This is a genomic window from Paraburkholderia ginsengiterrae (genome assembly GCF_001645125.1).
GTDB classification, from domain to species: domain Bacteria; phylum Pseudomonadota; class Gammaproteobacteria; order Burkholderiales; family Burkholderiaceae; genus Paraburkholderia; species Paraburkholderia ginsengiterrae.
The window spans coordinates 1-108,711 of the sequence record NZ_LXKA01000209.1; the positions used below are offsets into that span (position 1 = coordinate 1).

Genomic DNA, 108,711 nt, shown 5'->3' on the forward strand with positions numbered 1-108,711 from the left:
GTCATGATGGGGCTCCTGCTGGAGAACGAGGCGGATTGCCTCAGTCACCAACATAAGCACCGGCGCCACTAACCTCTCAATCGCCGCCAGAGGCGGGACGGAGCCCCATACCGCGCGAGCGGTTTAGTCCGTTCGGCCATTGCCGACCTTCAGGCATCGTCGTTTGTGAGGCAGTTACAGGTTGCTTTCCCGACATTCGCATCTCGGCTGCGGCGAATGTCAGGTATTTCGGACCCTCGGACTCGGTCAGCAGGTATTGGCTCGCTACCGTTCAATGTCGAGTCATCGCCCGCACCTCCATGCAGCGCTTCGCGATTTGACCTTCGCGCCTAACTGCGATCGCCGACTCCCAATAGATACGTCCGACCTTGAGCCCGAAACCCTTCTACGTGAACTGCTGGAACTCGTTCGCCCCGCGCATGCTGCGCAAGTGATTGCACACTATGTGACAAGCATCCGGACGGTTCAGTGCTGGTCAACTGTTGCGCGATTAAGGCCAGCGCGGCGCGTTTTCGCCGCGATCCTGTTCAATCCCAATCGCCGCGTAGGGCAAGATTGACAGCCGTTTTCGGCGAGCCGACCTCGTTTTTTAGGACTCTGGGGCAGCGCGCCTGCCCAATTTGGAATCGTATCGGCTGCCTGGCAAGCTCAGTCAGCCGTCAGAGCCTTTTACGTGGCAAAACTGTTCGACCTTGCAGATACACGAGATTCTGGAGATTTTGACGTGATGGCCGAAAATGAGCAGGAAATGTCCCCAAACCATCACAACTAGAGCGTCAGCGAAAACCCATAAAGCGTAAACTCTTCCAATCGCCAGTCAGAAGATTGCTGGTCCTGCCGGGCACAGGACCGTGGTGACTTGAGTCACGGGGTCTTGCACAAATTGACGCGGACTGGACGGCACTGAACCTAACCTTCTTTCGAATTCGGATCTTTGTCTTTGTCTTCGTGTACCTGTGGACGCGTTGGGTTGACCAAGGCGGTAACGGGTGCTGCCTTGGGAAAATTCGTGGCAGATACAGGCATGAGCCCGACTGAGGACAGAGCCATCACGATGATGCGGAGTCGGAGTACCTCCTTCCTGTTTGAAGGCAATGCTCCTTACGTTGGGGAACGATACGAGGCATACCTTACCGACCCGAAGAGGGTGTCGGAAGAGTGGCGCGGTGCAGGGAGTTGAAGCGCAGATCTCGCGCATTAAGCGATGCATTGCCGCAAAACCACTGACGCAAAAACTCGAATCACAGAACCGTGAAGGCGTTGTCATCGCCAACATCATCAACCTGTGGAATTCATTCGGCAGACCCGTTTCCGTTAAAAAGTCGCGTCTGCAGACGGGAGCTCCTCACCTTCCGAACAAAGCCGATTTCACGGGAAGTGCTACAAGTTGGTGAATACTCCGAGTGGCACCGATTTTCGGATCGGCTACAGTTGACTCACCAAATCCGTATCATAGGGCCGCTGCCGCATGGACACTATTCCACAGAGAAATGAAGGCGATATCGAACTCGATCTCCACCACTTGCAAGTATTAGACGTACTGCTGACCGAACACAGTCTGACCAAAGCCGCGCGCGTGCTAAATCTCTCTCAGCCCGCCTTGAGCAAGACGCTGGCTCGACTACGACTCTATTTTGGCGACCCGCTTTTTGTGCGCGTAGCGCTGCGCATGGAGCCCACACCGAAGGCGCTCGAACTCGCAGAATCCGTGAGGGCGATATTAAAAAGAATTCGCGCGCTGCGTTCGGAGCACGCGTCATTCGTTCCAAAGACGTCAACGCGTAAATTCAGCTTCTTTCTTGTTGATGCGGGTGTGGTAAAAATCTTCCCAGCGCTGTTGAACTACCTGGCCGCTGAAGCGCCGGGCGTATGCGTACAGTCGATTCCGTGCGACGCGCAACACCTCGATCTGTGGCTTGAATCGGGCCTCGTCGACCTGGCAATTGGCTCCTTCCCCTCGCTGACAATGGGTATTCGGCGTCTACCGCTGTGGACCGAGACCTACGTAAGCGTTACGCGCAAAGACCATCCGCGCATCGGCACGCATCCGAGCAAAGCACAGTTTGTCGCGGAGAAGCACGCGCTCGTGTCCGCACTAGGTACCGGGCACGAACATTTGTCAATTGAGCGGCTCATCGAGTCCGAAGTGCCTCGTAGGAACATAGTGTGCCGCGTCCCCGTCTTTACTTCGGCCGCGCTGATCGCTAAACACTCCGACGTGATCGCCACGATGCCAAAGACTCTTGCCGTTGCGATGAGTCACGACCTCGACCTGCAAGTGGTTGAGCCGCCAATCGCATTGCCCAAACTCCAAATCGCTCAGTACTGGCACGATCGATGTCACCTCGAACCCGGCAACCAATGGCTTCGAAATGTGTTTCGCACGCTGTTTTCGACGCCCGGGTAAAGCGAGAGCACATTCAAGTCTGCATTGAATGGAAATCCAATGCAGACCTGACGCGTGCGCTACCCATCGATCAAGATGACGCGAATACGAGTTGCCTTAGCCCACGGGGTTTAGGACGAAATCGTAAGTCAACGTGTAGCCACCGTCAGGCTGCTTGATCCAGTCGGCTACCAACGTTTGTCGTACGCCAAAAACAGCATCGGAATCCAGATATCGGTCGCCGTTACGAAATACGTGCGTGACCAACGTCTCGTAATTTTTCGCCTTGATCATGAAATGAAGGTGGGCGGGGCGCCAAGGGTGGCGCTCGGTAGCACGCAGCAAATCGCCCACTGGGCCATCGACCGGAATCGGGTATGCGACAGCGACAACCGTGCGAAATTCAAAACTACCGTCGTCTTGGGACGTGAGTACGCCTCTAGCTTGATGGGTCTCGAGATCCGGATACTGAACGTCATAGTTCCCGGCAGCGTCGGCCTGCCAAACCTCCAACACTGCCCCTGCAATCGGTGCGCCGTTGCGATCCTTCACGGTGCCTCGTACGAGGCAAGGTTCGCCAACCGCGCCATTGGCGATGTCGGCACCGTTCTCATACACGGGCGCGCCTTCTACGTGGAACGGCCCAAAAACAGTCGATTCCGTGCAACCTTCCGGCTTTTCGTTGTTCATCGCAACGGTCAACATCGACAACCCGAGGACGTCACTCAACAAAATGAATTCCTGCCGCTTGTCGTCACATTTTTGCCCCGTCGCGGTTAGAAAGGAAATCCCCGCCAGCAACTCTTTCTCTGTTAGTTTGACATCCCGCGCGAAGTTATGCAGATGCGTGATGAGGCTGGTGAGTACGAATTTCAAGCGAGGATCCGGGGTGCCGGATAAGAGATTGACCACTGCTTGCGTGACAGTCTGTTCATTGAGGTTGCGCATGTTTGTCTCCAATTGTTTGGTGTGTTGGTGAACCACCGCCAACCCGTACGTTGATAGCGGCCATCGAGCGAGGCGAAGAGATTCATAACGCCGTCTGCCGCGGATCGTGCAATCAGATCTGCGGTCGCGCACCCTCGTATGCGTCTTGTAGCAACTGTCTTATTGCCACTCTCTCTAGTGGCCGAGGATTGGGGTATTGATTTTCCAGCGCAATCGCGCACGCCTTGTCGAGTTCTGACGCTTTCATTCCGATATCCTTCAGTGCCAACGGTGCGCCGTTCATCTTCGCCAGATCGAAAATGGCTTGCGGTGCGCTAGTGCCGTTTAGCGCACGCGCGATGCGCTTCATCGCACGCGAGGCGGCCGTCGCGTTGTAGGCGAGTGCATGCGGCAAAACGATAGTGTGGGTTTCTGCATGCGGCAGGTTGAAGCTACCGCCTAACGTATGGCAAAGTTTATGATGCAGAGACATACCCACGCTCCCTAGCACCGATCCACACAGCCAGGCGCCGTAGAGCGCATCCGCACGCGCCCGCCGAACGTGCGCATCTTCGGCGTCGAGCGTCAGTAGGGGCAGCGCTCGTCCGATGGCAGCGATGCCCTCGGCCGCCATCAGATCTGTGATCGGGTTGGCATCCATGGCGTAAAGACCTTCCGCCGCATGAGCAATCGCATTGATCCCGCTGCTAACGCTCAACGATACTGGCAGCGAGTATGTAAGTTCGGGATCGTAGATCACTGTCTTTGGCATGACACGGATATCGCGACCGGTCTTTTTTAGCCCCGCTTCGGTTATACCGTAGATCGGCGTCATTTCAGAACCAGCATAGGTAGTCGGAATAGCAAGGATCGGAAGGTCCGACTCCAGTGCTATCGCTTTTCCGAGTCCTATCGTCGAACCACCGCCGATTGCTATAGCGCAGTCGGCGTCAAGACGACGCGCTAGCTCGCGTGCTTCGCGCGCAACCTCGACCGGTACATGCATAGCCGCCCTGTCGAACACGCCGGCGACACGAGACCCGAGAATCCCTGCTATCCGTGCTGCATCTCGACGTTGATCAGGTGTCGCGAGTATGAGTGCATGACGCGCGCCAAGCAGGTCGACTTCCGCTTCGATCCGGCCCAGAGCACCGATTCCAAATACAACTCGCTGCGGATGGCTCGTAAAAATAAATTCGTTCATGATGCTTCTCGCTGGCTCACGTCAAGGCCATCGTGCTGAATGCGAAGCGGCTTGTCGCCGATCTCGCCCGATCATGGAATCGGACGGTCATCGCGTCACCGAGGGCAATTTGCGTGTCCTTCTCAACAAGCAAACGCACCGTGCGCGCGCCAATCTGTGAATGTTGCTCTCGAACCTGCAAGATAGCGTCGATCCAGGGCGCCGCAACATGCTGCTTTTTTACCGTTCCGGCATAATCCCCCATCGGCGGTGAACACAAATCGCCGGGTACCAGGAGGTCGATCACGCGGCAAGCAGAATCACTCGGGCCGAACACCGTCCCCGACAGCTCGTGCGGGCGATCTAGCATTGCATTTGCACCACCAATATCGCCTTGCTGGACTAGCCGCCGTGTTTCGCTTGACGAACAATACGCACCGTTCTCAATGTACGTATTCAGCCGCAGCGGCACGGGACGTACGTCAAACCCGAGGCAACCACCAAGATTGCCCAAATACGTGATATTCCCTTGTCGACCACTGCCACAGGCGAAATTCTCGCCGACGATCAGTGAACGCATGCCCAGCTTGTCAACCAAAGTCCCCCGCACAAAATCATCTGTCGATTCCCCGCTTCGCTGCCGATCAAATTTCAGAACGAGGCAGTAGTCGACATGTCCGGTGGACGCTAACAAATCCATACGACCTTCAAGGGTCGACAAGAGCGGTGGGCAGGATTCGGGACGCAACGTGGCAAGCGGGTGAGGATCAAATGTGACCAAAACAGTAGGAAGCTGCAAGACCCGTCCTTGATCTCGCAGCGTCCGCAGAACGCGCCTGTGCCCACGGTGAACGCCATCGAACATCCCGATCGACACGGCCGACCCGGACAAATGGAATTCACTTGGATTGTGGATGACTATCATGGAAGACTCCCGTAAGCCTCATCAATAGCGGATCAAATTACCTTGCAGACTTCGTCAAAAGAGAGCCGTGGGCTGCGAGGAAACAACCTGGAAGGGTCCCCGCGACCAATGCCGCAAATGAAGTTCGACTTGATCGATGTGCCAGCGAACACTGTGGCGTCAACCTTTGCATTGTCGAAACCGGACATCGGGCCGCAGTCCAGACCAACCGCCCGTGCCGCCGCGATCAGATATCCACCCTGCAAGGTCCCATTGCGAAATGCAGTTGTTTCAGCGAACCCGATCTTCGCTTCGCCTTCGAACCAGGCCTTGACAGTGGGGTTATGCGGAAAGAGCCTCGGCAGATCCTCGTAGAAACGCGTCTCGTAGCCGACAACCGCCAGCACTGGCGCCGTCATAGTCTTAACTACATTCCCCGGACTGAGAGCGTCCTTCAGTTCTTCCTTGCCGGCTTCACTGCGCACGAAAACGATCCGAGCCGGCGAACAATTCAGTGAAGTGGGACCCCACTTCATCAACTCGTACACTTGTTTCAACTGCTCGTCCGAGACCGGCTCATCAAGCCACCCGTTCTGGCTTCGACCCTTGCGAAACACACGGTCCAAAAAATTCTCATCAACCATAGTGCGTCACCCCCTGGAGAAAAACAGTACCGTGCAAAAGCACGGTACTTACATCGCACGTAGCGCACGTAACTCAGGAACTTAGGCTGACTGCGCGTCAGATGGACATAGTGCCGCTGAGTGCCAGCGATTCTTGATGCCGTGCCGAGTCAAGCGCTTTGGCGTAGTCGGCCGTCACTTTGTAATCGCTGTTCTCGTCGATCTCAGACTCGATTCCACAAACCCGGCGAGCGAGTCTTGCATACGGGCCCGAACCAGAAAATTCCGCGCGTTGCATGGTCAGCGTGCGAATCGCTTGCAGCGGCGTGCCGTTGAAGTTTTCGAAAACGAACAGGCGGCTACCCCAGTCCGTCAGGAACAGGTCACGGATCACCCGGCCGATCTGAACGCGGTCATGCGGTTTGCCGACGGGTCCGCTGTTCAAGCGTTCAAACCACGGATTGAGCGTCGCATCATTCCATTGATCTTCGCTGGCGAAGATAAGAGCACTACGCCCGGAAAGGTCGACCAGCTCGTAGATCATCTGCGAGAAGTTCTCGAGATAGAGCGCGCGGCCAAAGTCGTAGATCAGAATATTCGGCTTGTAGTGTCCGCCGGGCGTGTGAAAGCCCAATTCCTCCGCCGCGATAACGTGGGCTAGCATCGCCTGGTGAAAACCAATCAGTTTCGCGACCCGGGTCATGACAGCCGGAATCTTGTTGGTTCCAATATGCTCGGTGATCAGCACGGCCAGTCCGGCCATCAGCTCAGCGCGCACCATCTGGCGAACCAGCGCATGGTAATGCAGCCAGTCGAAGACTCGTTGCGGGTAAAGCTTGGCATGTTCAGGATTGCCGATATGGAAGACATGCGACCACGGAATGAAGACATTTTCGAAAAGCGTCATGCCGTCGAGTTCATCGCCTTGGGAGGCCAGCGGGTGTTCGATTGGATCATCCTTCACCACGCCTTCACGACAGACGATCGTCACCCCTTTGGCATTGACGGGAGTCGCTGCGAAAATAACCTGCTCGCCGGGAATGCCAGGACGGAAAAATACGCCGATATGGATCCAATCGGCAAAAGCGACGCCAGTGCCGATCGCCTTGATACCGTTGACAACGATTCCCTTCTCGTTCTTTTCGACTATACGGAGACCCGGCGAGCGTGCCTGTGCTTCCGGGTTGGACCGGTCCATTTGCGGGTCGACAAATTGCGGTGCGCAGTTAAAGTCGTTGTCCTTCGCAAAGTTGACAAAATTAACGATATTCTTCGCTTTGATGTGACCTTCCGCACCGATAGATTGGGTTTCCCATGGCGTCGGATCGTCCAGATAAGTCTGCAGTACGTAGTTGTTCACATCTGGACTACGGGGAAAGGATGCACCAGCCATTTCGCGCATCACGGTCTCGTGGTACTTGCGCTTACGCCGGAGTTGGTCCTTATTGTGATGACCGAACCATTGCATTGAACGGCGTTTGCCATTCTCGTCGATAAAGGTCACGACGTCTTGCAAATCGGGGCGATGATGCAAGTCATAGAAATCTGCGTGACGCTGAGCATAGTCACGCGTTTTCGGGTGCGTCGCGATGTTGTCGATCTTCTCGTTTCCCACCCAGACTTGACGCCCGTCATTCAGGGATTCGAGGTATTGACGACCGGTTCGGATCATGACTTTTTCCTTCGAGTATTTAATTGAAAACGACTGGTTAAAGTGTTGCGGGCCGGGTTGTTGCGTAAGCGCGCTGATAGTAAGCGAGGGGGTGGCGCTCTTCTGCTTTGGTGGTCGCGATAACGCGCGCGAAAATGAGGCTGTGCGTCCCAACCTCAATAGCATCTGCGACACGACAGTCGAGCGTCATCATTGCTTCCTTGCAGTAGGGTGCGCCGCTTGCCAGGATTCCCCACTGACTCCTCTCAAACCGTTCTGGCATTGACAGCCCACCAACGCCCGCGAAGAGCTGGGACAGTTCACTCTGATCTGCACTCAGCCAGTTCACAGTGAGTATCCCGTTCGCTTTGATCACGCCGTTAGCGAAGCTGTTGCGGTTGACGCAAACCAGCACAGTCGGAGGCGTGTCACACACTGAGCAGACTGCAGAGCAGGTAACGCCAGCTCTGCCACCCGGGCCGTCAGTGGCGAGGATAGTCACGGGAGTGATTGCTTTGGAAAGCGCCTCCCTCATCTCAGTCGCGCTCACTTCGGCAGATACTGTCTCTGGCAGATTTCTCGGCGGCGTGGCAATTGCGAAATCGGCAGCTAATTCTTGTCTTTTCTGCGTGTTGGGCATAACACGTCTCCAGATGGAAGATTACTTGCGCCCCAGTTCAGGCAGCGGCCGGCTTACAAGGTCGTCAGGAACATCTGGTCGGCGGTTCCCGCAGGGACGCCGAGTTCCGCGGCGACAGCAGCGACCCCCGCTTTGGCAACTTTGAGGTCCACGCGACCATCGGAAGTGAAATGCGGACGGATGTACCGCTCGTAGTGTTGCTCCGCTTCTGCGTTGGTCAGTCGGTTCAACATCGATGCGATGTGTTCGACGGCGAGGCTGGGCTGTTCGGCGATCGTTTTGAGCGACCGCTTGTAGGCCCGCACCATAGCTTGCAGGGCTGGATCGTCGAGCGAGATGCGCGAAGGGTCCACGGCGAGTCCCACAGTGGGGATCTGGAAGTGGTCGCCCACCCAGGACAGCACAGAAAATCCCTCTTCGCGGGCGACCTGTTCAGCCGATAACGTGCTGCCCACGTAAGCCGCATCAATCGAGCCGTCGCGAAGGCGACGCAGGTCCATCTGGTAGTCGCCCGGGATTCGATGCACGCATTCCACGTCGCGATCGGGATCCAGCCCGTGCTTGCGCAGCACGATCCGCGCAAAAACCCCGGGGGCGGTGCGGGCCCCGTGAACCGCCAGTCGGCGGCCCCGAAGATCCTCCATGGACTTCACGCCGTTAGCGCCGACGAACCAAAAAAGCGGTCGGTGCGTGTTGACGCTTAGGGCCGTCCATTCGATGCCGTCAGTCATTCGCGACAATAGGGCCCGGCCAAGACCGATGGTTGCGCCCGCGCGCACACGTTCAGTCTTCCATACGGCTCCGTCGCGGAGGGCGACGTGAACACCTTCTTCCTCGAAATATCCCTCTTGATCGGCTACATGCGCGATCAGCTCCTCGTGGATACCGGCCCCGACGTAAGTCAGGTCAATCGAGAGCTTTGGCAATTAACACCTCTGTCAAGTCAATCAAACGCATTGGCAAAATAAAGCCTCTCCGAGCCTCAGACATAATCCGGGTACTCGTCGAACTCACTCCATTCCAAAGCCGCCGCTTACGGGGATGTAGTGACCGGTCGTGAAACCCGACGCGTCACCTGCCAGATACGCCACTGTATTGGCCACTTCGTCAGGACGGGCAAGCCGTCCCATCGGTATGGACGCAGCGATCGCCTTCAGCCGTTCGGCGGAGATGAGCCCAGCCGAAGTAGCGCCCTCCACCGTGGTCGGCGCAACGAGGTTGGCGGTGATGCCGTGGGGCGCCAGTTCCAAAGCGACGTATCGCACGAACTGATCCAGGGCCGCCTTGGCGGTGCCCAGCGTAATCATCCCGTCACGCGGACGACGCGACAGCAGGGTACTCAGGTAGATCAGCCGCCCGTGACCACGAGAAATCATTCCTGGCACAACGGCCTTCGTTGCCAGGAAGGCGGCGCGCAGTTCAGAGTCCACCTTGCCGCCGAGTTGCTCCCAGCTCAAGTTGCCGAAGGAGGTGACGTCATAGGGCGTCAACGCGTTGTGCACGAGAACGTCGACTCCACCCCATTGCTGACTGATTTCGTCCACCATGGCGGCGACATCGTTTGGCTCAGTGACGTCGCCTTTGATCACCATAGCTTCTCCACTGGCCGCGACGATCGTCGCGGCCACGTCTTCGGCCTGGGGTGCACTGGAACGATGGTTGACGACTACCTTGTATCCCTGTTTGGCCAAAGCGATCGCAATGGCCGCACCAATGCCCCGGCTGGCTCCAGTGATCAGCGCGACTGCCATGAGGACACCTCCGCTTCAAGGTTCGCCAGACACTCTTTCTCGAAGGGCACACGTGGCCCCGTATAGATCAAATTAGTTGTACGCATTAGTTAAATAACTCCTCTCTCAGATCAGTCGGATGGGTCGGCAAATAACTCGAAACGCGGACGACGTGGGCACTCGTCGTATTCAATTCATGACAAGGTGCCTCGTGTGTCCTGTTTTATCTACAGTACACCGCTCAAACTTTTAACTCTACGGATGCCGCCTCATAGAGACTATTCCGTAGCGGAATGAAGCGAATCTCACCCGAAGGGCGGTCAATAAAATGCGTGATGATGCGATCACGAAGGCTGGGTACTGCTGGTCGACAACCAGACGACGCCTATTCGAATGGCATGTACATCTGCAGCCAGACGCGATTCCCCTCTGGCCGGTTGCGGACCATCGTTTCGCGCTGATACTTGAGCGCCACGGAGAATTTACGTGTTCCGTACGCGATGGACGGGCCCACAGCAAACACCTGTCCGCGGTTGCCGTTGCCATTTACCGACTGCCCGTGCTGCGTATCGTCTGTCACCTGTCGATAGAAATATCCGCTCGCCCCGATCTGCCACATCGGAGTAACGCGGAACCCGGCGTTATAGTCGACGATAAACTCGTTCCCCGAGTGATAGTCGGTTACGTGATTCACCGAATTCACGCTGTAAAGCGCACGCGCACTGAACTCCACATTCGGCACCGGCATCCACGTGACGGCGTAGTTCGGCTGCATCGAGTAGTAGTGCCGGCCGGGGTTCACTAGCCGGCTTGCGTCGTAACTGCCGGTCGGCAGAAAGAATTCGAGGCCTACCACCTGATGCAGGTTGCCCCAATGCCAGCCGAGGAAGAGCGGTCCAACGGTCAGGTCCGACAGTCCCGTCGCGCTGCCGCTCTTGTAGACCGTACCTTTTGGCGTGTGCGCGTCGAAGTGCAGATCGAGATTCACAAACGGAATGTTCGTCCGCGACTCGAGCGTTGCGCCGAGGAACGTTACATCCCGCCAGACATGAGACAACCTGAATGCAGCCGCCTGCGCATGCAGCGAGAACTCCGATACGCTGCCTGAGGGGTTCCCACTGTTGCCCACGAGCGTCGTCGCCTCGTATTCCTGCAAATAGACATAGATGTGATTGCCCGGTGGAGGCTGAACGCCCGAAAGCAGCGTGTTCACACCGATGGGATAGTTGCTCCCGTCGCCTTCCGTCGCATGCAGGGTCGTTATCCAGCAACATGATGCAATCGCAGCGCCCACCCGGAGCGGGATACCGACCGAGCGACAATAGCCACGAAACTCGAAAAAAGACATAGCGTCCCCTGCGCGCTCGTCTGGTATCGCACGGCGCTGTTGATAAATTTCGTTATGCTGGATGGAAAAACAAAGCGCGCTAGAGGAAGCGCATGAGTCTGCCCATCAACCCGGATTGCCTAAGCGAGCGTGCACGCTTCCTCTGACGAGAGGCGCGGATTGCGAGCAAAAGACCTTTCGGCATTTCCATAGCTAGGACCGCACAGGAAGTTCGACTTCAGCGGGGTTCCGCTAAAGATCGCCTCGTCAAGCGCCGCAATATTGAAGGTCGACATCGGTCCGCAATCCCGGCCGATTACGCGTGCAGCGGCAAGTGGATATCCGCCTTTAAGTGTGCCGTTCCGGAATGATGTGGAGCGTGCAAAGTCCTGCTTCTCTTCGCGTTCGAACCACGCGTTGACGCCGATGTTGTGTGGAAAATGCCTCCGCAGCCGCTCATCGGTAGCGATGCTCTCCCGCCAGCTACTCTGGCTGCGCGAGCGTTGAAATATGGCGTGCCGGTCGGAGAATACTGCCAGCAGTTGCTCGCGACGCGCTCGCTCATCGACACTTGACCGGTGCCCGAAAAATGCCTGGAGATGTTCACCCGCCCGGCAGGGAGGCGGTTGACTGACGGTACGGCACTTACCTCGATGACGCTGTTCACGGCGCTTACGCGGTTCACGGCGCTTACGCGGTTCACGCAGAAAAGGATCGGCGGCGGAGTATCGCAGACCGTACTGATGGCCGAGTATGTGACGCCCGCGCGCCCGCTCGGTCCGTCGGTCTCCGCGATGGTCGCAGCGATCGCGGCCCGTGACAGCGCCTCGCGGAACCGAGTCGGCGAGATGCCGGTCAACGGTAGACCGACAGAAAATAACGCGTATTCACGCTCTAGTTCACGGGGTCGGCTTTGCCGCTGTCGTTGCGCGTATGACACTCCACTTCTCCTGATGTCGAGTCGGCCTGCGGACTTCCCTGCAATGGAGCAGATTCGCGGTCTGTAGGGACACTGCATACTGCGAACTGATTCTCTTCAACTACACTAGGCCCGCCAAATTAATCCCTCTACGGACGCGGCGGCATAGACACTATTCCACAGCGTAATGAAGCCAGCCCGCACCTGCATTAGCTTCACGTGTTCGATATCCTCATGACCAGGCGCAGTATCACGAAAGCGGCACGCGTGCTGAATCTCACGCATCTCGCGCTCAGCAAGCCACTAACGTGGATGCGGATGGACTTTCGGCGATCATCTGTTCATCAGCGCCATCCGGCGATCCACAGAGACTCTCTCAACATGGAGCCACATCGCTGGACACCCAAGACTTCAGGTATGGTGACGAGAACATCGTGGCGACCATCGATGCGCCGATGCCGTTCTCCTCCGGAACTAAACCGTCCGCTGTCTGCGTCCGAAATGTCGCTCGCCCGTTGGCTGCTGGAGCACGGCGAACCGAAAGCGTGGGAGTTTCTCGAACAACTCGCGGCGGCGCAGGTCACGCCGTGGCGCTGTCCCTGCGGATGTGGAAGCATCAGCTTCCACATCAAGGGACGCGAACCTGCCTGTCATTCCCGAAAACTCGAAGTTCGCGATTCTGTTGCTCGTCTGGGCAAGCCACGTCACTCTGTCATTCCTGACCGTGTTGTCACCCGGAGGATTCCGAATCATGCCGTCCCTCGCCCGTGCGTTGATCGCGTTCCTGGCCACGTGGTTCTGCTCGCGGCTGTCACTGCAGGTCGAGATCGTCGCATTGCGACACCAGTTGCCGGGAGCGGACGAAAAGTGGGGGAGTGTTTGTTCAGCGTCGAACCGCTTCGGGTGATCTGAAGTGCGGATACCGGTTTCGAAAGCAGCTTTCCAATCTTCCATCAAGCAGCTCGACGCGAGTCTGTAGCAGATAGTGAGCTCCCTTCATGGACCAACGCATTTGTTGCCGCTTTGAGAGACGACGATTGATCAAGTGATTCATGACGGACTCTGCTGACGCCGACGACACCCGGCGTCCTTCCATTCTGGCGCGTTGATAGTCGACAAGATCCTTTCTGTTGTGCTCGAGGAATGTGAGCAGACGGACGGCTGCCCGATACGCTGTACCTGAGGCAAGTTGATAGAAGAAAGTCAGTTCTTCTGCGGCGATTGCCAAAGAGGCGGCCAACGTGCGGAGCATCTCGATTGCCGTCTCCCCCCGACCACGCCATAGCGCGTCGCGCACCCTGACAAGAAGGCGCTCTGATCGCCGCATAATTTCAGGTCGCCTGGAGAAATAGTTGTAAGCGCAAACGGCCGATCGTATGGCGCGCAACTTCATGCTGATGTGAAACCAGTCGAGAATCCTGGGTGAGACGCGGGGAGCTATCGATGTCACCAGTGAGCGCATTCCCCGAGCGCCATCCGAGATCACGTCAATTAGGGTTGATGGAACCCAACCACATTGATCGAGTGCGCCCGCCACGAGAACCCGGGCCAAGCTCGGGCGCTGCAAAGCCGACACAAACCTTCGCGCCATTTGTCCGTCGCGCTCAACCCTACCGGCGATGACTTCGAACTTGCGACTTTCCTGGAACTGGTTGGCGCTCAATACCGTTCCATCGATCGCGATTCGCAGGTGGCTGGCGCGGTTGCGTTTTCGTCCGCCAGCGAGCCATCCAATCCGGAACTGTTCGTTCTCGACGTACTCTCCGCACTGAACGGTATCTTTGCGGACTGTTGTGTGTGATAGCTTCGACAGTCCCGCCATGTCGGCGACGGAACGTGCAGCCTCACGATAGGAAACGGAGGCACCGTGTTTTGCGCAAAGGTATGATACCTCCGGGGTGCGTCGCGTCGGCAGAAGAGGCTCAATGGAACACTCTGAAAACCGCAGGCTGATAGAGTACCCGTTGTCATCGTACGGCTCAGGCGTGCACGAGCAGGATACGACTCGCGGCACTTTAACCTGTACTCTGCCAAGTGCCGTCGAAAACGTGCGGGAACGCCAATCCTTGATGCGCCGATAGCCGCCGCATTCCCGGCAGTTCCGACGAAGCTTATCGTAGGCGTTAATCTGATCTTGTGTCACAAGCTGTTGCAACGCTGCGAGGAGTTGACGACCTTCGGCGAGGGACAACCCGAAATCGGCAGGTGTAGCGCCATTTACGGGGCGCCTAAAAGAGCAAATCGAGACCGGCTCGTCCGTTCCGGGTCGTTGCAGAAGAATCTTCCATCGCAGTTCCATGGCGGTCTCCCCAGTACGTCAACCGTTGCAGTTTAGACCAGACGTGCCTCCCCCAGATTTTGTCCACTCCCCCAGATCGTTCAAAAAATCGTTGCGCAGTCGTTGTCAGCAGCCAGACTTCGTGTTGGCCACGCGCGCGTGCGATGTCTTCGAGCCGCGTGACCAGTTCTCGCGCGATACCTTTACCGCGCCACTTCGAGGAGACAGCCAGCGATCGCAGGAGCACGCTGGAGCCGAGCAGTTCGAGGCCTGCGCTGGCGACCAGCGAGCCGCGTGCATCTTCGGCGACCAGGAATCCTTCGATGAGCGTCATCGAAATGTCCTCTACGGGTAAGCCGTTCGCGCGTAAAAGAGTCTGTATTCCGCCAAGGTCGGCGTCGCGAGCTTTCCTTATCATCATGGCTGTCTGCTCATTCGAAGTTGACCTGATGCTTGCCGAGCTTTTGCGCGGAGGCGAAACGTATCGCAACGATGAACGCCAGGGCCGACACCCGCGACACCAGGAACACGGTTCATTCGGGTTATCGACGCGGCTGTGGAGTTACCGATGTCGGTGACTGATTTCCCGTCCGGCATATACCGTCAGAACTGCGCCGATCACGATCGTGGCCATCGCAAGCGATTCATCAAGGCGACTACCCGGATGCATAGACTTCGCATATATCCATAAACCGATCCCGACGGCCATCAGGAACAGGCCCAGAATCACCCCCCAAACCGGCCCTGCCGAATCGGACCGCAATCTGTGAGACATTTTCATTGTCGTTCCCCGTGACACACAGGTGTTCGCTTCCCGCGCTTCATGACCCCCACGACCCGGCGCTCCTCTTTCAGCGTAGGCGGCGTCAGTTCTGGCTTCAAGTGGCAAGGGACTTGCGGATAGAGGAATGATTCGAAACCGCAGCGGTAGACAACTATGCCGTTTCGCGACTGACGGGTCGATGTCCGGATTCAGGCTAGCCGATGCGACTGCAGCGCCGGCGGTCGCACCCGTTCAATGCCTCACGAATGCAAAAACGATAAGCAGCACGATGACGAGTGCGGCCAGCCATTTCACCAGAATGACCAGCCTTCCCACTTTCTCATCAAGCGCGCGAACAGCGCCGGTTTCCTGAATGCCACCACGGCCGGGCAACGTATCATCGTCACGCGAACCCACTCCCTCAGGAGCGCCAAGCCGGATCCCGGCCAGCTCGAAAGCCATGTGGGTCACATAGCCTGTCGCAACTTCGGGCAAACCGGTTGCGTTGACACTGTCTGGTCTGAGAAACACGCACGCGTCGTCATGCGCATTTGCGACTTCCGGCGTGAGGGCATAAAGATTCTTCAGGGACAGCGCGAGTCTGACGTCCGTGAGCCGCGCGGCGTCAATACCCTCGATGAGGCCCTGCATGCTGCCTGCCGGTACGTGGAACGATGCCCACCACTGGCCGGGCTCCCGCATCTCATGATCAGCAGCGTTATAGCCAAGTCTGGCCGTGCCGAGGGGGACGTCTGAAAACGTGATGCCCAGGGCATCCTGCCATTCGCGAAGGCCTCGATGATCGCGCTCATCAAGTTCCTGCGGGGCAAACGTGACGCTGATGGCCTGCCGCCTGGTCGAAGGTTCGCCAATCAAACACAGATAGCCGTCGTCCAGATGCGCGGTACCCTGAATGTACGTTGCCAGCGTCGATGCTGTCTTTCCTGCTGTGGGTTCCGCCTGCCGCACGATCCGGAGGTCCTGGAGTGTCAGCCAGATCGATCGGGCTGCCTCGTACCGCAGGAGCACACCGTCGTCAGTTGTGCTTTCAAGCATATGCTGCCCGCATTCACGAATCCTGACGCTGTTGCCCGGTGTATCCCCGTCGCGAATTGAAGGTCCTGGTTGAGCATCGGCTCGCCGTTCGTCCTCTTGATACCGGACCGCGTCGCGTGACGGCAGCCGTTCCCGCCCGTTGAAACCGACGACATCCAGAACGTCGTTGCGCTGACGGACGACTCTGCGGGAAACCGGGTCGTTTTCCCGCAGACGCTGACGGACCTCGAGCAACAGTTCGCCTGGGGCGGCCTTGAGGCGCGATGCTGGACGCGTTGCACCTTGGGGCGCATCCTGCGGAACGGGCATTCCGGTCTGCTCGCCATAGAACGGGCCGGGCGGGTCAGTGACCTTGATGAGCGCCGGCATCAACTGGTTGAGGAAGTTTCCGTACGGCGTCAGTAGTGGCAGGAACAGCCCGGCCAGGACCACATTGAACAGCGTATGGAAGTCGGCTACCACCCGCGTGTTGTCGGGTTCCATCGTCACCATAAACCGCCCGATCGGCCCGAGTGCAACCAGCACCAGCGTGACGCCCGTCGCCAGGATGAGAAGATTGCCAACCGGAGGTCGCCTTGTTGCAGGATCGTCAGGCCCGGTCCATTCGAGCACCGGTTTGATTGCGGTGCCCAGGTTTGCCCCCAGCACCAGCGCGAATGCGGTATCGGGCGGCACAACGTTTCTGGCGCAGAGCGACGCGACCAGCAGCACGGCAGCGACGTTTGAATTCGCCGCCCAGCTCAGGCTTGCCGCCAGCAGCACATCCACCAGCGGCACGGTGGATGCAGCACCCAGCAGCATGCGCAGGCTGGGCGCGTCTTCGTACTCGGTCATCAGGTCGAGCAGTTCGTGCAGCGCGATCAGCATCAGGCCCAGTCCGATGAACGCACGGCCCAGATCATGAGCCCGAGCGTTCGATGACCTGCGGAACATCAGTACGCCGACGAGTATCAGTGCCGGTGAGACCGCCGCCACGTCGAACGACAGCACCTGCACGATCAGCGTCGCACCGACGTTGGCTCCGAGCATCATGGCAAGCGCAGGAACGAGGTCGACGCGTCCGGTTGGGGCCAGGCTCGCCATTATCGAGCCGGTTGCCGTACCGCTTTGCGTGACAGCCGTCGCGCCCACGCCGACAAGGAAGGCATGTCCCCGGTTGCGTAGTGAACGCGCGAGGAGCGGCTGAAGATTTGCACCGAATGCCCGCTGCATACCTGTCTGGACCATCTGCGTGCCCAGCAGCAGAAGCGCGATCGAACCCGCCAGATCGATCAGCGTGAATGTCGTCGGCATGGCTGCGCCCCCGTTGTGCCGTCGTATTTCCGGTTTGCTCGACACACTTGCACCCTTGCGCCGCACACCGGTCCATGAGCGCCGCAGGTAGTCGGATGAATATACGCCATTGTCCGGAAAATTGGCGCAGGCATTCGTGCGTCAGCGCACGGCGAGTCAGCTAACAAGGGAGGTGCGGATCACTCGTGTGAAGCAGATCGATGAGGCGCAGGCAGAATGCTAGTCGCCGTCCCCGCGTCCCAGGTCGTCGATCAGACGACGCCCAGGGGAAAAGCCGCTCATCAGGGCGTCTGCTTCGCTCCGGAACGGGCCGCGGGGGCGTGAAACATGAAACGGGCTCGCCCGCCTTACTGATCGTCACGACCGCCACATACCTGGGTGCCTCACGCGATTTGCCGGCATCGGCCACCGTGAGATTCGTTTCGACACTGACCTCGAATTCGAATCCGAGATAATCGTACATACGTTTCATGTGACACCTCGCGGGATCACGCGCTCTAGCGGGAGGTGCCGAAGGCAGTCGCAGGCATCAGCTGGCCGCCATTCATACACCAGGATACGCCTGCGGGGGCAGTTCGATTCAGCGTCCCACCGTGCGGGCACGATCCGTCAACGATCACACCGGTTCGAGGTTGCCAGGTGCCCTTTGCACGCATGTGACGGGAAAGTGCGACATGTCCTCGACGCGCACCGGATCTTTATTTCGCCGCGATTGCCACGCTTTCGCCCGCGGGCGCCCCTGTCTGACCAGATGGCGTAACTACCTGAATCCGTCCATGCGGAAACAGCAGTTCGACGATGCCACGTGTAGGAACGCTGGCCGACAGTGTGGCGATCTTCGACGGCACAAACCACTGGCATCGCGCAATCTCGTTGCCGGGCTGTGCGACTGCGTCGGTGGTTCAGCAAGACGTTGACCACTTCGCGAATCAGCGCATTGTGCTCATGGTCATCTCTCTGGTCGCCGTATTTGTAGCCATAGTGGCTGGCGTGCTGATCGTACGCAGCTTGACACGCGCGCTGGGGGCCGAGCCCGGCGCCTTGAGCGAAGTCACGCAACGTGTCGCCGAGGGTGATCTCAGCCCCGTCAGAGGCGCGAAAGAAGCTCCTGCCGGAAGCGTGCTGGCATCAATGGGTGTGATGCAGGGAAGTCTGGTCCGGCTGATCGGAGAGGTTCGCACGGCCGCAGACAGTATTGCAACCGGCTCAAGCCAGATCGCATCGGGCAATGTGGACCTGTCATCCCGAACCGAACAGCAGGCGTCATCGTTGCAGGAGACGGCCGCCAGCATGGAGGAACTGACCGCAACCGTTAGACAGAACGCGGAGAACGCGCAGCAGGCGAGCGGCCTGTCGGCAAATGCCTCGGAAGTCGCCCGGAAGGGCAAGGAGGTGGTGAACAAGGTAGCCGATAAGATGGGCCCCATCAGCCAGAGTTCGACGAAAATCGCCGAGATCACTGGCATCATCGAAGGCATTGCCTTCCAGACCAACATCCTCGCGCTGAACGCAGCGGTCGAAGCCGCGCGCGCGGGTGAGCAGGGGCGCGGGTTCGCTGTGGTCGCGACCGAAGTGCGCAACCTCGCGCAGCGCTCGTCCAGCGCGGCGAAGGAAATCAAGGATCTGATCAATACTTCTGTGCAGCGGATCCACGATGGCTCGGCCCTTGCCGGTGACGCTGGAAAAACGATGGCGGAGGTCACGCAGGCCATCGCACGCGTGACCGACATCATGGGTGAAATTGCTGCCGCGTCCGGGGAGCAAAGTCGCGGCATTGAGCAAGTCAATCAGGCGATCACGCAGATGGACGAAGTCACCCAGCAAAACGCGGCACTGGTGGAGGAAGCGGCGGCCGCTTCGAAATCGCTTGAAGGTCAGGGGCGGCAACTGAATCAGGCGATTTCGTTCTTCCGTCTGGATCCCCGTGCACTCGACCCTTCCGCAAAAGCGACGGTATCTGTGGATGTTCGTGAATTCAGCTAGCCATACTCACGGCAATTGCTCTCCGCGCCCCGTCAGCTTGCCGACCTGTCCTCGCATGCGTGCATGGTGATCAAGGAGCGCGACCATCCATTCGGGCTCTGGCGGTTGACCGTGCGAGGCGAAGCCGTGTCGATCAAGGTGACCGGGCCGCTGTCGACCAATCATGGAGAAGTTGCCGTGCAATGGACGCTTGCCGGACGCGGCATCGTGCTGCGTTCCATGTGGGACGTACGGCCGCCGCTGGAGAGCGGCCGGTTGCAGCAGGTGCTGCCCGAGGTCACACCACCGGCGAATCTGTGGGCGGTCAATCCGGCACGGCTCGCGCAACCGGCGAGGGTGCGGGCGTGCGTCGACTATCTGAGCGAGGAATTCGTGCAATGGAATCCGTCGGCCGACGACGCGGCCGGCGTGGACATGGCCGGGCTTGCCGAGCGGTAAAGAGAACCTGAGCGGCAAGATCCGGGAGATCACAGACAAAGCAACGCCTAGTGATGATTCTGCGAGAACAGCGCTTCGAGGGGGTAGTGCCTCTTCACGAACGGCGACTTAATGATCACGTAGCTGAAGTACTTGTCAATACCGATATCGCGCTCAAGCAGACCTTCGACGACGCTCTGGTAGTGGCTCACGCTGCGCGTGACGAACTTCAGCAGGTAGTCGTAGCCGCCGCTCGCCAGATGACACTCGACGATCTCGTCGACGTCCTTGATCGCATTCACGAACTTGATGAAGTCTTCCCGCCGGTGATCGGCGAGCGTGACTTCAGTGAAGACGATTTGCACGTCGCCGAGCTTTTCGAGCTGGATCTGCGCACCGTAGCCGATGATGTAGCCGGCTTTCTCCAGACGCTTGACCCGGATCAGGCACGGACTGGGCGACAGGCCGACCGCGTCGGCCAGCTCGACATTGGTTATGCGGCCTTTCTTCTGCAACTGGGAGAGTATGCGTAGATCAATCCGGTCCAGCTTGCAGTCGCTGCTCATCGTAACGTCGTCGCTTTGGCGAGTGGGGTAAGTGGCTGGGAGTGCCCTCTACTCTAGCATGCGGTGGCATGAGTTTTGACGTTCAGCGCGGCGCGCACATCGGCTTGTGCGAGAACATCGTCGAGGGTTTTTTCGAGCCGTTCAAACAGCAGGTCGAACTCCGCCTCGGTATACGACAGCGCCGGTGCAAAACCGAGAATGTTGTCACCGAATGCGCGGAAAATCAGGCGGTTTTCATAGGCGGCAGCGGCAATTCGTTCGGACAGTTTCAGCGCCGGGTCGAAGCCCGCCTTGCTGTCCTTGTCCGCGACGAGTTCGAGCGCGCCGAGCAGGCCGCGATGGCGCGAGTCGCCCACCAGCGGATGCGCGAGCAGCGCGTCGAGACCGCGTGCAAACCGCGGCGCGCGTGCCACGCCATTCGCGAGCAGACCGCCTTCGTGATAAAGACGCAGCACTTCGAGACCGATCGCCGCGCTCACCGGATGCGCCGAATACGTATGACCATGACCCACGATCGCTTCGGCGTCGCCGTCCGCAATGCCCTGGTAGATTTCGTCGGACATCAGCACGGCGCCCATCGGCGCGTAGCCCGCGGTCAGGCCCTTTGCCACCGTCATCAGATCGGGCTCGACGTGTTCGGCCTGGCAGGCGAAGAGCGGACCGGTGCGGCCGAAACCGGTGATGACTTCGTCGGCGACGAACAGGATGCCCAGCTTACGGCAACTTTCACGCATCGCCTTGAGCCAGCCGACCGGCGGTACGATCACGCCGCCCGAGCCCTGGATCGGTTCGCAGAAGAACGCGGCGACGTTGTCGGCGCCGAGCTCCGCCACCTTCGCTTCGAGCGCGGCCACGGAAGCGGCGATCAGCGCGGCGTCATTGGCAAAATCGTTGCGGTACGCGTACGGCGACGGCAGATGATGCTGGGTCGGCAGCGGCAAATCGAAGTTGCGGTGGAACGCGGGCAGCGCGGTGAGCCCCGCACCCATCGATGATGAGCCGTGATAGCCGCGTTGCAGCGCGAGAATGTGCTTCTTCGACGGACGGCCCGTGGCATTGAAGTAATGCGTGATGAAACGGATGGCCGAGTCGACTGCGTCGGAGCCGCCGAGCGTGAAGTACACGTGTTGCAGCGAAGCGGGCGATACGTCCACCAGCTTTTGCGCCAGTTCGATGGCCGGCTCCGAGCCGAAATGGAAATAACCGGTCGCGTAGGGCAGTTTCTGCATCTGCCGCGTGGCGGCCTCGACAATGCTCTGCTGGCCGTAGCCCACGTTCACGCACCACAGGCCGGAGAACGCGTCGAGCAGTTCGTTGCCCTCCGCGTCGCGCAGAAACGCGCCGCTGGCGGACTCGAGGACGGTGACGCCGCGTGCCTCGTGCGCGCGGTAGTTGATGACCGGGTGAATCAGATGCTTGCGGTCGGCTTCGATGAGCGATTGGATCGGCATGTTGGTTTCTCGTCGCGGGAAGGGGCTGTTGACCGCTCCATACTACTGACCAGCGACGATCGCCTGCTCACCTAAACAATTGCCGGAAAAGCGCGCACGACGCGTTTTGATGCGCGGCCTCAGCATTTTCTGCTGCGGACGCTGAAAAGCCGCGCCGGCTGGGCATTTCATTCAGCACCACACTCAGTATCCCCGGGTCCGGTCAATCTGAGCGAGCATCGGCAGGCCTTCGCGATGGCGGCGCAGATTCTCGAGCACCACGTCGACCGCGCTCTCGGGCCGCGTCGCGCTGGCAATTTGGGGCGTGATGCGCACGCGTGGATGCGTCCACAACGGATGACCGGCGGGCAACGGCTCGGGATCGGTGACGTCGAGAATCGCGTTCTGCAACTGGCCGCTGTCCAGCGCCGCGAGCAGATCGGGCTGATTCAGATGCGGACCGCGCCCCGTTTGAATCAGCGACGCGCCGCGCGGCAGCTTCGCGAACAAGCCGGCATTGAGCAGGCCTCGGGCGGCGGGCGTGAGCGGCAACAGGCAGATCAGGATGTCGGTGCGGACGAGAAACGCATCCAGCGCGCCTTCACCTGCATAACAATCGACGCCCTCGATCTCACGCGGCGAACGGCTACACCCCGCGCAGGCAAAGCCGAATAGCCGCAGCTTGTCCAGCACCGCCGTCCCCAGCACGCCGAGCCCCAACACGCCGGTGCGGCCAGTGCTGGCCGGCTTGAGCGGCAGTTCGCGCCAGACCTGCTGGTGTTGCTGAAGACCATAGTCGAACAGATCGCGATGGATCGTTAGTACGGCTTGCGTGACGTACTCGACCATCCCTTCAATAATGCCCGGCTCGATCATCCGCACCACTGGGATATGGGCCGGCACGCCTGACAGGTCGAACTGGTCGATGCCGGCGCCGACCGAGAACACGATTTCGAGGTTGGGAAAGGTGCGGGTGGGATCTTCCGGCGTCTGTCAGGCGGCGAGGTAGCGGATCGCGGCCGGGTCGCCGTGATCGGGCCAGACGTGGAACGGCAGGTCCGGCGCTTTCTGCGCGAAGAGTTTGGCCCATTGCGCGCCACGCGCCGGGTCGGCTTTATAAAGGAAGGCCATGATGGGGTCAGCAGATCGCCTGATTGATGATGCCGTACTGCAGATAGGGCGCGTCGTGGCCGCTGCTGGCGGCTTCGCCCACTGCGCCCGAGCGGACCATTTTGACGACCGTGTCTACCCGCGGCAGCCCCAACTCTTCCAGCCACTCCGTGAGACCGCTTTCTCCCGGGGTGTCGATACGCACGAACACGCCTTCGTTCAGAGCGAGCCAATGGCGGATGAGGGCCTTGGCCCGGCTCGAATCCTCCGACGCGGGCGCGACCACAGGTCCGATCGCAAAGCCCTTCCCGAAGCGGCGAAACAGCGCGAAGCCGACCAGTTCGCCGTCGCGATCGAGAGCAATGCCATCGGCCGCGCTCAATAGTGCGGGCAAGACTTCTCCACGGTCCAGGCCGCTTGCCTGCGAGGCCAGTTCGACCAGCCTTGCCGTATCGCTCGACCCGAGTGGGCGCAGGCGCTCCCCGGGCGGCAAGGAAACGAGGGGCGGCTGGAATGCGGCGCCCTGATGCTGGTCGAGCGTGCCGACCGCGCGAAAGCCGAGCTTTTCATACAGTGGCTGACCGGCAACGGTGGCGTGCAGAAACGTGACCCGGCCGCCGAGTTCTTCCAGCACCAGCTCCATCAGCTTCCTGCCGATGCCGCGCCCTTGCTGCACGGGCGACACGATCACCATGCCGAGCGAGGCCCGGTCGGCGCCGTATTTCCAGCATAGCGCCGTGCCGATCACGCCGCTCGCGTCTTCCGCGACGAACCCCACACCCAGCAGCGCCACGAATCGCCAGTCGTCCACGCGATACGGCCATTTGAGCTCGACGGTCAGCGCGTGCGCGGCGGCGATGTCTTCGTGAGTGAAGCGTCGATAGGTAATCGAATCGGACACACCGTACTCCTGAATGACTGAAGACTTACGCCGTCACTCTGTCATCCAGTGCGCGATGTGACTAGGACGATCTTTCTATCCTAGCCGCCCGAAAGGGCCGCATCGCAAATCGATGCAAAACGCCACGTTTCTTCGCTCATTACGGGCGTGTTCTGCTGCGTGGGGATCTTTATCGGCGACATATGCCGCGCCCACGGCTCTATGATTTCGTCATCGCCGCGGCGTTGTCAAAAGCCCTCGCGTGGACATTCAGCCAGTCACTCAGGAAACCATTTCTCATGGACAGCTTCAATCCGGACGACGTCGCAATTCGCAGCGGGCATTTCATCGGCGGTGAGTATGTCGACGAGAACGAGCGCGGCGGCGAGCGCCGCATCGAGGTGGCGCGCCCCTCGGATGGCGTGATCTATGCCTCCGTGCCGCTCGCCGGCGCCGGGATGGTGGACCGCGCGGTGGAGAGCGCGTGGCAGGCTTTCAGAACGAGCGGCTGGGCGCGCATGGCGCCGCGTGAGCGCGCGAAGATCCTGCGCCGCTTCGCCGAGCTGGTCGAAGCCGACGCGCCGTTCCTAGGCCGTCTGGAGGCGCTCGGTTCGACGCGTCCGATTGCTCAGGCAGTTGGCTGGGACGTGCCGTTCACCGCCGAGGGCATCCGCTTCTACGCCGAGTTCGCCGACAAGCTGGGTGGCGACGTGGCCGCGACCGATCACGACCACCTCGGCATGACGATCGCCGAGCCGTACGGCGTGATCGGTGCAATCGCGCCATGGAATTTCCCGCTGGTGATGGCGTCGTGGAAGATCGCGCCCGCTCTCGCGGCGGGCAACGCCGTCGTGCTGAAGCCTTCGGAGATGACGCCGTTCTCGGTGCTGCGGCTCGCCGAGTTGGCCGTGCAGGCGGGGGTGCCGGCCGGCATCTTCAACGTCATCCAGGGCGATGGCCGCGTCACCGGCGATGAACTGGTGCGCCATCCGAAGATTAGCAAGGTCACCTTCACCGGTTCCACACGCACCGGCGCCGCGATCATGGCCGCCTGCGCCAATAGTGGCACCAAACCGGTCACGCTCGAACTGGGCGGCAAGAGCCCGCAAATCGTCTTCGCCGACGCGCCGCGTCTGGACGACGTGGCGCGCCGTATTGCAGGCTCGATCACGGGCAATGCCGGCCAGGTGTGCGTGGCGGGCTCGAGGCTGTTGGTAGAACGAAGCCTGGCGGATCCGCTTGCCGAGCGCATCGGCAAGGTCTTCGCCGAGTTGAAACCCGGCGCGACATGGGCCGCCGGCACCACGTTGTCGCCGATCATCTCGGCGCCGCAGGCCGCGCGCATCGAAGGGATCGTCGGACGCACGCTGGAGGCGGGCGCAACGCTGCGCTATGGCGGCGTGCGGGCTGACAGCGGGCCGGCGGGTGGGGCGCATGGTGCGTTCTATACACCGACGCTCCTGACAGACGTCACGGCCCACTCCGAAGCCGTGCGTGAAGAAGTGTTCGGCCCCGTGCTGACACTGCAAACCTTCGACACCGAAGAAGAAGCGCTCGCGCTCGCCCAGCACCCCGAGTACGGGCTCGCTGCCGGCGTGCACACCGCCGACCTCGGCCGGGCGCTGCGCTTCGTGCGCGGCCTCGAAGCAGGGACGGTCTGGGTCAACCGCTACGGCCGCACCTCCGATTTCATGATCCCAACCGGTGGCTACAAGCGCTCAGGCATTGGCAAGGACCTCGGCCGCCAGGCTTACGAGGCAAACCTGCGCTTCAAGAGCGTGCTGATCGACCTGCGGACCTAAGGAGGCGCCAGCAAGTCTGGCGCTGGCCGCAAACCCAGCAGGGACAAGGCTTCGACCTGAGTGGCGCATTCTGTGCTGCCGGAAGCCCCAAAACGCATGGTTTGTGTCACCGGCAGCGCCCTAATCGGGAACATCTATTTTTTTGCGCTGCTTAAATCTTTTACAGGAACGAGCTTTGCCTGTCGACCGGAGTTAGCGCTTCAGCTGTCGGCCAGAGTTCGCGCTTTAGCGCGTTACTCTGGTCCCATGCAAAGCGCTTACTCCGGTCCCATGCAACGCAGTTTTCGCCAATGAACTCCGATGCGAGTTCGCCATCACCATAGGACTACACCATGATCGACTTCGAACCGAAATACATCACCTTCGACTGCTACGGCACCCTGACCAAATTCCACATGGCCGACATGACGCGGGAACAGTACGGCCATCTGCTGAACGCGGAAGATCTGGAGAAGCTCGTGGCGTTTTACTCGGGCTATCGCCGCGACGAAGTGCTCGGCGCCTGGAAGCCGTATCGCGACGTGGTGGTCAACGCGCTGCGCCGCGCCTGCAAGCGCATGAACGTCGAGTTCAACGAAGCGGGCGCCGAGAGCATCTATGAAGCGGTGCCAACCTGGGGTCCGCATCCGGATGTGCCGGAAGGTGTGTCGCGCCTCGCGAAGAAGTACAAGCTGGTGATCCTGTCGAACGCGTCGAACGACCAGATCCAGCACAACGTCGACAAGCTCGGCGCGCCGTTTCATGCGGTTTTCACAGCCCAGCAGGCGCAGTCGTACAAGCCGCGCATGCAGGGTTTCGAGTATATGTTCGACCAGCTGAACTGCAATCCGGAAGACGTGCTGCACGTGTCGTCGAGCCTGCGTTACGACCTGATGACCGTGCATGACATGGGAGTCAAGCACAAGGCATTCGTCAACCGCGGCCACGAGCCTTCGACGCCGTACTACCAGTACTATGAAGTCAGCGATATTCCGCATCTGGCCTCGGAACTTGGTCTGTAGGCTCCGCTTGAATACGCTGAAAACAGCCAGCCCCCTCGCTCATTGCCCCACTCAAGGACAAACCCGATGAAGCTCGATTCCTATTGGCTCGACACTGCACCGCCATTGCTCTCGGCGTGCGAAGGTCCGGTCGAAGGTCAGACCGATGTGGTGGTGATCGGCGGCGGCTTCACCGGACTGTCGGCGGCGCAGGCGTTGGGCAAGCGCGGCGCCGCAGTGACGGTGGTCGACGCCGGCCGCATCGGCGGCGGTGCGTCCGGGCGCAACGGCGGGCAGGTCAATACCGGTGTCGCGCAGGATTTCGTCGCACTTGTCGCACAACTCGGCGTCGAGCGGGCCAGCGCCTGCTATCGCGCGTTTTCCGATGCGGTCGACACGGTCGAGCGTCTGATCCGCGAGGAAAACATCGACTGCAACTACGTCGCGACCGGCAAGCTGAAGCTTGCGTCCAAGCCGCACCATCTCGCACATCTGGAGAAGACGGCAGAGGCGATCCGGCGTGAAGTCGATACGGACATCGAACTGATCGACCGTAACCGTATCCGCAGTGAAATCCAGTCGGACAGTTTTTACGGCGGACTGCTGCAACGGCACGGCGGCCAGATGCATATGGGCAAGTTCACCGTCGGTCTCGCCGATGCCGCGGTGCGTCGCGGCGCGAAGCTGTATGAGAACGCGGCGGTCACGGCGATCGTGAAAGAAGGCGGCGGCTTCGGGATCACGACGGCGCGCGGCGAAGTGCGCGCAAAGCAGGTGCTGATCGCCACCGGACCGTCGCGGCACGGTCCGTTCGGCTGGTATCGGCGCCGTCTCGCGCCGGTCGGTTCGTTCATCGTCGTGACGGAGCCCGTGTCGCCGCAGTTGCTGGCGCAAGTATTTCCGAACCGGCGCGCGTACACGACCACGCGTTTGATGCACAACTACTTCCGCGTGACACCCGATTCGCGTTTGCTGTTCGGCGGCCGCGCGCGCTTCACAGCGTCCGAACAGCCGTCCGATGCGAAGAGCGGACGCATTCTGCAGGAAGGCCTCGCCGCGATGTTTCCGATGCTGGCCCACGCGCGCATCGACTATTGCTGGGGCGGTCTGGTGGATATGAGCGCCGACCGTCTGCCGCATGCCGGGCAGCACGACGGCATCTATTTTTCGATGGGTTATAGCGGCCACGGTACGCAGATGTCAACGCATATGGGTCAGGTGATGGCTGACGTGATGGATGGCCGCGACGACAGCAACCCGTGGGGCGAGTCCGAATGGCCCGCGATTCCGGGCCACACCGGGAAGCCCTGGTTCCTGCCGCTCGTGGGAACGTATTACCGTATCAAAGACATCTTCTATTGAAGCGCTGCTGTTGTACTTGCGTTTTGTAGGCATTAGTCAACCTCACGCAACCATCACAACTGCCACTCTCGCGGAGACATACGATGAAAGAGAAAAATTCACAGCACGACGTATCTGAACCCGGTCACGAGCTGGAGCAATTGACGGCCAGGGGCGCCTCGCGGCGCGACGTGCTGCGCGCGGTAGCCGCGGCTGGGATGATGTCGGTGACTGGCGCCGGTCTTCTGACTGCGAGCGGCGCGGCATTCGCCCAGGCGAAGCCGAAGCAGGGCGGCAAGATCCGGGTGGCGACGCAGTCCGCTTCGGCCGCCGACACGCTCGATCCGGCAAAGGGCGCGCTTGCCACCGACTATGTCCGCGGCTTCATGTTCTACAACTGCCTGACCGAACTCGATTCGCATCTCGGCGCGAAGATGGCGCTCGCCACTTCGCTGGACACGAAGGATGCCACCGTGTGGGTCGCCAAACTGCGTCCGGGCGTGCAATTCCACGACGGCAAGTCGCTCACGCCGGCGGACGTCGTGTACTCGATCATGCGTCACAAGGATCCGGCGACGGCGTCGAAAGCGAAGACGCTGGCCGATCAGATCAAGGAAGTGAAGGCGACGGGCCCGAACGAAGTGACGATCACGCTGGAAGGTCCGAACGCCGATCTGCCGGTGATTCTCGCCACCTCGCATTTCCAGATCATCAAGGACGGCACCAGGGACTTCAAAACGGCAGTCGGCACCGGCCCGTTCAAGGTCAAGGAATTCTCGCCGGGCGTGCGCACCGTCGGCGTCAAAAACGAGAAGTACTGGAAACCGGGCCTGCCGCATCTGGACGAAATCGAATTGGTCGGCATTGGCGACGAATCGGCACGTGTGAACGCGCTGCTCTCGGGCGACGTGCAACTGATCAACGCGGTGCACCCACGTTCGACCACGCAGATCAAGGGCGCCGGCGGCTTCTCCGTGCTGGAGACGAAGACCGGCCAGTACACCGACCTGATTGTTCGGGACGAAGCCGGCATTACCGGCAACGGCGATTTCCGGCGCGGCATGATGTACCTGCAGGACCGCGAGCAGATGCGCCGGGCGATCTTCCAGGGCTATGGCGCAATCGGCAACGACCAGCCGATTGACCCGACGAATAAGTACTATCTCGCGGGTCTCCCACAGCGCACATTCGATCCTGACAAGGCGAAATTTTATTTCCAGAAGGCCAAGCTCGGCAGCGCGCCGCTGCAGATCTTCGCGTCGCCGGCCGCGGACGGTTCGGTCGAAATGGCGATGCTGCTTCAGCAGGTTGCACCGCAGGCGGGCCTCAACCTGCAGGTAAGCCGCGTCCCAGCGGACGGTTACTGGTCGAATCACTGGATGAAGCATCCGCTGGGTTTCGGCAATGTCAACGCGCGTCCGAGCGCCGACGTGATCTTCACCCAGTTCTTCAAATCCGACGCACCTTGGAACGAAGCGAACTGGAAGAGCCCGAAGTTCGACCAGCTGCTGCTTCAGGCGCGGGGCGAGCCGGACGATACCAAGCGCAAGAAGATCTATGGCGACATGCAGGTGCTGGTGCATGAAACCGGCGGCATCGGCATTCCGATGTTCCAGAGTTCCCTCGACGCCCATACCGACAAGCTCAAGGGACTCGGCTCGATTCCGCTGGCCGGCCTGATGGGCTTCATGTTCTCGGAAAACGTCTGGCTGGAGGCGTAATCGAAAGCTTTCCAGCCCGGCGGACTCGAAAACCAAACGGAGCGAACCCGGCAACACCCGCGATAGCCGTAACAGGCGCGCCGCTACCAAGCGGCGCGTTGCTTCATATAACAGGAGGAGACTTTCGATGAAAACCCATGCGCAACGACTCATCGTCGCGCGCCTCGGCCTTGCGCTGCTCACGCTGCTGCTGGTTTCGGCGGTCGTGTTCGGCATCACGGGACTGCTTCCCGGCGATGCCGCCCAACAGGCGCTCGGCCAGGCGGCAACCCCGGAGGCCGTCGCTGTATTGCGGCATCAGTTCGGTCTCGACCAGCCTGCGCTGCAACGCTACTTCGAGTGGCTCTTTCATATCGTCAGCGGCAGCTTCGGCACTTCGCTGTCGAACAATCTGCCGGTCAGTGAGCTGATCGCGACGCGCCTGCCCAACTCGCTGGTGCTGGCCGGTCTGACGGCGCTGGTCTCGGTGCCAGTGGCCTTGCTGATCGGCATCGCCTCGGCCATGTTCCGTGGCTCGCTGCTCGACCGCACGCTCAACGTGCTGACGCTCTCCACGGTGGCCGTGCCGGAGTTCCTGATCGCGACCGTCGCGGTGTTGATCTTCGCCGTGAAGCTGCGCTGGTTGCCGGCGCTGTCATACCTGTCAGAAGTGCATTCGTTCGGCGCGCTGCTGCGCATCTATGCGATGCCGGTGATGACGCTGTGCTGCGTGCTCGTCGCGCAGATGGCGCGCATGACGCGCGCGGCGGTGCTTGACCAGCTCAATGCGTCGTACGTGGAAATGGCCTTGCTCAAGGGCGCCTCGCCGGTGCGTGTGGTGTGGCGGCATGTGTTGCCGAACACCATCGGCCCGATTGCCAACGCCGTGGCACTCAGTCTGTCGTATCTGTTCGGCGGCGTGGTGATCGTCGAGTCGATCTTCAACTATCCCGGCCTCGCGAGCCTGATGGTGGACGCGGTGACCAACCGCGACATGCCGCTCGTGCAGGGCTGCGTGATGGTGTTCTGCGCGGCGTATCTCACGTTGGTGTTAATCGCCGACCTGTGTCAAATCCTGTCCAACCCGAGGCTGCGTCGATGATGAGCCAATCTACCAATCCGAATCACGTACCGCATCACGTTCCTCACGCCACCACAGAGCTATACGACGTGTGCCACGACGAAGTGGTCGTCGAGCCCGCGCCTGTGGAAGCGGTGACGCCGAAACACGGCATGCTCAAACACCTTGCGCACCGTTTCTCCATACTTGGTCTGATCGGCCTGCTGATGGTGGCCATCTGGCTGGTGGTCGCGTTCATTGGACCGCTGGTCGCGCCGTACAAGGGCGGCACGCTCACCTCGACGGAAATTTTCGGCCGCTACAGCGCCGCGTATCCGCTCGGCACCGACTATCTGGGGCGCGACATGCTGAGCCGCATTCTCTACGGCGCGCGCTACACGGTTGGTCTCGCGCTGGCCGCGGCGGTGCTCGCGAGTGTGATCGGCACGTTCTTCGGCCTGCTGGCGGCGGTGTCCGGCCGCTGGGTCGATGAAATCCTGAGCCGCCTGTTCGACGCGATCATTTCGATTCCGAGCAAGGTCCTCGCCCTCGTAGTGATCGCCGCATTCGGTTCGTCGATCCCGATGCTGACGACCGTGGCCGCTCTCGCCTACATCCCCGGCGCGTTCCGCATTTCGCGCTCGCTGGCGGTCAACCTGATGGGCCTCGAATATGTGCAGGTGGCCAGAGCACGCGGCGAAGGCATTTTCTATATTGCGCGGGTCGAGGTGCTGCCAAACATGATCCATCCGATGCTTGCCGATTTCGGCCTGCGCTTCGTGTTTATCGTTCTGCTGCTGAGCGGGCTGAGTTTCCTCGGCCTTGGCGTGCAGCCGCCGAATGCCGATTGGGGATCACTTGTGCGCGAAAACATCGGCGGCCTGTCGGAAGGCGCGCCTGCCGTCTTGATGCCGGCTGTCGCGATTGCGACGCTGACGATCGGCATGAATCTGCTGATCGATAACTTGCGGCGTCGCGGCCGTAGCCACGGAGGTGCATGATGGCTGATCGTGCTGAGCGGGACATGATCGAAGTGAAGGGACTGCGGGTTACCGCGGGTGCGGCTCCGGGGCCGGTAACCGAGATCGTCAAGGGTGTCGACTTTTCGGTGAAGAAGGGCGAGGTGCTGGCGCTGATCGGTGAGTCGGGTTCGGGCAAGACGACCATTGCATTGTCGTTGCTCGGCTATGCGCGGGCGGGCTGTTCGATCAGCGGCGGCTCGGTGCGGATCGGCGAGATCGACGTGCTGTCGCTCGATGCCAAAGGACGCCGCGCCTTGCGCGCGCGCACTGTCGCGTATGTCGCGCAAAGTGCGGCCGCAGGTTTCAATCCGGCGCGCACGATCATGGATCAGGTGACCGAGCCGGCGCTGTTGCATCAGCTGATGACGAAGGAGGCCGCGCGTGCCAAAGCGGCGGGCCTTTTCCGCGCGCTTGCGCTGCCGGCACCCGATATGATCGGCGACCGTTATCCGCACCAGGTGTCCGGTGGTCAGTTGCAGCGCCTGATGGCCGCGATGGCGTTGATCACCGACCCGGCTGTCGTCGTGTTCGACGAACCGACTACCGCGCTCGACGTGACCACGCAGATCGAGGTGCTCGCGGCCTTCAAGAAAGTGATCCGCGAACTCGGCACAACCGCTGTGTACGTGTCGCACGATCTGGCGGTGGTCGCGCAGATGGCGGACCGCATCGTGGTGCTGAACGGCGGTGCGGTGAAGGAGAACGGCGCGGTCGCGCAGGTGCTCGACGCACCTGTCGATGCCTACACGCGCCAACTGCTCGCCGCGACGCGCCACCCGGAGGCGTCGTCTGAAATGCCACAGCGGGCCGGCAAGCACGTTCCGCCGGTGCTCGAAATTCGGGGACTGGCCGCAGGGTATGGCCGTATCGATCGCTCCGGCATGCCTGCCGTGTGTGTGCTCGATGACGTAGGCCTCTCTATTCCCCGCGGCAGCGCGCTCGGCGTGATCGGCGAGTCGGGTTCGGGGAAGACCACGCTCGCGCGTGTGGTGGCGGGGCTCGTGGACCGTACACGCGGCGAGGTGCTGTTCAACGGTGAGCCGTTGCCCGCGCAGATGTCGCGCCGCACACCCGAGCAGTACCGGCAGATCCAGATCGTGTTCCAGAACGCCGACACGGCGCTGAACCCGAGTCATTCGATCGCGGATATTCTCGGCCGGCCGCTCGCGTTCTATCACCATCTGCGTGGTGCTGACGCGAAGAAACGCATGCTGGAACTGCTCGACCTGGTGAAGCTGCCCGCCTCGATCGCCACGCGTACGCCGGCCGGACTCTCCGGCGGTCAGAAGCAGCGTGTGAATCTGGCGCGCGCGCTTGCAGCCGACCCGGCATTGATTCTCTGCGACGAAGTGACGTCCGCGCTCGATACGGTGGTCGGCGCGGCGATCCTCGACCTGCTGGCGGAATTGCGGCGCGAGTTGGCCGTTTCATACATGTTCATCAGCCACGACATCTCGACCGTACGCGCCATCTGCGACGAAGTAATCGTGCTGTATGCGGGGCAGCGAGTGGAAGCGGGACAGTGCGACGTGCTCGCCTCGCCACCCTATCATCCGTACACGGGTCTGCTCGTGGATTCGGTGCCTGCGTTGAAACCGGGCTGGCTCGACGCGCGTCGCCATGTCGCTGCCTGCGCATTGCCGGCGATGGGCGAAAGCGCCGCTGTCCCCGCGTTGTGCTCGTTCCGCGCGCGTTGCCCGGTGCGCATCGACGGTTTATGCAACACAACGCCACCGTCCTTGAAGAAACTGCCTTCCGGCGCTGAGATTCTTTGCCACCATTCGGCTGCCGAGCTCAGCCGTTTGCAAGCCCTGGAGACGATCCCGGCATGAACCAGCGATTCGTGCGGCTAACGGAAACGGGCCGCAAGACTTTTCCCATCACGGTGGACGGCGTCGTGCGCGAGGCCGCCGAAGGCGACACGCTGATAGTCGCGTTGCTCACCGGTACGGGCACATTGCGCGACTCCGAATTCGGCGACGGCCGGCGCGCCGGCTTCTGTCTGATGGGTGCGTGCCAGGATTGCTGGGTCTGGACCGCGCAAGGCGAACGGGTGCGGGCGTGCAGCACGCCGGTGATGCCGGGCATGTCGATCGTCACGAAGCTGGCGGAAGCCGCGGAGGGTGTATGGCCCCGCGCGTAGTCATTATCGGCACCGGGCCAGCGGGCGTGCGCGCCGCGCAGGCGTTGGTCGAAGCGGGGCTGCGGCCGACCGTGATCGACGAGGGGCGGCGTGACGGCGGGCAGATCTATCGGCGGCAGCCGGAAGGGTTTTCGCGCAGCTACGAAACGCTCTATGGCACCGAGGCCGGGCGCGCCGCGTCGTTGCATCGGAGCTTCGATGCGCTGAAGAGCAAGATCGACTATCTGCCGGAAACACTCGTCTGGAACATCTCGCCGAACACCGTGCACCTGGTGAGCGGGACGCGGTATCACACGCTCGCGTTCGACGCGCTGATCGTCTGCAGCGGCGCGACGGACCGGCTGATGCCGGTCAAGGGCTGGCACCAGGCCGGCACGTATAGCCTCGGCGGCGCGCAGGTTGCGCTGAAGTCACAAGGCTGCGCGATCGGTTCGCGCATCGTCATGATGGGCAGCGGTCCGCTTCTGTATCTTGTGGCCGCGCAATATGTGAAAGCGGGCGCACGGCTTGCTGCGGTGCTCGATACGTCGACGTTTGGGCAGCGCGTTGCCGCGTTGCCCAAATTGCTGGCGATTCCCGCCGCGCTCAGGAAAGGCATTGCGTTGACGCGTGTGCTGGCAAAGGCACGCGTGCCGGTTCATCGCGGCGTGCAACCCGTCGAGATCAAGGGCTCGCCGCAAGACGGTGTGAGCGGCGTCGAGGTGATGCTGCCCGGCGGCACACGTCTCGAGTTCGCGTGCGATGCCGTCGCGCTCGGTTATCACCTGCGGCCCGAGACACAACTCGCGGATCTTGCTGGCTGTCGTTTTTCGTTCGACGAGAATACGCAACAGTGGCTGCCGCTAATCGACACCGACGGCCGTAGCAGCATCAAGGGCGTCTATCTGGCGGGCGACGGCGCGCGGGTGCGCGGCGCGGACGCCGCCGAACGTTCGGGCCGTCTCGCCGCGCTGACGGCGTTGCGCGATCATGGCATGCGGGTCGAAGGCGCGGAGCGGGAGCGCCTGCGAGCCGAACTCGCGCGCTTCACGCGTTTTGCCGCAGGCTTGCGCGAAGCCTTTCCATGGCCGGCGAAATTCGCGGCGTCGCTGCCGGACGAAACGATTGTCTGCCGTTGTGAGGCGATTACGGCGGGTGAACTGCGTCGCGTAGTGCGCGCGGCCGGCGCGCAGGAAGCCAATCGCGCGAAGGCGTTTTCGCGCGTGGGCATGGGCCGCTGTCAGGGGCGCTATTGCGGTCATGCGGGCGCGGAAATCATCGCGGCGGCGGCGTGCGTGCCTCTGTTTTCAGTGGGACGGCTGCGCGGCCAGGCACCGGTCAAACCGCTGCCGGTGGCGCTGACCGAAGTGATGAACGCCGAGGTGAGCGACGAGGTGATCGAATGAGCGCAACGACCCGTAACGAAGCCGATGTGATCGTGATCGGCGGCGGCATCATGGGCACCACGACCGCGTTCTTCCTGCGCCAGCGCAACCGCTCCGTAATCCTGCTCGAACGCGGACTCACCGGACAGCAGGCGAGCGGCGTGAACTACGGCGGCATCCGGCGGCAAGGCCGAGCATTGCCGCAACTGGCAATGGCCAACCGCGCGCTGCGCACGTGGCAACGCTCGGCGGAACTGCTCGGAGAGGACATCGAGTTCCTGCCGTCGGGCCATACACGCGTGTGCTACCACCAGAAGGACGTCGAGAATTTCGATCAGTACGCGATCGACGCGCGCGCGTACGGTCTCGAACTCGAAGTCCTGCACGGCGAAGCGATGTTCCGGCGTTTTCCGTTTCTCGGGCGCGAGGTGCTGGCCGCCTCGATTTCCCCGCTCGACGGCCACGCGAACCCGCGGCTCGCCGCGCCCGCGTTCGGCCGCGCGGCGGTGCGGCTCGGCGCGCAGGTGATCGAGGACACGGAGATCGTGCGCGTGGAAAAAGATGGCGGGCGGTTTCGGGTGGAAAGCGCGCGCGGCCACGTGTATTGGGCCGCGCAACTCGTGATCTGCGCCGGCGCGTGGGCAACGCGTCTTACCGAACAGTTCGGCGAAACGGCGCCCATCACCGCGCTCGGACCACAAATGTGCGTGACTGAGCCGGTGCCGCACGTGTTCAGGTTGTCGATGGGTGTGTTCACGTCGATCAAGGAGGAGAGCATCTATTTCCGCCAGATTCCGCGCGGCAACCTCATCGTCGGCGGCGGTCCTGCCGGGCCGGCCGATCCCGTGACGAGCCGCGCCTCGGTGTTGCCAATCAACACCGTGCGGCAACTGGCGCAGATGCGTCGGCTCGTGCCCGCGTTGGCGCCGCTGCATGTGATTCGCGTGTGGAGCGGGGTGGAGGGCTATCTGCCCGACGGCGAGCCGGTGATCGGTCCGAGCAGTCAGGTTGACGGTCTGTTCTACGCGTTCGGTTTCAGCGGCTCGGGTTTTCAGATTGGCCCGGGCGTCGGCGAAACGATGGCGGAACTCGTCGATACGGGCCGTACGGCCATTCCCCTCGACGCGTTTTCCATCCATCGTTTCAAGGAGCAAACGGCTGCCCGGTCGACCGTCGTGACGTCATGAAAAAGTCCATCAGCCTCAATGCCGCGCGCGCTTTCATCGAAGCCCATTTCGACGAACTGGTGACGCTCACCCAACTCGCCGGGCTGTCCGTGCTTAGCGTCTCGCGCTTCGCGACGGTGTTCCGGCAGCAATATGGATCGTCACCGTACCGCTATCTGTGTGGGCTGCGGATTCAGCGCGCGCAGACGCTATTGCTCAAAGGCGTGCCGGGAACGGTCGTCGCGACGAAGGTGGGTTTCTTCGATCAAAGCCATTTCGGCCGCCATTTCAAGCGATGCTGCGGGACGACGCCCAGCATCTTCGTTCGGCGTTCCGCTACTGACTCCCTCCGCCGAGCGCTGGACGGTGAGCTAAGGTGCGACTCGAGGGCGGCGGAATGCACAAACGTGCGCCAACAAAACGTTAGAACTGAAAGCCGAGTCATGCCATACCCGATTTGTGCCGCCCCAGGTCCAAGCGCGACCTAACACAACCTGCGTATGGCAAAAAGAATCTGAACAACTGGAACACAACATGTCCAAATTGCAGCAAGCAGTAGCGGAGCATTGTAGCTCCCGATCGTTTATCGATCTACGGAAGTTCGTGTCAGATAAAAGCCAAGGGATTGAGGCGATTGGTTCGACCGACGAGAGTCGCTTCCTTTCCAGTCGCCGCGTTCTGGATTGGCCGCCAGGGCCGGTGAGCGCGGGCGTGATAGCGCTCGACGCAGGATGCGGTGTGGTGCCGCCTCAGCCGGCAGATGAATTCATCATCGTTGCGGAAGGGGAGATCACGTTGACGCAAGCAGAGCGCGTGCTAACGCTGGGGCCAGGCGACAGCGCGGTGCTGGGTCATGGCGCGGAGTTTTCCTGGTCGGCGCGAGGGGCCGCATCGGTCATCTTCATGCGTTACCACGGCAGTCAGTATGCTGACGGGAAGATTGTGCCGATCCAGCACGCGCCGCAATTGGAGCCGTCGGGCACGCCGCCCGCGGAATTGCTACTGACGCCAGCGCCGGTTTGCCGCAACTTCACGGACTACCGCTCTGCGGATGGAGAATTTGTCTGCGGCACCTGGGATTCAACCCCCTATCATCGTAGTGCAATGTTTTATCGCCATTGCGAACTGATGTATCTCCTGGAAGGCAGTGTCACATTCGTAGACGAATCCGGCAGAACGGGCACTTTCGAGCGCGGTGACATTTTCCTCGTTGAGCAAGGCGCGCAGTGCACCTGGGAAAGTCGCGAGCAGGTCGCGAAGGTATACGCGATTTATCGTCCGGCATGACGCCGCCAATCGTCCGCGAATCACGTCCTTGGTGTAGCTTCGCCCGCAGGCAGTCCATGTCTGCGGGCTTTTTTTAGAGCGCCAAGCGCGGGTGCACTCTCGCGGATGCAAGTTAATTCATAAGACATAGACCATACGATGCTATCGTCCATTCGTGCGCGCGTTGTTCTTGCATGCGTAGCGCTGGTAGTTTTCTCCGTCGTCTCCAGCACCGCCACAGATTATTCAATTGCGAAGTCGAATATGAAGGCTGCAATCGACCACGACTTGACGTCGTCCGCCAACGACCATGCCGTCGCCATCGGCGAGTGGATCGCCGGAAAGACTCGAATGGTCTCATCGTTGCAGGATGTCGTGCTAGCGGCCGACCCGGGGCCGATGCTTAAACAGATCGCCGTCGCCGGGGGGTTCTTTGACGTCGGAGTCGGCTACCCGGACAGAACCGCAAAGTTCACCGACTGGCCGAATATTCCTTCCAGCTACGATCCGACTAGCCGCCCATGGTACAAAAGCGCCGCCCAGGCGGGCAAACCGGTTGCTCTCCCTTACATCAGCACGAGCGGGGCGTTGCTGGTGGCTTTGGCAATTCCCGTGATACGTGACGGCGTGTTGAAGGCTGTGCTGGTGGGCGATGTCGCGCTGGACAGCGTGGTTGAGAACGTAAAATCAATTCATCCGACTCCGGAAAGTTTCGGCATGCTGATTGATCGCGGTGGCCGTGTGATTGCGCATCCGGATCCAAAGCTGCGGTTCAAATCGGTCACCGACTTTGTGGCGGATTTCGCAGGGGGCACAACCGCTTCGGCTGGCGCGGGGAAAGCACCGATGAAACTCGCGATCGACGGAAGAACAAAGTTGCTACGTGCACACGATGTGCCGGGGACTGATTGGAACATTGTGGTCGCCCTCGACGAGTCCGAGGCGACGGCCGGAATGCGTTCCCTATTGAGTGCATCACTGGTGTCTCTCGTTGTTATCGTCGCTATTGCGTCCGTTATAGGGGTGGCCATTACCACGACTGCGTTCCGTCGTCTCGGACACGTCTGTCAAGCAATGACAGCTATCGGCTCGGGCACGGGCGATCTGACGCAGCGCCTGCCCGACGATGGCAGGGACGAAGTGGCGAACATCGCGCGTTCGTTCAATCAGTTCGTCGCAAAACTTCAAAGCGTTATGCTAGACATCCGTGGTGCTAGCGAATTGGTGCGTGCCGCTGCAAATGAAATTGCCGCGGCGAGCCTGCAGCAGACCGCCGCATCGATGGATCAAATCTCGGGGACAGTCGATCAGTCGGCCGCAGCGGCCCGCGAGGCGGACGAGCGATCAGGCATCGCGACGCAAATCGCTTCGCGCGGTGGTGAGATTGTGTCTGACGCGGTCGGCACAATGGGAGAGATCGAGGAAGCGTCGGGCCGGATCGGTGCAATTATTAGCGCAATCGACGGCATAGCGTTCCAGACCAACATTCTCGCGCTCAATGCTGCTGTCGAAGCCGCGCGTGCGGGGGAGCAAGGTCGCGGCTTCGCAGTCGTCGCACATGAGGTCCGCAGCCTGGCGCAGCGCAGCGCACAGGCTGCGCGCGAAGTGAAGCAACTTGTGGAGGCGACGGTCTCACGCGTTGCTTCGGGATCGTTCCAGGTGCGTCAAGCGGGCGAGGCGATGAACGAGATTGTCGCCAATGCCGTCGATGTTCAATCGGTCATCTCAGGCATCGCTCGTGCGACGACAGAGCAGACACGCGGGATCCAGGAGGTCAATCTTGCGGTCATGCAACTCGATGGAATGGTGCAGCAGAACGCGGCGCTTGTTGAACAGTCAGCAGCGGCGGCGACCTCCTTGCAGGCACAGGCAAGCTCGTTGGCATTTGCCATTGGGCAATTCAAGGTTGAGTAGTAGCGCGGTGCCCGACGGCCCAGATCGTGTCAAAACGCCTGGCCGCCGGGAATTGACGAAGCCTGTCGCGGCGCAGATCGCCGCCGGCGAAGTGCGGGAGCACAAACGTCAAATCACAACCACACATAATGCACAGGCTCATGTCTCACCTGGACGGTGATCAAATCGGTGGGAGCCTTGAGGGCACCATCGTTGCTATTCCTCTTTGAAGCGCTTGCTGTCACACCTGGAGATCCGGTCCAGCCGGGTTAGCAATGCCGCGCCTCGGTGACGTATCAGGAAGTGCCAGCACCGCGCGCATGCGTTTACGCCAGTACTCGGGCTGCATCACGGCATACGGCTGCACCGTCGCGTCGCTATTATCCGGATGCTCGAGACGGCAATTGACGACCTCAATGTGATCCAGTTCCTGCTGAACCTGGTCGCGCCACTACATCCTTTGTATTCCGTGCTCTTCTTTCTGTTTCGATGTGGCCGGTTGTGGGCCACTCAATCGGGTGCGGGTGGCGAGTCGCGCGAAGGTCTCCTTCCCGCAAGCCACCGCATTTTGTTACGGCCGCGACGTTACCTGCGTGTGCAAAGTCGCTGCCTGAACGGCTGATCGCGTACGAGACTCATTTTCACGGCGCCCAGCTCGTCAAACTGAAGCCTGCCTCAAGCTCTGCTAGAAGCGATGCCGGATGCCAATAACTACTTGCGCTTGGCTCTGAGTTGTGGAGGCAGTTAGGCCGTTGAGGTTTGCGACCGCCTTCCCACCGCTCGAATCAGTGCCCGACGCATGCTGGTAAACAGCAACTGTGTAAAGGTCAGTTCGCTTGGAAAGGAAGTAGTTAGCCCCGATCGTGCCTTGATTGTAAGTTGCACCGTTTACGCCATATCCTTTCAGGTAGTTATAGGCGACGCCGAGGTGGAGGGCCGGCGTGAGTTGATAGCCGACATTGACTTCAATGTCGTGGAATTTTGCATCGCCGCCTGCGCCGATAGCCGGGAGGCCCGATAGCGCCCCGATATCCTTGAACTGCGTGTTGCTGTAGTTAGCGGCGAACGTAGCGGTACCAACGGCATAAGAAGCGCCTGCGACGAAGATCTGCTGTGTTTTCGCGGATGCATAGCCGGAATACACGCGGCTTCCAGTCATATTGGACCCCGTAGTGCTAGAAGCCGGGCTATTGCCAAAATAGGAGAAGTTAGGATCCCGCGCTTCGAGGAAGACGGTGCCAAGCGTGAGTGGTCCCGAATTGTAGTTCGCCCCGACTGACCAGATCTGGTTCTGGTTGAAAGAGCCAGCGACACCGCCGAAGCTGTAGAGGCCCGCGAACGTCAATCCACCGTACGACACACTGCGAAACTTGATCGCGTTGTTGACGTGGTTGCTGCCATCCGTGTTATCTACATCGCCAGGATGGGCGGTGGCGAATCCGCTCCACATCTGTGCCGCCACGAACATGTAGGTCAAGTCGTTAATCAAATCATATTGACGCCCAAACGTAACGGTACCTATGTTCGATGATGAAAACCCGAGATAGGCTTGGCGCCCGAACTCGGCGCCCCCTTGACCGAGCTTTCCGTTCGCAGCACTGAAGCCGTTTTCAAGTACGAAAAGTGTTTGCAGTCCACCGCCGAGGTCCTCAGCGCCTCGCAGCCCCCAACGGTCGCCACTGAGATTTCCGGCGGTCATCGAATACTGCTTGTGGCCACCAACGTTGGTCGCATAGTTCATGCCGACGTCGATCATACCGTAGAGTGTGACGCTGTTCTGGGCATGTGCCGTAGATGCGAACGAGGCGATGAGGGCCGCGGCAATCAAGGACTTTTTCATATGAATGGTTTGTCGTTCGATAAAAAAATTATTCACTGTCTCACTCCAATCTTTTCGACAGTCAGCGAGGTCGCGCGGCCTGCCCCTGGACGACTCTTTTTGGATCTCCGGGCACAGTCGAGCGCCTGCCGAAAGCAGGTGCAAACCCCTTTGTCACGCTGGTTGCAGTGCAGCGCTTTTGGGGAATGATGAAAACGCCGGCAACCAGAGTTGGCGGCGTCGAGGGACGTCTTCCTTACTTGGTGACCACGCGCGCGCCGCTAGTCGACCTGTCTTCCATCGTCGCGAGAACGATCACCGTGTTGTCTTTGACAAGCTTCACGCCGCGAGCGGCGGCAGCAAGTGCGGCCAGGACGGAAATTAGTTTCATGGGGAGCGCTTCAGCTGTTAACGAGTGATCACTCGGGCAGGTGCTGCAGCATGAACGACAGTGTGGCCTCATGCTCGTCGCTGTTCGTCTTCGCGGGTTCCGACGGCGGCGAATCGAATTTCGCAACGACTACGTTCAGGCCCTGGTTGCGCACCTTGATCGTCACGGTGCCGTCGGCTCCGGTCTTCAGGGGTTCGGAATCGGGGTCGTTGAGGAGGTCTGGCTGCACCTCCGCGCCGGGCGCGGGCTTGCCGTCGTAGAGCACCCGAACCGTGAGCGGCTGACCCATCTGATCCGGCAGCCGCTTGCCGACCGGCACGATCTGCAGCTTCTGCGCTGGCAGTATGGGCATCGCCCCATCCAGAGGCCGGCGCAGATGCACCCCGTACTTGAAGGTGTGCAAGCTGATCGTGGCGTTGGGCACCTCGTCCTTGCCCTTGTTGTACCACTTGCCGTCCGCCGTCTTGCTCCACAGACCGTTGTCCATGATCCCGGCAACGATTGCCGGCTGGTTGTCGGTATTCACCACGAGCAGCGGGCCGCTGGGCGTGAGTTGCGTGGAGACCTCCTTGCCCTGCGCGTCGTAGGCCGTGACACTCTTCACTTTTTGCTGGCGCTTGATGACATCCAGGTCGTCGCCGCCGAGGCCGTAGATCAGCGCCAGCTGGTTCGAGCGCTGCGCAAACCAGATGCCATGGGCCTGCGCCAGGCTGGCTGCGCCCATGCCTGCAGCTATGCTTGCCACGATAGCAAGCTTTCCGGTGATCCTCATTTGTGTCTCCTTCAGTGGTTGGCAAAAAACGGTTTGTTCCGGCTTTTCCATCTACAGATCGAGTACCAGCCTCCGGCTATTGGCACGCGAACAGCAGGGAGTGAAGCGATCGTTCCTATTCCTCTCGTCGTCGGAGAGAAACACGTCGCGATGCTGCGGTTCGCCTTCCAGCACGCGCGTGACACAAGTGCCGCAGACGCCTTGCTCACACGACGTCGTAATGTGAATTCCACAATCCGCCAAAGCAGCCATTACCGTCCTGTCTGCAGGGATACAAATAGTCTTGCCGGTGCTTGCAATCGTCACGTCGAATTCGACATTGCTGTCAGATTCCCTGCGTTCAACGCTGAAATATTCCCTGTGTATACGGCTCTTGTGCCAGCCTTTCTGCAATGCGATGTCGATGACTGCATTCATGAATGCTTCGCCGCCGCATACGTATAAGTGCGCTTCGACATCGTGCGTATCGAGAAGCGCGGCCAGATCCAGCCGTTGCTGTTTCTGGTCCTCCGTGAAGTGGAAGAAACCGCGGTCGGCGAATTTCGAGCGCTTGATGCGGTCGACAAAGGCTGCGCGCGCCGGCGAGCGCGCGAAGTAATGCATTTTGAAATCGGCTCCGATATCCGCCAGGTGTTCCGCCATGCAAAGAATCGGCGTAATACCGATACCACCCGCGATGAGCAGGGAATGTTTCGCGGATTCCACGAGCGGGAAGAGATTTTTCGGAGCGCTGACTTCGATTAAGTCGCCTTCCTTGACCTGCTCGTGCATGGCTCGCGACCCACCGCGCGTCGGTTCTGCCCGCATGACGGCAATGAGATAGCGATGTCTTTCACGAGGAGGATTGCACAGTGAGTATTGTCGAACCTTTCCGCCGGGTACATGAATATCAATGTGGGAGCCTGCCGTAAACGGCAGCAGTGCTTTTCCGGCAGGGTCGACAAGTTCAAAAGATTGGATGTTCTCCGCCTCGGCCGTTTTTCTGGACACTTTCAACGCGACCGTCGTTCGAGACGGCACGGAAACCGGTCGCCGGTGTTTGCTGCGTAGATAACTGCCGATGCCGGCGTAAGCCAATAAGGGTACAGAGAGCATGCCGATCAGTTGCAGGACTTGAATAAATCCGCCGCTCAGCCAACCGTAATGCATGGCAAGCGCCGTCAGGTAAATTCGATGACCTAAGCTGTTCTCTGCGTATGGGGTAAAACGCAACACTTCGCCTGTGCTCGCATTGAGACTGACATAGGAAAACGCATTTACATGCGGTGCGTTGCGTGCGACAAGATCGATGTTGAAAGCATCCCCGGGCTTGCCAGGGTAGCGAATGCGGGCATATTTTGGTTGCGGCACCAATGCCTGTGCGCGTTGCCAGAGGGCCTCGACCGGCAGGCTTTGCGTATCCGCCTGCACGACCAATCTGGGAGAAGGTGCGGGGGGCTTCGAGGCCGTCAGCGTGTAGAGCGCATCCCTCACGAATTGAAACGATTGCAGTGCGCCGGTGAGCGCTGACGCAAGTACGATGAGGCTGACATAGACGCCAAGGGTCTTGTGCAGATTGAGCCAGCGCGCGCGACCGGTGAGGTTGGGCTTGATCGTGACGGCGCGCCTGCGTTTACGCAACGCCTCTGGAATCCACACAGCCAAGCCGCCACCGACCAGGACAATCGCGAATGTCAGCGCAAGCGTTCCAGCAACGACGCTTCCATTCTCCAGAAACTGAAAACTGTGCAGTTTGGCCATCGTACCAAACAGGCCGCCGTAACGATGCTCGCTTCCAAGCACTTCGCCAGTACATGGATTGACGTAGTACCACCGGTCGTCGCTGAATAGAACACGCGTGCTGGAATCCGCGTCGTCGTATATGCGCACTTGCTTTGGCCGGCCGGCGACTGGATTAGAAGCGCTGGCATTGGTAATCAACGTATCGAGCGGTAGGCGCTGTTTGCACGATGCGACTTTGAGCAGGTCGTGGTATATGACGGGTTCGAGCGGCGCCCGAAACAGCATGCCCGCGCCGGTAACCGCCACCATGACGACGAACAGACCGATGCTCAGGCCTGTCACGCGATGTAACTGACGAATACGCTCACGTAGAGATACACGCATAGGATCCCCAATAACTTGAATGACGTTGGCTTTGATTGCCAGCCATCGGCTCGGCGATGGCTGCGGAGAAGGATGCGGCGTCCTGCGGTGCCACCAGTCGCTGGAGGTCAGATGCGAGATACGCGCCCCACGTGGGCTGGTTCTTGGAGAAGGCCATGTCAGGCGGGCTATGGGTATGCGGCAGGTGAACAACGCCCGGCAGTAACATCGCTGCGAATATCTTGCGATTGGCAACCATGCCTCCTGGCGAGATGCTGCCGAAACAGTACATTAGGAGTAAACCCGATAAGAGAGGAATCCAAATTAATGTCCTTTGAAACCTAATATCTGTAAGATCCATGAATCTTCCGGCGCACTTCGACTTAAGGCTTTGCTCGATGGCGAGACTTGACAGTACGCGTACCCGCGGCGAACCTATGAGTCCAATTCAAAAAGTTTGATAGGTCCAATGGCTGACTCGTTACTTGCTGACCTCCTGATCGGCCGTCTCCGTCGGGACGGATCCATACCCCTACAGATCCAGATCGCGAACGGGATCCGAGACGCGGTATCCGACGGCACTCTGAAGGCTTCCGCACGTTTGCCGTCTTCCCGAACGCTCGCGGCGGCATTGGGGGTCTCCCGGATAACCGTTGTAACGGCTTATGACAGGCTGTCGGCCGACGGCTATCTCCATACCGATTCCACGAGCGGTACGCTTGTCTCCGACAAATTGCCGCAATCGATGAAGTCAGCGCCTCGGGAATCAACCGCACGAACCCTGTCCGAGCGCGGGGAGCAACTGATACGCGCTCCTGCGGGCATCCAGGAACGCAAGGGGGCGTTCGTGCCGGGCGTCTGCGATACGGATTATTTTCCTTATCAGATATGGAGGCGCATCCAGAATCGCTATCTCGGGGAGCAGCATGCGGACCTCATGGGCTACTCCAATCCAGGCGGATATCTCCCGTTGCGTCGCGCGCTGGCTGAGTATTTACGCGTATCGCGCGCGGTTCGGGCCTCCCCGGAACAGATCATCGTAACAATGGGGAGCAATCAGTCGATTGACCTTTGCTCACGCATGCTGGCCGACGTGGGTGAACTGGCCTATGTTGAAAACCCTTGCCACTGGGCAACGCCAATCCTGTTGCGCGCCAACGGGCTGGAAGTGGAGGCTATTGATGTCGACAGTAACGGTATGAAGCTCGAACGATGTTTGCGCCGACCTCGACTCGTAGTGATGACCCCATCGCATCAGTTTCCAATGGGGGTGACGTTGTCGGACGAACGGCGTGCCTGTCTGCGTGTGGCCGCTGAGCGCTGGGACGCATTCGTTCTGGAAGACGACTATGACAGTGAATTCCGATATGACCAGCGTCCGCTTCCGTCTCTTCAAGGCGTCGATGAAAACGGCCGTGTCATTCTGATGGGAACGTTTAGTAAGGTCATGTATCCCGGCATGAGGCTCAGCTATATAGTCGTTCCGCCCGACCTGGTCGATTCCTTCGCAGCCGCTTCGTTGCGCTTATACAGACCAGGGCACCTTTCCTTGCAGGCAGCAATGGCAGACTTTATGGCGGACGGGCATTTCTCGACGCACATTCGGCGGATGCGCGATATCTACGGTGCGAGACAATCGGAATTGCTGCGATGTCTGGACCAGTGCTTTGGCGATGCACTTGAAACGTCACGGAACGCGGCGGGGCTGCATATGACAATCAGGATCCGGGATCTGGTTGACTTCGATACGACTGTATCGCGATCGCTTGAACAGGGAATTTACCTTCGCAGGCTGCATACGTTCAATCAAGGCGATTCAGGATTTCGTGACGGATTTCTGTTGGGGTTTGGCGCGCTCGATATCGAAGCCATCCGTCCCGCTGTCCAGACCTTCGCACGGATCGTCGAGAGCGTAATGTCCGTGCCGGATTCGCGGTAATGCCCCTCAGACACTTCTCGGCAAGCGTCATACAGCCAGTCGAGGCATCGAGATTTTATCCAATGGAATGATCAGGTCTTTTCCCATTCGACTTCAGGATTTCTCCGATGTAGGACCGTCCCGTCTCCGGCATGCGTCGAAATTCAGGCGACTCGCTGGGCAGGAGCATCCTGTCGAGCGTATGCGTGGCCAAGCTGACGCGCCGCGCGAAGTCATCACGGCCCATGCCTAGCTGTTTCATCGCGAAGCGCAGAAAGTCCTGCTGAGCGAGGTCAGAAAATCTCTCCGATGTTGCCATCTAACGCTCCTAATATTAATATGTATAACTACATTATTGTTATTTTTGTCTGAATCGGTACCCATTCCACCGGCCGACCCGTCGCCGCTCCCTGCTGGTCACGCTCGATATGGAGTTCGCGTATGGCCTTGTGCGTTATTACCTGGGCATCTGTGCGCTGCGCGAGTTGTTTCGCTCGCTTCAGCGCCTCTACCTGGTAGAGTGGTCGCCCGGCCGTTGGAAACTGCCGGGCGCTCAAGCATTCGCATCTTCGCGGCTGGCGGGTCGCCGGGTTGCCAATCCATTTTCATGTGGCCGCCGCGGCTGAGCTCAATTGATTTCCATGCGTTACTCAGCCAATCCCACCGCTCGCTCGCCGAAGGTCAATAGGTTCGCCAGACGCGCGTCGTTGTCTTGCCCAAGGTGATCGTACAAGCGCGGCACGTAACTCTGCCTTCGGACCTTTGCAGAGTTTGGACCCGGCGTCAAAACCAATGCGTCGGCAAGCTCGGCGGTGATGATTCGGCTTTCTCATTCAAAGTTTCGAAGGAATCCTCAGATCGATACCGTCCGGCGTGCAGCCGTGACTCATCGCGGTTGTCCCGATGAAATGCGTGCGGTCGGCATTGATCGACGAGTGGATTGATAGAGATCTTGAAGTCACGAATGGGATGCGGATCGTTCCATAGTACTAACTGACGGCGCGCAATTGCATCGTCAAATACATGCCGAAAGAAGGCGTATGTCGCAAATTGCAATGGGCTGGAGGCATTTTCTGCTGTGAGCGCTCAACATTCTGAGGCCACCTTTTCGCGCTCGAACCGACTTTCCCGATCGCGACGATCCGTCACCGACCATCGGACAAGACCTACCATTCGATGCGGTGATTTTCCTCGGTCTCGCGGTGGCGCTCTTCATCGGGCGTGTGCAGATAAGGATTCGTGCTTGTCAGCGACGCGTGGCGCAGGTTGTCGCGCACGGTCCGCAGATCGGCGCCACCGTCGGCCATGTGCAATCCGGCGGTATGGCGCAGCTAGTGGGCGGAGGCCTGTTCGAGCAGAGCGGCCTGCCTCGCGGAGGCATCGCCGCGTAGCCGGAGCCGCCCCGCTGCGCCGGCAAAAATACTCTTGACGACGGTGTGCAGCGCGGCGCTCGTCAGCGGCTTCATGGATCTGCCAAGCGGCAGCACGAGTGGCGTGTCGTCATGCCGCGAGGGCAGGGTGGGCAGGCCGCGCTCCCGCCGGTAGCGCCCCAGTTCCACCATCATTTCCGCGGAGGCCGGCACCAGCCCTTCCTTGTCGCCCTTGCCCAGCACCTCGAGCCACCAGCGCTCGTGGCCATCCGCGTCGCGGCGGCAGAAGTAGTCTCCCATGGTGTTGCCGCTGACCTCGGAGATGCGCAGGCTGCCGCGATAGAACAGCGTGAACAGCCACCGTGCGCATAGGTAGCGTTCGCGCTCGCGGGGGGTGTCCTTCGGCAGGCTATCGATATAGGCCTTGACTTCCTGCCACAGCTCGCGGTCGAGATAACGCGTGATCCGGGGCTTTGAGCGGCGCACACGCTGCCGCGACAACGACAGGGGGTTGCCCGCCAGATAGCCCGCTTCGACGAGCCACGCGAAGAGCGCATTGATGATCACCATCGTCTGGTACTGGCTGCTCGGCCGGAGCGTTTTGTAGAACGGTCGCCACCGTGGGTCGTGCCGCGGGTACTTGCGACCGGCGTCGGCAACCCAGCGCGCGTGCGGCTGCGGGTCCTTCAGGAATTCCCGGAACAGTAGCAGGTCCTCGTGAGTGAGCGACGACAGCGGTTTGCCCAGTTGCACGATCGCCGATAGCAGCGGCCGTTCGGCTTCCTTGCGGTAGTTTTCAAAGGTGGTCCTTTTGTCGGCGACGCGCGTGTAGACCGTAATAAAAGTGTCAACACCCCGGTCTAGCAACGACGCGGCGAGGCGGTCGATTCCCAACGACCGGCTGGGCGCCGTAGTTGACACAATTCCTAGCGTAACGGAGACAGATTCCCTTCGTTCTACGGCTTTTGCAAACACAAATCCTTGGACAAGCGCGAACGGGCAACGCTAGTTTGCCGACGCTCGCGGACGCTGCTTGAACGAAGAGCTTCCGATTGCTTTCCTACCGAACTGGTTTCATCGATCACGTCACGTCAATTGGTGATCACAACACACGATTGATGACTAATAATGACGTAAAATCCGGCGTTTTTTTGAAGTAGTATTGATATGTGATCACATATAAAGTACGATTGATTGCCCGAGAATTCTGGTTGCGGCCGACGCGGTCGGGCTAGCTTCAAACATCTGAGGGACGAATTCGGGACTCTTGCGCAGTTTGTGGAGGAGTGAATGATGGACGGCACGAGCGACTTCCAACAGGTCCGGCTGGGCGCGGCTGCGGCTGCAAACGCAGAGGACGCTGCTCTCTGGCGCTGGTTTTCGGAGTTGTTTGAGGATCAACGAATTCGGTGGTGTCGTGCCGAGATTGGTTGGCGCGTAACAGTCGATCATAGACATGTGGCTACTGAGCTGACCTTCGATGCGGGAATACGCGCGGCAAAGGCCAAAAACAGATGCGTCGCCAGTGCAGCGCAAGCGCAGTCCAAAGAACGTAGTTCATAAAGAGGCATGTGCATAAATGAACATCGGAATACCAGCCGAGACGCGCGCGCACGAAACCCGCGTCGCCGCGACGCCCGAAACGGTCAGGAAGTATGTGACCCAGGGCCACCGGGTCACCATTCAGGGCGGCGCCGGTACCGGCGCAAGCTTTCCTGACGAACTCTTTACAGCCGCGGGCGCGGAAATCGTCGATGCGCCGACGGCCTTCGGCGCCGATCTCGTCCTGAAGGTCCAGTCACCGACCGACGCCGAACTGCCGCTGATGAAGCGCGGCGCGACGCTCGTCGGCATGCTCGATCCTTTCAACGCTGAAAACGCCCAGAAGCTGGCCGCGGCCGGCGTCACCGCGTTCGCCCTCGAAGCCGCGCCGCGCACCACGCGCGCGCAAAGCCTCGACGTGCTGTCGTCACAGGCCAACATCGCCGGGTACAAGGCGGTGCTGCTGGCCGCCACGCTCTATCCGCGCTTCATGCCGATGCTGATGACCGCTGCCGGCACCGTCAAAGCCGCGCGCGTGCTGATTCTCGGCGCGGGCGTGGCCGGTCTGCAGGCGATTGCTACTGCGAAGCGCCTGGGCGCGGTGATCGAAGCGTCCGACGTGCGTCCGGCCGTCAAGGAGCAGATCGAATCGCTCGGCGCGAAGTTCCTCGACGTGCCCTACGAAACCGATGAGGAGCGCGAAGCCGCGCAGGGCGTCGGCGGCTACGCACGGCCGATGCCGCCTTCGTGGCTCACGCGCCAGTCGGCACTGGTGCACGAGCGGGCCAAGCAGGCCGACGTGGTGATTTCCACGGCGCTGATCCCGGGCCGCGCCGCGCCGACGCTGATTTCGGTCGAAACCGTGCAGGCGATGAAACCGGGCTCGGTGCTCATCGACCTCGCCGCCGGACGCGGTGCCGAGTACGAAGGCCGGCGCGGCGGCAACTGCCCGCTCACCGAAGCGGACCAGGTCGTGGTCAAACATGGCGTGACGATCGTCGGCCATACGAATCTGGCCTCGATGGTGCCCGCCGACGCGTCGTCCCTGTACGCGCGCAACCTGCTCGACTTCCTCAAGCTGATCATCACCAAGGAAGGCGCCCTGAACATCGATCTCGCGGACGACATCGTCGCGGCCACGCTGCTGGCGCGCGACGGCGAAGTCACGCGCAAGGCATAGGAGAACGGCGATGGAAGTCATCAACCACACCGTCATCAACCTGATCATCTTCGTGCTGGCGATCTACGTCGGCTACCACGTGGTCTGGAACGTCACACCCGCGCTCCACACGCCGCTGATGGCGGTGACCAACGCGATCTCGGCCATCGTGATCGTCGGCGCAATGCTGGCCGCGGGGCTCACGCTCGGCGCGCCGGGCAAGTTCTTCGGCACGCTGGCCGTCGCGCTCGCGGCGGTGAACGTGTTCGGCGGCTTTCTCGTGACAAGGCGAATGCTGGAGATGTTCCGCAAGAAAGAACCGAAGAAGCTCCCCGCAGCCGGCAAGGAGAACGCGTAATGAGTCTGAACGTCGTCACGCTGCTTTATCTGGTCGCGTCGGTCTGCTTCATCCAGGCGCTCAAGGGGCTGTCCAATCCGAAGACGGCACGCACCGGCAATACCTTTGGCATGGTCGGGATGGCGATTGCGATCCTCACCACCATCGCGCTGATCTCCAAACAGGCTGAAGTGCTCGGCTCGAATCTCGGGCTGGGGCTCGGCCTGCTGCTGGTCGGGCTGGTGGTTGGCGGCGCGATCGGCGCGTTCGTCGCCGCGCGCGTGGAAATGACCAAGATGCCCGAACTGGTCGCGGCGATGCACTCGCTGATCGGTATGGCTGCCGTATGTATCGCCTATGCGGTGGTGTCGGAACCAGCCGCGTTCGGGCTGGGTGTAGAGGAGGGCATTGCGGGCTTCCTGCCGTACGGCAACCGCGTCGAGCTCTTTATCGGCACGTTCGTCGGTGCGATTACGTTTAGCGGTTCGGTGATCGCGTTCGGCAAGCTCTCGGGCAAGTACAAGTTCCGGCTGTTCCAGGGCGCGCCGGTGGTGTACGGCGGCCAGCATCTGATCAACCTGATGCTGGCGATCGCGATGATCGGCTTCGGCGTGATCTTCTTCCTCACGCAGTCGTGGTTGCCGTTCATCATCATGACGCTGATCGCGTTCGTGCTGGGGGTGCTGATCATCATCCCGATCGGCGGCGCGGACATGCCGGTGGTGGTGTCGATGCTGAACTCGTATTCGGGGTGGGCGGCGGCGGGCATCGGCTTCTCGCTGAACAATCCGATGCTGATCATCGCGGGCTCGCTGGTGGGCTCGTCCGGTGCGATCCTGTCGTACATCATGTGCAAGGCGATGAACCGCTCGTTCTTCAACGTGATTCTCGGCGGCTTCGGCAACGAGGCGGGCGCGGCGGTGGCAGGCGGGTCGGCCGAGCAGCGTCCGGTGAAATCGGGTTCGGCGGACGACGCGTCGTTCATGCTCGGCAATGCGGAAACTGTGGTGATCGTGCCGGGTTACGGTCTGGCGGTGGCGCGCGCGCAGCATGCGCTGAAGGAACTCACGGACAAGCTGGTCGAGAAGGGCATCGAGGTGAAGTACGCGATTCACCCGGTGGCCGGGCGCATGCCGGGGCACATGAACGTGCTGCTCGCCGAAGCCGAAGTGCCATACGACATGGTGTTCGAGATGGACGACATCAACGGCGAGTTCGGCCAGGTCGACGTGGTGCTGGTGCTGGGCGCGAACGACGTGGTGAACCCGGCGGCGAAGAACGATCCGAAGTCGCCGATCGCGGGCATGCCGATTATCGAGGCGTATAAGGCGCGCACGGTGATCGTGAACAAGCGCTCGATGGCGGCGGGCTACGCCGGTCTCGACAACGACCTGTTCTACATGGACAAGACGATGATGGTGTTCGGCGATGCGAAGAAGGTGATCGAGGATATGGTGAAGGCGGCCGGATAGGAGGTGAGCGCGATGAAGTTCACAGTTGAGTACGTTTTTGGCACGAGCGGGGCTCTTCAGAAAGCGGAGGGCGTACGCAAACAGGACGGTGTTGAAGCCAGCGATTCCGGCAGGTCATCGTCTGGAAAAACGCAGGAGAACAGTTTGCCCCATCAGTGGGCTTGGGCGGTGGGAAAAAGCACCTTTGACTGGATGGATCACCATGGTCCATTTGATTTGAGCGAGTAATCCCGCTACTCGTCCATCACAGTTACGCGAAATGCTTCTGGTCGAAACTACTGCACGCACGATGAAGTGTGGGTCGTTGCTTCGTAAGTCTGCGGATACTTGTTCAGACGGAACCCGTAAAGGCAGCCCGAACCATAGCCCGGAATTTCGACGCCGCCTGGCTGTGGCTGCATGTGAACCGGGCGTCCCTGTGTCGAAACTCACCCGAAAACATGGTACCAACGCGAACATGTTGTTCAAGTGGCGGCCCCAGTATCGAGCGGAGCAACATCCCGGGACAGCCGAGCTGGTTCCGGTGACGGTCGTGAGTGAAGCGCCGGGCGTCATCGCAACGGCAGCGTCGGTCGAACAAGAGATGGTGAAGCCAACCATGAGCATGGGCACGATTGAAGTTCGAATTGGCCTAGCGGCGGTTAAGGTAGATGGCGCAGTTGACGCCGAAACGCTGCGTGCGGTGCTGAAGAGTGTGCGATCGTGATCGGCCTGCCAACGGGTACGCGCGTGTGGATCGCGACGGCCGTAACCGACATGCGCAGTGGTTTCCCGGCTCTTGCCGCTAAGGTGCAAGCGGTACTCGAAGAGAATCCGCTCTGCGGCGACGTGTTCATTTTTCGGGGGCGTCGTGGCGATCTCGCAAAAATTCTATGTGCAACCGACGACGGACTATGGCTTCTCGCAAAGCGTCTTTCGCGCGGGCGGTTTGTCTGGCCCCAGGCTGATGGCGGCAAGATCTATCTGACCTCTGCGCAGCTGTCGATGTTGCTGCTGCGGATTGTCGCTGGGGATATTCAAAAGCTACGTCAAAGAGGCGGTCGTTTTTCGGCTGCGTGCATTTTCAAAGCCGCCGCCCCCACAATCCACTGAATCCTGGAAAAGAGAGTGACGGCATCAGAAAATTCGCCCGCCGGTCGAAGGAGCCATCGGGCGATATCTGAAAGTATTAGATCTTCGTTAGCCAGTGAGAGTAGTCAGGATTTTTTCCCGTGACGATATCGAAATAGGCGGACTGGAGTTTTTCCGTGATCGTCCCGCGGCCGCCCGTGCCGATCGTGCGATTGTCGAGTTCACGAATCGGCGTTACCTCGGCGGCAGTTCCGGTGAAGAATGCTTCGTCTGCGGTATACACCTCGTCGCGCGTGATGCGTTTTTCGATTACGGGAATCCCGAAGTCTCGCGCCAGCGTGATGATCGTATTACGAGTGATGCCGTCGAGACAGGAGGCGAGGTCGGGCGTGTAGAGCTTTCCATCGTTGACTATGAAGAAATTCTCGCCCGAGCCTTCTGAGACGTACCCGTCAACGTCAAGCAATAAAGCTTCGTCGTAGCCGTCGGTCAGTGCTTCCTGATTCGCCAGAATCGAGTTGACATACCAGCCGGAAGCTTTGGCCCGTACCATTGAGACGTTCACGTGATGGCGAGTAAATGAGGAAGTCTTGACACGAATTCCTTTTTCCAGACCATCTTTGCCGAGGTACGCCCCCCAAGGCCACGCGGCAATTGCGACGTGGACAGTGTTGCTCTTCGCCGAAATACCGAGTTTCTCGGAGCCTAGCCAGATAAGCGGGCGCAGATAGCAGGACTTCAGGCCATTTACGCTGACGACTTCCCGCTGTGCACTCTCTAGCGTTTCAGCATCGAACGGCACAGTCATCTGAAAGATTTTCGCGGAATTCAACAGTCGCCGGGTGTGCTCCTTCAGCCGGAAATTGGCGGCGCCGTTCGGACCGTCGTAGGTACGAACGCCTTCAAATGCGCCCATTCCGTAATGCAAGGTGTGGGTCAGGACATGAATCCTGGCGTCCCGCCATTCGACCAGTTTCCCGTCCAGCCAAATTTTTCCGTCTCGATCGTCAATCGCTGCAACCGGCTTGTCGATCATGGATTCCACCACGTAGGTTCGCCGGTACCGTCGATGTATTCGCCACCTTTGGTGATAAACGTCCGTGCTTCGTGGCCACTCGGGAATTTACCGGCGAGAGCAGCCCCCAGCCAGTCCAGCGACGCGTTGATCCACTCGTCCGACTGCGGTCCGATCGGGTGGAACTCGTGTTGGTAAATCCAGAGTTCCTTGGGCCCCTTCAGTCGCTCGTAGACGTCGATGGTCGCGTCGATCGTCGTCAGTTCGTCATTCTCGCCAGTAACGATAAGGTATGGGATTGTGACATTTGGCGCGATGTCGTCGAGCAGCATCTGCTTGGACAGAGCCTGAATCTCCAACGGATCGGTGATGCCAGTCATGAACATCAGCCCGGCCATGAAACTAGGTTGCGCCTGATTCAGAAGCACGAACTTGTCACCGAGATTCGACATGTTCGCTGCGATTGCCGCGATGCGCGGCTCGACCGCAGCCGCGCGCGTCGCCCACCACGAGCCCATGCTCGAACCCATGATCACGATTCGCGACGGGTCAATCGCTGGATTGCTCGAGAGCCAATCGATGACCGTGCTGATCGCACGATCGTAATTGTCGAGCGTCATCTTCAGGCCTTTGGTCAGGCTCTCGCCTTGGCCGGGGCCGTCGAGGGAAAAACCAGCCCAGCCCCGCGGCAGAATGCGCTGTTCGATGACCTTGTGCCAGTCTTCCTTGAACATGTCCATGCCCGGCAGCATGACCACACACGGCACGCCCTTGGCGCCGATCGGCGTTTCCAGGATGCCGTGAAGTTGCTTGCCTTCAAACGGCAATACGACGCGTTCAATGGGATGCGTTGCCAGCTCGATGACTTTCTCGAAAGACTGCACGACCTTGTTCAGGTATCGGGTGCGGCGCGGGTCGTCGGCCAGAACCGAATAGTGAGTGCGCGCGTATAGCAGGGCTGCACGCTCATACATCCGCTTCGCTGTCGTCGCGAAGCCGCGGTTCTCCCAATGCAGGGCGCGCTGCTCGATTTCCCTTGCTGCGGCGCTCCAGCATGCCGGCAGCATCGAACCTGCTTTGACCGGAGCGAAGACACGTTTGATATCTGTCGAGTCGTAACCGATCTGTTCGAAAAGCGCACCCGCATCCGGGTGCAGCACGTCCAGTCCACCTACTGAAAGAAACGCGTCCAACACCCAGCGTTGGCCCTTGCGCATCGTATCCATGATTCCTGTTCTCCATTTTTCAAACGACACGGACTAGCATACATCCGTGATTTGAGATCACACAAGCAAAAAAGTAAAACACAGTATGGAACGGGGAAACCCTATATTGCGCTGAATTGCCGCGCCTATGGGTGTTTGACGGCTTTTAGGTGTAAACGCGTATTGCGATCAGTGATCACAAAAATGACATTAGCAGAAACGTGCAAACACAAACCCTTCGATGGGTCTTTGGGAGGTCACATGCTGTCGCGCAAACTCGTAGCGGTGTTCGTCGCCGGATTCGCAATAACCGTTCACTCAACGGGGCAGGCCGCGGATTCGGCTCCAATCAAGGTCGGCCTGATGACGGTCAAAACGGGCGTAGCGGCGGGCATTGGCGGGCAAATGCAGGACGGCTTTGAGTATTTGCTTAGGGAGCGTGGTGGCAGACTGGCCGGTCGTCCTGTGGAATTGGTCGTGGTGGACACCGCAGCGTCGCCAGTAACGGCCAAGGCCAAGTTCCTGCAACTCACCGAGCGCGATCACGTGGACGTCGTTGTAGGTCCGCTCGCCACGTTCGAAGCGGTGGCGATTCGCGACGACGTGGCTCGAGCGGGCGTGCCGCTCATTCTCAGTTCGGCCGCGGCTGAGGATCTGACTCAGCGCAAAGCCGATCCATGGATGGTTCGCAGTTCAAGTTCGTCGGCTCAGGCGGCTCAACCGTTCGGTGTGTACGCGGCGAAAACGCTGAAATACAGGCGTGTAGCAGTGGTAGCCGAAGACCTGTCGTTCTCGCACGAGACGGTCGCAGGTTTTCAGCGCAGCTACGAAGAGGCGGGTGGGAAAGTAGTCCAGAAGCTGTGGCCGCCTTTTAACTCCAGCGACTTCGCGACCGTCATCACCCAGATCAAACCGGATGTTGACGCAGTGTTCATCAACTTCTCCGGTGCCAATGCGACCCGGTTCCTCAAGCAGTACGCCGACTACGGACTCAAGCAGAAGATCCCGCTTATCGCAGGCATGAACACGGTCGACGAATCTTTGCTCGACAAGATGGGTGACGAAGCTGTCGGCATAGTTTCAGCCGGCTGGTATAGCGCAGCCATTGATACGGGTGATAACGCCCGCTACGTGAGCGGATTCCGTAAGGCGTATGGAAGTACGCCGGGTTTCTACGCGACCGGTGGGTATAGCGCAGGGCTGATCCTGGAGCAGGCGCTAAAGTCCAGCAACGGCAAGATTGCAAGCGGAAAGGACCTTGCGACTTCGCTACATGCAGTCAAGCTCGATGCCTCGCCTCGTGGCCCCTTGAAGCTGGACAGCTATGGCAACCCGATTGTCACCGTCTACATCCGCAAGGTCACCCGCGTAGACGGAAGGCTGGTGAATACGGTGCTGCAAAGCTACCCGGACGTAAGCCAATTCTGGACTTACGACCCGAAGGCCTTTCTCGCCAATCCGGTTTACTCAAGAGACTTTCCGCCTTCGCGGAACCTTGAATAACCGCGCCTAGGGAGCCGTCCATGTCACTCCTTGTCACGCAAGCGCTCAATGGCCTCACCTTTGCAGCCTTGTTATTTCTGATGGCGTCTGGTTTCACCCTGATTTTCGGGCTGATGCGCATTCCAAATATGGCGCACGGAGGCTTTTTCATGCTTGGAGCCTACCTTGCAGTGACGTTAATTTCTTACCATCTGCCTTTTACTGTGGCCGCAATTGTCGCTGGATTGATTGTCGGCGCGATCGGTGTAGTCGTCGAGCGGACGATACTTGCGAAGATCGCCGGCAACGAACTGGCACAGGTACTGGCCACGCTCGGCATCGCGTTCGTGATTTCCGATGGTTGCCGGGCAATATGGGGTGGGATGCCTCTCGAAGTTGCCGCGCCGCAGTGGCTGTCCGGCGTCGTACGCGTTGGCAGCGGGGCGTTTCCGCTCTACCGGCTGGCAGTGATGGGGCTCGCCGTTTTGATAGCAATTGGGCTGGATCTGTCGCTGACGCGCACTGTTCTCGGGGCTCGGGTTCGCGCGGCCGTCGGAGACAGGTTGATGGCGCGTGCATCGGGAATACGCGTCAATCGGTTATTCGCAGCCACATTCTTCGCTGGCGCCTCGCTGGTTGGACTCGCAGGCGTCGTCGGCGCACCGATCATGTCTGTCTATCCGGGACTCGATATGGAAGTGCTGCCCCTCGTACTGATCGTCGTCGTCCTGGGCGGGACAGGGAGTATCGGCGGCGCACTTCTTGGAAGCGTTGTTACCGGGCTAGTTTTCAGCTTCGGACAGTCGTGGTTTCCAGAGCTTTCCTATGTGCTGCTGTTTCTGCCCATGATCTTCGTCCTGGCGGTGCGTCCGCAGGGGCTGTTCGGGAGGGCAGCATCGTGAAGCTAAAGATTCTCGCAATTCTTTGCAGTGCGCTTTTAGTGCTCGTACCCACAGTCGTTCGATCGCCGTTCTATCTCGATCTGCTCGTGCAGATCATGATTGCCGGTCTGATTGCGAGCAGCCTTAATTTGTTACTGGGGCTAGGCGGGTTGCTCTCTTTCGCGCAAACGGCGCTCGCCGGTGCAGTGAGCTATGTGGTAGCGCTTGGATGCGTCACATGCGGTATCTCGCCATGGCTTTCTGCCTTGTCAGGCATCGCCGGTGGTCTTGTTCTGTCTATCGGCATCGGAGCGTTGGCGCTCCGTACGACAGGCTTAAACATAGGAATGATCACGCTGGCGCTGGCGCAGGTCATGTGGGGACTTGCACTGCATTGGGGCTCGGTCACCGGTGGTGAAAACGGCATTAGCGGCATCCCACGGCCGACGTTGCCGATCTGGTCAACCGCCGATCCCGTCGTTTGGTATGAGTGCGTCGCCGTATTGTTCCTGGTGATTGTTGCCGCTTTGAACCTTTTCATGAGTTCGGCATTAGGTGTTTGCCTGACTGCGGTGCGGTCCCAACCCAAACGCATGTCTGCTCTCGGTTTCGACATACGGAAAATTCGCATGGCTGCATTTGCCATCGCCGGGATTGTTGCGTCACTCGCGGGCGTTCTCTTCGTATTCCATCAACAGTTTGTCAGTCCTCACGCGCTTGCTTTAGGGGAGACGGCAGAGACTTTGCTGATGGTGATCGTTGGTGGACCTGCAACGTTGCTAGGTCCTCTTGCGGGTGCTGTCATCGTCGTTGTCTTCCGTGTGATCGTCAGCAGCTACTTCGACTATTGGCCTGTACTGCTCGGTGCTCTGTTCGTTGGGGTCGTCGTCTTTCTGCCGGAGGGCGTGATACCTGGTGTCTCAAGAGTGATAAGGAGGCTGCGATGAGCGATGCCACTCTTTCATCTGGCGGGAACAGTGCGGCGTCGTACCTGATTTCGACAATGGATGTGAAGCCGCCGGTCATCAGTACGACTGCGCTCGGTATCCAGTTCGGTGGTCTGAAGGTCGTTGACAGCGTGAGCCTTTCAATTGCTGCCGGAGAGCGTCGCTTGCTGCTCGGACCCAATGGCGCGGGCAAGACCACCCTGTTCAATCTGATAGCAGGCGATCTTCGTGCGACCACAGGTTCAATCAGCCTGTTCGGTGATGACGTAACCAAAGAGCCTACAGCAGGCAGAGCACGCCGTGGACTGGCTCGGACCTACCAGATCATCACGCTGTTTCGTGAGATGACGCTGCTGCGCAATGTGCAGCTCGCACTAGCAATAGGGGCGAAGCGATGCTGGAATCCGTGGCGGTCATTCGACAACGCGTCGACCGCACGCACGGCGCGCGAGGTTCTCGAACAGGTAGAACTCGACACCAAAGCCTGCTCAATCGTCGCAAATTGTTCCTACGGCGAGATGCGACGACTGGAGATTGCGCTTGCACTGGCTCAGTCCCCGCGCATTGTCCTGCTCGACGAGCCCCTCGCGGGCCTGTCCGGGCCTGAGCGAAAACGTGTGGGCGGCTTGCTACACGCGTTGCCGCGCGATGTGACGATCCTGATGATTGAACACGACATGGATATCGCGCTTGCGTATGCCGGCACGGTTACGGTTCTGCAAGGCGGACGCGTCGTCGTCGATGGTGACAAACAGACCGTCCTTGCCGACCCACGTACCCGGGAGATTTACCTTGGCCACTAGCAACACACCGGCGCTTCAGTTATTGGGCGTCACAGCTGGATATGACCGCAGCGAAATCCTGCAGGACGTGTCGCTCGCGGTTCGCCGGTCGAGCGTTCTTGCGCTGCTCGGTCGCAACGGTGCGGGCAAATCAACATGTATTAGCGCTATAGCCGGATTGATCAGGCTCTCCGACGGTGACGTCCAGCTGTTCGGAGAGTCCGTGGCCGCATTGCCGGTGGAAGAAGTCATTCGCAAGGGCATTGCCGTGGTGCCACAAGGAAGACGGATTTTTTCTTTGCTGACTGTCAAGGAAAACCTTGCGGTCGTTCAGCCTGCTGTAGCGCCATTTGCGGGCAAACACTGGGCAATTGATCGGATTACCGAACTTTTTCCGCGCCTCGGTGAACGCTTTGGGCAGCGGGCAGGAACCCTGTCCGGCGGGGAGCAGCAAATGTTGGCGATAGGCCGGGCATTGATGGCGAATCCGAGAGTTTTGTTATTGGACGAACCATCCGAGGGACTATCTCCGCAAATGATCGACGAGGTAGCCAGGATTATAGAAAGGCTTCGGGACGATGGCATCTCGATCTTGCTGGTTGAGCAGAACAGTCGTCTCGCTCTTTCGGTCGCAGATGACGTTGCGCTTCTTTCGAGCGGCAGGCTGGCTTTTACGGGGTCGGCCGAAGAGCTGACCCAAAACTCGGATCTTATGGAAATCCATCTCGGTGTGCATGCCACGACAAGCACAGATTAGAAGAATTATATGAAGTGAACGAACCGGGTAGGGCGGCACTTCCGAATTGCCATCTAACTCGATTAACCATGTTTGGAGAATGCGGAAATGGGTACGAAAGGTAAATATAGTCGCGTAGGACTGAATGCACGGAAGATTGTTCGAGGCGCGACATTTTCGGGCGGGCTGGTCGGTCTGGCCTGTGCATCGATCGGCATAGCGCACGCGCAATCGAGCGTCACGTTGTACGGTGTCATGGACGTTGGCCTGCAATACCGTACCGCCGCCGGGGCAAGTAACGGCAAAGCGGGCAGCGCAGTGTTGCTCGCGTCGGGCAACGAGTTGACCAGTCGTTGGGGTCTGCTCGGATCGGAGGACATTGGCGGAGGCTACAAGGTCACGTTCAAACTCGAAAGCGGCTTTAGCCCGACAACGGGTGGCGGAAATTTCGCTGTCCCGTTTCCTAACGATACAAACGCGCTCTTCGATCGCGGTGCAGTTGTCGGCATTACCGCTCCGTGGGGCAAGGTTTTGATGGGCCGTAACTGGTCGCCGTTCTTTGACGGGATTTCTGCTGGTGACGCGACTGGCTTCATGAATTTCGGCTCACTTGCCAACGCGGTCTTTCAGAATTCGTCGAACGTGAACCCAAAGCTGGGGTTGGCGGGTATCGCTTCAGGAGCAAACAGTCCGGCAAACGGCGGCTTACTTTACACGTGGGTCAACAACTCCGTGAAATACATGTTGCCCGACAACACCTATGGCTTAAGCGGCGGCGCATTGTATTCGTTCGGCGGCACTGCGGGAAGCTTTGCAAACAAGCAGACGTGGTCTGCCAACTTGAATTGGACTAACGGCACGCTTGGATTTACGTCGGCATACTTCGATGCCAGGGATCCAACTGGGGTGACAAACAATCCCTGGCTACGGGCACTCTCGGTAGGCGTCTCCTACGTGATTGGGCCAGTAAAGACGGGTTTTGATTTTGCCAAGTTCCGCAATCCGACAACCGGTGCTGACCAGAACTACTACTATCTCGGCGCTGCGTGGCAGGCGTCTCCTGTTTGGCGCTTTACTGCTGACTGGATGTACCTGCAGGATCTTCAGAATAGTGCAGCGGGCGCTCAACTGTACAAGGTCGGCGCACAGTATTCGTTGTCAAAGCGTACTACGCTTTACGCGGACATCGGATACTCGATGAACAAGGCGCAAGGTATTTTGGGCGCCGGTAGCGATACCGTTGTGCTATCGAGTCCGGCGACGATCGGACGTAATCAGATCGCGATCGGTGCGGGCTTAAGAACCTTGTTCTAAATTTTTGTACTCGAAAGACGCCCTGCAAGAGCCTCTTTCTCACTGAATTCTCAACTCCCAGACCACGCAGCATGTGATGGATAAAGACATTTTTCTGAAGGTGATCGATGAACTATGCGACGAAGCGCGGGCGATTGCACACACATATTTCAGTGAGCCGCCTTCGATGGAGCAGAAGGCCGACAGGACGCCGGTGACCCAAGCCGATCGTGATATTGAAGTTGCGCTCGTTGCTTCGATCCGGCGTGCTTTTCCCAATCACACTATTGTCGGCGAGGAATTTGGTGAGCAATCCGCTACAAGTGCGCAGACGTCAGTCGAGCGGTATACATGGATTGTCGATCCGGTAGACGGAACAGGCAGCTTTACCGTCGGCAACCCTCTGTTCGGCACGCTGATTGGCGTGCTGAGAAACGGCGCACCTTGGATTGGCGCCGTGGAAATGCCGATTCTGGGAGAGCGCTGGCTTGGCGCTCCGGCAGGAAGTTTTCTGAATGGGCGCAAGGTCGCGACCAGCACCTGTGACAGTCTTGCTAAAAGCAAGCTGTGCACCACGACGCCGGACATCTTTGATCTACAGGAACGTCGGGCATTCGAATGCGTTGCCTCGCAGGTCGCGTTGCGTCGCTACGGCGGTGATTGCTACAACTACGCGCTGCTGGCGACGGGTCGTGTGGATCTGGTTATTGAAGCGGGTCTTCAGCCCCACGATTACCTTCCATTGGTCCCCGTTATTGAAGCGGCGGGAGGAATCATGACTGATTGGGAGGGACGCCCGCTCAGGCGTCATTCGGATGGACACGTCATTGCGGCTGCAAACGAAGTTTTGTACCGTCAGGCACTAGCGCTGCTTGGCGGATAGTCCAAGGGGGCTGAGGGAAAGGCTGGACATTCATGGTAGGCGCGCGTGCGATGCGCCTCTGCGGTCTTCGTGCGTGAGTCACGCCGTATCAGATCTTGTAACGCTGTAAATTGGAGTTCTTTCTATGAAATTAGGAATCTTAAATTATTTGTCATTGCTGGTACCTGTCATAGGTATGACGGCCTGTGGCGGCGGAAATGACATACATACGACTCCACACTTGATAACGACGATCCCGGTCCACACTCCCGGAGCGGGATTTCTCTTCGATATAAGCTACGTGGACCAGAATCAAGGGCAATATTATCTGGCTGACGTGAGCAACAACGCCGTTGACGTCGTCAACGTAGGCAGCAATCAGCTGACATCGCAAATCAAGCCGGGTTTCGCGGGCTTCAGTGGATCTGCTGATACGGCGGGGCCGGAAGGTCTTGTAGGTATTCCCAATACCAATCTTCTGTACGTCGCGGATGTCAACTCCGTTAAGATTCTCAATGTCTCCAATGGACAGCTTGTGAAGAACATTCCGGTTGCGACCTCCGGACTACGTACGGACTCGGTCTGCTTCGATCCGGACGACAATGTGATCATGGCAACCAATCCGGCGGACTCGCCTCCGTTCGCGACGTTTATATCAACGGTCACTCAGAGCGTCATTGCCACCCTTAAATTCCCTGATTCGGCCGGTTTGGAACAATGTCAGTATGACAAAGTGACCAAGAACTTCCTGCTGAATAATGACGGCACGCCGGCAAACGTTCATGGCGAGATGGATGTCATCTCCGCACGTTCGGTCGTCTCGGGCGCGCCGAAAGCGTCGGGTGCTTATGCACTTCCAGCTTGCAACCCTAACGGGATGGCGTTAGGGCCGAACAATGACGTCCTGGTGGCTTGTATTCCAGACAACGGCGCGCCTCTTATTAGTCTGATCGTTGATCGTACAACCGGCTCCATTCTCTCAACGATCCCGTTTGGAGGGGCGGACCAGGTCGCCTACGATGTTGTGACGAACCGATACTTTATTCCTGCCTTTCGCAATCAAAAGAGTGGAGTGGCTGGGGCTGCCGCATCCGCCGTGCCCACGCTTGGCGTAGTCGATGCGTCGTCACGTGCCGTGATAGCGCAACTGCCGATGGGGACCGGAGCTCATTCCATCGCCGTCCATGGTGCGTCACACCAGGTGTACGTACCATTCGCGGGTAGTGGCTCAGGACCGTTTTCTTCAAATGGCATTGCGGTCTTTTCGACCCAATAACGCTTAAGTTTGCGGGTGTCTGCCAACGGCGGTCGAGGTGGCCGCCGTTTTGGTCCATCATTCGTCGCGGATACGTACTGGCAGTGCTGTCTTGTATTCGACACGGCGAAGCGCCACCGACGTGTGGATGTCGCGCACGCCGTCGATCTTCGTGAGCTTGGTCATCACGAACCGCTCAATCCCTGCAATGTCGCCAGCGACGACGCGAAGCATGTAGTCGAAGGCGCCGGTCATCAGATAGCACTCCATTACTTCTTCAAAGTTTGCGATTGCACGCTCGAAGGCCGCAAGCCGAACTTCGCTCTTCTTTTCGATCGCCACCGACACGTAAGCATTGACCGGAAAGCCTGCCTTTTCCTGGTCGAGCAGAGTCACGTACTGCGTGATTACGCCGTTCTCTTCAAGTAAGCGGATCCGCCGATAAAACGGGGAAAGCGACAAGCCCAGAGTCTCAGCCAGGTCGGAGGCCTTGGTGTGCGCGTCGCGCTGAAGCGCGTGCAGGATAGTCACGTCATTGCGATCGAATTTCATTGGCTAACTTTCTCTGAGATGCAGCCGAATCCGGCAGCGATTGCTAATTCGGCTCAATTTGATGGTTAAGTTTGGCACAACTCGTCTCTTGCGGCTACATAAAATGGACCTCATCCCACACATGAAGCAGCGGAGGCAAGCGATGAATATGCGAGCAGTCGAGATCGAGCGCCAACTCGACATGGAGTACCGTCTTGAGGATCGTTACCGTCGAGAGAACGGCACTGTTTTCCTGACCGGTACCCAGGCGCTCGTGCGAATTCTGGTCGAACAGGCTCGCAGTGATCGCGCTGCTGGTTTTAATACCGGAGGCCTTGTGTCAGGCTACCGCGGATCGCCACTGGGAGGCTTTGACCAGGAGCTGTGGCGGCAGAAGAAGCTGCTCGCAGAGCATGACATCCGCTTTGAGCCCGGCCTGAATGAGGACCTCGGTGCGACAATGCTTTGGGGTGCCCAACAGGTCGATGCATTTCCGGGCAAGCGCGTCGACGGTGTGTTTTCCATGTGGTACGGCAAGGGTCCCGGCGTAGACCGTACCGGCGATGTATTCCGGAACGCCAATATTCTGGGTACGTCGCGGCAAGGTGGTGTGCTGGCGGTAGCCGGAGATGACCATGCAGCACAATCGTCCATGTTCCCGCACCAGACCGATCACGTGTTTGAAGGCGCGATGATGCCGATCCTCTTTCCGGCATCGGTCGAGGAATACATCGAGTTTGGCTTGACCGGTTACGCGATGTCCCGTTTTTCAGGGCTCTGGGTGGCGTTCAAGGCGATCACGGAAACGGTCGAGAGTGGGCGTTCGATGGCCGTGCATGGGCACACGGAGAACGCTGCCTCGCGGTTCACATTGCCCGAAGACATTTATGTACCGGAGGTCCGCGGTTTTAATTACGATCCAAACCTTCGGTGGCCGGCTGAGCGTAGTGAGCTTGAACGACGTGTGTTGGATGAGCGGCTTCCCGCCGCGCTCGGGTTTATGCGTGCCAATCCGCTCGATCGTACGCTGGTTAGGCCGCAAGGTGCACGCGTCGGTATCGTTACTGTCGGCAAGGCGCATGGAGACGTGCTCGCCGCCTTTGAAGCGCTCGGGCTGTCACTGAGAGATCTGGAGCACTTCGGAATTGGTGTCTACAAGATCGGCATGATCTGGCCGCTCGAGGCACAAGGAGTGCGCGCGTTCGCCCGTGGCATGCAGGCGCTTGTCGTCGTTGAAGAGAAGCGTTCGTTCGTTGAACGGCAGATCAAGGAGGCGTTGTTCAACCTTCGGGCAGACGAACGTCCTGCCGTCTTCGGCAAGGACCTGGGTGAAGCGGGCCCGTTACTGCCCGCCGCGATGGAGTTCGCACCCGAACAGATTGTCGCCGCACTGAAGCGGTTCTTCGCACACACCAACGTTCAACTGGCTACGCCTGCGCCGGTCAGCTTGCCGACGCAACGCAATGGTTCGCGCTTCATCCCGCTCACTCTCACCAAGGGCGCGGAGCCGCTCACCCGCAAGCCGTTCTTTTGCGCGGGGTGTCCTCACAACTCGTCCACCAAGCTGCCGGACGGATCCTACGCCGCCGCTGGCATTGGCTGTCACATCATGGCACTCGGCGAAGCAGGCGACACCGCGACGTTTTGCCAGATGGGCGGGGAAGGGGTGCAGTGGATTGGCATGTCGTCGTTCATGGATATCCCGCACATGTTCGTCAACCTCGGGGACGGCACGTACCAGCACTCGGGTAGCCTCGCGATCCGGCAGTCAGTTGCCGCAAAATCGAACGTCACGTACAAGATTCTTTTTAATGATGCAGTTGCTATGACCGGTGGGCAGCCGGCCGAAGGCGGTCTGACTGTGCAACGCGCCGTGGCACAAGTGGTCGCTGAGGGTGCCGCCAAGGTGGTGGTGGTTACAGATGAGCCCGAAAAATATTCAGGCCGATCGGAGTTGCCCGCTTCGGTGGAAGTGCAGCATCGCGACGATCTCGATGCGCTGCAGCGTATCCTGCGTGAGGCGAAAGGCGTCTCGGTAATTGTCTATGACCAGACGTGCGCTGCTGAAAAGCGCCGTCGGCGCAAGCGGGGCAAACTCATCGACCCGCCCACGCGTGTGGTTATCAACCCTGCAGTCTGTGAGGGATGCGGTGATTGCTCCGTGCAATCGAACTGCATCGCAATTGAACCGCTTGAAACCGATCTTGGCCGTAAGCGCTCGGTCAATCAGTCGAGCTGCAACAAGGACACGTCGTGTCTGAAGGGATTTTGTCCGAGCTTTGTGACGGTTGAAGGACTTCAGCCCAAGCGGCCTGACCAGAAACGTATTGGTGTAATCGAAGAGGAATGGCGTGCGAAGCTGCCGGCGCCAGCGTCCGTGTCGGAAGAATTGAAGAAGCACGCGAGCATCGTTGTGACCGGCATCGGTGGTACGGGTGTGGTCACAATTGGAGCAATTCTCGCCATGGCAGCGCACCTTGAGGGCAAGGGCGCTTCCACACTCGATTTTACGGGTCTTGCACAGAAGAACGGTGCCGTGATCAGTCACGTGCAGATAGCTACGAGCCGTGCAAAGATCGTCACGTCTCGCATTGGTGCTCATGCAGCCAATGTGCTGCTCGGTTGCGATGCGGTAGTCGCAGCGTCCTCTGGAGCGCTCTCGCGGGCGGCATCCGGGGTGACGCGAGCGGTCGTGAACGAGCGCATCACTCCTACGTCGGACTTCGTGCGTAACGGCGACTTGCCGGTCAGCAAGGCGATTCATCAGACCGCGATCGAAAGCGCGATCGGCGATGCACCCGCTGCCTTCTGGGACGGCTCCGGCGCGGCTGAAGCGCTGTTCGGTGATGCGATTGCGTCGAACATGATGATGGTTGGATACGCGTATCAATTGGGACTGATCCCCCTCTCTGAAGAGGCGATTGGGCGCGCCATCGAACTCAACGGTACCGCTGTAAAGATGAATGAGCGTGCCTTCTTCTGGGGCCGGCTGATGGCGCACGACGCCAGTGTCATTGAGCGGGTTTCCGGCAAGGTTCCTGCGGAGTCTGGTCCGTTTCAGTTGGACCGCTTTGTCGCTGAGCGTGTACGCGACCTCGAGCTCTACCAGAACGCGGCCTATGGGCGTCGTTACAAGGCGCTGGTCGAGAGCGTCCAACAAGCGGAGCGTCGGGTTTCCGGCGCAGTCGGTGGTCTGACCGAAGCCGTTGCCCGCAATTACTTCAAGGTTCTCGCCTACAAGGACGAATACGAAGTGGCCCGGCTGCATACCGACGGCAGCTTCCGCTCATATCTGTCGGGAGCATTCGATGGTGGCGGCAAGAAGACCTTTTACATGGCACCACCGCTTCTGACCCGTCGCGACCCTCGTACTGGTCGCCGGAACAAGATTGCACTTCGTGCCGCCTGGCTGGACCCGCTCCTGCGTGTGATGAAGCACGGAAAAGTCCTGCGTGGCACAGCGCTGGACCCGTTTGGCCGACAGCAGGATCGAGTCATCGAGCGAGCGCTGATTGGTGAGTTCGAGGAGGACGTGAGTCTGGCAATTCAAAGTCTCTCGAACAAAACAATTGACACAGCAATTGCGCTGCTCCGGGTGCCCTCATCGATTCGCGGCTTCGGCGTTATCAAGGAACGCAACTACGAACATGCCCGCCCGGTCCGTCAACAATACCGCGCAATGCTGCTGGCGAGTGGTCGGTAAGCAGCTTGGTGAGTGAATTTTGGAGGAGATGAATATGATGATTGGTGAAGGCACTTTTCTGGTCACGGGCGGTGGTTCTGGGCTTGGCGCAGCGGTCGGTCGCGCACTGCTTGAGCGTGGCGCGAACGTGGCGTTTGCGGACATTGATATCAACGGAGCCACCACTGAGGCGGCGAACAACCCGGAACGGGGTTTGGCGCTGCAGGTCGACGTGACCGATGGCAAGAGCGTGGAGGCGGCAGTTGGTGCTGTTACGGATCGCTTTGGTTCGTTGCGAGGCGTCGTGAATTGTGCGGGTATTGCTCCCGCTCAGCGCATCATTGGCCGTGAGGGGCCGCACTCGCTGGAGCTATTTTCCAAAGTGGTGTCGGTCAATCTGATCGGCACATTCAACGTCATGCGCATCGCCGCGGCCGCTATGGCAGCTAATGAGCTGGACGCTCATGGCGAACGGGGCGTGATCATCAATACGGCTTCAGCTGCTGCTTTTGATGGTCAGATTGGTCAGGCGGCATATGCAGCGTCGAAAGGCGGGGTCGTGTCGCTCACATTGCCGGCAGCGCGTGAACTCGGACGCAATGCGATTCGGGTTGTCACGATTGCCCCGGGTATCTTCGAGACGCCGATGCTCCTCGGTATGCCAGCTGACGTTCAGAAAGCGCTGGGGGAGGGTGTCCCATTCCCTCAACGTCTCGGTCGCCCTGCTGAATTTGCAGCGCTTGTCGGGCACATCGTCGAGAACGCCTATCTGAACGGTGAGGTTATCCGCCTCGATGGTGCGTTGCGCATGGCGCCGCGCTGAACTGACTAACAGGAGCAAACCATGAGATTTCATGAGGACGACATCGTCATCGTCGGTGCAAAGCGTACAGCGATCGGCGCTTTCCACGGGCAATTCAAAGACGTCACTTCGCCGCGGTTAGCCTCTTTCGCGATCGACGCAGCGATCAAACAGGCCGCCGTCGATCCGGCGACGATTGACGAGGCGATCTTCGGATGCTGTCTGCCGGCGGGACTGGGGCAGGCGCCGGCGCGGCAGGCGGTGCTTGGCGCGGGTCTCGCTCATACCGTCCCGGCGACGACGGTGAACAAGATGTGTGGGTCTGGCATGAAGGCAGTAATGCTCGCACACGATCTGCTTCGCTGCGGAACCGCGACGGTGGCGGTGGCGGGTGGGATGGAGTCCATGAGTAATTCGCCTTATCTATTGCCGAAGGCCCGCCAGGGTCTTCGCATGGGGCACGGGCAAGTGCTGGACCATATGTTTCTCGATGGGCTGCAGGATGCGTACGAAGGCAAATTGATGGGCTGCTACGCGGACGCTTCGGCACGCGACTGGCGTTTGACACGCGAGGCTCAGGACACGTTCGCAAGCGAATCAATCCGGCGTGCCCAGCACGCCGTTACAAGCGGTGCGTTTGAAGCGGAGATTGCGCCCGTTGCATTGGTCGACAAGAAGGGGGCTCATTCTATCGGTCGCGACGAAACACCTGAACTGTGCGATCTGGAAAAGGTTTCGAAGCTGCGTCCGGCCTTTGTCGCTGATGGCACCGTGACTGCGGCAAACGCGTCGTCGATTTCTGACGGCGCAGCCGCTCTCGTGCTAATGCGGGCCGATACAGCGTCCGCCGCCGGTCTTACCCCGCTCGCGCGCATTGCGTCGCATGCCACGAATGCTCTCGCCCCGGCGAAGTACACCGAGGCACCCGGCGGTGCGATCACGAAGGCAATTTTTCGGGCCGGCTGGAGTCAGGCGGACGTTGATCTGTTTGAGATTAATGAGGCCTTTGCTGCCGTGACGATGATTGCAATGGCGGAACTTGGGCTGAAGCACGAGCGGGTCAACGTGAACGGTGGAGCGTGCGCAATGGGTCATCCGATCGGCGCCAGCGGTGCGCGGATTCTCGTGACACTTCTCTATGCGCTGCGCGCTCGCAACGCGAAGCGCGGCATTGCTTCGCTGTGTCTCGGTGGCGGTGAAGCGACCGCTGTGGCGCTTGAGTTGCTCTGAGCTGCCTGACTCCCGATAGCTCTGCGTCCCGGTAACCATTCATTCCTTAGTCATTCCATGAACGCAAAAATAGAAGCACGAAATCTCACTGCCGTGCAGCATCTGTTCGGGCTCGAGGGCGAACCCGCGCACGAAAAGGTCCTGTACATATCTGACCCGATTACGTCCCTTCGGGCGATCATCGCTGTGCACAGCACTGCTCGGGGACCGGCCTTTGGTGGTTGTCGCATGTGGCAGTACTCGAGTGACGAAGAGGCGCTGCGCGATGCACTGCGCCTGTCTCATGGCATGAGTCTTAAGAATGCGATGGCGGACCTGCCGTACGGCGGAGGCAAATCCGTCATCATAAGGAACGATCGCCAACTGAATCGCAAGGAGATGTTCCAGGCATTCGGTCGTGCGGTTCAGTCACTCGGCGGCCAATACATTACTGGCGAAGACGTCGGTACGACCGTCGATGACATGCTCGCAATCCAGTGTGCGTCGCCGTACGCCAGCGGCATCCCCCGGGAGGGAAAGTTTGGCGGCAATCCGTCACCAAAAACTGCCCTCGGCGTCTATGCCGCCATTGAGCGGGCAGCAGATGTGCTTTTTGGGGCGGCCTCGCTTGGCGGCGTGACCGTTGCCATTCAGGGGCTGGGTTCGGTCGGCTGGGACCTGTGTGAGCGACTGCATGCGGCCGGTTGCAAGTTGGTTGTCGCCGACATCGACTCCCTTCGCGTGAATACCGCGGCAGAGAAGTTTGACGCCAAGGTCGTCGATGTCCGCGACATCGTTACCCAGGCGGTCGATGTGTTCGCGCCCTGTGCGCTTGGCGCGGTGTTAAATGCACCTGCAATTGCTGACATGCAATGCAAGATTGTTGCGGGCGCCGCCAACAATCAGTTGGAGACGGCGGACGACGCGCAGCGATTGCATTTGCGTGGGATTCAGTATCTGCCGGACTATGTTGTCAATGCTGGCGGGGTTATCAGTTGCGTTCGCGAGTATGAAGGTGGTGGTGATGACGCATCCGTGGATCGGGAAGTTATACGTATCGCGGACCGGACAGCCAGCTTGATCGACGAGGCACAGGCGCAAGGCAAATCAATCGCCAGTGTCGCGTACGAGCAGGCCCTCAGAAAGATCAGCGTGGCGCTTTAGCGAATCAAGTGTTTGCCTGAGAGTGCGCTGCGATGCCCGGCTTCCTTACCAAGGACCGGTAAGTTACAGCTTGAGCCACGCCAGATAGTTCGCTGGCGTGGCTTTTTTTGCCTCAATTTACATATGACCACCTATTTGCCTCCCGATCAGCTCAGTCAATGGGGGTGGCGTGTCCCTTTCCTGTTTTGCGTGCTCCTCGGTCCAGCAGGATTCTGCGCCCGCATGAGTGTCTCAGTCGCGACTGGGCGCCGAAGCTCGATCTAAAGTTTTTTTGCGGCAAGTATGCAAAGACAGCAGGGGGAGGTCTCTTCACATGGCGCCAGAAACTGACCAAATTTGTGGGTGATTGAGGTGGTAGGGACCCGAAGTCCGTCTGCTCCATAAGGAGCGACCCTTGCCAAGGTCAAGGCTTGGTTTTGAGGCGCGCTCTCTTCGTTAGGTTGTCTCCTTGGCGTTTTCCTTGGGATGACGAGGCTCTAGCACATCAAAAGTAAGTCCTTGTTGACCAAAGCGCTTCTACCGAAGCAATCTTGAATATCGGGTCGACGTTAATATTTTGTGCTCGGGCCACAGCGCGCTCTGTAACTTCTTTCACCCGTCGGCAGGCCAAAAGCTGAAGAGGTCGCTCATGCCGAGGGGGAGGCAAAGCTTGCAATCGCCCATGTGTGATCACAAAATAAGGTAATATGGTCTGTATGAATCAGTCTTGTGGCCCTTTGCGGGTATCGGATCGTGATTCGAGATCACTACCGGAGTCAATATGGACAGTCTGATTGTCGACAAGGAAAAGCTTGTTCCGTCGAGTGAAGACGACCTGCCTGCAGTATCGAAACTGAGTAACGTCGCGCTACGAGAGCGCGTTTATGAGGAGCTGGCCAACGCGCTGCGCGCGGGACGCTTTGCGCCGGCAACAATGGTAACGATCCGTGGTCTGGCCGAAATGCTGGGTACCAGCACCATGCCGGTTCGTGAGGCAGTGAGCCGGCTGGTGACGGAGCGAGCACTGGAAATGTTGCCGAACCGCACTCTCCGTGTGCCGACTATTTCGCCTGAAATGCTCGATGAACTGATCGACACGCGGGCGACCGTTGAGGGCCGCGCGGCCGCGCTTGCTGCTCAACGGATGACGCCGGGAGAGTTTTCGCGAATCAAGGCGGCCAACGAAGCGTATGGTCACGCGCTTGATGCCGGCGACATCGCTGCGGCGGTGGCAGCAAACGAGCAGCTTCATTTCGCCATATATCGCGCCGCGGGATCAGGTCTGCTTTTGTCGATTATCGAAACGCTCTGGTTGCAGAGTGGCCCTTATCTGGCGTCGGTCATGAAGAAGATGCATGTCGCGGCCGACTCATTGCACGACCGTGGTGTCATGCACCACTTCAACATACTTGCGGCGCTTGCGAAGCGGGATCCAGAAGCGGCAAGCTCGGCCGTAAGGGCAGATATTCTGGATGCTGCAGAGTGGTATAAGCACCAACTTTTTGTTGAGGGTGCAACGGCGGAGGTCGAGCGAACCAAGCCGCGCAAACGTAAGTAAGTCTCCTGTCTTCATCGTCGGAGTTTGCTGCTGCGAACTGAAAGGCCGGCGCGATTTCGCGTCGGCCTTTTTCGCTGGTGTCAGCCGAACATTATGGCGGGCAAATCAAGTACAGACAGATATTCCTCTGAACTGCGCACATATTCTTCCGCAGCCCACTCCAGCTCTTTTACTTCTGCATCGGTCAGCGTCCTGACGAACTTGCCGGGAGAGCCCATCACGAGAGCCCGCTCCGGGATGATCTTTCCCGGCGGGATGAGCGAGTTTGCGCCGATCAGGGCGTTCTTCCCGATAACTGCCCCATCGAGTACCGTTGCGCCAATACCGATGAGGGCGCCGTCCTCAACCGTGCATCCGTGCAACTTTGCCGCATGGCCGATTGTTACCCCGCGGCCGATGTTGACCGGAAAGCCAGGGTCAGAGTGGATGACCGTCCCATCCTGGACGTTGCTTGCCGCACCGATGCTGATCGCTGCGACATCGCCCCGAAGGACGGCACCAAACCACACTGACACCTGCTCGGCAAGTTGCACCGAACCGATTAGCGTTGCGTTTGGTGCGACAAAGCATCCGGGACCGATGGAGGGCTTTGCGCCCTTGAAGGTGAGCATCATCTTTCTACTCCGGCAGCGGAGAATGCCTCGAATGCAGCATTTCGCAACGCTTCAGTCGACGTGACATCCACGGCGCCGGCCGAGGTAAGGGCCACGGCGAATATAGTGCGAGCGCGCTCACGCGAGAGATAACCCTCTTCCACATCGCGACGAACCAGTTCTGGGTCGCGCGTTTCAGGGCGCCCGTATCCGCCACCCCCGCAGGAGTACGACAGAACAGTTTCACCGTCGGCTAGACGGAGCATTGCACCACCGGGAAGCTCAACGAGTTCACCTGAGGTCAGGCGTTTGAACTGTTTGGAACTCGCGCCTGCCAGGCCGCCGCGAACGCCTTTCGGTCCGTTTATCGTGCCATCGCTCACGTAACCCACTTCCATCTCACAGCCGACAGGCCCGAATTCGACGTACATGCTCCGCGCACCGTTGTGACGTCCCGCGCCTTCGCTATCCTGGACGAAGCTTCGAGTGCGAACGAGAAGCGGATGGCGCATTTCGTCGAGTTCCACACTGTCCTGGAAGCACAAACCGGCATTCCCGACGTGGCCAATGGTCTGCCACGAATCGGCGTGCGGACCGGCCGCACCACCGGTGAAACCGAGAAACAGTTGGTTGATGAATCGGTGGCCGGTTGTCGGGTCGACACCCGAAATAACGCCAATCGCGGGTGGAATCACGGCGCCGCATTCTGCGAGACCCGCGCCTTCATCCATTTCAGCCATTGCTGTTTGCACCGAGTTCGCGACGCGGTCAGCCATGTTGGTTGTCGCGACGGAGCAGGAAGTCGGATGAAGTGGAATACCCACTACGCAATTCTCGCGCAGCAAAATGTCGATGCGACGGAACGAGCCAGCATTCTTGGGAACGGTGTGTTCGACACTGTTGAAGACACCGACCATCGCCGCTGTCCGTGCGGTTGCTTCGCTAAGATTCAGGCCGCAGGGCAGGCAGTCCGGGTTGTCACGCAGGTCCACCTGAATGCGGCCATTTTCTGGATCTACGGTAACGGCCGCCTGGATTGTGACACCTTCTTCGGGCATGCCGGGGAAGAGCGGGTCGTGCGTGCTTGAACGGGTTGCCTGACCGGGAGCAAGTTTCCTGATCGCACCGATCATTCGCTGCTCAGAATAGTCGAGATAGTCGCGGGCATAATCGTCGAGCGCGTCCCAGCCGATTTCCTTCGCCAGATTCGCCAACTCACGCTCACCGATGCGGGCGGCACCCATCATCGCAAGATAGTCGCCCCACCATTGTTCGGGTACACGAATGCGCATCTTGCACATACGAACGATGTCGTCGATGTTCTTGTAATCCTGTTGTACCTTTACGGCCGGAAAAATAAGCGCACCTTCGTGGTACACGTCACGTGCAGAACCCATGTACGTGGTGGGCTCCGAATTGCCGCAGTCAGCCTGGTGAGCTTTGGCCACGACCGTGAACCGGTGGACCCCGTTGTCGTCCATCACTGGGACGAGAATCGTGTGGTCGGCCGGGTGTGAGCAGCCGTGGTACGGCGAGTTATGCAGGTATGCGTCGCCGCGGCGCAACTCCGGATGGAACGCCTTCATTGATGCTGCCATCAGGTCAGGGCCGCAGAGCACGTGGATAGGCAAACTTTCCGCGGCTGCCAGCAACTGGTTGTCGGCGGTTACGATACAACACGAAAAGTCGCGCGCGATGTTCAAAACACCTGAGCGGCCGCTGCGCAGCAGCGTGTTGGCCATCTTGCGTGCGACGCCTTCGAGCCGGTTGGTCAGCAAAGCGAGCGTGACACCGTCGGTAGTCGGGCGGCTGTTCAATTGGTTCATGTGTGTTCTCCTCGATTAATCGCGACCGGGGATGATCGACAGGCTACCGCTCGGACGGCGCTCCGCAATCGAGCCGGGGTTGATGACCACCGTCGTGAACGACGATTCCACGATGGCGGGCCCAGAAACCGGCTCTCCAGGTTGCATAGCCTCGAAACGGACTACGGCGCTATCGAGGAAGCCCTTGCCAGCAAAGTAGGCCTTGCGCAATGGGTTGGCGATGGCTTTTGCACTCGACCGGGCAAGGGCGGCGCCCTCCTGCTTGCGGATCCGGCAGGAGACGACAGCACTCCAGCCGACAATTTCAATTTGCGAGCCGCTGTCGCGGATCGCGAAAACTTCTTCGTGGGCTTTGTGGAAGCCTTCGATGAGCGCTTCGACGTCTTCCCTGGTTTCGATCGCAAGGCCGGTGAGCGGTACTTCCAGTTCCCACACCTGTTCTGGATAGCGGGCCTGCGCGAGCAAGGTGATCGTCTGTTCGAACGAGCCTTTGCCGGGGCCACCGATGAATTCCTGGCACTTTGCGTGAAGGCCCGTGAGCACCTCGCGAACGCCAGCGAAGTCAAATGCGGCGGTGCGCGCGAAATGCGTAGCGTAGAACTGGGATGTCAATTCCGACATCATTGCACCTGCCGCGCTCATCGTTGCGCCGACTTGCGGGATGACGAGGCGAGGAGAGTCCAGGCGCCGGGCGATCAGTACCGAGTTCAATCCTGCAGCGCCACCACCGCCAATCAGCACGGCCTCGCGCGGATCGATACCCTGGTTGATAGTGATGTCGAAAATGGCTTGCACCATATTTTCAGTGGCAATCGTGATGATCGCGGCAGCAGCTTCTTCGATGGACATGCCGAGCGGCGTCGCGACGAACTTCTCGATTGCGTCGCGTGACGCTTGCGCGTCGAGCTTCATGGTGCCGCCAAGGAAAAAGTCCGGATCGACATAGCCCAAGGCAAGTGATGCGTCAGTGACGGTGGGTTGCGTACCGCCTCGCCCATAACACACCGGGCCGGGAACCGCACCGGCGCTTTTTGGCCCTACGTGAAGCATGCCGCCATCATCGACCCAGGCAATCGAGCCGCCACCCGCGCCGACGCGTTTCACGTCGACGGAAGGAAAACCAGTCATGACGCCGCGATAGGGTGCGCCAATCCAGGTCTCGCGCGACGAAGGAATACGGCCGCGTCGCACGAGGCTCACGTCGTATGTCGTGCCGCCGGTGTCCGCGATAATTGCCGTGTCGGTCTGTTCGTCGGCCTGTGCAAAGTAGCGGCCCGATACCGGGGCCATCGACGGACCGGAATTGATGAGGTGAATTGGCGCTTCTGCCACGTGCGCTGCGTCGATAACGCCGCCCTGCGACGTGACCACGACAACGCGTCCTGGGAAGCCGGCTTCTTCAAGACGGTCCACCAGTGTGTGCATATAGGCCCGCATCATCGGCTTCAGGGAGGCGTCGATACAGGCCGATGAGGCGCGACGGAATTCGCGAGGAATCGGGTTGAGTTGATGTGAGAGCGTGTAGGGCACGCCAGGCAGGTGCTTTTCAAGCAACTCACCAACCTTCAGTTCGTGGGCCGGGTTGACGACTGACCACAACAGGCAGACCGCAACGGCTTCGACGCCTGCATCGCGCATTTCGGCGCTAATCTTCGCGAATGCCGCTTCATCCAGCGATTGCAATTCGCTGCCGTTGGCCAGCATGCGCCCCGGCACTTCCCAGGTCAGCGCGCGCGGAACAAATGGTTCCGGGTAGGGGACCGTGAAATTGAAAGGCTCGAGTCTGCCGCCTTCACGCAATGTCAGGATGTCCCTGTGGCCTGCCGGCACGACTAGCGCGGTACGCGCCGTGTTGCCGGTGATGATGGCATTAATGGCGTGAGTCGTGCCATAGATGAACATCTCACCGCGCTGCAGCATCGCAGCGCGATCAAGCTCGAGACCGTCGGCGGCGACCTGCAGTGCATCTAGCACGCCGCTGATTGGGTCTGCCGGTGTCGTCGGCGACTTGAACATGTGAAGACTACCGTCGTCATCCTCGACGATGAGGTCGGTGAATGTACCTCCGGTATCGACTGCGAAACGCATAAGGCTCTCCTGATGGACAAATAGCGGATTCAACGATCGCTTGATTTGCCGATCGGATATCCTTGCGCAAAGTATATGTCTCGATCTTTGTGATCACAAATAGAAAATAACGTATCTTGTTTTTATGAGGGTTTTCCCTATGAAAACAACGGTTGACGCTGTATTTCGATCGCGTGGTTTAATTTTTATGTTGATCTGTGATCACTAAAAGCTTAGCCTTTAGCCATGTGGTCGCCGCGATGTAGAAATGCAGGGGCGTTCGAAGTGATGATGTGAACTTGAAGAGGTCTGTGATGAGCGTTGACGGCAAGGTAGTTGTGGTAACGGGTGGTTCCGGTGGCATCGGCGAGGCGGTGGCGCATCGTCTATCACGAGACGGATATCGTGTCGCAGTGGTTGCAAGCTCGAGCGTGGAAAAGGCGGAGAAAGTAGCCGCCGCGATTCGCGCCGAAGGCGGCGATGCCACCGGCTTTGCCTGCGATGTCCGAGATGCCGAGGCTGTCGCCAGCCTGATCGAAAAAGTCGTTCAGGCATTTGGCAGGATCGACACGCTTGTGAATGCTGCCGGCGTGTTCAAACCGACGCCCGCCGGCAGCGCCGCCTTGCCGGACGTCAATCAGATGATTGACATCAATTTGCGCGGCACGTGGAACACGATCAACGCTGTCGTCCCGCGTCTGAAGGCAAATGGTGGCGGCAAGATCGTCAATGTCGCGTCTGTCGCGGGTCTGACAGGCTTCGGCACATACGCAATTTACTGTGCAACCAAAGCCGGGATCGTGATGCTAACGCGCGCTCTCGCGTGCGAACTTGGGCGCGAAAATATCAACGTCAATTGCGTTGCACCTGGTAACACCGCGACAGGCATGAACGATGACATCCGCAATGATCCCGAGATGCAAGGCCTGCGCGACTTCATGGCAGCACGCACGCCAAGCACGCGGACATTCTCTGAGCCGCAGGACATTGCGGGTGCTATTTCCTTCCTCGCTTCCGACTCTGCGCGCGCAATGCACGGAAGCTGTCTGCTGATGGATGAAGGCATCTCCGCCGGTTTGTGACCTTGACACACATGGCGTAGCGGTGCGAGTAGCGCTGCGGTATCGCTTGTGTATTGAATCATGGCGCCCGCTGGTGCGAGCTGGGCGCTTGTCTTTGATTGAGAGGATGTCCATGCAGGAAACAGTCATCGTCACTGGCGGCGCGGATAGCGTCGGCCGTGTAATTGCTGAGCAATTCATTGCACGCGGTGCTCGTGTCCACATTTGCGACGTACGGGCTGAAGCCGTGGAAGCAACGCTTGCGGCAAATCCGGGTATGACCGGAACAGTTGCCAACGTTGGCAATCCGGCTCAGGTAGCGCAGGTCCTCGAGGACGCTCAGCGCGCCTTCGGAGATGCCTCGGTTCTGGTCAACAACGTAGGCGTTGCTGGACCGCGCGCAGCTCTTGAGGACATCACCGACGACGCGTGGCGCGAGACGTTCGATATCAATCTCGGCGGCATGTTCCAGTTCATGAAGCATGTAGTTCCGGCTATGAAGCGCAATCGTCACGGCGCGATCATTAACTTCTCCACCGGATCGACCCGTACACGTCTGCCTATGCGCACCGCTTACGTCGTGTCCAAGGCAGCGGTTGAATCGCTGACCCTGAACGCGGCACGTGAGCTCGGCCCGTTCAACGTCCGCTGCAACGCGATTTTGCCAGGCATGATCGACAACGAGCGTATGCAGCGCATCGTCGCCAACATCGCCTCGGAAAGCGGACGTACCGCAGGCGAAGTCGAGTCGGACTATCTGAAATACATTTCGCTGCGGACCAAAGTCCAGCCAGACGATCTCGCTCAAATGGTGCTTTTCCTCGCCTCCAGCGCAGCTTCGAAGGTCACGGGCGAATTGATTGCCGTTAGCGGCAATGTTGAATGGGAAATCTAACATGTCCAGAAAAGTCATTCTGACCTGTGCGGTCACCGGTAACGCACCGTTTAATCCGAAACATCCGGCTATGCCGATCACGCCGGCTCAGATCGCCGACGCATGTGTGGAGGCCGCGAAAGCCGGCGCATCAGTAGCTCACATTCACGTGCGTGACCCCGAAACTGGCGGTGGCAGCCGCGATCCCAAGCTCTTCAAAGAGGTGGTCGACCGCGTCCGTCAGTCGGGCACCGATATCGTTCTGAACCTGACCTGCGGTCTTGGCGCGTTTTTCCTGCCCGACCCCGAAGATGAAGCGCGTGGACTTCCGGAAAGCGACGTTATTCCCGTTGCGGAGCGCGTTCGTCACCTTGAAGAGTGTCTCCCGGAAATTGCCTCACTGGACATCACGACGGGGAATCAGGTCGAAGGAAAGCTGGAGTTTGTGTACCTGAACACGACGCGAACCCTGCGTGCGATGGCCAAGCGGTTCCAGGAGTTGGGCGTTAAGCCGGAACTGGAAGTTTTCAGCGCTGGCGACATCCTGTTTGGCAAGTCGCTTATCACTGACGGGCTGATCGACGGCGTCCCGTTGTTCCAGATGGTACTCGGGGTCCTATGGGGTGCTCCTGCCACGACTGAGACCATGATTTATCAGCGCAATCTGATCCCTGAGAACGCGCAATGGGCAGCGTTTGGCATTGCACGCGACGAAATGCCAATGGTTGCGCAGTCAGCGCTGCTTGGTGGGAATGTGCGCGTCGGCCTTGAAGACAATCTGTACCTCAGCCGCGGTGTGTTCGCGACCAATGGCCAACTGGTCGATCGCGCGAGCACCATCATTCACCACCTGGGCATGTCGGTTGCCACGCCCGCCGAAGCGCGCGAAATCATGCAATTGAAGACCCCGCAATAAAAGCGTGGTTTTTTTGCGGGCGTGTGTCGTGAGTGCATTGACATTCGCGCACCGCCCGTTTTTGTTGTCTGGAGATGCAAATGATATTGACGGCCGAGCAGCAGATGATGCAGGACTCAATGCGCGCGTTCGCTCAGGAAAAACTCTTGCCACGTGCAGAACATTGGGAGGCAAGCGCGGAGTTTCCTCGCGCGGCGCTTAAGGAGTTGGGGGAACTGGGCGCCCTTGGTATGACTGTATCGGAAGAATACGGCGGCGTCGGACTGGATTACGTGTCTCTGGCTGTCGTAATCGAAGAGATTGCGGCTGGCCACGGTGCCACGTCGACCATTGTATCTGTGCAGAATTCGCTGGTTTGCGGCATTACGGCACGGTTTGGCAGCGAAGCACAGAAGAAGACGTATCTGACTGGCCTTGCAACGGGCGAGCTGTTGGGCTGCTTCTGTCTCACAGAGCCGCATACGGGCTCGGATGCGTCGGCTCTCAGAACGACGGCCCGTCGCGACGGAGACGAGTGGGTCATCAACGGGGTCAAACAATTCATTACGACTGGGCGGGAGGGTGATGTTGCGCTTGTCTTCGCTGTCACTGACGCGTCGGCTGGCAAGCAGGGGATTTCCTGCTTCATTCTGCCCACGACGACGAAAGGTTACATAGTGACGGGCGTTGAGCGCAAGCTCGGGCAGCACGCTTCGGACACGGCGCAGATTACTTTTGAAGATTGCCGTGTGCCGGGTGACGCCCTTGTGGGCGAACTGGGCCAGGGCTACCGGATTGCGCTTTCCAACCTCGAGGCCGGTCGCATCGGGATCGCGGCCCAGTCAATCGGGATGGCGCGCGCCGCTTATGAGGTTGCTGTGAGCTATGCGCGGGAACGCCATGCATTCGGTATTCCTCTCGTCGGACATCAAGCAGTAGCTTTCCGCCTCGCTGACATGGCTACGAATATCGAGGCAGCTCGGCAGTTGACGTGGCATGCGGCAGCTCTGAAGGACGCGGGGCAAGCCTGTCTGAAGGAGGCTTCGATGGCAAAGCTATTCGCATCGGAAGCTGCGGAAAAAGTGTGCAGCGCTGCCATTCAAACTCTGGGAGGGTATGGGTACACGAAGGATTTCCCGGTGGAGCGGATTTATCGGGATGTACGGGTGACCCAGATCTACGAGGGGACCAGCGATGTGCAACGTATTGTGATCGGTCGTGCGGTCATCGGGGCATAACGTAAGCAATAGGAATGAGTTTTCCATAATTTACGAGAAGAAAACCATGACGTTTTCCCGCAGACTTTGGTTGCCGCTCGTCGTGAGCGTCGTAGCCCTGATCCTCGTGTCGATCCTTGACGCCTGGCACGCGCGCGAAATTCGAATTGACGAGCGGCGCCAAAATCTGCGAGAAGTTGCGACGTTGGCCGCGAGTGTTGTGAGCGAATACCATTCTCTCGCTAAGTCCGGACAGATTGGGGAGGATGTCGCGCGACATCAGGCACTTGAGCGTCTCAAGGGCATGCGCTATTCGTCGGAAGGGTACTTTCTTGTGTATTCGTTTGACGAAGTCATGTTGATGCATCCGTTCAAAGCATCGGCTGTCGGAAAGTCAGTCAATGGCTTGCGCGACAGTAAGGGCCTCGCGCTATTTGACGAAATGACAGTCGCTTCCAGGCAGGCGGGCGGGGGTTACCTGAATTATCAGTGGCCCCATCTTGGAAAGTCCTCGCCATCTCCGCTGATCGGTTATGTGCAGCGTTATGAACCCTGGAATTGGATAATCGTTACTTCGGCGTATGTAGACGACATCGATAAGGCGTTCATTGGCTCACTCGTGCGATCGTCGCTTATATCTTTTTCGATTGCAGTGGCACTGATTGTCATTGTCTCGTGGTCGACGCGGGGCGTGCAACGGGTACTGGGTGGCGATCCGTCCGACGTGGCCAGCGCGGCTATCCGCATTGCGAACGGCGACCTGACTACGACTCTCGATGTTGCTCCTGGGGACAAAAATAGTCTTCGTGCGGCGATCAGGCAGATGCGTGATTCTCTACGGGTCAGTATCCTGCATATTCAGGAAACCTCTGATAACGTGGCCCAGGCGGCCCGGGATATCGCCGAAGGAAACCGAAGCCTCTCTGCTCGTACCGACAGCCAGGCAGCGTCTCTTGAAGAGACTGCAGCCAGTATGGAGGAAATAACGGTCATGCTCCGGCAGACCGCCGACCAGGCAAGTATGGCGCGGACGCTGGCTGAACATGCCACCCAGGTGACGCAGAACGGATGCGACATGATGTCGAGGATGAAGCTGACGATGGGTGAGATTTCGGGGGCGTCAGCGCAGGTGTCAGAGATTATCTCGGTGATTGAGTCGATTGCCTTCCAGACAAATATCCTTGCGCTTAACGCTGCAGTTGAGGCTGCGCACGCTGGGGACGGCGGGCGTGGGTTTGCAGTCGTGGCTACGGAAGTACGCGCACTCGCACAGCGAAGTGCTAGCGCGGCGGGGGAAATTCGCGCCCTGATTGGTGTGGCCGCCGATAAGGTAAAGGTGGGTTCTTCGCTCACGGGGGAGACTGAAATTGCAATCGACGCCGCGCAGCAGGCTATTGCACGCGTGCGTCAGGCTGTCTGCGAGATCGATCAGGCGGCGGCAGAACAGCGGGCTGGCGTGGAGCAGGTTAACACCGCCGTTGCACGCATTGACGGACTGACGCAGCAAAACGCGCAACTTGTTCAGGAGGTGGCGTCGGTTGCCGATTCGCTTGAAAGTGAGTCGTCGCGCATGCGTGCAGCTGCGGGGGTGTTTGCGATTTCCGAAGCAGCAACGGTCGGGCAGCTATAGCTTTGAGCATGGCTTCGTCGTATGAAGGAAAAACCAATTGTGGGCCACACCCACGATATGATCCAGATGGCGTGCGTTGACCTTGCTGGAAAAGGTCGCATTACATGCGCCTGCGGGTGTCGAGTTGGCGCGACCACAAGTCGTGGTGATGGCGTTACGGCGTGTCGCGCGGCGAAATAGATGCGGCTGACTGCAGACTGGATTCGCCGACATGGGGGGTGCCCGGAGCGGTGCGATGACTTAACGCGTCGAGCTGCGCGAGACTCATCTCGACGAAGTGCATCACCTTCGCCGGGACATATTTTCGGCTGGGATACGCCACATGAATATCGACACGATCCAGTTTCTCGTCCGCGAGAACTTTTCTTAGACTGCCGTCGGCGAGATCGTTGGCTATCAGAAAGGCGGGCAATATCGCGATGCCCAACCCCTCTCGTGCAAGAAGACGGAGCATTGCCGTGTTCGTGGTGAGGTGCAGATTGCTACATCCGGCGGCCGCAAACCTTTTTGCGAAGCTCTTGAGGCAAAGAATCCTGTGATTCGCGAGCTCAGCGTAGCTTTTCGGATTCGCCCCGGTGAGATAGGCGGGAGTGGCGCACGCCACGAAGCTGCTTCCACTCGCCTTGCGAGTGACTATGTCCTCGCTCCTGAGCATGGCTTCAACGACGACCGCTACGTCGAATCCTTCTTCGATTAAATCGATCGGTCTGTCGGCCAGCGTAATGTCGATCGACACCTCCGGGTATCGCTTGCAGTAGGCGGCTACCAGCGGGGCAAGTAAGGCGAGAGCGAGCGCCGACGGCATTGCGACACGTAGTGCCCCAGAAGGCGCCGCGGCTTCATGTCCGGCGCGCGCTTCGGCCTCGGCCGTGGCGCTCAGAATCTCGCGGCAGCGCTCGGCGAATTCGGTCCCGGTAGTGGTGGGCAGAACGTTTCGTGTGCTGCGCTGGAGGAGTCGAGCCCTGAGGTGAGTCTCCAGCTCGGCGATGGCGCGGGTAACCATTGGTTTGGATAGCTCGAGCACGCGAGCCGCCCCGGCGAAGCTGCCACTGTCGATGACCTGAACGAATACCCGCATCGTGAAAAGTCTGTCCACTATATTCCCGCCTTCGATTTCCCGGATGCGGCAAGTGTCCGCTTGTACAGTCCTGGCGCTGCTTCCTTCGCATGAAGATAAATGATCACAAAGTCGGATTGTAATTCACGCATCGTAAGTTGTGCGTGGTCGCTCTACCAAAATAAATGTGCCAATAATAGTGGGACAAAGTAGTTGCGGGCACGTCAATAGCTGAAATTCGAATCGTCAGAAGACTGGGCTTGCAATACACTTGTGATCACAAGAATTGCAATCGACAGTGCGGTATCACACAGGCAACGAGAAACCGGGTAACTCAATAGACAACATGCGCCGCGACATCGCACGTGAAGACGAAGATCCCAGGAATGACGCTGCCCCTACAATGACAAGGCTGAGTACGGTCGCGCTTAGGGATCGCGTATACACGGAACTCGCAAACGCTTTGCGATCCGGGCGTTTCGTCCCGTCCGCGACAGTGACGATACGTGGTCTCGCTGAGTCACTGGGCACGAGCACTATGCCGGTGCGTGAGGCGGTCAGCCGCCTTGTGACAGAAGGGGCGCTAGACATGTTGCCGAACCGTACGCTTCGGGTGCCGACGGTGTCGGTTGGGCGCCTGGACGAGCTCATTGACGCCCGGGCGGCAGTCGAGTCACACGCGGCTGCCCGCGCTGCTGAACGAATGACGCCCGCAGACTTCACTGCGATCAAGGCGGCCAACGAGGCATATAGCCATGCGGTCGATGCCGCAGACGTGCCGGCGGCGGTCGCCGCAAACGAGCGGATGCACTTCGCGATTTATCGCGCGGCGAAGTCGGACCTGCTCGTATCGATGATCGAAATGCTCTGGTTGCAAAGCGGGCCGTATCTCGCTTCCATCATGAAACGGATGCAGGCCGCGCAAGAGACGCTTCATGACCGGGGTGTCATGCATCACTTCAACATTCTCGCGGCCCTTGCGAAGCGCGATCCGATTGCGGCAGCCGAGGCCTTGAAGGCGGACATTCTTGATGCGGGCGTCTGGTACAGGCAGCAGATACTTACGCTGGACGAGTCGGCCGATTTGAAAGCAGACAGTGCCCGTCCGGTCACCGTCAAAGACAAGGCGGCTAACCCATGATTTTCCGAGTTGCTGCGACCCAAACGCGGGCACTTGCTCGCTGGCGCGGGCTCCCATTTTGTTGGCCCCCAAAAGTAGTCGACAGGCAAACCCGTTAGACCGCGGTCATTCTGAAGGGAAAGAAGGCTGACGTCTTCCCACCCTGACAACCAAGGTCTTCCAGCGTCTCAGAATGAAGAGTGCAAGAAATGTTGTTCGGAGCAGGCGCATCGCCGTCCAGGTCGTTTTGCAACTCATGCTGAGTGATGGTAAGGCTAAAAAATCGTGTCAGGCGGATTGACACGCAGGTATTGCCTGCGGAGAGGAAACAAAAAAATTGAGGCCGGTCAACTTCCGTTCGGGTCTGCGTTTCGCATGCGTTGACCAGCATCAGTCACGCCGCTTTCTGACGGACGGTAACCGGCACCCTGCGCAATAGCTTTCTGGGAAGCTATTCGAGCCTCTGCAGAGCGAAGATTGTGCGGATAGTCGTACGCATCTGTTGCGCCCGGCATGTAGCCGGCATTCTCAATCTGAACGAGTTGCTCACGGACCTGCGCGCGGGTCAATGTTTGCGACGACTGCGCAGACGACAAGGCCGGTGCGGCGAGGGCAGCAGCGAGAACGAAAGTTTGTGCCAGGGTTTTCATGATGTGTACCTCTACGGTTGCCGTGCCGCGCCGGTTGGCGCGCGTTTCAGTTCAATGAATGCAGTCTATCGAACGCTTCGTCTGTACGGGAACGTCCAGAACGTTAATGCACTATTTCAGAAGTTGAAACGCTGAACAGATTCCGGCTGGGCTTCGAATGCCGATGGGCCATTGGGTGCGAGTCTATCCACCCGCTGCAGCGGGCCGACTTCGGTGGTTCGGGAGAGCCCTGATTCGGCCGGCGCGGATCGTTAACTCAGCCGTCCGGTAAACGGCATTACGCATCCGTCGGCGTTTGTCGGCCCCACCCGGTTGATGCCGATCCCCTGTATCCGATATTCTGGTGAAGAGCTATTTATCGTGATCGGCGGTTGTGATGAATCTAGATTTTCGGCAGGCCGTTCCCGAAGACTCAGAATGGCTATTTGACACGTACCGGCGAACGATGAAAGGATTCGTTACCTCAGCATATGGCTGGGACGACGACTTGCAACAGGCAGGGTTTGCCAAAAGCCTTCGCCAAGGTTCTTGTCAGATAGTTACATGGGAAGGCAACCGATGCGGGTTTGTGCACTGGGACGTCGAACCGGATCTCGTATGGCTAAGAATGCTTTGTATTGTGCCGGAGATGCAAAACAAGTCGATTGGCGGTGCAGCGATTGCCAAGGTGATCGCGTTGTCCAGTCACTTACAGAAGCCGCTGTACTTGAATGTCTTCGTGTGCAACCGGGCTGCCTATGACTGGTACAGCAGAATCGGCTTTGTCGAATTCGAAAACGATGGAAAGGTCTCCACTTTGATGCTTGCTCCTTCGTCATCTTCCCCATAAGGAACGGCATGCGTAGTCTTCTAAGCACCTCGTTCCCATCACAAACTTCCGGGTTCGTTTAGGGTTGGTCGATGCCTGCCATCGCCCAACTCTAAACGGCCTCTGCCATCCGCATCGGGCAGCAGGCGGCTAGGTTGAGGCGTTCGACTGAGCCGCATAGATCGTCAACAATGCGATGTCTGTCTGGACGCGACCTATAGCATTCAACTTGAAGTAACCGATAGCGTCGCCGATTTACTTCAGTGTCGATATCAGGATTTACATATGTCCCGCTCCGAGCGTCTTCTTCATCTCCTGCAAGTGTTACGTCGTTACCGACGCCCCGTGCGTGGCCAAGCCCTGGCCGAGGAACTCGGCGTGAGTATCCGCACGCTATACCGGGACATCGCCAGTTTGCAGGCGCAAGGAGCAATGATCGAGGGAGAACCGGGCGTTGGTTACGCGATGAAACCGGGTTTCATGCTGCCGCCCATGATGTTTCGCTCAGAGGAACTCGACGCCCTGGTTCTTGGCATGCGCTGGGTGGCCGATCGCTGCGACAAGACGCTCTCGTCCGGTGCGCTGAGCACGCTTGCGAAGATAGCCGCCGTACTGCCCGCTGAACTGCGTCGCGAACTGGAGGAGTCTTCGCTACTAGTCGGCGCGCCGTTGAAGAGACCTGCCCACAAAGTCTCACCTGACCTTCTGCGTGCCGCAGTCCGAGAAGAGCATAAGCTCAATATTACATACGTGGACGCCAGTGGTATTCAATCGCAGCGTGTCGTTTGGCCCTTTGCCTTGGTGTATTTCGACCAGGCGCGGGTCCTGATGTGCTGGTGCGAGCTTCGAGCTGATTTTCGGAATTTCCGTTCGGACCGGATCTCGAACGTCGAGCCGTTGGAAGAGCGCTACCCCAAAAGGCGGTCAACACTGCTTCGTGAGTGGCGCAAGCTCAATCACGTCGCCAGCCGCACAATACTGCCAGAATCTGACAGTATCGACCATTAGACTGAGCTTCCTTTCTTGGCGAGGAGCTCAAAATGAAGTTCGCATCGGTTCGTGTTGTTACCCGGGATATCGATGGACTGGTGGAGTTTTATCAAAGGCTTTCCGGTATCGAGGCTGTACGTCCGGCGGATGGATTTGCGGAAATACGATTCGGAGGAGCAACGCTTGCGATATCGTCTGAGCATCTAATCGAGCTTTTCAATGTCGGCGCTGCCACTGCGGCTGCAAATCAATCGGCGATCCTGGAGTTCGAAGTGGAGGACGTTGACGCGGTGTTTGAGCGGATGTGCGCCTGCGGGACGAACATCGTAATGCCCACGACGTTGATGCCGTGGGGCAATCGCTCCCTTTTGCTGCGCGACCCGGACGGCAATCTCGTCAACATATTTTCTCGCCCCAAACGTTGAGGAAACCTGCCGTCACGGCGCCCCGCCGCGTCGTTGCTCGTACGTTCGCGAACGGCCGCTTCGGGAAGACGCGACCGTCTCTTGTGGGTCGATCTCAGCCAATCCTGAATGTCAGCACAAGTCGAAGTGGAGATTCGGTTTAGACTCGCTGGTCCATCGATCGAGCGCCCGGCATACCGTCCTTCAAAGCTTGCTCGGCCACCCCGGTCTGGAGGTGATCTGCCAAGTAGTCATTTGGGCGCTGCGCTTGCTCATCATCCAGAAGGGCATTGGGACGGTGCGCAAATTCCAGGACTGGGCCGGTCCGACGGCTTCTCGTTCAGCCACGGCATTCCGATGAGCGGGTGCTCGACAAAACCAAGGAGGCCGGCGTCAGACGGCGAGCGAGGCCCGTTCTTGGCGCCGATGGCCGTTGGCTCGACCCGGATCACCTACTGTGGCGATCGGCGGCGGTCTATACCTGATCATGGCGACTCTGCGGCCGCGTAACGCGATCTCGCCGACTCGCGCTTGAGGGTTTCGTTAGCCTCAGGCACGGCAACGATGCCGATGGTTGGCCGTCGGCGGACATGCTAGGATTTCTTTCAAACAACTCCGGAGACTGCTATGCCGTTCATCTGCGAAAACGTTGAATGTCGTGCCGTGCTGGCTCGTGGGCAGGTCAGATCCACTCACGAGGACGAGGGGTGGTGCTTCTACTGCCCGGACTGCAAAGTCAGGAACGAGTTGAAAGATATCGGCGTACCTGGCGGTCCTGTCGAGTTGGTTCAGCCAGAAAGATCCGACCTTCCGCACAAGGTAATAGCGACTGCTCGACCATTGGAGGACGGCAGATACGCAGCGCAATTGCGCGTTCAGAGGGCACTCGGTGTGAAAGGAACGTACGCGGCCGAAGAGCACTGGGAGCAGCTCGGTGTATTCCTCGACGCGCAAGAGGCCGTAGCGCATGCGAAGTCTTTCGCAACAGACCTGCTGGAACGAACGGCTTAGTCGCGAGTGGCACGCTGGATTGCACGGATCGGTACGGGAGGCCCACGACCGTAGATCCGTCCGACAACCTGGTGCTGTACGGCGTGCACGCCGCGCAGAAAGCGATTCTGCTTTCGGCGCGCTCGATACGCACTATAAACGGGTACCGCACCAGTCCGAATACTCCACCAAACAAGATGTGACTTGCTTGAATTCAACCAACCTTAGCTCATGAAGCACCACTGGCAGCGAGCTTGACAAATAGTCTGGCTGCTTCGTTGCCATGGGACAAAGCGCGCAGTGCAAGGGAGAGCGCTAGCTGTGCGTCGTGGGAGACCGCGCTACGATCCTGATCGAAGAGCTTGACGGCGTGGCGCATATGCTGCGCTGCCTGCGTGTGAAGCTCCACGGCCGCCGCATGATGTTTTGCCACGTCCGCGGCACTTACGCCTGAGCCGGTCGAGGGAGGCGTTATTGATGGCGTATTGGCGCTGTGCGCGCCAGCGTCGTGTGCCTGATCGATCGCATGCAACGTGTGGCCATGGGCCATCATCGCCTGATGTGCAGCGTGGGCAAAGTCTTGACCACCCTCGAAATGCCGCGACGCCTCGCGGTGATGTCGCGCGGCCTGCTCGTGGTGTGACGCCGCGGCTTCGAGATGACCTTTCTTGCTATGCTTCGTGTTCATGCCGGCTCCTGTGCAACTTCAGGAATCACTCGGATGGCGACCGATTCGAAGACACAGTGGCGGGTCGCAACAAGATGCTAATCTACACCCACTTGCGCCTTCTGTGGCATTTGCGTCTCGCGGAAAATCGGCATCGCGTTCGCCTGCTTTTCGAACCGGGTTGTTGTGGTGACCATGCGTATTGGACCGCGCGAACAAAACGTTAGCGAGGCTCTCAAGTTTTCTGAGTCGTGCCGGAAAGAAGGCAACCAGGCACTGGGTAGCTAGCAGCGCCTGTTCAGCCACGGTGTGGATCCGCATGCGCCAGTCGGAAGGTTGCAACCTCCGTAGAGGGGAGGTACCGGTAATTCGAGGGGACACACGTATCAACCACGGAGGTTCGACACTGAACCTCCGGGTTCGGCCATGAAGCGTTGTTCGTACGCACCGCCGCTCGGACGTTCAAACGTCGGCTCCGCCCCAGCAAACGGTCATTCGATTCGCGAACTCCGTTGACGTTGCGCGAAACCGAAACGATCTGACCAATGGTGTTCACGCAGGGATAGCTTCGCCTTTAATGTGCGGCTTTTACGCTTGGTATGAACATCAAGATGGCCACGTGCACCGTACCGGCACGCGGCCAGACGCTTCGTCCATTTGTCGGATTGGGCCCCGCCTTCCCGCCGAAATCGCAGAGCTAACCCGCATGCTCTTCTGAAAGTGACCGAGGGTCGGTGAAAATCGGGACGCTCTTCGTTCCACAAGCTCAGCGCTCGTCGCTTGAAAAATGCTCGAACACCAGCTGCCTGAGCCACTGATTCCCGGCATCGCGATGATTCTGCGCATGCCACAGCATATTGATCGTGATCTCGGGCAGCTCGACCGGACACGGTGCGCTGGCAAGATTGGCCGTTTCGAAGGCGCGCCGCGCATACGCCTCCGGCGCGACTGCGATGAGATCCGTAGAATTCAAAATGTGCCCGACTGCAACGAAGTGTGGCACGCGCAACCGGACATTGCGCGCGATGCCCATGCGCTCGAACATGGCCTCGATTGCGGTGTGTCCCGTGCCTTCTGCTGTCACGCTGACGTGCTCGGCCGTCTGAAAGCCGGCGAGCGTGAGCGGCTTGCCGGCCAGCTGGTGCGCCTTGCGAAACAGGCAAACGTAGCGTTGCGAAAAAAGCCGCCGCTGAAAGAAGCCGAAGTTGAGATCGGGCAAGAGCCCCAGCGCCAGATCGATCCGCCCGCTCTCCATCTCGTCGCGCAAATTAACGGACGTGTTGCGCACCGACGTGATCGTGATGCCCGGTCCGGCCTTGGACAGCAGCGGCAACAGCGCCGGCAGGAAGTAGATCTCGCCGACATCCGTGAGCGCGACACGAAAGTCGCGCTTGCTCACGGCCGGGTCGAAGCCCGAATGGGTGTTGACGGCGTCGAGGATCATTTCCAGCGCATGCGCGACCGGCTCGCGCATGTTCTCCGCAAAGCGCGTCGGCGCGATGCCTTTCGAGGTGCGCAGAAAAAGATCGTCGCCGAGCATGCCGCGCAGACGGTTCAGCGCGTTGCTCACGGCCGGTTGCGACATGTCCAGGCTTTCCGCCGCGCGCGACACATTGCCTTTGACGAGGACTTCGTGCAGCACGACCAGCAGATTCAGATCAACGTCTCTCAGCTTCATGGCGCCCCCTATCCCGTTTGCGCATCCTCCGCGGACGCGCTCCAGACCCCCATAACGATACGCGACCCGTTACGCAATGGCACGGATGCGGTTCAGAAGACATGCATGTAGCGGACAAATGCTCGCGTGCCATCCGGCCGGTTGCGGACATCCAATTCCTGGTAGTAGTTGAAGTACAGATGATCGTGCGACGTGATCTGCCACAAGGCGCCCGGGCCGATGCCGAGCACGCGCTCGCGCCGGTCCCGCGCGACTTGCCCGTTGATCTTCGAATCGGTAAATTGCAGCAGCCAGTACGCGTTCACGCCGAGGCGGAAACCCTTGACGATTTCATACTCACTTGCAAAGTTCGCATGCACGGCTTGTCCGGCCTGCACGTCGCGCGCGCCCGGGCCAAGCGAAACAGGCGGCGCATCGTTGCGCCCGCTCCACAAATAGTGCAGCCGCAACGACGCGCTCCACTTCGGTGTCAGCCATAGCGTCGCGGCCCAATACGGGTTGATGGCCCACACGTTGTTGCCCGGATCGATTGTGTAGTGCGGGTTGTAGCCACCCGTCGGGATCACAAAATCGAACTCGAAGCGCTGGGTCAGAAACGGCCGTCCGTTCAGCATCCACGTGTCGGTCTGCAAAAACGGCCCGACGCGCAGATCGCCGAGCCCATTGCGCGCTTTAAGACGCGCATCGCCCATGCCGTCGTTGATCGAGGACCCAAGCGTCGCCGACTCGATCACATTCACTCCCCAATGCGGCACGCCGGCGCGCTTCTCCGACAGATAGATCAACTGCGTAATCGAGCCCAGCACGTCGAGCGATTCTTGCGGCAGCGGCAGGCGGTTGCCGCTGTTGTTGCTCAGCTTGTTGGCGCTGTAGTACTCGAAGTATTGCGATACTGCCCAGCCTGACTGGATATTCGGCGCGACGTCGATGAAGCTGGTCGAACCGAGATTGACCGTCGGTTCGTCGTATGCATGCGCGAGCAAGCTCGCCGCCATGACCGCGAGTGCGGCCAGCCGATGGATCTTCATACAGTCTCCGTGGTGTTTTGATCGAAGCCCCGTCCGGGCGACGGATTCGGGATGAATCCGCAGTGGCCGGATGGCTTCTTTATTTGTTTTGCCGCGATGTCGTTCGCGGACATCTTCAAGCGCGTCTCCGTGAGCGCCTTCGTGAGCCGGAAGATGTACCGCCTCGATCAGCGAATCAGCGCGTGAGCGCCTCGATGAATGCCGCGAGACGATGCGCCCATCGCCCGGCATCGACGCCCGACGCGAAGTGTCCGTGCGGGCTGTCGATCTCGTGATAGGCCGCTTGCACGCCGGCGTTCCATAACGCGTCCATCACGCCGGGCGCAAGCGTAGGCGGAAACAGGCGATCCGTACTCGACAGCACGAACAGCACGCGTGCCGCGATGCGTGACAGCCGAGGCCGCAAGTCGAAGCACTCGGCGGCCCGCATCAGAATGACCATCGAATTCGCATCGAAGCGCTCGGCCCATGTCGCGGCAATGCGCTGGATCTCGGCATCGCGCGCGGTGGCGTCGGGAAAGCGCGCCGCCAGCACCGTGTCGATCCCGAAGCTCCGCAGCGTCTCAACGCGCATCCGGGTGAGCGTCGCGTCGACGCCGCCCGGCACGTCGTAATAGTCGCCGTCGTGCCAGTTCGGATCTTGAGCTAGACGTTTAACGATGCCCTTAACATCGGCCGGTGGGCAAAACGGCGCGCTGGTCGCCGCCACGATCCCATCGACGAAGTCCGGATACGACACTGCCCACTGAAACGCCTGAAACCCGCCGAACGACGGCCCGACGACCGCAACGAGGTGCCGCACGCCCAGGTGGTCGAGCAGCGCGTGCTGGGCGCTCACGATGTCGGCGAGCGTCACGCCGGGAAAACGCAAGCCGTATGGACGACCCGTCCGGGGATCGATGCTCGCCCCGTTGGTCGAGCCATATGACGAGCCCAGCATGTTCGGACATACGACGAAAAAACGTTCGGTGTCGATCGGCTTCCCGGGGCCGACCAACTCGCTCCACGAGCCCTCCGCCGCTGCGCTATCGGGCCTCAGCATGTCGGGGCCGCTCGTGTAGCCGTGCGTGACGAGAATCGCGTTGCGCCCGTTCGGCGCGAGTTCGCCGAAGGTCAGGAAGGCCGTGACGGCCTCGGGCAGCAGTTCGCCATTGGCGAGCGCAAAGCTCTCGATTCGATGTTGCCGAAGGGCCGCCGCCGCGTCGGGGCTGAAGGATGAGTTCATTGGGCCTCCCCTTGCGTAGCGCCGCTCAGTACCGCTTGCAATGCGCGCTTTAACGTGTCACGCGGATCGGCGAGCGCAACCGGACTGCGAAAAGCGACATGTCCGTCTGGCCGTACGAGCACCGCGCCGTCGTCCTGCACGCCATATAGCCCGGTAAATGAGCGGTCGGGTTTCAGATCAGCGTTGCTCCCCACCCGCCATGCCGGAATCGGTGCTTTGCCGATTCCGCGCAGACCTGCCGCGGCTTCAATCCACGAGTGCCCGCGCTCACCCGCAAGCAGCACGAAATCCTGCTCGAACAACTCGACGACCGAAAAGCGGCGCTCGCCCTGCTCCACCCAGAAGTGCGGCGCGCGATAGCCAGGCTTCGCGCTCGGCACGTAGTCGATCACGGCATGAGCGGTTGCAGGCAGCGGCGTGCCGTCGTCGATGAATGCACCCGGCGCTTCGTAATGCACGCCGAGATCAAGCCCCGCCCAGTTGCCGTACGGACGCGACGCCGCGACCGCCGCCCGTTGCGCTTCGCGCGTCGCCGCGCGACGGATGTCGAGCACGTAATGCAGGTTGTCCATGCAATAGGCAATGACCCGCCGCGCGACTTCGCGCCGCTCGCTGTCGAACGTATCGAGCAACGGCATGTCGGCTGCACCGCGCATCACGGCGGCGAGTTTCCAGGCGAGGTTATGCGCGGTTTGCAGTCCACTGTTGAGGCCGATTCCGCCGAATGGCGGCACATGATGCGCGGCATCGCCGACGAGCAGCACGCGGCGATCGCGCAAGCGCTCCGCCACGACAGCCGCCAACGTGTACGAGTAATTCGAATGAAGGTCGAAGTCGATCTGTTCCGCTTCTGGCGCGCCGATCATGGCCCTGACGCGCGCAAGCACGCGCTCCTCGGTCCAGCCGTCCATCGAATCCTTCTGCGGATCCAGCCAAAGCTGGCACATCCAGCGGCGCTCACCGTCGAGCGCCTGAAACACGCCTTCGGCACCCTTGCCGAGCGTATAGATCAACGCCCCCTCACGGCCTTTGGTCCAGCGCGACAAGTCAGCGTGAAAGTGGCAATTGACGAAGGCCTGCAGATTTTCCCGGCCGACACGTTCGATACCCGCGAGCTTGCGGATCGTGCTGTTACTGCCGTCCGCGCCGATCAGCCATTGCGTGCGGAGGGTTTCCGTAACGTGGCCGTCCACACCTGAACGCAACGTGAGGGTGACGCCGTCATCGTCCTGCGAGTACGCGTGCACTTCGGTGCGAAAGCGGATGTCTCCATTTGGATAGGTCTTCGCGTGACGCCAAAGTATGGCGTCGATGTGGTCTTGCGCGAGGCATTTGAAGTCCATGGCGGTCCATTGCGCGCATGCGCCGGGCACCATCACGCCGCTCGGCATGTCGCCGATCGCCTCGCCCGCGAGCGTGTCGAGATAGACGAATTTGCCGCACCAATCGGGCGGCAGTGACAGCGCGTCCATCTCCTCGGCGAGCCCGAAGTGCCGCCAGATCTCCATGGTCCGGCTCATGATGCCTCTCGCACGCGGCAGCGTGCTCACGCCGCCGCGCTTTTCGACCACCAGGTTCCGGATCCCGAAGCGCGAAAGCAAAATCGACATCGACAGGCCAACGGGCCCGGCGCCCACAATTACCACGGGTACTTGCTGCACGTCTCTCTCCTCGTTGAATTCGTTACGCGTGCAACAAGCGGCACGGCACCGTTGAAGTGATGATGAGGAAGAGAGGCCGTTTGCGAAATACAGTGACCGGCATAGGGGGTTATCACGATCGTGAATAACGGGCGCGATATTCACGATCGTGATAACCCCTATCCACGCAACGGCACTTCTTGCGCATGCCCCAGCCTGTTTTAATTCCTTATTCCCACTATCCGCGTGGCCCAGTTGCGCATTGATGAGAGAGCTCCGATGAAATCCGAGACACCGCGCGAGATATTGGCGCGCCGCAAAGCAAAGCGTCGTTCCGTCAGCGAAGTCGAATGGGAGGCCCGCATCCAACTGGCCGCGTGCTACCGGCTCGTCGCGCATTTCCGCATGACGGATATGATCTACAACCATATCTCGCTGCGCGTGCCCGGCACCGACGATCAGTTCCTGATCAATCCGTTCGGATTGCTCTACGAGGAAATCACCGCGGCAAACCTGGTCAAGGTGGATTGCGAAGGAAAGCTGATCGAGGACGACGGGCTTGACGTCAACCCCGCGGGCTTCGTCATTCATTCGGCCATCCACATGGCTCGGCATGACGTGGCCTGCGTGCTGCATACGCATACGCGCGCCGGCGTCGCCGTCTCGGCGCTCAAGCAGGGCTTGCTGCCTGTCTCGCAGCACGCGATGCGCTTCTTCAATCGAGTCAGCTACCACGACTATGAAGGCATCTCGCTGGATGATGACGAGCGCAGCCGCCTGGTTGCCGATCTCGGCGGGCATCACACGCTGATTCTGCGCAATCACGGGCTATTGACGACCGGGAGAAGCGTCCATGCCGCGTTCGAATTGATGTACTACCTCGAGATGGCATGCCAGATTCAGACCTCGCTGCCGGGCAACATCGGCGATTGGACGCTGCCGGCACCGGCCGTATGCGAGCGCGCAGCTCTACAGTTCGAGCACTCGCACGAATTCCTCAAAGAGAGGGATTGGCACGCGCTGCTGCGGTTGGTCGAGCGGATCGATCCGTCGTTCAAGGAGTGAACGTTCTGGATCGAACGGCGGCGGCAAGCCGCCGTTCGCGCGCTACACTCACAGCCAGTACTTGTCGGAAGAAAACTCCGTGGCATTGCGCACGCGACCGTTCGAACGTTCGACGCGCAAGCTCAGGCTGACCGATGAGGGCCAAATATATCTGGTGTATTGCCAGCGTGCATCGCAGTCGCTCGAGGATGCACATGCGGCGCTGCAGGCCGGTCGCGCATCCGTGAGCGGCGCGTTGCGCATATGGGCTACTTCAGACTTTGGACAAAACGCGCTGAGACCAACCATTCCGCTTCAACATCGGCCTGTCGTCTTTCCTTGTGCTTGACGCGATACCTCCCCATTCTGCAGAAAGTATCTGTACCACTTGTTTGTTTTAATGAGGCTTCCCACTGCTAGTCCCTTGCGAGCTGTCGCCGCTCGTTGACATGCCGATTCTCGCCTGCGCACCCTGGATGTTCTCCGGATAGTGCGGATCGAAACTGCCAGGCGTGTAGCCGGCCTTTTCGAGTTCCACGATTTGCTGCCGCACCTGTGCTCGCGTGAGCGGTTCATTCGTCTGCTGTCCGAAGGACAGACACGGCGCGATGAGCGAACTGACAAGAAGTCCGGCAACGAGCAATTTCACGATCATTTCCCCTTTTAAGTTTCAATGCGATGGCGCAACGTCGCCAATGATCGTTCAGCATACCCGGGCGATTCACGGGCTGTAAGTCTGAACGGAGCGATTGCATGTTGCTGAAGTCGCAACAATGGTTCTGGCGATGACGATGGACTGACATGGTTTGTCCGGCTACCGGACGTTCCGGGAATTCTTATTGAAGGGGCAGGCGCGTGCCCATAAAGTGAAATCACGGAAGACGCGTGACGTGATCGTGATTCTTGATAGGTAGTCGAGGCGGCCGCAAGCCTCGCGAGGTCTCTCGCCTTCTTCCGCTCATCGAAGAAAATCGTGGACGGAGACCTGCATGAATAAGCCTCTCGCAATGGCCGTTGCGCTCGCGTTGCCGACCTTCGCGCACGCACAAAGCGCAGTGACATTGTATGGATTGATCGATTCGGGCATTACCTATGTGTCGAATGCCAGCGGCAAGAGCGAAGTGGTAGCGGCCGATGGTGTCATCCAGCCGAGCCGCTTCGGTCTGCGCGGTACTGAGGACCTGGGCGCCGGCGCGCATGTGGTCTTCACATTGGAGAACGGCTTTTCCCTCAACACGGGCGCCGATTCGCAATCTGGCCTGATGTTCGGACGGCAAGCCTTCGTGGGCCTGACCAGCAACCGATGGGGCTCTCTGACATTTGGCCGCCAGTACGATTTCATCTGGGACTACATGACCCTGTTCTCAATCGGGTCGCGGCTCGGCGCGTACGGCTTCCATCCAGGCGATTATGACCACCTTGGCGGGTCGCTGCGGATCAACAATTCAGTGAAGTATTCGGTAACGCCCTTTGCGGGTCTCAGCCTGGGTGCTCTGTATGCGTTCGGCGCCGATCCGGCAACCACGGGCAGCGGACGGGTCGTTGCCGCGGGCATGCAATACAGCGGGGGCGTCTTCGGCGCGGCGTTCGCCTATAACAACGTGCATGGCATGTCACTGAACCCCACCGCGCAGATCGGCACGACACTCGGTTCGCCGTTTCCTTCAGGCGCATTCGTGGCGAGCAACATGCAGAACATCGAGGCCGCTGCAAGCGTGACCTTCGGTCCTTCGTCCACGCGCGCACTCTTCACCGCGACGAGCATCAAGTATCGGAGCGCGACGGTGACGATGCGCTCATATGAGATCAGCGAGGTCTACCAGATTACGCCGGCGTTGTCGGCGAGCGCAGGCTTTTCACTCACACGGATGTCGCCTTCGACATGGCACGTCGCAAGCGCGATTCTCGACTATTCACTGTCGAAGAAGACGGATGTGTATATCAGCGCGGCATATCAGGACGTGACGGGCGGTGCACATGCCACATTCCTGACGGTCCCCGCTTCGTCCAACGGACGCGATTTCGCCGCGCGGGTTGGCATCCGGACGCTGTTCTAGACGGCAACTCGGCGCAACGGGCCGCGACGCCGTCATGGGGACGCAGGCGGCCATGAGGAAAACAGGTGAAGCAAATGACAAGAAACACGGTAGCGGGGGCGCTTGTCCTCCTGTCGATCGTCTGCGCGCACGCGCAGCCTGGGAACGTGGCTGCTTCGAGTGGCGCGAGTCCAGCATCGAACGCCAGGCAGGTGCGCGCAGCCGACCGCGCGTTGCAAAAGAATGTGCGGCGCGCGCTCGCGAAGACGAAGGGGCTCGAAGTCATCAACATCACCGTTCACGCGCGCAATGGCGATGTAGTGCTCGAAGGCTCGGTGCCTGAGCAATCGGAGATCGACCTCGCAACACGCGCGGCCCAGGGCGTGCCGGGTGTCAACTCCGTGAAGAATGCGTTGATCATTCACATTCCGCAGTAAGTCATGCCAGGTGATGATGTGCACGCACCCCTGCCGGCGATCAGACATTGTCCGTATGAAGACGCCGTCGCGCTCGTGGTCGGCGCTCTGCTCGTCTCGCTCGGCGTCAACCTGTACAACCACGCGGGGCTTATGACGGGCGGCACGGCGGGGCTCGCCTTTCTCATCCACTACGTGTCCGGATGGGCATTCGGTCCCGTCTTTCTCGCGATCAACGTGCCATTCCATTATTTCGCCTTTCGCCGCATGAGCCGTCAGTTCAGGATCAAGACGCTGTGCGCGACGGTGCTGGTCGCGGGCTTTTCGATGCTGCACCCGCGCTTCATCCATATCGACAGGCTCGATGCGTTCTATGCAGCAGTTCTCGGGGCCGCCGTGATGGCCACTGGTTTCGTCGTGCTCTTCCGCCACCATGCAAGCCTTGGCGGCGTCCATATCGTCGCGCTGTTTCTGCAGGAGCATCACGGCATTCGCGCGGGCAAGGTGCAAATGGCCGTCGACGTGTCGATCGTGGTGGCGTCGCTGTTCGTGGTGTCGCCGCGCGTGCTGGCCGCTTCGCTGGTGGGCGCGCTCGCGCTCAACCTGGTGGTCACCCTCAATCATCGACCGGGACGCTATGTCGGGATGTGAGGGGAGCTTTCCGGCCACCGGACAAACTTCTCGCCGCTATTGATGCACGCCATGCCGCCTCATAGAGTGAAAGTGAAGTCAGAACGATGCACAGCACAACGTCATTGCCGTTCGCGCGTAGACGGGACGAGCCGGACACTACAAGCGTTAATCATCTGAGGAAAATGGTCGTTATGGAATTCGCTCTCGCCAACCTCGACACCGCCGACGGAGAGCGCGCGGCGATCGCGCTGCCCTCCGGTTATTTCCGACTGGACCTGCTCGACGCGACGTTCGGCGGCCGGTTTGGCTCGACTCTGCGCGAGATCATGAACCGCTGGCAGGACGCGTGGCCTTCGCTGGTGGGGTTGGCAACGCGATGCGCGGCGGAGGGTGCGTGGTCGCGCGCATACGTGGCCACCGCCGATGCCATGCTGATCACGCCGATTCGATTCCCGAACAAGCTCGTGTGCGTGGGCGCCGTCTACCGGGACCACCTTCGCGAGTTCAATCTGCCCGCTGAGCGCTGGCCGAAGATGCCGATTTTTCTGCGTCCGCCTTCGACCTCGATCGTCGGCCCCGGTGGTGCAGTTGCGATTCCGCCCAATACGAAGCAGTTCGATTGGGAAGTCGAACTGGCCGTCGTGATAGGCGCTCGACTCACCGATGCGGATCTCGACTCGGCACAGGCGGCGATTGCAGGTTATACGGTCGGCATCGATCTGACCTGCCGCGACCTGCTCGACCGCGAATCCACGATCGGCGTCGATCTCGTGCGCGCGAAGGCACAGGACGCGATGGCGCCTGTGGGCCCGGTGCTGATGCCCGCGGAGTTCGTGAGCGATCCGCAGCAGCTTCGCCTGCGTCTCTATGTGAATGATGAAATCAAGCAGGACGGCTGCACGTCCGACATGCTCTATTCGGTGTACGAGCAGGTTGCCACCATCAGCCGCTTCATTACATTGGAACCCGGCGACATCGTGTTTACGGGCTCGTGCGCGGGATCGGGTGCGTCGATCGGGCAGTTTCTGCAACCCGGCGACCGCGTTCGCGCGGAGATCGACAAGGTGGGCCGGCTCGAGGTTGGCATTGCCGAAGCGCGCCGGCGCCCGGAGGGCTATCGCGAGACGCTCGTCGAATGATGGAACGATGGAGACGAAGATGACAGATGAGACATTGGCAAACGAGGCGGCGAAGCCGTCACGACTGGTTGATGCGCGCGGCCGCGGCACGAAGATCGAATTCAGGGGCGAAGAGGAGTTTCATGCGTGCTGGTATCCCGTCGCGCTTTCGTCGGAGGTAGAGCGAGGCAGTCTGATCGGCGCGCCATTTCTCGACGGACGCGTGATCGTCTACCGCACTTCCGATGGCATTGCGCACGTCAGGAGCGCTTATTGCCGGCACCTTGGCGCGGACCTTTCCGTGGGGCGCCTCGTGAATGACACGGTTCAATGCCCGTTCCATTTCTGGCGCTACGACGTGGCAGGGTCATGTGTCGACGTACCGGCAGGCGATCCGCCGCCACCCTACGCGAAATTGTTCAGCTACCCCACGGCGGAGTCGCTCGGGCTCATCTGGGCCTTCAACGGGGAGACGCCCCTTCATCCTGCACCGCACTTCGAGCAGAGTGAGGCCGCGCTCGTGATCGAGGCCTACCGCAATCCGCTGCCAATGAAAGTGGAGAGCTCCATCGTGTTCCTCAACAGCTTCGATCTCCAGCACTTTCGCGTCGTGCACGGCATGCCGATCGAAGTCGACCTGGACCGCGTCACCGAACACGAGCACACGCTTGGCTACGAGGCGCGCGTGAGCACGCCGGAGTTCGGTGAGGTGGTCCAGGACCGCAGGCTCTGGGGCGTCAATACGGTGACCATTGCGAGCGAAACGGGTGGGCGCAAGTTCTATCAATTGCATAGCCTTTGCCCAGTAGAGAACCACGCGACGCAGGGCTTTCTTGTCAGCGCCACCCCGGCAGCCGATTTCGCTGAAGACGACAGCGCCAGGGCACTGCTTGCACAATCGCGCGAGTATGCTTTGCGCCTTGTGAACGAAGACGCACCGATCTTCGATACGTTGAGCTTTCGGCGCGACAACCTCACCGCTTCGGACCGTTTCCTCGCGTTTGGCATCCAGTACATTCGACGCTATCCGCGCGCTCATCCGGGCCGTGAACTCATCCGCTAGGGCCGCTGCACAAGTGCGCGCAGGTTGCATGCGAGAATGTTCCGAGGGTTCCAGCGAGGTGGCAGACATGGACTCAGACGCAAGATCCGGACACCCGGATGACGAGGCGGGTCTCATGCGAGGCCCGTTGAGGACGATCGCGGTATTGAGGGCGTTGAACGTTCGCAATGGGGCGACCGTGGCGGAGTTATCCGAGGCGACGGGCATCTCCCGGCCGGCGCTGTACCGGATTCTCGAAACATTGCGCACCGCGGGCTACGTGTCGATCAATCTGCGGCAGCAACGCTATTGCCTCACGATGCTCGTGCGCACCCTCGCCGAGGGTTTTTCCGACGAGGACTGGGTCACCCAGGTCGCAAGACCTGTGCTGAGCGCGCTACAGCGCAAGGTGCTCTGGCCTGTCGATCTCGGCACCTTCATGAACAACGCGATGTGGATTCGCGAGACGACTCGCCAGTCGAGTCCCCTCACCATCGACCGCGGCGTTGTCGGACTGCGCTTTCCGATGCTGCAAGGCGCGACGGGGAGGGCGTATCTCGCATTCTGCCCGGAGAACGAACGCAAGCAGATCCTTGCCAATCTGTCGCGCTGCCCCGAGTCCGGCAACGAAATGCTTGAACGGCCCGGTGAATTGAAGGCCCTTCTCGATCGCACGCGAGAGCAGGGCTACGGCCAGCGTTATGGCGAACAACCCACCGAAACGGGTGCGATCGCTGTACCGGTCATGGTCGGCGAACGGGTGATCGGCTGCATCAACATGACCTTCATCGCGAGCGCGCTGCGGCCCGAGGAGGCCGCACGTCAGCACCTCGCCGCGATGGTTCGCAGCGCGAAGAAAATCGCCACCGGCGTGCAGCGGCTCGAAACGGAAGAGCCCGCCGGCGACGCGTGGAACAGGGGGTATCAGGACAAGAGCAACACCGGCAAGGACGACGCATGAACGCCTTTATCGATGAATTTCGCAGCGGCTGGCGCGATCTGATCGGCGCGATGATCGGGCTTGGCCTCGGCATCGGCGCCTACAACCCTGTGTCGAGTTTCTTTTTTCGCGCGCTCGAACATGAGTTCGGCTGGTCGAAGACAGCGGCGGTAGTTTCGCTCGTCGCGCTGCCCGTGACAGCCGTCGTGCTTCCATTCGCCGGGCTGTTGCTCGATCGTTTCGGCGTGCGCCGGGTGGCGGTGTTGTCGGCGCTAGGCATGTCCGCCTGCTTCGTGTGGCTCGCGAATATGAATGGCGGGTTGTGGATGTTCTATGCCGCTTTCATTGCACTCAATGTGCTCGGCTGCGCGACGGGCCCTGTGGGTTATACGCGAATCATCTCATCAAGGTTCAGAAGATCGCGCGGTACGGCGCTCGCCTGCGCGCTACTTGGCATCGGTCTCGCGGCGATGATCCTGCCGCCCGTGGTGGCATTCATTCTTGCGCGCTGGGGCTGGCGCGAAGGCTACCTGTTCTTCGCGGCCGCCGTGCTCGTGGCGGGCTTCGTTGCGATGTCGCTCATGCGTGATCCGGGCGGCAGCGGGAATGCGTCGGAAGCGGTATCAGGCGACAAGCTGGCGAGGGCCGTCGTCAAGCGTTCGTTCTGGCTTCTCGGCACGGCGGTTTTCGTGCTGAGTGTCGCATCCCTCGGATTCGTGTCGCAGTTTCAATCGCTCGTCATCGAGAAAGGACTTGCCGCACGGGCCGCGCCGTTGCTGCTGTCTTCACTGGCCGCATCGGTGTTCGTGAGCCGGCTCGTGATCGGATGGGCACTCGATATCTTCCACCCCGAGCGCGTTGCGGCGAGCGCGCTGCTGCTCGCCGCGTTCGGGATGCTGCTCTGGATGCTCGGCGGTACAAGCACGGGATGGGTCTTGACGGCCGTCCTGCTGATCGGATTGAGCATCGGCGCCGAACTGGATTTCCTCTCGTTCTTCTGTGCCGGACTCTTCGGTCTCAGGCACTACGGCGCGGTGTACGGCGGGCTGGCGGCGTTCTTCTATACGGGCATTGCGGCAGGTGGAATCCTGTACGGCGCGATTCACGACCGCACTGGTGCCTATGCAATAGCGACGGCGATATCCGTGGTTCTGTTCGTTGTTTCGGCCGTCCTGTTCCTTGCATTGGGGCCCGCGATGCGCGGCGCCAGGCATGCCGGGAGCGCCGGGGACGGCGCGGCGAAAGATGCGCCGGCGCTTGCGGCACGACGCTAGCCGGAGACTTGCCCGGTCGTCGCAGGTTCGATCATCTATTTTTTATCAGCAATCGCAGGTAGCCATGAGCCTTCCGTCCATCGCTGGGATTCACCACCTCAAGTTCAATGTGTCAAACCTTGATCGCAGCCTCGACTTCTACGCGACCGCGCTTGGCGCGAGACGCCTTCCCGAGCTGGATCATCGGCATCCGGATGGCGAGCTCTTTGCCTACATCCTCGAGATCGAGAACCTCGGCACGTATCTCGAGCTGCGCGCGTCACCCGAACGGGCGGCACGCGAGGCGGGGCTCGATCCGGTGACGTTCTCCGTGCGCACGCACAGTGATCTGCTCGCTTGGCACGATCATCTCGAGGCGAAGGGCATCCACCATTCGCCGGTCTTCACGGGCGTTCTTGGATGGGTCATGGCAGCGGAAGATCCGGATGGCAGGCATCTGCGGTTCTATACGCTCGAGACGCATCCGATTACTCGAGATTTTTCAACAGATCCCTACTGGCTCGGCGATTGAGATAAGAGCCGTCTGGACCACGTATCGTTTCGCGGGTGGGAGAGACTGATCTCGCCCGCAATTCTCGCAAATGGCTCCCACGCGCTCCGCGTCTCCATCCTTATGGATGATTACACCCGTCAAGGTCCTTCGCATTTCGAGCGCGCGGACGTCCCAAGAAGCCCGGAAGCGGTCATTGACCTGTTCCAAGTGCCGCAGGCCGTTGAGGGTCGACAGCGAGCAGACAGGAAATTAGTGAGCGTAGTCTGTGGCGTAGCTCACCTGCCAAAGCCTTATGGGGCAGGGCACAGGTACTGCTGCATCACTGGAGAATGGGGCGCAGACGATCCAGTTGCCGCAGCGGTAGCGGGTGCAGTCATAAGTCTGATGTAAAGTTACTTTGGTTGCACGAGTTTACCAGTGTGGCGCTCCGTCGATCGGCTGGATCTTCGGCTCCCGGCCACCTGCAGCCATTCGTCAACTACCTCATGCTGTCATTCGGGCGGCTGTTTCGCATCAATATTCGGACAGAGCGCCTCGGCCCGCTGGTCGAACTCTTTGAATGATCCGTTGATTTGGGCCAGTTGGGTCGTTCGAGGTGGTGCTTCCGCAGGCGCTGCACGTCGATGGACAGCGCCTTGTTCGGGATTCGCCCGGTGCTACCGCATTCCTGCTCGATGGCCTCTATTGTTGCCTGAAAGTACACACGCTGCTGCTACCGCTCGCAGGCCGCCTCGTGCGGCCGCAATTTATCGCGAACGGCAATGTTGAATCCTGCGCGGACAAAAATGCCTTGACAGTAAGAGCATATGCTCCTATCTTGGTAATAAGAGAGCATATGCTCTTACATTCAAATGGAGCGAAGCTATGAACCAGGCCGAAATACTTGTGAGCGGTGCAACCGGAAGGACCGGAGGTATCGCTATCGACGAATTGCTCAAGATGGGCAGACGCGTGCGGGCCTATGTGCGCTCAGACGACGATCGGGCAGCCGCCCTGAGGCAGCGCGGAGTCGATATCGCCGTCGGGGACTTCACCGACATCAATGACATCCGCGCAGCCATGGAAGGAATCCGGTCAGCCTATTTCCTTCATCCGATCGCGCCGGGAATCATCGGAGCTGCCGCCTATTTCGCGCAGGCCGCGAAGGAAGCGGGCGTCACGGCGATCGTCAACATGTCGCAGATTTCTGCGCGCCGGGAGTCGAAGAGCCACGCGGCCCAGGATCACTGGGTTTCCGAGCGGGTCTTTGATTGGTCAGGCGTTTCGACTACGCATCTGCGTCCCACCTTCTTTGCCGATTGGCTCGTCTATCCGCATTTTGCAAAGGAGATCTGGGCCACGAAGAAGATTGAATTTCCCTTTGGCAACGGCCGTCACGCACCCATCGCCGCTGATGATCAGGGGCGGGTTATTGCCCATGTCCTGGCTAACCCCGCAGGCCACGAGGGCAAGACCTACGCGCTCCATGGCCCCGTCGAGGTCAACCATACCGAGATCGCCGAAGCGATGAGCGAGGTTCTCGGAGCCCGGATCGAATACGCGCCGACTTCCATCGAAGAGTTCCGGACCAAGATGGAAAACCTTTACAGGTTCCCGCCGTTCCTCACGCAGCATCTGGTCGAGGTCGCTCAGAACTACCGCGACGGCGTCTTCTCGGGCACCAACGACGTCATCGAGAAAATTACCGGGAAGCCGCCCCTCTCGGTCCAGCAGTTCGTCGCGCAGAACCGCGCCGCATTCGCGTGAGCGCGGCCTCAAACGAGTCGAGGTTTGAAGATGACATCCACTCAAGATGAGCGTCACCCGTTTCTGGACGATCTGACTGCTGACGCAGAGTTGGTCAGCTCGGTATTGCGCGGCCCCGTGATCGGACGTGACGAAATCCGCCTGGCCGTCGACGCCGTCGGAACCCTCTACGCCTTGCAGGCGCCCACGTTTGTCCAGACGGACGGTTCGCGGCTCATTCTTGAGTACGAGGCCGTTCTGACCAACGGCGAGAACCTGAGCGCGGCGGTTGTAGTCGACCGCAACGCCGACGGATCGGTGCCGCGCGTGAGCGTCCGGATGAGTCCACTTGGCGCCGTGCTGACTCTCGCCGCTCATCTGCGGGAGACACTTTCAAAGCAGTTTCCGGAAAGCCTTTTTCTTTGAACCACGCTCCCGCCGGTCCGCGGCGGATGTTGCCTCACCGGAGGCACGCAGCTTTAAAAGAGGAACATGTCATGGATGTCAAGAACGCCACTGTCTTTATCACCGGCGCCAATCGCGGCCTAGGTCTGGCTTTTGCACGAGAGGCACGCCGGCGTGGGGCGGCGAAGGTATACGCGGGCATGCGTAACACGAACGGCTTTGAAGAGCCGGGCGTCGTGCCCGTCAGGATCGACGTTACGGATACGGCGTCGATCGCCACAGCCGCGGAACTGGCGGCAGACACGACCCTGCTGGTCAACAACGCGGGCATTGCCGCTCTGATCGACGGGCCTCTGGCGCATGACGTAGAAGCGCAATCGGCCCGCATGTTCGATACGAACTACTACGGCGTAGTGCGAGTCACAAAGGCCTTCGAGCCGATATTGTCGGCCAAGCCGGATGCGGCGATCATTAACGTGCTTTCCGACATCGTCTGGCTTCCGCGGCCCTATCTGGCACCGTATGCTGCATCAAAGGCAGCAGCGTGGAGTTATACGAATCAACTTCGCTTTCACCTGCAAGCGCGGGGAGTTCAGGTTCTCGGCCTGCACGTTGGGTTCGTGGACACCGACCTGACCAATGGCATTGACGTACCCAAAGCCAGCCCGGAGGATGTGGTGCGACAGACCTATGACGCGCTCACCGCCGGCAAGAGCGAGATTATGGCCGATAGGGGAACAGCGATACTGAAGAGCACGCTTGCCGCCGAGGAGCCCGGCTACATCACTCCGCCGGAAGGGTTTTGAACGATGCAGATGACGAGAGTCGGCTACGGGGGAGAGACTTGAGGCGCGCAGATCACCGGTACGCCAGCGTTTTCCGTGTCGACTTTCATCGAAAGATACCGCCGTACCTTCGCGCGTGCGCGTAGTGTTCCGGCAATCAAAAGAAATGAGGAGTGGAACCAGATGTTGCCGTTCGACCAGCCGCTTGGAATCGATCAATGCAACTGCTTCGCAGTGAGGAAGGCAAGCAGGCAGATTTCCCGCCTCTACGATAGTCATCTCGAACCGGCGGGTCTGCGCATCACGCAATTTCTCACGCTGGCTGCACTGGACGAGGTGGGAAGTGCTGCGGTCAACGCCCTTGCCGAACGGCTCGATATCGAACGGACGGCGATGGGAAAGATGGTCGGTTTCCTTGAACGCGACGGCTTCGTCGCGATCAGGCCGTCCCCCACGGACGGACGAAGCCGCATTGTTGAGCTTACCGAGGAAGGACGGCGCCTGCACGAAAGAGCGGCGCCGCTCTGGCGGGAAGCGCAGCGGGCGTTCGAGCAACTGAACGGCGTAGAAAATGTCACGGCGTTACGGGAGGGGTTGAGAGGAGTGGTCGTCGGCGACGTGACGGTACGCTCAGCCGGGGACTGAAGCTCCACAAGAGTTGCCACGAACGCACGAGACCTCGGTTGCCGGGACGATAGGACGGTTGAGGCGTCGACAAACACGAATGTGGCAGGACGGATTGAATCCGCAAACCCACAGCAGGCACACCCAATCGGTAACGGCGATTCGCTGCTCAGAGTCGCCTGCTCTCCTTCCAGCGGCAGCAATACTGCCGTGCAAAACCGCTCCCGGATCCGACGGCGGCAAAGCTGGCTATAGCCGCCATCGGTCGATGGTCGCACCGGCGACTCCAGAGCCGAAGCGCAGCAGCAGCTTGTGCGAAGACCGATGTCCGAAGCCCGCTCGAAGCCGTCATTGAAGTCCCTCCAACCCGACGGGTAGCTGCGGGTCGCAAGTACGCATTCGTCAAAGCCGATAGCAACCGTTCGCCGTTGCCGTCGACGAATGGCCGGTCTTGAGCATCGAGCAGGCATATCTGCGCCGATGGGCGAACGACGGCTATGGCCGAACGGACTGATATGACTTTCCGTGTCAATCGCGATCGGTTCTCGGTTTTGGTGCATCTGAATTTCCTGAGGGCGACGTAGCAGTACGTCTCGACGGTGGGTCACACTGATATCCGCGGGTTGGTTACCGC

General features: G+C 59.7%; 95 protein-coding genes and 5 pseudogenes. 63 read left to right on the forward strand and 37 right to left on the reverse strand.

Translation table 11 applies throughout. The annotated features are described in order from the left end of the window. Positions 1 to 1,057: 1,057 nt before the first annotated feature. The 3 genes from A6V37_RS43170 (at position 1,058) to A6V37_RS15505 (ending at position 2,407) form a co-directional block, all read left to right on the forward strand. Entirely contained in the window at positions 1,058 to 1,180 is a 123-nt protein-coding gene (locus A6V37_RS43170) for a 2-oxoglutarate dehydrogenase E1 subunit family protein (RefSeq protein ID WP_075643501.1), read from the forward strand. Then, complete coding sequence (locus A6V37_RS39160; protein ID WP_100249422.1) at positions 1,167 to 1,394, forward strand: hypothetical protein; 228 nt, start codon at positions 1,167 to 1,169, stop codon at positions 1,392 to 1,394. Before A6V37_RS43170 ends, A6V37_RS39160 begins: the two co-directional genes overlap by 14 nt. Positions 1,395 to 1,468: 74 nt before the next feature. After that, entirely contained in the window at positions 1,469 to 2,407 is a 939-nt protein-coding gene (locus A6V37_RS15505) for a LysR family transcriptional regulator (RefSeq protein ID WP_064269976.1), read from the forward strand. Positions 2,408 to 2,503: 96 nt separating this feature from the next. On the opposite strand, the gene A6V37_RS15510 is transcribed toward A6V37_RS15505, so the two are convergent. The 13 genes from A6V37_RS15510 to A6V37_RS15580 form a co-directional block, all read right to left on the reverse strand. Next, on the reverse strand, positions 2,504 to 3,334 hold the full coding sequence (locus tag A6V37_RS15510) for an intradiol ring-cleavage dioxygenase (RefSeq protein WP_064269977.1): 831 nt from the start codon (positions 3,332 to 3,334) through the stop codon (positions 2,504 to 2,506). 112 nt (positions 3,335 to 3,446) lie between these two features. After that, complete coding sequence (locus tag A6V37_RS15515; RefSeq protein WP_064269978.1) at positions 3,447 to 4,517, reverse strand: maleylacetate reductase; 1,071 nt, start codon at positions 4,515 to 4,517, stop codon at positions 3,447 to 3,449. A gap of 16 nt (positions 4,518 to 4,533) precedes the next feature. Continuing rightward, positions 4,534 to 5,421: an FAD synthetase family protein gene (locus A6V37_RS15520; RefSeq protein WP_064269979.1), complete on the reverse strand. Its 888-nt coding sequence runs from the start codon at positions 5,419 to 5,421 to the stop codon at positions 4,534 to 4,536. Between the two features lie 32 nt (positions 5,422 to 5,453). Beyond that, positions 5,454 to 6,044 (reverse strand): malonic semialdehyde reductase, encoded by a 591-nt coding sequence (locus tag A6V37_RS15525; RefSeq protein ID WP_064269980.1) that lies wholly within the window; start codon positions 6,042 to 6,044, stop codon positions 5,454 to 5,456. 97 nt (positions 6,045 to 6,141) lie between these two features. Further along, positions 6,142 to 7,695 carry a 4-hydroxyphenylacetate 3-hydroxylase N-terminal domain-containing protein gene (locus tag A6V37_RS15530; RefSeq protein WP_064269981.1) on the reverse strand — a complete coding sequence of 518 codons (1,554 nt, stop codon included), beginning with the start codon at positions 7,693 to 7,695 and terminating at the stop codon, positions 6,142 to 6,144. 37 nt (positions 7,696 to 7,732) lie between these two features. Continuing rightward, on the reverse strand, positions 7,733 to 8,314 hold the full coding sequence (locus A6V37_RS15535; RefSeq protein ID WP_064269982.1) for a flavin reductase: 582 nt from the start codon (positions 8,312 to 8,314) through the stop codon (positions 7,733 to 7,735). 53 nt (positions 8,315 to 8,367) lie between these two features. After that, complete coding sequence (locus tag A6V37_RS15540) at positions 8,368 to 9,240, reverse strand: ABC transporter substrate-binding protein (RefSeq protein WP_064269983.1); 873 nt, start codon at positions 9,238 to 9,240, stop codon at positions 8,368 to 8,370. An 84-nt stretch (positions 9,241 to 9,324) separates the two neighbouring features. Then, entirely contained in the window at positions 9,325 to 10,065 is a 741-nt protein-coding gene (locus A6V37_RS15545; RefSeq protein WP_064286122.1) for an SDR family oxidoreductase, read from the reverse strand. Positions 10,066 to 10,429: 364 nt separating this feature from the next. Next, the gene (locus tag A6V37_RS15550) at positions 10,430 to 11,257 is read right to left on the reverse strand and encodes a SphA family protein (protein WP_242665870.1); all 828 of its coding nucleotides are present in this window, start codon (positions 11,255 to 11,257) and stop codon (positions 10,430 to 10,432) included. A 430-nt stretch (positions 11,258 to 11,687) separates the two neighbouring features. Next, complete coding sequence (locus A6V37_RS43175) at positions 11,688 to 12,389, reverse strand: flavin reductase (RefSeq protein WP_082902790.1); 702 nt, start codon at positions 12,387 to 12,389, stop codon at positions 11,688 to 11,690. Between the two features lie 784 nt (positions 12,390 to 13,173). Then, the gene (locus A6V37_RS39175) at positions 13,174 to 14,589 is read right to left on the reverse strand and encodes an ISKra4 family transposase (RefSeq protein WP_075643495.1); all 1,416 of its coding nucleotides are present in this window, start codon (positions 14,587 to 14,589) and stop codon (positions 13,174 to 13,176) included. Beyond that, complete coding sequence (locus tag A6V37_RS15570) at positions 14,519 to 14,902, reverse strand: GNAT family N-acetyltransferase (protein ID WP_165614466.1); 384 nt, start codon at positions 14,900 to 14,902, stop codon at positions 14,519 to 14,521. The genes A6V37_RS39175 and A6V37_RS15570 overlap by 71 nt, the downstream gene beginning before the upstream one ends. A 681-nt stretch (positions 14,903 to 15,583) precedes the next feature. Then, complete coding sequence (locus tag A6V37_RS15580) at positions 15,584 to 17,680, reverse strand: Na/Pi cotransporter family protein (protein WP_064286123.1); 2,097 nt, start codon at positions 17,678 to 17,680, stop codon at positions 15,584 to 15,586. A 915-nt stretch (positions 17,681 to 18,595) separates the two neighbouring features. Here A6V37_RS15580 and A6V37_RS15585 point away from each other — a divergent pair. Beyond that, positions 18,596 to 19,663, forward strand: a pseudogene (locus A6V37_RS15585) (methyl-accepting chemotaxis protein); the annotation flags it as partial. Positions 19,664 to 19,687: 24 nt separating this feature from the next. Beyond that, positions 19,688 to 20,101 (forward strand): annotated as a pseudogene (locus A6V37_RS43180) (LysR substrate-binding domain-containing protein); the annotation flags it as partial. 47 nt (positions 20,102 to 20,148) lie between these two features. On the opposite strand, the gene A6V37_RS15595 reads toward A6V37_RS43180, so the two are convergent. The 4 genes and pseudogenes from A6V37_RS15595 to A6V37_RS15610 all read right to left on the reverse strand — a co-directional run bounded on the left by A6V37_RS15595 (position 20,149) and on the right by A6V37_RS15610 (position 24,087). Beyond that, positions 20,149 to 20,646 (reverse strand): Lrp/AsnC family transcriptional regulator, encoded by a 498-nt coding sequence (locus A6V37_RS15595; protein WP_064269992.1) that lies wholly within the window; start codon positions 20,644 to 20,646, stop codon positions 20,149 to 20,151. Between the two features lie 53 nt (positions 20,647 to 20,699). Continuing rightward, positions 20,700 to 22,097, reverse strand: coding sequence for an aspartate aminotransferase family protein (locus tag A6V37_RS15600; RefSeq protein WP_064269993.1), 1,398 nt, complete (start codon positions 22,095 to 22,097; stop codon positions 20,700 to 20,702). 183 nt (positions 22,098 to 22,280) lie between these two features. Beyond that, positions 22,281 to 23,207, reverse strand: a pseudogene (locus tag A6V37_RS15605) (2-hydroxyacid dehydrogenase). A 7-nt stretch (positions 23,208 to 23,214) separates the two neighbouring features. Further along, on the reverse strand, positions 23,215 to 24,087 hold the full coding sequence (locus tag A6V37_RS15610; RefSeq protein ID WP_064269994.1) for a GNAT family N-acetyltransferase: 873 nt from the start codon (positions 24,085 to 24,087) through the stop codon (positions 23,215 to 23,217). A gap of 278 nt (positions 24,088 to 24,365) precedes the next feature. On the opposite strand from A6V37_RS15610, the gene A6V37_RS15615 reads away from it, so the two are divergent. From A6V37_RS15615 to A6V37_RS15675, 13 genes are all read left to right on the forward strand, one after another. Continuing rightward, complete coding sequence (locus tag A6V37_RS15615) at positions 24,366 to 25,868, forward strand: aldehyde dehydrogenase family protein (protein ID WP_064269995.1); 1,503 nt, start codon at positions 24,366 to 24,368, stop codon at positions 25,866 to 25,868. A gap of 332 nt (positions 25,869 to 26,200) precedes the next feature. Then, positions 26,201 to 26,869, forward strand: coding sequence for a haloacid dehalogenase type II (locus A6V37_RS15620; RefSeq protein WP_064269996.1), 669 nt, complete (start codon positions 26,201 to 26,203; stop codon positions 26,867 to 26,869). Positions 26,870 to 26,935: 66 nt separating this feature from the next. Continuing rightward, positions 26,936 to 28,210: an NAD(P)/FAD-dependent oxidoreductase gene (locus A6V37_RS15625; RefSeq protein ID WP_064269997.1), complete on the forward strand. Its 1,275-nt coding sequence runs from the start codon at positions 26,936 to 26,938 to the stop codon at positions 28,208 to 28,210. An 83-nt stretch (positions 28,211 to 28,293) separates the two neighbouring features. Further along, complete coding sequence (locus A6V37_RS15630) at positions 28,294 to 29,910, forward strand: ABC transporter substrate-binding protein (RefSeq protein ID WP_064269998.1); 1,617 nt, start codon at positions 28,294 to 28,296, stop codon at positions 29,908 to 29,910. 127 nt (positions 29,911 to 30,037) lie between these two features. Then, entirely contained in the window at positions 30,038 to 30,991 is a 954-nt protein-coding gene (locus A6V37_RS15635) for an ABC transporter permease (protein WP_064269999.1), read from the forward strand. Further along, positions 30,988 to 31,950, forward strand: coding sequence for an ABC transporter permease (locus A6V37_RS15640; RefSeq protein ID WP_064270000.1), 963 nt, complete (start codon positions 30,988 to 30,990; stop codon positions 31,948 to 31,950). Before A6V37_RS15635 ends, A6V37_RS15640 begins: the two co-directional genes overlap by 4 nt. Next, positions 31,950 to 33,803: an ABC transporter ATP-binding protein gene (locus tag A6V37_RS15645; protein ID WP_425262280.1), complete on the forward strand. Its 1,854-nt coding sequence runs from the start codon at positions 31,950 to 31,952 to the stop codon at positions 33,801 to 33,803. The genes A6V37_RS15640 and A6V37_RS15645 overlap by 1 nt, the downstream gene beginning before the upstream one ends. Continuing rightward, positions 33,800 to 34,114, forward strand: coding sequence for a (2Fe-2S)-binding protein (locus tag A6V37_RS15650; protein ID WP_064270002.1), 315 nt, complete (start codon positions 33,800 to 33,802; stop codon positions 34,112 to 34,114). The genes A6V37_RS15645 and A6V37_RS15650 overlap by 4 nt, the downstream gene beginning before the upstream one ends. Further along, positions 34,099 to 35,499, forward strand: coding sequence for an FAD/NAD(P)-dependent oxidoreductase (locus A6V37_RS15655; protein WP_064270003.1), 1,401 nt, complete (start codon positions 34,099 to 34,101; stop codon positions 35,497 to 35,499). The genes A6V37_RS15650 and A6V37_RS15655 overlap by 16 nt, the downstream gene beginning before the upstream one ends. Beyond that, entirely contained in the window at positions 35,496 to 36,665 is a 1,170-nt protein-coding gene (locus tag A6V37_RS15660; protein WP_064270004.1) for an NAD(P)/FAD-dependent oxidoreductase, read from the forward strand. Before A6V37_RS15655 ends, A6V37_RS15660 begins: the two co-directional genes overlap by 4 nt. Beyond that, complete coding sequence (locus A6V37_RS15665; RefSeq protein ID WP_064270005.1) at positions 36,662 to 37,132, forward strand: helix-turn-helix domain-containing protein; 471 nt, start codon at positions 36,662 to 36,664, stop codon at positions 37,130 to 37,132. The genes A6V37_RS15660 and A6V37_RS15665 overlap by 4 nt, the downstream gene beginning before the upstream one ends. Positions 37,133 to 37,178: 46 nt before the next feature. Continuing rightward, positions 37,179 to 37,931 carry a cupin domain-containing protein gene (locus tag A6V37_RS15670; RefSeq protein WP_064270006.1) on the forward strand — a complete coding sequence of 251 codons (753 nt, stop codon included), beginning with the start codon at positions 37,179 to 37,181 and terminating at the stop codon, positions 37,929 to 37,931. Between the two features lie 138 nt (positions 37,932 to 38,069). Continuing rightward, positions 38,070 to 39,824, forward strand: coding sequence for a methyl-accepting chemotaxis protein (locus A6V37_RS15675; protein ID WP_064270007.1), 1,755 nt, complete (start codon positions 38,070 to 38,072; stop codon positions 39,822 to 39,824). Between the two features lie 664 nt (positions 39,825 to 40,488). Here A6V37_RS15675 and A6V37_RS15680 read toward each other — a convergent pair. From A6V37_RS15680 to A6V37_RS43015, 4 genes are all read right to left on the reverse strand, one after another. Beyond that, positions 40,489 to 41,643, reverse strand: a complete 1,155-nt coding sequence (locus A6V37_RS15680) for a porin (RefSeq protein ID WP_064270008.1) — start codon at positions 41,641 to 41,643, stop codon at positions 40,489 to 40,491. Positions 41,644 to 41,878: 235 nt separating this feature from the next. Then, positions 41,879 to 42,013, reverse strand: a complete 135-nt coding sequence (locus A6V37_RS42845; protein ID WP_278185292.1) for a hypothetical protein — start codon at positions 42,011 to 42,013, stop codon at positions 41,879 to 41,881. A gap of 28 nt (positions 42,014 to 42,041) precedes the next feature. After that, the gene (locus A6V37_RS15685; protein WP_242665871.1) at positions 42,042 to 42,836 is read right to left on the reverse strand and encodes a DUF4198 domain-containing protein; all 795 of its coding nucleotides are present in this window, start codon (positions 42,834 to 42,836) and stop codon (positions 42,042 to 42,044) included. Then, the gene (locus A6V37_RS43015; protein WP_075643496.1) at positions 42,837 to 44,891 is read right to left on the reverse strand and encodes a PepSY domain-containing protein; all 2,055 of its coding nucleotides are present in this window, start codon (positions 44,889 to 44,891) and stop codon (positions 42,837 to 42,839) included. 448 nt (positions 44,892 to 45,339) lie between these two features. Between A6V37_RS43015 and pdxR the strand changes: the two genes are divergently transcribed. Then, on the forward strand, positions 45,340 to 46,809 hold the full coding sequence (pdxR, locus tag A6V37_RS15700) for a MocR-like pyridoxine biosynthesis transcription factor PdxR (RefSeq protein WP_064270011.1): 1,470 nt from the start codon (positions 45,340 to 45,342) through the stop codon (positions 46,807 to 46,809). Between the two features lie 55 nt (positions 46,810 to 46,864). Here the strand turns inward: pdxR and A6V37_RS15705 are convergent, their stop codons facing one another. Next, positions 46,865 to 47,107: a hypothetical protein gene (locus A6V37_RS15705; RefSeq protein ID WP_064270012.1), complete on the reverse strand. Its 243-nt coding sequence runs from the start codon at positions 47,105 to 47,107 to the stop codon at positions 46,865 to 46,867. Positions 47,108 to 47,954: 847 nt separating this feature from the next. After that, a pseudogene (locus tag A6V37_RS15715) lies at positions 47,955 to 49,046 on the reverse strand (tyrosine-type recombinase/integrase). Between the two features lie 691 nt (positions 49,047 to 49,737). Between A6V37_RS15715 and A6V37_RS15725 the strand changes: the two are divergent. From A6V37_RS15725 to tnpB, 6 genes are all read left to right on the forward strand, one after another. Beyond that, positions 49,738 to 50,880: a Re/Si-specific NAD(P)(+) transhydrogenase subunit alpha gene (locus A6V37_RS15725; protein ID WP_064286125.1), complete on the forward strand. Its 1,143-nt coding sequence runs from the start codon at positions 49,738 to 49,740 to the stop codon at positions 50,878 to 50,880. Between the two features lie 10 nt (positions 50,881 to 50,890). After that, entirely contained in the window at positions 50,891 to 51,217 is a 327-nt protein-coding gene (locus A6V37_RS15730; RefSeq protein ID WP_064269553.1) for an NAD(P) transhydrogenase subunit alpha part 2, read from the forward strand. Next, positions 51,217 to 52,668: an NAD(P)(+) transhydrogenase (Re/Si-specific) subunit beta gene (locus A6V37_RS15735; protein WP_064269554.1), complete on the forward strand. Its 1,452-nt coding sequence runs from the start codon at positions 51,217 to 51,219 to the stop codon at positions 52,666 to 52,668. Before A6V37_RS15730 ends, A6V37_RS15735 begins: the two co-directional genes overlap by 1 nt. Positions 52,669 to 52,680: 12 nt before the next feature. Beyond that, a complete protein-coding gene (locus A6V37_RS15740; protein ID WP_064269555.1) occupies positions 52,681 to 52,896 on the forward strand; it encodes a hypothetical protein in 216 nt (71 codons plus the stop codon). Between the two features lie 61 nt (positions 52,897 to 52,957). Beyond that, positions 52,958 to 53,374 carry an IS66-like element accessory protein TnpA gene (gene tnpA, locus A6V37_RS39195; protein WP_100249412.1) on the forward strand — a complete coding sequence of 139 codons (417 nt, stop codon included), beginning with the start codon at positions 52,958 to 52,960 and terminating at the stop codon, positions 53,372 to 53,374. Next, entirely contained in the window at positions 53,371 to 53,760 is a 390-nt protein-coding gene (gene tnpB, locus A6V37_RS15750) for an IS66 family insertion sequence element accessory protein TnpB (protein ID WP_064269557.1), read from the forward strand. Before tnpA ends, tnpB begins: the two co-directional genes overlap by 4 nt. A 76-nt stretch (positions 53,761 to 53,836) precedes the next feature. On the opposite strand, the gene A6V37_RS15755 is transcribed toward tnpB, so the two are convergent. Next, positions 53,837 to 54,775 carry a branched-chain amino acid transaminase gene (locus A6V37_RS15755; RefSeq protein WP_064286126.1) on the reverse strand — a complete coding sequence of 313 codons (939 nt, stop codon included), beginning with the start codon at positions 54,773 to 54,775 and terminating at the stop codon, positions 53,837 to 53,839. Beyond that, the gene (locus A6V37_RS15760) at positions 54,772 to 55,980 is read right to left on the reverse strand and encodes an alpha/beta hydrolase family protein (protein WP_064269559.1); all 1,209 of its coding nucleotides are present in this window, start codon (positions 55,978 to 55,980) and stop codon (positions 54,772 to 54,774) included. The genes A6V37_RS15755 and A6V37_RS15760 overlap by 4 nt, the downstream gene beginning before the upstream one ends. Before the next feature lie 183 nt (positions 55,981 to 56,163). Here A6V37_RS15760 and A6V37_RS15765 point away from each other — a divergent pair, with 183 nt between their 5' ends. The 8 genes from A6V37_RS15765 (at position 56,164) to A6V37_RS15800 (ending at position 64,218) form a co-directional block, all read left to right on the forward strand. Beyond that, entirely contained in the window at positions 56,164 to 57,462 is a 1,299-nt protein-coding gene (locus A6V37_RS15765; protein ID WP_242665852.1) for an ABC transporter substrate-binding protein, read from the forward strand. 20 nt (positions 57,463 to 57,482) lie between these two features. Further along, positions 57,483 to 58,343, forward strand: a complete 861-nt coding sequence (locus A6V37_RS15770; protein WP_064269561.1) for a branched-chain amino acid ABC transporter permease — start codon at positions 57,483 to 57,485, stop codon at positions 58,341 to 58,343. After that, the gene (locus A6V37_RS15775) at positions 58,340 to 59,269 is read left to right on the forward strand and encodes a branched-chain amino acid ABC transporter permease (RefSeq protein WP_064269562.1); all 930 of its coding nucleotides are present in this window, start codon (positions 58,340 to 58,342) and stop codon (positions 59,267 to 59,269) included. The genes A6V37_RS15770 and A6V37_RS15775 overlap by 4 nt, the downstream gene beginning before the upstream one ends. Beyond that, entirely contained in the window at positions 59,266 to 60,072 is an 807-nt protein-coding gene (locus tag A6V37_RS15780) for an ABC transporter ATP-binding protein (protein WP_242665853.1), read from the forward strand. Before A6V37_RS15775 ends, A6V37_RS15780 begins: the two co-directional genes overlap by 4 nt. Beyond that, complete coding sequence (locus A6V37_RS15785; RefSeq protein ID WP_064269563.1) at positions 60,062 to 60,808, forward strand: ABC transporter ATP-binding protein; 747 nt, start codon at positions 60,062 to 60,064, stop codon at positions 60,806 to 60,808. Before A6V37_RS15780 ends, A6V37_RS15785 begins: the two co-directional genes overlap by 11 nt. Before the next feature lie 87 nt (positions 60,809 to 60,895). Then, on the forward strand, positions 60,896 to 62,101 hold the full coding sequence (locus A6V37_RS15790; RefSeq protein ID WP_075643497.1) for a porin: 1,206 nt from the start codon (positions 60,896 to 60,898) through the stop codon (positions 62,099 to 62,101). A 76-nt stretch (positions 62,102 to 62,177) separates the two neighbouring features. Continuing rightward, positions 62,178 to 62,963: an inositol monophosphatase family protein gene (locus tag A6V37_RS15795; protein WP_064269564.1), complete on the forward strand. Its 786-nt coding sequence runs from the start codon at positions 62,178 to 62,180 to the stop codon at positions 62,961 to 62,963. Positions 62,964 to 63,087: 124 nt separating this feature from the next. Further along, the gene (locus tag A6V37_RS15800; protein WP_064269565.1) at positions 63,088 to 64,218 is read left to right on the forward strand and encodes a YncE family protein; all 1,131 of its coding nucleotides are present in this window, start codon (positions 63,088 to 63,090) and stop codon (positions 64,216 to 64,218) included. A gap of 57 nt (positions 64,219 to 64,275) precedes the next feature. Here A6V37_RS15800 and A6V37_RS15805 read toward each other — a convergent pair whose 3' ends face one another. Then, the gene (locus tag A6V37_RS15805) at positions 64,276 to 64,749 is read right to left on the reverse strand and encodes an Lrp/AsnC family transcriptional regulator (RefSeq protein WP_064269566.1); all 474 of its coding nucleotides are present in this window, start codon (positions 64,747 to 64,749) and stop codon (positions 64,276 to 64,278) included. Between the two features lie 142 nt (positions 64,750 to 64,891). On the opposite strand from A6V37_RS15805, the gene A6V37_RS15810 reads away from it, so the two are divergent. The 5 genes from A6V37_RS15810 to A6V37_RS15830 all read left to right on the forward strand — a co-directional run bounded on the left by A6V37_RS15810 (position 64,892) and on the right by A6V37_RS15830 (position 73,122). After that, a complete protein-coding gene (locus A6V37_RS15810; protein ID WP_242665854.1) occupies positions 64,892 to 68,431 on the forward strand; it encodes an indolepyruvate ferredoxin oxidoreductase family protein in 3,540 nt (1,179 codons plus the stop codon). A 34-nt stretch (positions 68,432 to 68,465) separates the two neighbouring features. Continuing rightward, positions 68,466 to 69,233 (forward strand): SDR family NAD(P)-dependent oxidoreductase, encoded by a 768-nt coding sequence (locus tag A6V37_RS15815; RefSeq protein ID WP_064269567.1) that lies wholly within the window; start codon positions 68,466 to 68,468, stop codon positions 69,231 to 69,233. 21 nt (positions 69,234 to 69,254) lie between these two features. Beyond that, the gene (locus A6V37_RS15820) at positions 69,255 to 70,442 is read left to right on the forward strand and encodes an acetyl-CoA C-acyltransferase (RefSeq protein WP_064269568.1); all 1,188 of its coding nucleotides are present in this window, start codon (positions 69,255 to 69,257) and stop codon (positions 70,440 to 70,442) included. A gap of 57 nt (positions 70,443 to 70,499) precedes the next feature. Beyond that, positions 70,500 to 71,585, forward strand: a complete 1,086-nt coding sequence (locus tag A6V37_RS15825; protein WP_064269569.1) for a Leu/Phe/Val dehydrogenase — start codon at positions 70,500 to 70,502, stop codon at positions 71,583 to 71,585. A 760-nt stretch (positions 71,586 to 72,345) separates the two neighbouring features. Next, positions 72,346 to 73,122, forward strand: a complete 777-nt coding sequence (locus A6V37_RS15830) for a GntR family transcriptional regulator (RefSeq protein WP_064269570.1) — start codon at positions 72,346 to 72,348, stop codon at positions 73,120 to 73,122. Positions 73,123 to 73,202: 80 nt separating this feature from the next. Here the strand turns inward: A6V37_RS15830 and A6V37_RS15835 are convergent, their stop codons facing one another. Genes A6V37_RS15835 through A6V37_RS15845 form a run of 3 tightly spaced genes read right to left on the reverse strand, consistent with a single transcriptional unit; the run spans position 73,203 to position 77,629 of the window. Then, positions 73,203 to 73,736, reverse strand: a complete 534-nt coding sequence (locus tag A6V37_RS15835) for a gamma carbonic anhydrase family protein (RefSeq protein ID WP_064269571.1) — start codon at positions 73,734 to 73,736, stop codon at positions 73,203 to 73,205. Then, positions 73,733 to 75,541, reverse strand: coding sequence for a hydantoinase B/oxoprolinase family protein (locus tag A6V37_RS15840; protein ID WP_064269572.1), 1,809 nt, complete (start codon positions 75,539 to 75,541; stop codon positions 73,733 to 73,735). The genes A6V37_RS15835 and A6V37_RS15840 overlap by 4 nt, the downstream gene beginning before the upstream one ends. Before the next feature lie 15 nt (positions 75,542 to 75,556). Beyond that, entirely contained in the window at positions 75,557 to 77,629 is a 2,073-nt protein-coding gene (locus tag A6V37_RS15845; RefSeq protein WP_064286127.1) for a hydantoinase/oxoprolinase family protein, read from the reverse strand. A gap of 293 nt (positions 77,630 to 77,922) precedes the next feature. Between A6V37_RS15845 and A6V37_RS15850 the strand changes: the two genes are divergently transcribed. From A6V37_RS15850 to A6V37_RS15870, 5 genes are all read left to right on the forward strand, one after another. Continuing rightward, a complete protein-coding gene (locus tag A6V37_RS15850; RefSeq protein WP_064269574.1) occupies positions 77,923 to 78,690 on the forward strand; it encodes an SDR family NAD(P)-dependent oxidoreductase in 768 nt (255 codons plus the stop codon). Between the two features lie 112 nt (positions 78,691 to 78,802). Then, positions 78,803 to 79,564, forward strand: a complete 762-nt coding sequence (locus A6V37_RS15855) for an SDR family oxidoreductase (RefSeq protein WP_082902772.1) — start codon at positions 78,803 to 78,805, stop codon at positions 79,562 to 79,564. 1 nt (position 79,565) lies between these two features. Next, complete coding sequence (locus A6V37_RS15860) at positions 79,566 to 80,459, forward strand: beta-keto acid cleavage family enzyme (protein ID WP_064269576.1); 894 nt, start codon at positions 79,566 to 79,568, stop codon at positions 80,457 to 80,459. Positions 80,460 to 80,539: 80 nt separating this feature from the next. Continuing rightward, positions 80,540 to 81,676 carry an acyl-CoA dehydrogenase family protein gene (locus A6V37_RS15865; protein WP_064269577.1) on the forward strand — a complete coding sequence of 379 codons (1,137 nt, stop codon included), beginning with the start codon at positions 80,540 to 80,542 and terminating at the stop codon, positions 81,674 to 81,676. A gap of 46 nt (positions 81,677 to 81,722) precedes the next feature. After that, a complete protein-coding gene (locus tag A6V37_RS15870) occupies positions 81,723 to 83,285 on the forward strand; it encodes a methyl-accepting chemotaxis protein (RefSeq protein WP_064269578.1) in 1,563 nt (520 codons plus the stop codon). Between the two features lie 154 nt (positions 83,286 to 83,439). Here the strand turns inward: A6V37_RS15870 and A6V37_RS15875 are convergent, their stop codons facing one another. Beyond that, entirely contained in the window at positions 83,440 to 84,381 is a 942-nt protein-coding gene (locus A6V37_RS15875; protein WP_064269579.1) for a LysR family transcriptional regulator, read from the reverse strand. 364 nt (positions 84,382 to 84,745) lie between these two features. On the opposite strand from A6V37_RS15875, the gene A6V37_RS15880 reads away from it, so the two are divergent. Continuing rightward, positions 84,746 to 85,483 (forward strand): GntR family transcriptional regulator, encoded by a 738-nt coding sequence (locus tag A6V37_RS15880; RefSeq protein WP_242665858.1) that lies wholly within the window; start codon positions 84,746 to 84,748, stop codon positions 85,481 to 85,483. Between the two features lie 326 nt (positions 85,484 to 85,809). Here the strand turns inward: A6V37_RS15880 and A6V37_RS39200 are convergent, their stop codons facing one another. Next, entirely contained in the window at positions 85,810 to 86,112 is a 303-nt protein-coding gene (locus tag A6V37_RS39200; protein WP_075643498.1) for a DUF4148 domain-containing protein, read from the reverse strand. A gap of 376 nt (positions 86,113 to 86,488) precedes the next feature. On the opposite strand from A6V37_RS39200, the gene A6V37_RS15885 reads away from it, so the two are divergent. From A6V37_RS15885 to A6V37_RS42365, 4 genes are all read left to right on the forward strand, one after another. Continuing rightward, entirely contained in the window at positions 86,489 to 86,941 is a 453-nt protein-coding gene (locus A6V37_RS15885; RefSeq protein WP_242665855.1) for a GNAT family N-acetyltransferase, read from the forward strand. Between the two features lie 264 nt (positions 86,942 to 87,205). Then, positions 87,206 to 87,928, forward strand: a complete 723-nt coding sequence (locus A6V37_RS15890; protein WP_064269581.1) for a helix-turn-helix transcriptional regulator — start codon at positions 87,206 to 87,208, stop codon at positions 87,926 to 87,928. A gap of 32 nt (positions 87,929 to 87,960) precedes the next feature. Continuing rightward, positions 87,961 to 88,335 carry a VOC family protein gene (locus tag A6V37_RS15895; protein WP_064269582.1) on the forward strand — a complete coding sequence of 125 codons (375 nt, stop codon included), beginning with the start codon at positions 87,961 to 87,963 and terminating at the stop codon, positions 88,333 to 88,335. Between the two features lie 606 nt (positions 88,336 to 88,941). After that, entirely contained in the window at positions 88,942 to 89,325 is a 384-nt protein-coding gene (locus A6V37_RS42365) for a hypothetical protein (RefSeq protein WP_064269583.1), read from the forward strand. A 208-nt stretch (positions 89,326 to 89,533) separates the two neighbouring features. Here A6V37_RS42365 and A6V37_RS41405 read toward each other — a convergent pair whose 3' ends face one another. The 3 genes from A6V37_RS41405 to A6V37_RS15910 form a co-directional block, all read right to left on the reverse strand. Beyond that, positions 89,534 to 89,992, reverse strand: a complete 459-nt coding sequence (locus A6V37_RS41405; RefSeq protein ID WP_165614457.1) for a hypothetical protein — start codon at positions 89,990 to 89,992, stop codon at positions 89,534 to 89,536. A gap of 745 nt (positions 89,993 to 90,737) precedes the next feature. Then, a complete protein-coding gene (locus A6V37_RS15905) occupies positions 90,738 to 91,649 on the reverse strand; it encodes a LysR family transcriptional regulator (RefSeq protein WP_064269584.1) in 912 nt (303 codons plus the stop codon). A 92-nt stretch (positions 91,650 to 91,741) separates the two neighbouring features. Next, on the reverse strand, positions 91,742 to 92,677 hold the full coding sequence (locus A6V37_RS15910) for a SphA family protein (protein WP_064269585.1): 936 nt from the start codon (positions 92,675 to 92,677) through the stop codon (positions 91,742 to 91,744). A gap of 51 nt (positions 92,678 to 92,728) precedes the next feature. Here A6V37_RS15910 and A6V37_RS42850 point away from each other — a divergent pair, with 51 nt between their 5' ends. Next, positions 92,729 to 92,863, forward strand: coding sequence for a hypothetical protein (locus tag A6V37_RS42850; protein ID WP_278185290.1), 135 nt, complete (start codon positions 92,729 to 92,731; stop codon positions 92,861 to 92,863). On the opposite strand, the gene A6V37_RS15915 is transcribed toward A6V37_RS42850, so the two are convergent. Next, the gene (locus A6V37_RS15915) at positions 92,853 to 93,902 is read right to left on the reverse strand and encodes an alpha/beta fold hydrolase (protein WP_064269586.1); all 1,050 of its coding nucleotides are present in this window, start codon (positions 93,900 to 93,902) and stop codon (positions 92,853 to 92,855) included. The genes A6V37_RS42850 and A6V37_RS15915 overlap by 11 nt on opposite strands. Then, positions 93,899 to 95,563: an FAD-dependent monooxygenase gene (locus tag A6V37_RS15920; protein WP_075643499.1), complete on the reverse strand. Its 1,665-nt coding sequence runs from the start codon at positions 95,561 to 95,563 to the stop codon at positions 93,899 to 93,901. Before A6V37_RS15920 ends, A6V37_RS15915 begins: the two co-directional genes overlap by 4 nt. A gap of 258 nt (positions 95,564 to 95,821) precedes the next feature. On the opposite strand from A6V37_RS15920, the gene A6V37_RS15925 reads away from it, so the two are divergent. Together A6V37_RS15925 and A6V37_RS43185 are read left to right on the forward strand one after the other, a co-directional pair. Then, positions 95,822 to 96,607: a class II aldolase/adducin family protein gene (locus A6V37_RS15925; protein ID WP_064286128.1), complete on the forward strand. Its 786-nt coding sequence runs from the start codon at positions 95,822 to 95,824 to the stop codon at positions 96,605 to 96,607. Between the two features lie 85 nt (positions 96,608 to 96,692). Then, positions 96,693 to 96,884, forward strand: a pseudogene (locus tag A6V37_RS43185) (LysR family transcriptional regulator); the annotation flags it as partial. 99 nt (positions 96,885 to 96,983) lie between these two features. Here the strand turns inward: A6V37_RS43185 and A6V37_RS15935 are convergent. Continuing rightward, positions 96,984 to 97,235, reverse strand: a complete 252-nt coding sequence (locus tag A6V37_RS15935) for a DUF4148 domain-containing protein (protein ID WP_242665857.1) — start codon at positions 97,233 to 97,235, stop codon at positions 96,984 to 96,986. A 340-nt stretch (positions 97,236 to 97,575) separates the two neighbouring features. Between A6V37_RS15935 and A6V37_RS15940 the strand changes: the two genes are divergently transcribed. The 12 genes from A6V37_RS15940 to A6V37_RS15995 all read left to right on the forward strand — a co-directional run bounded on the left by A6V37_RS15940 (position 97,576) and on the right by A6V37_RS15995 (position 108,098). After that, the gene (locus A6V37_RS15940; protein WP_064269591.1) at positions 97,576 to 98,643 is read left to right on the forward strand and encodes a porin; all 1,068 of its coding nucleotides are present in this window, start codon (positions 97,576 to 97,578) and stop codon (positions 98,641 to 98,643) included. 74 nt (positions 98,644 to 98,717) lie between these two features. Further along, positions 98,718 to 99,059 (forward strand): BON domain-containing protein, encoded by a 342-nt coding sequence (locus tag A6V37_RS15945; protein WP_064269603.1) that lies wholly within the window; start codon positions 98,718 to 98,720, stop codon positions 99,057 to 99,059. Between the two features lie 3 nt (positions 99,060 to 99,062). Then, positions 99,063 to 99,689 (forward strand): YitT family protein, encoded by a 627-nt coding sequence (locus tag A6V37_RS15950; protein ID WP_064269592.1) that lies wholly within the window; start codon positions 99,063 to 99,065, stop codon positions 99,687 to 99,689. A 173-nt stretch (positions 99,690 to 99,862) separates the two neighbouring features. Continuing rightward, positions 99,863 to 100,810: a fumarylacetoacetate hydrolase family protein gene (locus A6V37_RS15955; protein WP_165614458.1), complete on the forward strand. Its 948-nt coding sequence runs from the start codon at positions 99,863 to 99,865 to the stop codon at positions 100,808 to 100,810. A 19-nt stretch (positions 100,811 to 100,829) separates the two neighbouring features. Continuing rightward, positions 100,830 to 101,852, forward strand: a complete 1,023-nt coding sequence (locus A6V37_RS15960) for a Rieske (2Fe-2S) protein (protein ID WP_165614459.1) — start codon at positions 100,830 to 100,832, stop codon at positions 101,850 to 101,852. 115 nt (positions 101,853 to 101,967) lie between these two features. After that, entirely contained in the window at positions 101,968 to 102,792 is an 825-nt protein-coding gene (locus tag A6V37_RS15965) for an IclR family transcriptional regulator domain-containing protein (protein ID WP_075643500.1), read from the forward strand. Continuing rightward, positions 102,789 to 104,045, forward strand: a complete 1,257-nt coding sequence (locus tag A6V37_RS15970; protein WP_064269595.1) for an MFS transporter — start codon at positions 102,789 to 102,791, stop codon at positions 104,043 to 104,045. Before A6V37_RS15965 ends, A6V37_RS15970 begins: the two co-directional genes overlap by 4 nt. A 64-nt stretch (positions 104,046 to 104,109) precedes the next feature. Further along, positions 104,110 to 104,556, forward strand: coding sequence for a VOC family protein (locus A6V37_RS15975; protein WP_064269596.1), 447 nt, complete (start codon positions 104,110 to 104,112; stop codon positions 104,554 to 104,556). Positions 104,557 to 105,402: 846 nt separating this feature from the next. After that, complete coding sequence (locus A6V37_RS15980; protein WP_064269597.1) at positions 105,403 to 106,284, forward strand: NmrA family NAD(P)-binding protein; 882 nt, start codon at positions 105,403 to 105,405, stop codon at positions 106,282 to 106,284. A 30-nt stretch (positions 106,285 to 106,314) separates the two neighbouring features. Further along, positions 106,315 to 106,689, forward strand: coding sequence for a hypothetical protein (locus tag A6V37_RS15985; protein WP_064269605.1), 375 nt, complete (start codon positions 106,315 to 106,317; stop codon positions 106,687 to 106,689). Between the two features lie 71 nt (positions 106,690 to 106,760). Next, positions 106,761 to 107,474: an SDR family oxidoreductase gene (locus A6V37_RS15990; protein ID WP_064269598.1), complete on the forward strand. Its 714-nt coding sequence runs from the start codon at positions 106,761 to 106,763 to the stop codon at positions 107,472 to 107,474. Between the two features lie 162 nt (positions 107,475 to 107,636). Then, positions 107,637 to 108,098: a MarR family winged helix-turn-helix transcriptional regulator gene (locus A6V37_RS15995; protein ID WP_064269599.1), complete on the forward strand. Its 462-nt coding sequence runs from the start codon at positions 107,637 to 107,639 to the stop codon at positions 108,096 to 108,098. The last annotated feature ends 613 nt before the right edge of the window (positions 108,099 to 108,711 follow it).

Bases quoted from the DNA above. Each gene is read 5' to 3' on its own strand.
- A6V37_RS43170 (WP_075643501.1), top strand. From the start codon at position 1,058: ATGCGGAGTCGGAGTACCTCCTTCCTGTTTGAAGGCAATGCTCCTTAC.
- A6V37_RS15505 (WP_064269976.1), top strand. From the start codon at position 1,469: ATGGACACTATTCCACAGAGAAATGAAGGCGATATCGAACTCGATCTC.
- A6V37_RS15510 (WP_064269977.1), bottom strand. From the start codon at position 3,334: ATGCGCAACCTCAATGAACAGACTGTCACGCAAGCAGTGGTCAATCTC.
- A6V37_RS15515 (WP_064269978.1), bottom strand. From the start codon at position 4,517: ATGAACGAATTTATTTTTACGAGCCATCCGCAGCGAGTTGTATTTGGA.
- A6V37_RS15520 (WP_064269979.1), bottom strand. From the start codon at position 5,421: ATGATAGTCATCCACAATCCAAGTGAATTCCATTTGTCCGGGTCGGCC.
- A6V37_RS15525 (WP_064269980.1), bottom strand. From the start codon at position 6,044: ATGGTTGATGAGAATTTTTTGGACCGTGTGTTTCGCAAGGGTCGAAGC.
- A6V37_RS15530 (WP_064269981.1), bottom strand. From the start codon at position 7,695: ATGATCCGAACCGGTCGTCAATACCTCGAATCCCTGAATGACGGGCGT.
- A6V37_RS15535 (WP_064269982.1), bottom strand. From the start codon at position 8,314: ATGCCCAACACGCAGAAAAGACAAGAATTAGCTGCCGATTTCGCAATT.
- A6V37_RS15545 (WP_064286122.1), bottom strand. From the start codon at position 10,065: ATGGCAGTCGCGCTGATCACTGGAGCCAGCCGGGGCATTGGTGCGGCC.
- A6V37_RS43175 (WP_082902790.1), bottom strand. From the start codon at position 12,389: ATGCAGTGTCCCTACAGACCGCGAATCTGCTCCATTGCAGGGAAGTCC.
- A6V37_RS39175 (WP_075643495.1), bottom strand. From the start codon at position 14,589: ATGGAACTGCGATGGAAGATTCTTCTGCAACGACCCGGAACGGACGAG.
- A6V37_RS15570 (WP_165614466.1), bottom strand. From the start codon at position 14,902: ATGACGCTCATCGAAGGATTCCTGGTCGCCGAAGATGCACGCGGCTCG.
- A6V37_RS15580 (WP_064286123.1), bottom strand. From the start codon at position 17,680: ATGCCGACGACATTCACGCTGATCGATCTGGCGGGTTCGATCGCGCTT.
- A6V37_RS15595 (WP_064269992.1), bottom strand. From the start codon at position 20,646: ATGAGCAGCGACTGCAAGCTGGACCGGATTGATCTACGCATACTCTCC.
- A6V37_RS15600 (WP_064269993.1), bottom strand. From the start codon at position 22,097: ATGCCGATCCAATCGCTCATCGAAGCCGACCGCAAGCATCTGATTCAC.
- A6V37_RS15615 (WP_064269995.1), top strand. From the start codon at position 24,366: ATGGACAGCTTCAATCCGGACGACGTCGCAATTCGCAGCGGGCATTTC.
- A6V37_RS15620 (WP_064269996.1), top strand. From the start codon at position 26,201: ATGATCGACTTCGAACCGAAATACATCACCTTCGACTGCTACGGCACC.
- A6V37_RS15625 (WP_064269997.1), top strand. From the start codon at position 26,936: ATGAAGCTCGATTCCTATTGGCTCGACACTGCACCGCCATTGCTCTCG.
- A6V37_RS15630 (WP_064269998.1), top strand. From the start codon at position 28,294: ATGAAAGAGAAAAATTCACAGCACGACGTATCTGAACCCGGTCACGAG.
- A6V37_RS15635 (WP_064269999.1), top strand. From the start codon at position 30,038: ATGAAAACCCATGCGCAACGACTCATCGTCGCGCGCCTCGGCCTTGCG.
- A6V37_RS15640 (WP_064270000.1), top strand. From the start codon at position 30,988: ATGATGAGCCAATCTACCAATCCGAATCACGTACCGCATCACGTTCCT.
- A6V37_RS15645 (WP_425262280.1), top strand. From the start codon at position 31,950: ATGGCTGATCGTGCTGAGCGGGACATGATCGAAGTGAAGGGACTGCGG.
- A6V37_RS15650 (WP_064270002.1), top strand. From the start codon at position 33,800: ATGAACCAGCGATTCGTGCGGCTAACGGAAACGGGCCGCAAGACTTTT.
- A6V37_RS15655 (WP_064270003.1), top strand. From the start codon at position 34,099: ATGGCCCCGCGCGTAGTCATTATCGGCACCGGGCCAGCGGGCGTGCGC.
- A6V37_RS15660 (WP_064270004.1), top strand. From the start codon at position 35,496: ATGAGCGCAACGACCCGTAACGAAGCCGATGTGATCGTGATCGGCGGC.
- A6V37_RS15665 (WP_064270005.1), top strand. From the start codon at position 36,662: ATGAAAAAGTCCATCAGCCTCAATGCCGCGCGCGCTTTCATCGAAGCC.
- A6V37_RS15670 (WP_064270006.1), top strand. From the start codon at position 37,179: ATGTCCAAATTGCAGCAAGCAGTAGCGGAGCATTGTAGCTCCCGATCG.
- A6V37_RS15675 (WP_064270007.1), top strand. From the start codon at position 38,070: ATGCTATCGTCCATTCGTGCGCGCGTTGTTCTTGCATGCGTAGCGCTG.
- A6V37_RS15680 (WP_064270008.1), bottom strand. From the start codon at position 41,643: ATGAAAAAGTCCTTGATTGCCGCGGCCCTCATCGCCTCGTTCGCATCT.
- A6V37_RS42845 (WP_278185292.1), bottom strand. From the start codon at position 42,013: ATGAAACTAATTTCCGTCCTGGCCGCACTTGCTGCCGCCGCTCGCGGC.
- A6V37_RS15685 (WP_242665871.1), bottom strand. From the start codon at position 42,836: ATGGAAAAGCCGGAACAAACCGTTTTTTGCCAACCACTGAAGGAGACA.
- A6V37_RS43015 (WP_075643496.1), bottom strand. From the start codon at position 44,891: ATGCGTGTATCTCTACGTGAGCGTATTCGTCAGTTACATCGCGTGACA.
- pdxR (WP_064270011.1), top strand. From the start codon at position 45,340: ATGGCTGACTCGTTACTTGCTGACCTCCTGATCGGCCGTCTCCGTCGG.
- A6V37_RS15705 (WP_064270012.1), bottom strand. From the start codon at position 47,107: ATGGCAACATCGGAGAGATTTTCTGACCTCGCTCAGCAGGACTTTCTG.
- A6V37_RS15725 (WP_064286125.1), top strand. From the start codon at position 49,738: ATGAACATCGGAATACCAGCCGAGACGCGCGCGCACGAAACCCGCGTC.
- A6V37_RS15730 (WP_064269553.1), top strand. From the start codon at position 50,891: ATGGAAGTCATCAACCACACCGTCATCAACCTGATCATCTTCGTGCTG.
- A6V37_RS15735 (WP_064269554.1), top strand. From the start codon at position 51,217: ATGAGTCTGAACGTCGTCACGCTGCTTTATCTGGTCGCGTCGGTCTGC.
- A6V37_RS15740 (WP_064269555.1), top strand. From the start codon at position 52,681: ATGAAGTTCACAGTTGAGTACGTTTTTGGCACGAGCGGGGCTCTTCAG.
- tnpA (WP_100249412.1), top strand. From the start codon at position 52,958: ATGAAGTGTGGGTCGTTGCTTCGTAAGTCTGCGGATACTTGTTCAGAC.
- A6V37_RS15755 (WP_064286126.1), bottom strand. From the start codon at position 54,775: ATGATCGACAAGCCGGTTGCAGCGATTGACGATCGAGACGGAAAAATT.
- A6V37_RS15760 (WP_064269559.1), bottom strand. From the start codon at position 55,980: ATGGATACGATGCGCAAGGGCCAACGCTGGGTGTTGGACGCGTTTCTT.
- A6V37_RS15765 (WP_242665852.1), top strand. From the start codon at position 56,164: ATGACATTAGCAGAAACGTGCAAACACAAACCCTTCGATGGGTCTTTG.
- A6V37_RS15770 (WP_064269561.1), top strand. From the start codon at position 57,483: ATGTCACTCCTTGTCACGCAAGCGCTCAATGGCCTCACCTTTGCAGCC.
- A6V37_RS15780 (WP_242665853.1), top strand. From the start codon at position 59,266: ATGAGCGATGCCACTCTTTCATCTGGCGGGAACAGTGCGGCGTCGTAC.
- A6V37_RS15790 (WP_075643497.1), top strand. From the start codon at position 60,896: ATGGGTACGAAAGGTAAATATAGTCGCGTAGGACTGAATGCACGGAAG.
- A6V37_RS15795 (WP_064269564.1), top strand. From the start codon at position 62,178: ATGGATAAAGACATTTTTCTGAAGGTGATCGATGAACTATGCGACGAA.
- A6V37_RS15800 (WP_064269565.1), top strand. From the start codon at position 63,088: ATGAAATTAGGAATCTTAAATTATTTGTCATTGCTGGTACCTGTCATA.
- A6V37_RS15805 (WP_064269566.1), bottom strand. From the start codon at position 64,749: ATGAAATTCGATCGCAATGACGTGACTATCCTGCACGCGCTTCAGCGC.
- A6V37_RS15810 (WP_242665854.1), top strand. From the start codon at position 64,892: ATGAATATGCGAGCAGTCGAGATCGAGCGCCAACTCGACATGGAGTAC.
- A6V37_RS15815 (WP_064269567.1), top strand. From the start codon at position 68,466: ATGATGATTGGTGAAGGCACTTTTCTGGTCACGGGCGGTGGTTCTGGG.
- A6V37_RS15820 (WP_064269568.1), top strand. From the start codon at position 69,255: ATGAGATTTCATGAGGACGACATCGTCATCGTCGGTGCAAAGCGTACA.
- A6V37_RS15825 (WP_064269569.1), top strand. From the start codon at position 70,500: ATGAACGCAAAAATAGAAGCACGAAATCTCACTGCCGTGCAGCATCTG.
- A6V37_RS15830 (WP_064269570.1), top strand. From the start codon at position 72,346: ATGGACAGTCTGATTGTCGACAAGGAAAAGCTTGTTCCGTCGAGTGAA.
- A6V37_RS15835 (WP_064269571.1), bottom strand. From the start codon at position 73,736: ATGATGCTCACCTTCAAGGGCGCAAAGCCCTCCATCGGTCCCGGATGC.
- A6V37_RS15840 (WP_064269572.1), bottom strand. From the start codon at position 75,541: ATGAACCAATTGAACAGCCGCCCGACTACCGACGGTGTCACGCTCGCT.
- A6V37_RS15845 (WP_064286127.1), bottom strand. From the start codon at position 77,629: ATGCGTTTCGCAGTCGATACCGGAGGTACATTCACCGACCTCATCGTC.
- A6V37_RS15850 (WP_064269574.1), top strand. From the start codon at position 77,923: ATGAGCGTTGACGGCAAGGTAGTTGTGGTAACGGGTGGTTCCGGTGGC.
- A6V37_RS15855 (WP_082902772.1), top strand. From the start codon at position 78,803: ATGCAGGAAACAGTCATCGTCACTGGCGGCGCGGATAGCGTCGGCCGT.
- A6V37_RS15860 (WP_064269576.1), top strand. From the start codon at position 79,566: ATGTCCAGAAAAGTCATTCTGACCTGTGCGGTCACCGGTAACGCACCG.
- A6V37_RS15865 (WP_064269577.1), top strand. From the start codon at position 80,540: ATGATATTGACGGCCGAGCAGCAGATGATGCAGGACTCAATGCGCGCG.
- A6V37_RS15870 (WP_064269578.1), top strand. From the start codon at position 81,723: ATGACGTTTTCCCGCAGACTTTGGTTGCCGCTCGTCGTGAGCGTCGTA.
- A6V37_RS15880 (WP_242665858.1), top strand. From the start codon at position 84,746: ATGACAAGGCTGAGTACGGTCGCGCTTAGGGATCGCGTATACACGGAA.
- A6V37_RS39200 (WP_075643498.1), bottom strand. From the start codon at position 86,112: ATGAAAACCCTGGCACAAACTTTCGTTCTCGCTGCTGCCCTCGCCGCA.
- A6V37_RS15885 (WP_242665855.1), top strand. From the start codon at position 86,489: ATGAATCTAGATTTTCGGCAGGCCGTTCCCGAAGACTCAGAATGGCTA.
- A6V37_RS15890 (WP_064269581.1), top strand. From the start codon at position 87,206: ATGTCCCGCTCCGAGCGTCTTCTTCATCTCCTGCAAGTGTTACGTCGT.
- A6V37_RS15895 (WP_064269582.1), top strand. From the start codon at position 87,961: ATGAAGTTCGCATCGGTTCGTGTTGTTACCCGGGATATCGATGGACTG.
- A6V37_RS42365 (WP_064269583.1), top strand. From the start codon at position 88,942: ATGCCGTTCATCTGCGAAAACGTTGAATGTCGTGCCGTGCTGGCTCGT.
- A6V37_RS41405 (WP_165614457.1), bottom strand. From the start codon at position 89,992: ATGAACACGAAGCATAGCAAGAAAGGTCATCTCGAAGCCGCGGCGTCA.
- A6V37_RS15905 (WP_064269584.1), bottom strand. From the start codon at position 91,649: ATGAAGCTGAGAGACGTTGATCTGAATCTGCTGGTCGTGCTGCACGAA.
- A6V37_RS15910 (WP_064269585.1), bottom strand. From the start codon at position 92,677: ATGAAGATCCATCGGCTGGCCGCACTCGCGGTCATGGCGGCGAGCTTG.
- A6V37_RS42850 (WP_278185290.1), top strand. From the start codon at position 92,729: ATGAATCCGCAGTGGCCGGATGGCTTCTTTATTTGTTTTGCCGCGATG.
- A6V37_RS15915 (WP_064269586.1), bottom strand. From the start codon at position 93,902: ATGAACTCATCCTTCAGCCCCGACGCGGCGGCGGCCCTTCGGCAACAT.
- A6V37_RS15925 (WP_064286128.1), top strand. From the start codon at position 95,822: ATGAAATCCGAGACACCGCGCGAGATATTGGCGCGCCGCAAAGCAAAG.
- A6V37_RS15940 (WP_064269591.1), top strand. From the start codon at position 97,576: ATGAATAAGCCTCTCGCAATGGCCGTTGCGCTCGCGTTGCCGACCTTC.
- A6V37_RS15945 (WP_064269603.1), top strand. From the start codon at position 98,718: ATGACAAGAAACACGGTAGCGGGGGCGCTTGTCCTCCTGTCGATCGTC.
- A6V37_RS15950 (WP_064269592.1), top strand. From the start codon at position 99,063: ATGCCAGGTGATGATGTGCACGCACCCCTGCCGGCGATCAGACATTGT.
- A6V37_RS15955 (WP_165614458.1), top strand. From the start codon at position 99,863: ATGGAATTCGCTCTCGCCAACCTCGACACCGCCGACGGAGAGCGCGCG.
- A6V37_RS15960 (WP_165614459.1), top strand. From the start codon at position 100,830: ATGACAGATGAGACATTGGCAAACGAGGCGGCGAAGCCGTCACGACTG.
- A6V37_RS15965 (WP_075643500.1), top strand. From the start codon at position 101,968: ATGCGAGGCCCGTTGAGGACGATCGCGGTATTGAGGGCGTTGAACGTT.
- A6V37_RS15970 (WP_064269595.1), top strand. From the start codon at position 102,789: ATGAACGCCTTTATCGATGAATTTCGCAGCGGCTGGCGCGATCTGATC.
- A6V37_RS15975 (WP_064269596.1), top strand. From the start codon at position 104,110: ATGAGCCTTCCGTCCATCGCTGGGATTCACCACCTCAAGTTCAATGTG.
- A6V37_RS15980 (WP_064269597.1), top strand. From the start codon at position 105,403: ATGAACCAGGCCGAAATACTTGTGAGCGGTGCAACCGGAAGGACCGGA.
- A6V37_RS15985 (WP_064269605.1), top strand. From the start codon at position 106,315: ATGACATCCACTCAAGATGAGCGTCACCCGTTTCTGGACGATCTGACT.
- A6V37_RS15990 (WP_064269598.1), top strand. From the start codon at position 106,761: ATGGATGTCAAGAACGCCACTGTCTTTATCACCGGCGCCAATCGCGGC.
- A6V37_RS15995 (WP_064269599.1), top strand. From the start codon at position 107,637: ATGTTGCCGTTCGACCAGCCGCTTGGAATCGATCAATGCAACTGCTTC.